We start from the raw sequence: 115,343 nt of genomic DNA on the forward strand, positions 1-115,343 counted from the left end.
CAGACCGGAGCGGCGAATGGCCGTGCAATCGATCACCTCCTCCAACTGGGCCACATACGGCGCAATGAAATCCTCGGCGATGATATGCGGCTGCTGTAGCGCCTGATCGAAATGCGTCCGCGCCACGGTTTCCCAGTCCGGCAACAGTTCGTTGGCACGCTGCTGGATCCAGCCCGTCGCATCCGTATCGGCGGGACCGCCGTGCGTCGGGTTGTACTTGAAGCCACCATCCGTCGGGGGATTATGGGAAGGCGTAATCACCACCCCATCACAGAGGCCGTCACCGGCTGAACGGCGGTTCTTGTCGATGATCATGCGCGAGATGACCGGCGTCGGCGTCGGAGAGAATCCCAACTGGTAATGCACCGTCACGCCCGCGGCCGCCAGCACTTCGATCGCCGTCACGAATGCCGGCCAGGACAAGGCATGCGTATCGAAACCGAGGTAGAGCACCCCATCGATACCCTGAGCACGCCGATACTCGACGAGCGCCGCCGTGACCGACACGATATGCGCCTCGTTGAAGGAGGCACTGATGCTGGAGCCCCGATGACCGGAGGTACCGAAGCTCACCTGCTGAACCGGGTTTTCGGCATCAGGGACCCGGCTGTAATAGGCGCTCACGAGCACAGGGACATTGATCAGCGCGGCATGGTCGGGCAAGGTGCCCGCCAGATCGGAGGTGGACATAAGGTGCTTCCTTGGGTGTTGTAACGAGGATGGTGTAACGATTGGCTATCGGGTTTATTTCAACGGTACCCGATGATTCTGCCCGATGTCTCGATCCGGCTCAAAGCCGAAGACGCGCGTACGACGGGCAACAGAGATCAGTTGTGCGCCGTCTTCTTCGCCAAGTCGCTATAGCGTTGATGCAAATCCAGCACCCGTGACACGTAATGCTGCGTCTCGTCGTAGGGCGGAACCCCATCGTATTTCTGTACGGCACCCTCGCCGGCATTATATGCAGCCACCGCCAGCTTCTGGTTTCCGTTGAACAGATCGAGCAGAAACGCCAAGTAGGCAACGCCGCCGGCAATATTTTCCGCAGGATTGAATCGATCGGCTACGCCGAACCGGGCCGCCGTCTGGGGCATCAACTGCATCAGACCGCCGGCACCGGCGGGTGAGACCGCGTTGGGATTAAAGGCGCTTTCCGCGTGCATGACAGCGCGGACAAGCGTCGGATCCACGCCATACTGTCGAGCGTAATGATTGATTTCATCGTCATAGGTGTGCACGTCCAGACGCGGCAGAATCCGGAAACCATCCCGCCAGGCCTTGGGTGCCGTCAACGCGCTTTTCTGAAACAGGGTATAGCCCGAATTCTTTTTCGGGGTGACATTGGTCAGGTGAGCGACGCCGGAAGCATCGCGATACACATACACATCCGCACGGGCTACCGGCAGAACGCCGACAAACAGAAAAGCCAGCCATGCTGCGCACCGCCATTGGCGAAAAAACCACGTAGTCCCGGTTCGGCAATCCCTCATGCCCTATATCCTCATTGCTCGTTGGTTCACAATAACAGCCAACGCACACAACCTCCAACCCATGCGGCCACCATTGCGCACACCCGGATTTTATTGCATAACAACGCACTTATGAATACAGACGACCTGCCAACCCATCACAAGCGACCGCCGACCTTCGACCGGTTGATGGAACTGTACGAACACAACTACATCCTCATTCGTCGATTGTTTGGCGACCTGCGTCGACTGAAAGCCGGCGACGAATGCCCCTGGATCGCCAGCGTCTCGCCGAAGATCGTCGCGAACAGTCGATTTACCCTCGACATCGATTTCACGGACCATCGCATCCTTGGGCGGCGCCAACAACCACTGCGTCTCGCGGTCCGGATCTATCACGATGCGCGCGCGGCGGAATTGGTCGAAACCGGCAGTCGCAGCAAATGCCTCCATGATCAGCAAAGTCGTTGCGCCGAAAAGCAGCACAAACGGAACACAATGTTGCAGAACTGGCTGATCGACCAATTAAAAACCTGCACGGAAAAAAGGAATTAACACTATACCCAAGTGTTTTAGTCGGCTATGCTCTTCGGAAAGTACACAACAACCGGAAATCCAACGGGGAAATGAACATCCCCCAGGGAGATGAAGATCATGCGACTCACCACCAAGTGCCGACATGCCGTCACTGCTTTGATCCACCTGGCCAACCGGACCGACGCCGAAACCACCGTGGCCCTGGCCGAGATTTCCGCGATTCAAGGCGTGTCGCTTTCCTACCTCGAACAACTGTTTGCCAAGATGCGCCAGGCAGAGCTCGTGGTCGGTACGCGTGGACCGGGTGGTGGTTATCGCCTGGGCCAGGATCCCAGCAAGATATCGATCGCAGACGTCATCGATGCCATCGACGACCGCTGCCGGGCAGATCGACTCCAGGGTTTCGACAAATCCTGTCCGGACAAGCGCAACTTCGCCCAGGACAAATGGAACGAGTTTTCCCGGGATCTTTATCTCTATCTCAGCGAGATTTCATTGAAGCGTTTCCTGGACATGGAGTCCCATGCCGAAGCCGATACCGAGGCAACACCGAGCCGACGACAGGAATCGCCCAGCAAACCGTCACGACGGAGCGCAGCGGCCTGACCAACTGCCCCAGAAGGCCAGAAGAGAATCGCGAGCGCTTGACAAATTCCCCTCGCCCATCAATAATCCCGGCCCTCCTGCGGGAATAGCTCAGCTGGTAGAGCGCAACCTTGCCAAGGTTGAGGTCGCGAGTTCGAACCTCGTTTCCCGCTCCAAATTCGGCTGGATGTCAGAGTGGTTATGTCGCGGATTGCAAATCCGCTTACCTCGGTTCGATTCCGGGTCCAGCCTCCACTTCTCAGTTGGACAGTGTCCAATCCCAAATCAAATCCCGACTTCTGGCGGGATTTTTTTCGTCCGGTGTCCTCCGAACCTGATTTGGGACATTGGCTGGCAGCCTGCGTAGTAGTTACGACGCCTCTCATAGGCCACACGCACTGTGGCGTTCGATACGCCGCAAATCCCCCGTGGGGGTGCTTACGCGATCAGGCGAGCGCCTGCTGATGCTCGACTTCGGCAACGCACACCCGGTTTCGGCCCGCGAGTTTGGCCTGATACAGCGCGTGGTCGGCACGGCGGAACAGCCGTTCGAAGTCGTCATCGGCCTGCAGTCCCGCCACGCCAAAACTTGCCGTCAACTGGTGGGATTCCGCGATGGTTACTTGCCGCACCCGCTCAATAATCCGCTCCGCGATTAGCCGCGCGGCGCCGAGTTCGGTATGTGGCAACAACAGGACGAATTCATCCCCGCCATAGCGACCGAGCAGATCTGTGGGCCGTAGTAAGGATTGCGCTAATTGCGCAATCTGCTGGAGGGCCTGGTCGCCGACCTGATGGCCAAATTTGTCATTGATTTTCTTGAAATAATCGATATCGAACACGATCATCGCCAGGGGTTTGGCATCCTGTCGGCTATACGTAATTTCCTGTGCTGAACGCTGTACCAGTAGATCGCGTGACGCCGCCTGGGTCAGACTGTCGGTAAATGCGACTTTGCGCAGTTTCAGGTTATCCGCCAGCAGGGAGGGAATCGCGAGGCCAAAGAGCGTGTTGGCAGCAATCACGTTGATGGCGAACTGATAGACCATCACGTAGTCCATCAAACCCAGCACATGCACCCAGAATGCGATCAGAAAACTCGACAGCGCTACGCTGCTGACATTCAGGAATGCCGACTCGGAACAGGCAATCCACATATGCGGGATCACCAGAAAGAAAATGGCAAAGGCACTGTTCGGCGAATGGGTGACTTTGGCCAGGAGCATGCACGAGACCAGCAGTAACGCATTCAGCAGCAACTTCATCAGGGAACGGGCGTTGAATGTCTGCTGATCCAAACCGGGCAGGTCCGCCAACTGAGGGAAAGCCCCCGGCTGCACCCAGTTCAGGAGGCCGACGAAGAAAGGGGCCATGACCATGACTCCAGCCATGTCACCGATCCAGAATGGCAACCAGGTGGAGGCCACGGCGTCGGGGGACATCATCTCGGTCATCACCAGCGTCGGCAGAACCAGCCAGGTGGCGAAGAAGGAGCTGACTGCCGCAATCACCAGGAAAAGCACGATGATCACGCTCATATCCAGTGACCGCCGCTTGATGAGCACACGCAGCACGTTGGCACCAATGGCGTAGGGCAGAATATGGGCCAGACCGAACAGCAGGCCAGCTTTCAGGATCTGAAAATCACCAAGCGAAATATCGTAGGCATGCACGGTATAAATCGTGCTCAGCACGCAACCGGCCAGCAAGGCGGGGAGTATCGAGAAGCGGAACAGAAGCAAGGAGGCGAAGGTGAGCCCCGCCGCCGGGAACCAGACACTGGCGTCGTGGGTATACTCGACCAGTGCACCGATCTTGAACACGAACAGCCAGAGCAGGAGCAATGCACCATTGCGCAACGCCCAGGAGCGTTGCAAACGGCCGACCCACAGCCGTTGATCAGAGTATGGCGCGGGGGTCGGACCTTCAAATTTCACTTACTACAATTTCCAGTAATAGATACTGCCGTCATCACTGCCGCCCACCGCCGTTCTACCATCAGGAGTCAGTGCCATTGGCCAATTCATCAGCCGAGTGTCATATTGCCACAATTGTTGACCAGATCTAGCATCCAGCAAATAGAAGTTCCCCGGCGATTCGTCTTGATTGATACCGCCGCCCTCTTCATCCGGTTCGCCATCGGTCGCCGTGACCAGCGTTGCATCCCGATCCAGTGACACCCCCGGATTAACCCCGTACAGCAAGGAATGAGTCCAGCCCGGTTGCGGCGCCCATACTGGAAAATTGGCGATTTCCGATTGGGTTTGCACGACATCAACCCGATACAACACGCCGGTATCGCCCTTTTTGTCGCCGATAGGGCTCTGATTGGCGCCGACCACGATGACCAGTTGTTTTGCCGGCGTTTCGGTAATGGCGATGGCATAAGCGATATCGAGCGACGCCAAGTCCGGCTTGTAGACAAAAGCTGTCGTTGGCTGTACCGCCTGAAAGAACGCACAACTGCCGTCGTGCAGCGATGCGGCCGCATAAACGCCGTTCTCCGTGGCCACCACACGCATCACACCCTGGGCCTGGTCATAAGTCGCCACGGCACCGAATTTGCCGTCCGTCACTTCAATCTGTTGTACCAGGCCGGTATAGGGTTGAGTATTGTAGTTAATCGCGCCAACCCACACCCGGTCGCCAGAAGCAGCCAACACGCCGCTGTAGCTGGAGAAATCCGTCGGCAAGCCGATGCTGTCGCTCTGTGACCAGGCCGACAACGCCAAATCGGAACAGCCAACCGTATATTGGCAGGACTGCAATTCATGTTCGAAGTATTGGTAGAGCCGCAACTCATGCTCGAAATCGGCGAGCAGTAAATTACCGTCATGGGAAAATGTCAGCTGATTGACGCGCGACGGGAGTTGATTGTCCTGAAACAGGATGCGGCCATCCGTGGCATCGACGATATACAAAAATCCGGCGGTTTCGCCCGTCTCTCCGCCACACGCAGCAAAGCGCTTGTCGTCGCTGATAGCCACCCAGAACACGCCCTGCGTGGCGTCTGGGCCTGACACTGGGACACGCCATACCTCGGCGCCTGTGGCGTCATATCCATAAAAACAAAACTGCCCGGTACCAAATTCACTGGATGAACCGCCGACAGTCAACTGACCATCCGGACTGACCGCGACGGAATTGATCTGCAGACTGCTTTGCGGCGTCGCCAGCCAGGTCGGCTCACCGAGAAAGATATCTTGAGGTGCTGTGGTCATCATGAGGTTCCTGATTGTGGATGAGTGGCCATCGCCCTGCCGAGGCGGACTGACCCGTCCGATATCGTGTCTGACCGGGCATGCCGCTTCTATGTGGCGTTACTCATTATCTGTCAAAGGACCAATCCGTACATGCACAAGCTCATGACAGTGGCACAGAAATATCGATGTCGCGTACATCGGCGGGCCTTCGAGGTTCTGGGTTCGAAGTTTTAGATCCCTCATGAGAAGCGCACCGCGCGGTCCTGAACAGACTGCGCGCTATGGGGTCTGGGGAAGGGGCTTCTTTGGACGGGGACAGACTGAGAAATCAAGCATCGGAGCGCCATTCGCAATGAAGTTCCGGCAAACACCTATTCAAGAACAACGGATTCCCCCCCCCTCGAACCCGATGCTCCCGAGCCAGAACCTTGGGCTCAAACTGCCCCGCGCGCGGGGGTGACTGCCCCTTGAGACCGAGGTACCGCACGGCGCGTGCGTGTGGCCAACGCCGCGGAGCTCGACCGCTCCTCAACCATCGCATGAGACAGCCTTCTGCCAGGGAGGCGCTTGACGGTCTGGTTGCTCGAACCAAGGTTGTAGGCCGACACGATCCGCTTGAGATCATCAGACAGTGCCTCGATTTCGATACCCAATGACGCATTGTCCCGACTCAGGCTCGCGGCCGTGTCGGTCTGACTACGAATCTCGGTGATGTTGCGATTCATTTCCTCGGCCACCATGCTCTGTTCTTCCGTGGCCGTGGCGATCTGCGCACTCATGTCACCGATGCGCTGCACCGCCGTATTGATATAGCCTAGCGCCTGCTCGGTCGCCGTCGCCCGTTCCTTGACGTTCTCCATCTGGCTGTGTCCCTGCTGGACCACGTCCACGGCCTCGACGATCCCGCTGCGCAACTGTTCGATCATGTCGCGGATTTCAATGGTCGAAGATTGGGTCTTGGCGGCCAGGGAACGCACCTCGTCGGCCACCACGGCGAACCCGCGCCCATGTTCGCCGGCACGCGCCGCCTCGATCGCCGCGTTCAACGCCAGCAGATTCGTCTGGTCGGCAATGCCGCTGATCAGTTTGACCACGTTCTCGATCGCATCGCCCTTGGTGCGCAGCGTGTCAATCACCATGGCAGTGCCATCCAGCCGCGCCGACAACTGGTTGATCGCTTCGTGCGTCCGCTGCAGTTCCTGTTGCCCTTCGGCCGTCTGCTTCTGGGCCTGCGCCACGGCCTCGGCGGTCTCTGCCGCGTTCCGCGCCACATCCTGCACGCTGGCGGTCATCTGATTCATTGCCGTCGCAGCCATCTCGGTTTGCCGCATCTGATGCTCGAGCCCCTTGACCGACTGTTCACTGCTGCTCGATAGCTGCTCGGCCACCGACGACAGGGTCACCGAAGACTCCGTGAATTCGCCGATCACCGTAATCAGTCGGGCTTGCAAGGATTTGGTGGACTCGGTAATCACCCCCACCTCGTTACGCCCAAGCACGTCGATTTTTTCACGCAATTCGCCAGCGGTGATTTTTTGCAGCCAGTGCGCCGTGCGATGAATCGGCGCGAACAGCGACCGGATGACCAAATACATGGGAATCGGCCACAAAACACCGAGCAAACCAATCACGAAACGCATGGTGGACAGATGATCCGCCCCACGCAATAACAGCAGAAAATTGACGATCTGAAACAGCATCAGGCCCAACATGCCGATATTAATCAGCATCAGCGCGGACAGATTCGTGATCTGTCGCTTGCGGGGCACGACGGCATCCGGAGTGTCGTTCAATTGGCGATAGAGACGCTCGGCAATCGCGATTTGTGCGTCCGTCGGTCGCGTACGTACCGACTGATAGCCAATGATCTCCTTGCCTTTGTAGATGGGGCTGACATAGGCATCCACCCAATAGAAGTCGCCGTTCTTGCAGCGATTCTTCACGAGGTTTCGCCAGGACTCCCCCCTTTTCAGGGTTTGCCACAAGTCCCCGAATGCGGCGGGCGGCATGTCGGGATGACGAACGGTATTGTGATTCTTACCGATCAGTTCCTCTCGGGAATAACCGCTCACATTGATGAAGTTGTCGTTGACGTAGGTAATGATCCCCTTGAGATCCGTCGTCGAAACCAGAAAATCATCATCGGAGAAGGTAACGCTATTTTGCGTAACTGGAAGATTTTTTTTCACGAATCCATCTCTTTATTATGTAGTTATCGATCGAAGCACTGATCTTCAGACCAATCCAAAGGAAGATTCAGAACCCCACCCAAGACGTGTCATTTCGGCACCGGCCACCCCCAAGCATGTACCGGAGAGAAGCGTGCTCATCCAATACGCGGGCGGCACGACTGACCAGGCCGGGGGAAAACACAGCAATATCCATACCATTACCGGGGATATTCTCGTTAAGGGGCGTATTTCCAGGTTTCGAGGCGGATTTGGCGCTATCGACGCACGGATTACGTGCAGTCCGTGACATTAACGCTCTGACAAAACGCGCTTTTTACGACAAGAACGGCAAGAAGGCCCGCCTTTACCAAGCCGATGGACGATGGTTGCAACGTGATCGGAATGGGTAGGAAGGACGCCGTCCACTCGGCATGACCAGGGCAAAGGAGAGATGGTGCACCTTGGCGTGCAACTCAGGGCCGCACCGATCCGGCGAACAGGAATGCAGCTCAGGCAGGGAGCAGATGCACGCAGTTCCGCCCCGAGTCCTTGGCACCATACAGTGCCCGATCCGCCTGGATCAGCAGATCCCTGAACGAGGTACAGGTGGGCGAAAGGGTGGCCACCCCGATACTGAGCGTCACGGAAAGAACGGCATTTTCGGCGGCGGAAATCGGTAGGGCTGCCACGGTAGCGCGCAATCGCTCCGCCAGACCCTGCGCGTTGGTGCCATCGGTTTCGGGCAGGATCAAGGCAAATTCCTCACCGCCGATCCGCCCAACGATATCCACGTCGCTGCGAACGCTGCGCAGACAGGCATCCGCCACGGCACAGATCACCCGATCCCCGGTGGGATGCCCCCAGGTATCGTTCACCTGTTTGAACAGGTCGATATCCGCCACGAGCAAGGACAGCGGATGCGCCAAACGAAGGGCTCGCTGCACTTCGCTGACTCCGACCTCCATGATCTGCCGTCGGTTGGCGATCCCAGTCAGCGGATCCGTTGTCGCCAGGGATTGCAGCATCAGATTCATCTTTTCGAGCAATGCGTTCTGGCGAACCAGCTTGCGATTGGCCGCAGACAGTTCAGCCTCGCGCCGCTTGCGGTCGTCGATATTGAACGTGACGCCGATGAAACGCTGCCCGGACGTTTCCAAATGACGATCCATGATCTTGCCGTAGTTGGCAAACCAGACCCACCGACCATCCTTGGCTCGAATTCGGAACTCGCAGCGATACTGGGCGCTATCCCCGGCGACGTGTGACTCGACGGCGCAGCGGATCACCGGGATATCATCCGGGTGGATCAGCTTGAACAATTCATCCATGTAGGCCCCGGACTCGTGTTCGCCGTAACCCAGTTCCGCGAATATCTTGGAAACCTTGCGGGTCACTTCCCCCGTAACAAGATTGTTTTCCCAGAGGTCGAGACCGGCTGCCTCCAGGGCCAGTTCCAATCGTTCCTTGTTGATGTCGAAATCGTCCATTCCACCCACTCAACCGCCACTTAACCGGAATAAGGTAACGCGCCGGCAAAGCCGATCTTGCGCAACAATGTCGCGAAGGACGCAAGCACACCCGGGGCATAGGTGAAAGCGGGCACGGCAGCGACCTTGATGACACTGACCGCCAATCCCGTACTCCGCCCTGTCCTGAAGTCGAAGTATGTCGCCAGATCATCAGTGGCGTTGGAAAAACCACGCCCCGTACTTTCCGAGTAATAGCAGATGGAATCCGGAGCGATGACGCAGGGGTCAGTCTGCTCGCTCGAATACATGATCAGATTTTCGTTCAGGTTGTAGAGATAGACGGTGGCCGCGCTGTTAATCGGGTCCGGCGTGTTGTCGAGGCGAATGATGCCCGCATCGAGTGACGAGGCATTGGTCGACTCGCTCACCTCGGTGATGTAGAAGTTGGTCGCGACCGGTGTGGCGACCCGTTCCGTCAGTTCCGCGATCCGATTCGCGACATCGACAGTCCTGCGAGGCACCGAGCCGGCGAGAAGGTATTCACCCAAGGCATGGGCCTGGGACAATGTCCCGAACAGATACCCCTCGCTCAGGGCATAGCCGTTGGTCGCATTGGAGGGCCAGAGTGCAATCCCAGAGAAGCTGCCGAAAGCCGCAGTGGCGACGATCCCCCCCGCCAGCGACTCCACCTGGGCCGCGGTGGGCGCCCGCAGCACCGCGGATTGCGCCGCCTCTGGCGATCGGGCGTCGTCCGCCAGCGCACAGGGCGTCGCAGCCAATGCTCGGCAACCGCTGTAGGTGGTCTGGGGCAATTCCGGTACGGCGCGGCCCGCCCCATCCCCATCCACCACCCAGGCGATCGAATTGGTGGACAGGGTTGCGGCGATCAAGGGAATGAGCGAATTGACGGGACCGACTTCGACAGGGACCACCGTGCCCAGCGCCATTCCGGTGGCCACCTCGAAGGTACAGACCGTATGCGCAATGGCACGCTCCATGTCGGCCAGGGTCAGGGTGTCTGCCGCGTCCGGAGAGCCCATCAGGGCGAGGACGCAGGCATTGGTGGCACCGTCATAGGGTTGCACGACCACCGAACCGGACCACCCCCGCTGTTCCAGTTCGTTCAGTACGCGGACGGCATCGGCATAGCTTCCCCCGCCACCGCTGCCAAGCACGGCGGCACCCGCCGCGATCTGCCGAAAGTCGTTCAGCCCATACTCAAGACCAGCCATGTCTCGTTCCTTTGGTGGGTCACCTGCAGCCAGGCAGGCACTCAATTCCGAGCCGATAAGTGGGACAATATCCCACAAATCGACACATCCCCATGATTTTTACGTCGTTTTATCCATCGACAACAAAGAAGATTACCCTAAAGCCACCCGGGATAGCCAGCGGGAAATTGGATCATCGACGGTACCCCGGAGCCGACGCGAATCAGGGCGTTTTTATTCCATTTTTCGTGAATTCAAGGATCGAACACCCGCAAATCCGGCAGAACTCAACCACCGCATCGAAAGTCATTCGTGATCCCAGAGGATGTGCCGCGAATCCAGCGGGATTGACGCCAGGGGATGATTCGGCACGACCCGAACCGTGTAGTCGGCCACGGAGCGGTTCGTGGCCACATGCGCGGTGTAATGGAAGCCATTCACGGCGCCGGGCAGCGGCTCGGAGCGCACCAGCACATGTCTCTCCGGCGCGGTATCCGCTTCTACCGAGTTTGCAAACAACTGCACGCAGACATCGTCAACCTGCAGATCATCCAGGAATACCTGAACATCAACGTGCAATACCCCCGCCTCTACGCCGAGATTGGCGCCCCCGATGCGCACCGCCGGCCAGTGCGCATCAATGCGGCGCGCCCAGTCCTGGAGTGCACGAGCCGCCTCACCGCCACGCGCCAATCGGTTGCCCACGGCCCGTGCAGCGGGCAGGTAATAGGTTTCGACGTATTCCCGCAGCATCCGGTTCGTCGAATAGACTGGGGTGAGGTGCGCCATGCTCTCGCGCACGCGGGCGACCCAACGCTGCGGGATGCCCCGGGCGTCCCGCGCGTAAAAGTCGGGGATCACGGATTCCTCAAGCACCTGATAAAGCATCTCGGCTTCGTGTCGATCCCAGACCGGATCGGAATCGTGCTCCGCCCGATCGCCCAGCGCCCAGCCCACATCCGGGGTATAGGCCTCGGCCCACCAACCATCGAGCTCGGACAGATTCAGCCCCCCGTTGACCAGGACCTTCATGCCGCTCGTGCCGCTGGCCTCCCAGGGTCGACGCGGGGTATTGATCCAGACGTCGACGCCCTGCACCAGTTCGGCCGCAAGCGCCATGTCGTAATCCTCGATGAAGATGACGTGTCGGCTGAGCGCCTCGTTCTGCCGGATGAACTCGAACCACTGCCGGATCATGGCCTGCCCGGGGCCATCCTTGGGATGTGCCTTGCCCGCCAGCACCAGTTGCACGGGGCGATGGGGATCACTCAGCAGCCGAGCCAGTCGTTCTGGCTGTTCCAGCAGAAGATTGGGTCGCTTGTAGCCCGTGAAGCGTCGGGCAAACCCCAATGTCAGGGTATTGGGGTCGAGCAGATTGACGGAAGCGGCCACCCGATCCTGCGGTTCGCCGCGGTTGGCGCGTTGCAGGGCAATGCGGGCCCGCAACGCGCCGATCAGGCCATGCCGCTGCTGGGCACGGAAATTCCACAGGGTTTCGTCGTCGAGTACGGCGACCTTCTCCGCCACCGGCTTGATTTCGCCGCTCCATCGAGCCTTGCCACAGGCCCGCGTCCACAGGGCGTCGGCCGCCTGCGAATCCCAGGTTGGGGTATGCACGCCATTGGTGATGTGGCCGATGGGCACCTCGTCCAGCGGCCAACGGGGGAAAAGCGGGGCAAACAACGCCCGCGAGACGCTGCCATGCAGACGGGAAACGCCAAAGGCCGCCCCACTGGCCCGCAAGGCGAGATAGGCCATGTTCAATGGCGCGTCCGCCCCATCCGATACGCCGCGGCCAAGATCGAGCAGCGTGTCCAGATCGATCCCCCATTGCGTCGCATACGGTTCGAGATACTGCCGCGCCAACAGGGGATCGAACCGGTCAAAGGCCGCGGGCACGGGGGTATGGGTCGTGAAGATGTTTCCGGCCCGTGTGGCGCGGAGCGCCGTGACAAAGTCTACGTCCAGTTGAGGCATCGCACGGGCGGCCCGCTCCAGCACCGCGAGAGCGGCATGCCCTTCGTTCAGGTGGCAGACGCGCACCGGGAGATCCAGCGCTTCCAGCAATCGCCAGCCACCGATGCCCAGAATGATTTCCTGCGCCAGACGGGTTTCGTTGTCGCCACCGTACAATTCGCCGGTAATCCCGCGATCCCGGGGATTGTTCACCGGATGATTGGCATCGAGCAGATAGAGATGCGTCCGCCCGATCTGCACGTCCCAGCAACGCAGTTGCAGGCTGCGTCCGGGCAACTCCACCTGGATTCGCAGCCAGCTGCCGGAAGCATCGCGCAGGGGGAGAATCGGCAGCATCGCCGGATCGTTGAAGGGGAAATAGGCCAGCTGCTCGCCATTGCCGTTGATCGCCTGACGGAAATAGCCCTGCTGATAGAGCAGGCCGATACCCACCATGGGCACCCCGAGATCGCTCGCGGTCTTGAGCACATCCCCGGCCAGAATCCCGAGACCACCGGAGTAGATCGGCAGCGACTCGCTGAGCCCGAACTCCATGCTGAAATAGGCTACGAGCCCCAGTTCCTCCCCGCGCTCGACGCGATCGAACCAGGTGGTTTCGGCAAGATTCTCGGCCCGATCCCGGATGATGCGCTGAAACTCGCTCATGAATGCTTCGTCCGCGGCCAAGGTATCCAACCGTTCACGCGAAACGCTCTGCATGATGAGCCAGGGGTTGCCCGTGGCCTCCCAGAGATCCGGATCGATCAGCCGCCACAGCTCATCAGAAGCGTGGTTCCAGCTCCAACGCAGATCCAGTGCCAGAACCGACAGCGCCTCGAGCGGGGGGGGCAACTCCCGGGGTAAATACGGTTTCAGATCGATCATGACAGATGCCCTCCTTCGGTACGGGACCGTGCGATTCGGCAAATCTGGAATTGTCGGGCCGGGTGCCCTAGGGCCTGTTCACACTAAATCCAAACCAGCGACGTAGGCCGTTTTTTCCCGGAACAAGGCGCATTGAGCGCGGTGTGCTTTATGCACACAAGCGAAATGCAACGCAGTTCCGGGGAAAAACCCGGGTTACAACGAGAGTTCATCCCCTTTCTTCGGCATGCTGACCTTCGTCTTCCGCGCCGCAATCAAATCGGCGAAGGTACGCATGGCCTTTTCCTCACCGTGCACGAGCACTGTCCGTTCCGGCTTCAGGGCGCCATGCCAGTCCAACAGTTCCGCCTGGTCGGCATGGGCGGAAAAGCCATTGATGGTATAGAGCTTCGCCCGGACGGGAATCTGTTCGCCGAACAGCTTGACCCGCTTGGCACCGTCGATCAGGACGCGCGCCAGCGTACCGGGTGCGGCGAAACCGACGAACACCACGCTGGATTCCTTACGCCAGAGATTGTGCCGAAGGTGGTGTCGGACGCGACCGCCAGTACACATCCCCGAGCCGGCCATGATCACGGCGCCGCCCACGAGGCGGTTCAGGGCGATGGAATCGGCCGTTTCCCGGACGAATCGCAAGGCGGGCAGCGCAAATGGATCCTTGCCGTTGTTGAACAGATCGCAGGCCTCGGCGTCGTAGCATTCGGGATGACGGCGGAAGATCTCGGTGGCCGAAATCGCCATGGGGGAATCCAGAAACACCGGAAGATTCTTCGGCAGGCGGCCCGCCTCGATGCCTTCCCGCAGGTAATAGAGAATTTCCTGCGCCCGCTCGAGGGCGAAGGTGGGCACGATCACGTTGCCGCCGCGCGCAAAGGTTTCGGTGATGGCATCGTAGAACTCGTCGATCGACGGGGCCAGCGCCTTGTGCGCGCGATCGCCATAGGTCGTTTCCATGACGACCACATCCGCTTTGGGCGGTACCTGAGGATCACGCAGGATCGGCCGCCCCTTGTTGCCGAGATCGCCGGAAAAGATGATGGAACGGCGCTTACCCGTAGTCTCCTCGATGCGGATGCTGGCCGATCCCAGGATATGCCCCGCATCGTAGAAGGTCGCCGTCAGCTCCGGCGCCAGTTCGATGGTTTCCCCATAGTTTGCCGTCCGCCCGAACTGATCCAGGGCATTCAGCGCATCCAGCGTGCCATAGAGCGCAGGAGGCGGGCGACGACCGTGACGGTGGGCCTGACGACTATGGCGTTCCGCCTCCTCCTCCTGGAGATGGGCCGCGTCCAGCAACACGACCCGCGTCAGTTCACGGGTCGCGGCCGTCGTGATGATCTCGCCCGTGAATCCCCGCTTGACCAGCAACGGGATGCGCCCGCAGTGATCGAGATGGGCGTGGGTGAGCAGCAGGATGTCGATGCTGGCCGGGTCGAAGCCGAAGTCCTCGGCATTTTCCTCGTCGAGTTCGCGCCCACCCTGATACAGGCCGCAGTCGATCAGGATACGCAACCCCTTGGCGTGGAGCAGATGACAGGAGCCGGTGACGTCGCGGTTGGCGCCGTGAAAGGAAAGCTTCATGCGAATGACTGCCTCTTGATGGGTTATGAGGGGGTATTGGCGGCCGCATCCGAGGCGCCGTTGAAGAGCGAACTGCCGTTGGCCTTGTGCCAGGCGCGGATCCCCGCCCAGGCTTCTTCCGCCGTTTCGGCATACCAGAACAATTCCGTGTCCTCGGCATCGATGCTGCCCGAGTCCACCAGAAAATCGACGTCGAACACGCTGCGCCAGTAGGCTTCGCCCACCAGCACGATGGGAATGGGCGGCACCTTGCGGGTCTGGATCAGGGTGAGCGCCCCGAACAATTCGTCCAGGGTGCCGAAGCCGCCCGGCAAGGCCACGATGGCCGCCGCCCGCTTCATGAAATGCAGCTTGCGCAGGGCGAAATAATGAAACTGGAAACAGAGCCCCGGCGTGAGGTACGGATTCGGATACTGTTCGCGCGGCAGGGTGATGTTGAGCCCCACCGTTTTCGCGCCGGCCTCGAAGGCGCCCCGATTCGCGGCCTCCATGCCGCCGGGTCCGCCGCCCGTCATGACGACCAGACGCGAGTCCTTCGGGCCCTCGCCGGCCTTGCCCACGAGATAACCCAGCTGGCGACCCACATCGTAGTATCGAGATAGCTCCATGCGCCGTTCCGCCAGACGCAGGGCACGGGCGCAGCGGGCATCGCCGGGATGGGCGGCCAACTCGTGATGCGCGGCGGCCAGCTGTCGACGCGCCGTCTCCGGCTCGCGCAGACGGGTGCTGCCGAACACGACGATGCAATGGCGGATGTCATGATGCGTCAGCGCCTGCTCGGCCTTCAGGTAGTCGAGTTGCAACCGGACGCCGCGGGTCGTGTCGGTATGCAGGAAATCGACGTCGCGGTCCGGCTCGAGGTAGGAAGGATCCTGCATGATCGCCTGCAGGCGGGCGGCGACTTCGGCATCCTCCTCCGGGGACTTGGGATGCTCCCAGGGCAGCGGCTCACGACGCTCGATGGGGTGCGGCGGCTGGGGAATCTCGGTGTGACGGCGGCGGGTCATGCGTCTCGCCCGTCATCGCGGGGCTTTAGCCCCAACCCTGCCTCCAGTTCCAGCACATGCCGCGTGGTAGCGATCACGGTATCCGGGTTCAGGCTCATCGAGTCGATACCGAGCTGCACCAGATATTCGGCCATCTCGGGATAATCCGACGGCGCCTGGCCGCAGAGACCGGAGTGAATACCGTTGCGCCTGCAGCCTTCGACCGCCAGCCGGATCATCTCCTTCACGCCGTCGTCCCGCTCGTCGTAGTCGAAGGCGACGATCTCGCTGTCGCGGTCGACGCCGAGGGTGAGCTGGGTGAGATCGTTCGAACCGATGGAGAAACCGTCGAATCGCCGGGCGAACTGATCGATCAGGATCACGTTATTGGGGATCTCGCACATGGCGTAGACCTGCAGCCCGTTCTCGCCGCGCTTGAGGCCGTATTCGGCCATCTTCGCCAGCACGTCGTCCGCCTCCTGGACGCGGCGCACGAACGGCAGCATCAGGATCACGTTGGTCAGGCCCATGTCCTCACGCACGCGCTTCATCGCCAGGCACTCCAGGCGAAAGCCCTCGGCGTAGGCGGGATGGGCATATCGGGAGGCGCCCCGGAAACCGATCATCGGGTTGGACTCTTCCGGCTCGAAGTCGCTGCCACCGATCAGGCTGGCGTATTCGTTGGACTTGAAGTCGGACATTCGCACCACGACCGGCTTGGGCCAGAAGGCGGCGGCGATGGTGCCGATACCCTCGGACAGGCGCTGGACGAAGAAGGACGCGCCGTCGGCATGGCCGTGGATCAACCGGTCGATCGTCTTGCGTGCGTCGGCGACCGTGACCTTTTCGGGGTGCAGCAGCGCCAACGGATGAACCTTGATGGACTCGTTGATGATGAACTCCATCCGGGCAAGCCCCACGCCGTCGTTCGGCAGGAAGGAGGTCTTGAAAGCGAGCTCCGGATTGCCGAGGTTGATCATGATCTCGGTGGCCGGGCGGGGGATGTCCCCCACTTCCGTATGATCCACGTGATAGGGAACCGCTCCCTTATAGACACGTCCGGTATCGCCCTCCGCACAGGAAACGGTGATCTCGTCCCCATCGGGGATGCGTGTGGTGGCCTCCCCGGCACCGACCACGGCGGGAATGCCGAGCTCCCGGGCGATGATCGCGGCGTGGCAGGTTCGCCCGCCGCGATTGGTGACGATCGCCGCCGCGGTCTTCATCACCGGCTCCCAGTCCGGCGTCGTGATGTCGGCCACCAGCACTTCGCCGGGCTGGAAGTCCGCCAGATGATCCACATGCGTGATGATCCGCGCACGACCACTGGCGATCTTTTCCCCGACAGACCGCCCGGTGATGAGCACCTCGCCCTTGCCGTCAAGCACATGACTTTCCAGCATCGTGACCCGCCGCTGCGAGGCCACGGTCTCAGGCCGGGCCTGAACGATATACAACTGACCGTCCAGACCGTCCTTCGCCCACTCCATGTCCATCGGACGGTCATAGTGCCGCTCGATGGTCAGCGCATATTCGGCCAGTTCCAGCACATCAGCGTCGGTCAGGCAGTACTGCTGGCGCTCGGTCTCCTTGGTAGCGATGTTTCGGGTGGTGTGACGCGTCGAGCCATCCACATACACCATCTTCACCGCCTTGGCGCCCAGGCTGCGACGCAGCACCGTCCGATGCCCCGCCGTGAAGGTCGGCTTATGCACGTAGAACTCGTCGGGATCCACGGCCCCCTGCACCACGTTCTCGCCCAGGCCGTAGGCCCCGGTGATGAACACCACGTCGCGAAAGCCCGATTCGGTATCCAGGGAAAACATCACGCCGGATGAGGCCAGATCCGAACGCACCATCTTCATCACGCCGATGGACAACGCCACCTTGAACTGATCGAAGCCCTGATCGATCCGGTAGTGGATCGCCCGGTCGGTGAACAGGCTGGCGAAATCCCGGCGACAGGCGTCGAGCAGGCTTTCGTCACCCTGCACGTTGAGATAAGTATCCTGCTGGCCGGCGAAACTGGCCGTCGGCAGATCCTCGGCGGTGGCGGAACTGCGCACCGCCAGGCTCAGATCCTCGCCGTACTCTTCCTGCAGCAGCCGATAGCCGGCGATGATCTCGGCAGCCAGATCGTCCGGCAGGCCGGCACCGTACACGATTTCCCGGGCACGCTTGCCGCGGCGGGCCAGATCCGTCACATCCTCGGGATCGAGGTCGTCGAGGGCATCGTGCAGCGCCTCCCAGGCGCCCGCCTGGTCCAGCATGTAGGTATAGGCTTCCGCCGTGATCGCAAACCCGTTGGGAATGCGCACGCCTTCGGACGTCAGCTTGCGGTACATCTCGCCGAGGGAGGCATTCTTGCCTCCGACGAGCGGGACGTCCTCGATCCCCAATTCCTCGAAAAACCGGATGTATTTGAACGTACCCACGACGCATCTCCCTGATGTGATCAAATTTTCAGCGACGGCTCGCGACGGGAATCGCCGGGAAATCGACGCCCCCGCCCCCCAGAAGAACGCCGGTTACGGTACCCCCGGTCACCTGCCGCGGACAAGCAAAATGCGCCGGTAGGTGTCACGAAGGGTGCCGGTTGAGCTTGCTGCCCAATACCGCGAGAAACCCCTTGTGATGCGACATAGACCGGTTGAGATGTCGGTAGACCGCCAGCTTGGCCCAGTCCTCGATCACGACCCAGACGAGGCAGTACAGCCAGATCAGCCCGACGTACGCCCAGGGAATCGGCGAGACCAGCAGGCCGAAACCGGCGATCAGCGCGGCAATGGTTTGCGTGCCGAGAATGGCGCCCAGCAGGATCGGTGCGGGGAACGGCCGCGTCAGCATTGGCTGTCGCGTCCGCGCGACAAAGAGCGTGAGATGGCCGGCGACCGAGAGTTTCAGGAAGATGATGGTCTGGATCTGATCGATCGGCAGGGCGAACCATACCTTGACGATGATCAGCAGCAGGAAGGTTTCCACCACGCCGATCAGGCCGAGGATCGTCGCCAACGTCAGTACCCGGTGCATCTGCCAGCGCACGGGTTTGGGATCCAGCCAGGTGTTGTCCACGGCGATGGCCATGATTGGCAGGTCGTTCAGCAGCGCCAGCATGATGATCATGATCGCGGTGATCGGATAATGGTCGAACACCAGCATGGCGGCGACCATGAAGATCATGATCCGGATGGTTTCCGTGATGCGGTAGATCGCATAGGCGTTCATACGCTCGAAAATGCGCCGCGCGCCCTCGATGGCCTGGATGATCGTGGAAAGTCCCGGCGCGGTGAGAATCAGATCCGCCGCCGCCCGTGCCGCATCCGTGGCCCCGGACACGGCGATGCCCACGTCGGCCTGCTTGAGCGCCGGCGAGTCGTTGACCCCGTCCCCGGTCATGGCCACGAGGTGCCCCTGGGCCTGCAGGGACCGGACGATATCGTACTTGTGCTCCGGAAAGACCTGGGCGAAGCCATCCGCCTTGGCGATCCGGTCGGCCGCGTCGGCAGGCGGCTTGCCGTCGCCATCGAACAGAGCCGTGGCCGGCTGGATGTTCTTGCCGAGACCCAGCTGACCGGCGATCTCGCGGGCGATCGCCACGTTGTCGCCCGTGACCATCTTGACCTGGATACCGTGCCCCCGCGCATTGTCGATCGTGTCCCGGGAATCTTCACGCGGCGGATCGAACAAGGGCAGAATGCCCAGAAACTGCCAGTGCTGCCCGTCGTCCATCTGCGCGACGCCGAGGGTGCGATCCCCCTTCTCCGCCAGTTCGTCGATGATCCGGTTCGCGCGCTCGGTCGTTGCGGCATCCACCCGGCAGAGCTCGAGAATGACCTGAGGCGCCCCCTTGGTGACCTTGAAGGCCTTGCCGTCCTTGCTCTGGATACGTCCCTCGGTCCGCTTGCTCACCGGATCGAACGGCACGAAGCCCGTCTGGGTATAGGCGTCGAGCAGCTTGGGATCGCTCAATCCGCCGATCACGGCAAGATCGATCGCGTCCTTGTCCTCGGCCTTGGACGCCAGCGCGCCTGCCAGGATCAGCGCCTGGGCATCCGCCGCGCCGAATACCTCGGGATTGCCGAGGGTGAGTTTGTTCTGGGTAAGCGTGCCGGTCTTGTCCGAGCAGAGGATGTCGATGCCGGCCATTTCCTCGATCGATTGCAGTCGCGAGACGATGGCCTTCATCTTCGACAGAGCCAGGGCGCCGACCGCCATGGTCACCGACAGCACGGCCGGCATGGCCACCGGAATGGACGCCACCGTCAGGATGAGCGCGAACTGCACCAGCTCCAGGAAGGGGGTACCCCGGTACAGCTGGACCAGCAGCAGGAGTGCAACGAGCCCGAGGCTCATGAAGATGAGATAGTCGCCGATGGCCAGCACGGCTTTCTGGAAATGGGAAGGGGCCCCAGCCCCCTGCACCAGCCTCGCCGTACGACCGAAGAAGGTGTCGCCCCCCGTGGCGGTGACGACGGCCACCATCTCGCCCTGCTTGGCGACGGAACCGGAATAGACCACCTCACCGGGTTTCTTGTCCACCGGCAGGGATTCCCCCGTGAGCGCAGACTGATCGACCGCCAGGTAATCCCCATCCACCAGCTTGGCATCGGCCGGGATGATATCCCCGAGGCGCAGGCGAATGATGTCGCCGGGCACCAGCTCGGCCGCATCGACCTCGCCCCATTGCCCGTCGCGCCGGACCCGTGCCTTCAGGGCCAGCTGACTCTTGAGCGCTTCCAGCGCGTTCGCCGCCTTGAACTCCTGCCAGAACCCGATGCCGGCATTGAAGATCAGCATGACGAGGATGATGATGAAATCCGGCCAGTGGCGCACCACGGCGGAGAGCACGGCCGCCACCTCGATCATCCAGGGAATCGGCCCCCAGAAATAACCGAGCAGCTTCAGCAGCGGATTGATCTTCTTTTCCTCGAGGGCATTTCGACCGAATTGCGTCAGCCGTTGCACCGCCTCGGTGGCCGATAGCCCCTGTTCGCCGGTACCCAGCCGTTCGAACGCCGCCTGAGTGTCGAGTTTTTCCGCCTGATCCGCGTCGAGATGATCAACCATGCCATCACTCCTTAACTGAACCGGAAACGACCGATCACCCTCCGCGCCGGATGGGTGAAACCAGGGTGCAGCAGCACTGTGCCGAGGGCGGTGCCGGACAACACACGGCATTGGACAACGCCCTGGCAAATAGATTCCTTCCCTACTTATATCAGGGTTTTCACCATGAACGCCACCCGCCCCGAACCCGGGAACGAACCACAGGCCCAGGCACCGGGCTTTCCTTCATAAGAAACATCGAGTTGAATGACCATCCATTCCAAAACAAATGCCGGGAACCGCAGCTTTAGCTTGTGGCGCGAAGCACTGGGATCAGCCGGCATGTTCAACGGCGGGGATGCTTAAACCGGCGAATACGCGCAAAAATCCCGCCGCCGGTCCGATCGCCGAAGAAATTGGGCAATAATCCCGTCATCGCCTATTCCCGAAACACCGACCCCGGACGAACGCCGCCCGGCGCAGCTGCCTGACGAGGACCGCCATGAACCACCCTGCCCCTCTTGCCAATCGCGTTGGTCTCCCCCCCGGGGCGCTGCTGGACGACACACTCCAAACCCCCGTGCAATTGCGCGTGGTTCACTATCTGGCGGACCAGATCGAGTCGCCCGCGCCCGCCAGTCTCGACACGTTCGCCCGCTGCGTCGCCGAAACGGACGGCGTGAGCTGGCTGCATATCCAGGGGCTGCCCGGCAAGGCGCTGCTCGAGGAATTGGGCAGTCGATTCGGCATCCATCCCCTGGTACTCGAAGACATCCAGACGCGCGATCACCGGCCCAAGTTCGACGAATACCCCGAACACCTGTTCGTGGTCCTCAGCGTACCGCGCTGGCAAAACGGATTCGTGATTCTCGAGCAGTTCAGCCTGCTGCTGGGTGAGCGTTACATCATCAGCATCCACGACTCGATGCAGGACATCACGGAAACACTGTGTGCCCGGCTTTCCCAATCCACTGCCCGATTGCGCACGCATGGGGCCGACTACCTGTTCTACGCGCTGATGGATCTCGTGATCGATCAGGCCTATCCCCTGCTGGAAACCTTCGGGACCACGGTGGACGAACTCGAGGAGCACCTCGTCACACAGCCGCAGCGGGAAACCCTGCCGGATATCCAGAACGCCAAGCGCACCCTGATTCGCATCCGCCGTCAGCTCTGGCCGACGCGCGAAGTCATCAGCCACCTCATCCGGGGCGTGCAGAACGACCAACTGCTGGATGCGGGGCTCCGTCCCTATCTGAACGACCTTTACGACCACACGATTACCGTCATGGACATGCTGGAAACCTACCGGGACGTCGTGACCGGGCTGATGGACATTTATCTCTCCAGTGTCAGCAATCGTCTGAACGAAATCATGCGCACCCTGACGGTGATCTCGACGCTGTTCATTCCCCTGACTTTCATCACGGGCGTATACGGCATGAACTTCGGCAACAACACGGGCAGCCCCTGGGCCATGCCGGAACTCCGCATGTATTTCGGCTACCCAATGATTCTCGGATTGATGCTGCTGGTCGCCCTCGGCATGCTGCTGTTCTTCCGGCGACGGGGGTGGATCTTCACCGATCGGCAGCCCGCGTCCCGCGGACGCGGGGCGAGATGCCGGCATTCTATTCGGCCGCCATCAGCCCCCACCAGTTAGCAAGCCCCACGGCGAGGCAGAAAAAAGGCCCGGTCGAGCCGGGCCTTGATCAACGAGGGCAGTCATGCCCGCGACATGGGCAACCGATCATTTCTCGCCGGCGCGGTACAGATCGACCAGTTTCCGGTACTGCGCCTTGGACAGATGCTCCTGAACGGTCTCCACGTCCAGTGCCGACATCATCAGCAGCTGCGCATGGGAGGCGCCCAGCTGCTGAATCATGAAATCGCGCTGCGCCTGGTGGCCGCCCTCGAGAATCAATGCCCGCAGCTTGGCGCGCATGTCGGCGACATCCTGCTCGATCTCCGCACGGCGGGGGGGATACTTCTTCATCCAGGCGGCAAAGAACGCCTTCTGTTCGGCCGTGAGATCCAGCGACTGTTCATGATGCAGCAGCACCGGCATCAGGTTCACGATCTGCGCCGATTCGGCGGCGGACTTGTGCTGAGCCGATGTCCCGGCCTGAACCGGCAGCAGGGCGGTTGCCATCAGGGTGGCGGCTGCGAAAGCCGACAAGGTCAGGGCGCGCTTGTTCAAGACGATATCCTCTGCAAATTAAAAGTGCCGGGCATTAAATCGCGTTTACCCCGGCATTACAATCGCCGGGAAATCCGCACGATGTCCTCGTCGTTACCCACGAGCCGCTCCGTGAACCCCAGACCGGCACAGAGCTTGCGCATGTTGGCATTGCGCAGGAGCACCTCGCCAACCAGTTCCCGCACCCCGCGCTGCCGGGCGTAGTCCACCAACGCTTCCAGCAGGTGACTGCCCACCCCGTGACCATGCCATTCATCGGCCACCACCAGGGCAAACTCCGCCGTTTCGCCATCGGGTTCCAGGCTGTACCGGGTCACGCCGATCTCGATCTCCTCGCCGGAAGGCGGGGTATAAAGCGCGATGAAGGCCATCTCGCGGTCGTAGTCGATCTGGGTGAACCGCACCAGCATCTCCCGGCTGAGTTCATCGAGCACCCGCATGAAGCGCAGGTAACGGGTTTCCTCGGAAAGCCCCCGCACGAACTGCTGCTCGATCTCGGCGTCCTCGGGCCGAATGGGACGAAGCATGATCGTCCGGCCATCGTCCAGCGTCCAGCTGCGGACGAAGTGCGCCGGATACGGGTGAATCGCCAGATGCGCGTAGCGATCGAGCACCGAGACGCGCTCGGTCAGTTCGATCCGCGCATCGACGGCAATCACGCCCGACTCCCCGGCCAGGAGCGGGTTGATGTCGATGGCCGCCACTTCCGGCAACTCGCAGACCAGTTCGGAAATGCGCATCAGTACCCGCTCGACGCCATGGGCCACCACCGGCGGTGCATCGCGGAACTGCCCGAGCATGCGGGCGGCCTTGGTGTTCTGGATCAGTCGGTCGATCAACACGGCATTCAGGGGCGGCAGAGCCATCGCGCGATCACGCATCACCTCGACGGCCACCCCGCCCATACCGAAAGCGATGACGGGCCCGAACACCGGATCCCGCGCGACCCCGATCAGCAGTTCCCGGGCATGACCGACCTCCGCCATCCGCTCGATCGTCACGCCCTCGATGTCGACGTCCGGGTGGGCCGACCGGACCGTATTCAACATTTCCTGAACCTGCTGACGCGCCGTCTGCACGCTCCGCACATTGAGGCGAACGCCCCCGACGTCAGTCTTGTGCGTCAGCGCCGGGGCGCTGATCTTGAGGGCGACCGGAAAGCCCAGCGACTCGGCAGCGAGCATCGCTTCATCGGCATCCCGAACCAGCACCGTGGGCGTCGTGGGAATATGGAAGGCGTTGAGCACCGCCTTGGATTCGCGGGTCGTCAACACCCGGCGCCCGGCCGAACGCGCCGCAGCGAGAATCAGCCGCGCACCTTCGATATCCGATGCCGCGGCGGGTGCCAGCGGGCCGGGCGTCTGCATCAGCACCTGCTGGTTGCGCTTGTGCGCCAACACGTAGGACAACGCCTCCACGGCCGTTTCGGGCGATCGGAACTGGGGGATCCCCGCCGCATCGAACAGATCCCGCGCCGCGCGCACGAGCCCTTCGCCCATCCAGCAGACCAGCACCGGCTTGGCCGGGCGGGTCTGCTTCTGTGCCTGCTCGATCACGGCCCGAGCGCAGGCCGTCGGATCCGTCATCGCCTGGGGCGTGAGCATGACGATCAGCATGTGCACCCCGGGGTCGGCCAGGCAGAGTCGCACCGAATCGGCATAACGCTCGGCCGTTGCGTCACCGATGATGTCGACAGGATTGCCGTGCGACCAGGTGGGCGGCAGCACCTGATCGAGCGCGGCAATCGTCTCCGGAGCCAGCGTCGCCAGCGGCACATCGAGATCCGCCGCCCGATCCGTGGCCATCACCCCCGGGCCGCCGCCATTGGTCAGAATCAGGAGCTGATCGCCCGGCAGATGCAGGCCGCTCGCCAGAATCTGCGCCGCGGAGAACCACTGGGTGATCCGCTCCACACGCACAACCCCGGCTCGCGTCAGTGCCGCATCGAACACGTCATCGCCGCCGATCAGGGCGCCCGTATGCGTCGCCGCCGCGCGGGAACCCGCCGCATGGCGCGCGGACTTGAGCACGATCACCGGCTTCATCCGGGCGGCGGCACGCAGACCGGTCAGGAAATGCCGTGCATCGCGGATGCCTTCGATGTAGAGCAGAATGCCCGTCGTCTGCGGATCCAGCGCCAGATAATCCAGCAGGTCGCCGAAATCGAGATCGGCGGCATCCCCGGTTGAGACGATGGCGGAGAAACCGACCCCGCGACTCTGCGCCCAATCGAGCACGGCCGTGACCAGCGCGCCCGACTGAGAAACCAGCGCCAGATTTCCCGGTAGCGCCTGGTTGTGACTGAAGGTGGCGTTCAGACCGATGCCCGGTCGCATGATGCCCAGGCAATTCGGCCCGAGCAGACGGATGTTGAACTGCTGGGCGATCTCGAGGCACTCCCGCTGCAGCCGCTTGCCGTTGCCGGTACCGCCGCCGCCCTCACCGAATCCCGCGGACAGGATCACGGCGGACATCACCCCGGCCAGTCCGCATTGACGCAGGATGCCGGGCACGCTCTCCGCCGGCGTGGCAATCACGGCCAGATCCACCGGCTGATCCAGGTGGACCAGATCCGGTCGACAGGGCAGCCCCTGTACCGTGTCGTGCTTGGGATTCACAGGCACGATCGCACCGGTATAGCCCGCTTCGATCAGGTTCGTCAGCACCATCGTCCCGACGGCACCCGGTCGTTCGCTGGCCCCGAAGACCGCGACCCCCTGTGGGTTGAACATCGGTTCCAGTCTATGCTTTCCCATGACACGCTCGCTCCTGATTTACCAGGCAAGCCCCGGACCGGACCGAGGCGCCCTTTCGACACGATTGACTGGCAGCGGATCCGCGCCACCAGCAGGCATACCGTAGCATGTCGGTTGCCCGCCGGGCGCGGCCCGTTGAGAATACCCCCTGAGCGACCTTATCTGCCGAGGATGGCAATGACATGAATCTGGCACTCGTATCCCACCCGGACTGCCTTTTGCACAACAATGGCAGCGTTGCCGGGATGCCACACCCGGAAAACGCCGGCCGACTTTCGGCCATCCAGGATCAGCTGATCGCCCAGGGCCTCGACCCCTGGCTGATCCACATCGACGCGCCCGAGGCGACCCGCGCGCAGCTGCTGCGCGTCCACGAGGCGGGCTACCTCGACGAGGTCATCGACAGCATTCCCGAGCGGGGCATCGTCCATTTCGACCAGGACGTCGCTCTGGGCCCGGACAGCCTGAAAGCGGCACTGCGCGCGGCGGGCAGTGGCGTTGCCGCCGTGGACTGGGTCATGGCCGCGACCGATCGCCGCGCCTTTTGCGCGATCCGTCCGCCGGGGCACCATGCGGGGCCCCGCAAGGCCGCCGGATTCTGTATCTTCAACAATGCCGCCGTCGCGACCTACCATGCCCTCGAACAATATGGCCTGCAGCGGATCGCCATCGTCGATTTCGACGTACACCATGGCGACGGGACGGAACACATTGTCGCCGGCGATCCGCGCATCCTGTTCTGCTCGAGCTTCCAGCACCCCTTCTATCCCTACAGTGGGGTACCGGCGCGAGCCGACAATTGCCTGCCGGTGCCGCTGGCACAGGGCACGCGGGGGCCGGACTGGCGCACGGCCGTCGAGGCGGCCTGGTTTGCCCGACTGGAGGCCTTTGCCCCCGAACTCATCGTGATCTCCGCCGGATTCGACAGCCATCTCCAGGACGACATGGGCGGACTCGGACTGGTGGAGGCGGATTTCGCCTGGCTGACCGGTGTACTGGTTCGCCTCGCCGAGCGCCACGCCCAGGGACGGATCGTGTCTCTGCTCGAAGGCGGCTACGAACCCCATGCCCTGGCCCGGAGCGTCGCCGCCCACCTCACGGCGCTACAGGAATGAAGATTGCGCCCATATCCCTTTCGCCCATACCGACGACATCGATCCCGGGGAATGAACCGGAAAACACCGGATGAACAATTTGTAATGAAAACCGAACACAACGATCGGGCCTTCATTCGCTCATTTGCGCTAAGCTACGCGGGTTTTCACGTCCGCTGACCCGGACGCCCCCTTCAGAAACTCCAGGAATGTTCTCCATGTTCTTACCCGATTGGCTCACGGCCGCCGTCCTTGGCCTGGTTGAAGGCGCCACCGAATTCTTGCCCGTTTCCTCCACCGGCCACCTGATCATCGCGGCGGACTATCTCGGTTACACCGGGGACGGTGCCAAGGTCTTCGAGATCTTTATCCAGTTGGGCGCAATCCTGGCCGTCATGTGGTTCTACCGCCACAAGCTGTTCGCGGTCGCCAGGGGATTACCCACGGAGCGCAGCGCCCAGAAGTTCACCCTGAATCTTTTCGTCGCCTTCCTGCCGGCCGCCGTGATCGGCCTGCTGACCCACAGCTACATCAAGGCCCTGCTGTTCAATCCGAAATTCGTGGCGATCGCACTGATCGTCGGCGGCTTCATCATTCTGCTGGTCGAACGATTTGCCCCGGCGCCCCGGATTCATCACGTCGACGACATGAGTCCCTGGGATGCCCTCAAGGTCGGCTTCGCCCAATGCTTCGCCCTGATCCCCGGCACCTCGCGGTCGGGTTCCACGATCATGGGCGGCATGATGTTCGGTCTTTCCCGCACCACCGCCACCGAATTCTCGTTCTTTCTCGCCATCCCGACCATGCTCGCCGCCACGCTGTTCGACCTGATCAAGCACTGGCACCTGCTGCACCCGGAAGACCTGCACATGATGGCGATCGGGTTCGTGGGCGCCTTCATCTCCGGTCTGGCCTTCGTGAGCATGCTGTTGCACTACATCAGCAAGCACACCTTCAAAGGGTTCGCCTACTACCGAATCATCTTCGGGGCGTTGGTCCTCTGGTATTTCTGGTCGTAGGCGCGGATACGGATACCGCCATGAAAAAACGCCGGATTTCCCGGCGTTTTTCGTTTGGACAAGGCGAACCAGCGCGAATAGAAGCCGATCAGCTCCGACGCGGCTCGTGAATGCGCACCCGATCCGCCAGGCGATCGAGTACGCCATTGATATAGCGATGGCTCTCGGAGGCGCCATAAAGCTTGGCCATTTCGACCGCTTCGTTGATCACGACCGCCCGGGGAATTTCCGGGCTGTGGATCAGTTCAAACGCACCAAGGCGCAGGATCGCATGCTCGATCGGGTCGAGCTCCGCCAGCGGCCGATCCAGCAATTCGACAAAGGACCTGTCCAGTTCGCGTTCATGGGCGCTGACGCCCCGCACGATACGCCGGAACAGATTCAGGTCGACCTTCAGCATGAAGGGGTCTTCCATGAACTGCGCGTCCAGCAGATCGTCCGAGGTGCTGTTGAGCAGCTGCTGGTACAAGGCCTGAACCGCGCGCTCGCGGGCCCAGCGCCAGCGCTTCTTGTCGGAAACGCGGCGCGGCGGATGATTCAGTTTGGGCTTGATCTTGCCGGGCGTCGCCGGTGTGTCCGGCTGTTCCGGTTCACTCGGTTCCCAGGGAATATCGCTCAGTTTTGTCACTCGAAATGATCCAGTTGCTTGACGAGATTGACCATCTCGATGGCGGTGGCGGCGGCTTCGCTGCCCTTGTTGCCGGCCTTGGTGCCGGCACGCTCGATGGCCTGTTCAATGGTGTCGGTGGTGAGTACGCCGAAGATGACCGGCAGGTCGAAATCCATGGCGACGGCAGCGATGCCCTTGGCCGCCTCGCCAGCAACGTAATCGAAGTGCGGCGTGGATCCGCGGATCACGGCACCCAGACAGATGATGGCATCGAAATGCTCGCTGGCCGCGACACGTTGCGCCGCCAGAGGCAGCTCATAGGCACCCGGCACCTTCAGCAGGGTGATCGATTCGGCCGCGACCCCATGCCGTTTCAGGGTATCGATGGCACCCTCGACCAGTCGATCCACGATAAAGGCATTCCAGCGCGTGGCCAGGATGGCGTAACGCCCTTCGCCCGCGACGGTCAGCCCGCCTTCGATCACCTTGATCCCGGCCATACTCATTGCATTTCTCCCACGGCCACGTCTGCGGCCTCGTCATAAATATAATCGACCACCTCGAGACCGTAACCGGCCAAGGCATGAAATCGTTTCGGCGCGCTCATCACCCGCATGCGCTGCACGCCCAGATCCTTGAGGATCTGCGCGCCCACGCCGTAGGTGCGGACATGATCCACCGGTGCCTTCGAGCGCATCGGCGCTACCTGGTTCGGATTCGCCCCCTGACTGTCCGCCTGGGCCTGCCAGTCGCGCAGTTGTTGCAGCACGTCCTGTTCATCGATCGTCGGCCGCAGGATGATGGCGACCCCTTCGCTCATCTGTCCGAGCCGGGTCAGCACATCCGAAAGCGGCCAGCCGCAATCGACGTCCTGCGGCTCCAGCAGATCGCAGACAGGATGGTGCACATGCACCCGCACCGCCACCGGATGATCGGGGCCGGGATGACCGCGGACGACGGCCAGATGGGTCTGCCCCGTGCTGTGATCGCGATAGGCCATCACCCGGAATGCCCCCTGCTTGGTGACCAGCGGCGTTTCTGCCACCCGTTCGATCGACCGCTCGTGCTTCATCCGGTAACGGATCAGGTCCTCGATCGAACCGATCTTGAGGCCGTGGGTCTCGGCGAACCGCTCGAGATCCGGACGACGGGCCATGCTGCCGTCGTCGTTCAGGATCTCCACGATCACCGCCGCCGGCTCGCGGGCACCCGCCAAGCGCGCCAGATCGATACCCGCCTCGGTATGCCCCGCACGGGTCAGCACCCCGCCAGGTCGGGCCATCAGGGGAAATACATGCCCCGGTTGCACGATATCCGTCGGCTTGGCGTCCTCCGCCACGGCAACCTGGATGGTCCGCGCGCGATCCGCGGCCGAAATACCGGTCGTCACACCGGTCGCCGCCTCGATGGACATCGTGAAGGCGGTCGCGAAGGCTTCGCGGTTCTGCGACACCATCAGGGGCAGCTTGAGCTGATTGCAGCGTGCCTCCGTGAGGGTCAGGCAGATCAGGCCGCGGCCGAATCGCGCCATGAAGTTCACGTCCTCGGGACGGACCTTTTCCGCGAGCATCAGGAGGTCGCCCTCGTTTTCGCGATCCTCATCGTCGACGATGATCACCATGCGGCCTGCGGCCAAGTCGTCGAGAATGTCGTCGATGGGGCTAAAACTCATGCCAAACCTCGTACCGGATCTACCCATGGCCGCCGGGAAATCCCGCGCGCGCCGCGAGGCTGGATTCTAGCATCAGTCGGCGGGACTTGCCGGATAGGGTGAACCGGAATACCCGGCAAAGACGCCGCCATCCCCGCCGCCGATCCGTCCCGTCAGCAGCCGCTCGAGGTATCGGGCAACCACGTCCACCTCGAGATTCACCTTCCGACCCGGCTGGTAATCGCCCATGATGGTCTGCTGCAGGGTATGCGGGATGATCGTGAGCCGGAAGCGCGCGCCGTCGACCTCGTTCACGGTCAGGCTCACGCCATCCACGGCGATCGAGCCCTTCTGGGCGATGTAGTGCGCCAGCGCATCGGGCGCGCGCAACCAGAACGTCGTGGCGCGGGCGTCTTCCTGCCGGGATTCGACCGTACCCAGCCCGTCCACATGACCACTCACCATATGTCCGCCAAGCGCCGTCGACAGCGTCAGGGCGGGCTCCAGATTCACGGGCGAGCCGGGGCCGAGCTGACCGAGCGTCGTCAGTTTCAGGGTTTCCCGCGAACAGTCGACGGTAAAACTCTGGCTGTCGAATGCCGTCACGGTCAGGCATACGCCGTTGACGGCAATGCTGTCGCCCAGGGCGACCTTGCTCATATCCAGCCCCGGGGACTGCACCCGAAGTTGGATATCCCCCCCTTTCGGGGTCAGGCTCGCCAACTTCCCGACCGTCTGAATGATTCCGGTAAACATGGTTTCCCCCTATTGCGTCCTATTGCGTCGATTCGGGCACGGCCGGTACCAGCGTCATCCGCAGGTCCATACCCACCATCTGCGATTCCCGTATGTGCCAGCGCGGCGCCTGATCCAGTTGCGTCAAGGTCCGGAGCGCCAGCGCGGGCTGTGCCTCATGGCCGAGCAGGATCGGTGCCTGATAGACGACGAGCTCGTCCACCCGGCCGCGATCGATCAGCGCCCCAGTGAGCTTGGGCCCGGCCTCGACCATCACCTCGTTGATGCCGCGTGCCGCCAGATCCGCCAGGACGAAATCCAGATCGAGCCCCACCGCGTCGTAGGGGGCTTCGATCAGCGCCGCACCGCGCGCCGCCAAACCCTCCGGATGAATCCCCTGCTGGGCATCGCGGGTATACAGCCAGATATCGCCCGGCGCATCGAAGATGGGCGCGAAGGGCGGCAGGCGCAGACCGCTGTCCAGCACGACACGGACGGGCTGGCGCACCGGACCCTCAATGCCAAGTTCCTCGGCGGACAACCGCACGTTCAGCCGGGCATCGTCGGTGAGCACCGTGTCTACCCCCGTCAGAATCGCACCGTGCCGGGCACGCAGAAACTGAACGTCTCGACGCGCCTCGGGACCGGTAATCCAGCGGCTCTCGCCATTGGCCAACGCCGTCCGGCCATCCAGGGACTGGGCGATCTTTGCCGTCACCCAGGGGCGGCCGCGCTCGATGCGCGACAGAAACCCCCGATTGAGCCAGCGTGCCTCATCGGCAAGCAACCCCACGTCGACGGCAACCCCCGCGGCCTGAAGGATGGCATGCCCGGCCCCAGCCACGCGCGGATCGGGATCCGTCTGGGCCGACACCACACGGACAACCCCCGCCGTCACAAGCTGCGGTGCGCAGGCGGGTGTCCGGCCGACATGGGCACAGGGTTCCAGCGTCACATAGGCGGTGGCGCCCACTGCCCGCGCGCCGGCTTCGCGCAAGGCCATCACCTCGGCATGTGGCTCACCCGCGCGGGCATGAAAGCCACGGCCGACGACGTGCCCCGCCTTCACAAGAAGGCAGCCGACCCGTGGGTTCGGTTGTGTCGTCGTGCTGCCGCGCGCCGCAAGTTGCAGCGCCTCGGCCATCCAGCGGCGATCCGTCTCGTCGAATCCGGAATCCGCAACCACCGACCTACTGCCCCGGTTCCGTAGCGGATTTCGATTCCGGTACGCCGACATCCTGATTGAGACTTTCGATGGCGGCGCGGAACGCCTCCACGTTGTCGAAGCTCAGATAGACGGACGCAAAACGGATGTACGCGACCTGATCGAGATGCCGCAAAGCCGCCATCACGAGATCACCAACCCGACGGGCCGGCACTTCCTTCAGACTGAGTGCCTGCAGGTTCTTCTTGATCTGTTCGATGGCCTCATCGACTTTTCGGGTGGCCACCGGGCGTTTTTCCAGCGCCCGCATCATGCCCGCGCGCAGCTTGTCCTCGTTGAAGCTCTGGCGCGTGCCGTCGCTCTTGACGATCCGGGGCAACCGGATATCCGCGACCTCATAGGTCGTGAAGCGCTGGTGACAGCCCAGGCATTCGCGACGGCGGCGGATGGACGTGCCACCCTCCACCATGCGCGAATCGATCACATGGGTTTCGGGGTGACCGCAGGCGATGCACAGCATGACTCAGTACCGAACCGGCTGAACCAAGCGAACCGGGGCGCTCAGCGCTCGTACACCGGGAAACGGCGGCAGAGGTCGCTGACCTTGGCGCGAACCGCCGCGATCACGGCCGGGTTTTCCAGGTCGTCGATGACGTCACACATCCAGCCCGCCAGTTCGCGTGCCTCGGCGGTGCCGAAGCCCCGCGTGGTGATCGCCGCGGTGCCAACCCGAATGCCGGAGGTGACGAACGGCGACTGCGGGTCGTTCGGCACGGCGTTCTTGTTCACCGTGATATGGGCTTCGCCCAGCGCCGCATCGACGGCCTTGCCCGTCAGGCCACGCTTGATGAAGCTGACGAGGAACAGATGGTTGTCGGTTCCGCCGGACACCACGTCCAACCCGCGCTCGACGAACACGGCGGCCATGGTGCGGGCATTCTCGACCACTTGCTTCTGGTAGTCGGTGAACGCCGGTTCCATGGCTTCCTTGAAGGCCACGGCCTTGGCCGCGATCACGTGCATCAGCGGGCCGCCCTGGGTTCCCGGGAAGACCAGCGAGTTGAGCTTCTTCTCGATGTCCGGGTTGGCCTTGGCGAGGATGATGCCGCCGCGCGGACCGCGCAGTGTCTTGTGGGTGGTGGACGTGGTGACGTCGGCGATCTGTACCGGGCTCGGGTAGACGCCCGCAGCGACGAGACCCGCCACGTGGGCCATATCGACGAACAGATAGGCACCGACGGAATCGGCGATGTCGCGGAAACGCTGCCAGTCCATTACGCGGGAATAGGCCGAGAAACCGGCAATGATCATCTTCGGCTGGTGTTCCTTTGCCAGACGCTCGACCTCGTCGTAATCGACATAACCGTCGCCATCGATGCCGTACTGCACCGCGTTGTAAATCTTACCGGAGAAGTTGACCTTGGCGCCGTGGGTCAGGTGACCGCCATGGGCCAGGCTCATGCCCAGCACGGTATCGCCCGGATTCAGCAGCGCCATGAACACGGCGGCATTGGCCTGGGAACCGGAGTGTGGCTGGACGTTGGCGTAGTCGGCCCCGAACAGTTCCTTCACCCGGTCGATCGCCAGCTGCTCGACCACGTCGACATGCTCGCAGCCGCCGTAATAGCGCTTGCCCGGATAGCCCTCGGCATACTTGTTGGTCAGCACGGAGCCTTGGGCTTCCATGACGCGCGGGCTGGCGTAGTTTTCGGAAGCGATCAACTCGATATGGTCTTCCTGTCGAACCACCTCGTCGGCGATGGCCTTCGCCAGCGCGGGATCATAGGAAGCGATGGTCATAGATTTTGCGAACATGTCGTTCAGTCTCCATAAAAGCAAAAGGATAGCCAATCACCCAAAGGAGATCGGACGTGAATGTGAAGTGTGAATTGGCGCGAAGTTTAGCATGAGTCCGCCCCCGCCTCTGCGCCCGGTCAAATCCCGAGGCCCGCTGCCATTGTGCCGCACCCCGAAGATGAATCCATTGATTGATTTATATAAATATAATGAACATCGCTTGATTTAATGTCATTTGCCGCTGACCTGTCGCACAATCACCACAGGATCGTGATCGACAAAACGAGCCAAGATAAAGACAATCAAGTATCAGTCCGCCTTATCAGAGAATACCGACCATGATTACCGATAGCGATCGCGCCCAATTGATCGACTTTTTGTCCCAGCACACCGACAGCCAGCTGTTCACGGCCCGGGAAGTCAATGCCTTTCTGGACTTCTGCGATCTGATGAACCTGAAGACCAACGACATCATCGCGGATATCGGCGAGGTCGGCGAGGCGCTCTACTTTCTGCTGGAGGGTGAGGCCCAGCTCATCGTAAGCACCAGCAATCAGGAAGTGGTGGTCGGCAAAATCCCGGCCGGCGAAATGCTGGGGGAAATGAGTTTCTTCGACCGCAAGCCCCGCAACGTACGCCTGCGTGCCAGCAAACCGACCCGACTGCTCCGCCTGCCCCGCATCATGTACAACCGCATGCGATTGGAATACCCGGTACTGACCGTGCTGTTGCTGGAGTACGCCGTCATCAGCCTCGACAACCTGTATCGGCGCACGAGTACCGATGTCGCTCAGCTGAACCAGTACATCTACAACATCGGGAAGTAAGCGCCCGACGGGCGGACATCAGTCCCGCCGCAGTCGCAGGGCGTTGCCCACCACCAGGATCGAACTCAGGGACATACCGATGGCCGCCACCCAGGGCTGAACCAGCCCCAGTGCCGCCAGCGGGATTGCCACGACGTTATAGGCCACGGACCACCACAGATTCTGGTGGATGTTGCCCAGTACCCGACGGGCGTAACGCAAGCCGAAGGGAATCTGCTGCAACTGGTCGTTGATCAGCACGATATCCGCACTGTGCCGCGCGATCACCGTTCCGCCGCCCATGGCCATCGATACCTGCGCCTGGGCGAGCACCGGCGCATCGTTGATGCCGTCGCCGACCATCAACACCACCGCGCCGCCTTCCTGCAATTCGTGGACGTAGGCCAGTTTCTCGGCAGGCAACAAGCCGCCCCGTGCCGCTTCGATCCCCAGCGATCGGGCCATCTGCGTGACACGTTCCGGCTGGTCGCCGGACAGGATGACCGGTGTCAGTCCCAGGTCGCGAATCCCCTGCAGGGCTTCCTGCGCGTCCGGTCGGAGGTTGTCGCTGAGGGTCATGATGCCCGCCACCGCATCCTCGACGACGATCAGTACAGCCAGATCCGTGTGTTCGCCTGTTTGGGGCGGCGGGGCCACGCCGATTTCCTGCAAGAGGCGCGCGTTGCCGACGGCAATGCGACGACCGGCCACCCGCCCCTGCATGCCCCGCCCAGGATAGTTCTGAACCTCGGTCACCGGCAGAAGCGCACCCTGTTGCTGCGCGGCCCAGACGATCGCGCGGCCGACCGGGTGCTCGGTCTGCTGCTCCAGCGAGCCCGCCCAGCAGAGAAGCTCGTCAGCCGAGAAATCGGCCACCGGCTCAACCCGCTGCAGGCTGAGACGACCGTCCGTCAGGGTTCCGGTCTTGTCGAAGACGACATGCGTGGCACGAGCCAGGCTCTCCATGGCGTAGCCACGGGTCACCAGCAGCCCGCTCCGCGTCATCCGCCCGACGGCAACGGCGATGGCGGCCGGGGTCGCCAGTGACAGCGAACAGGGACAGGTGATCGCGAGGATGGCCACGGCCACCCAGAATGCCTTGGCCGGATCGATGATCAACCACGCCACGGTCACGGAGGCCGTGATCGCCAGCAGGGCGATCACGAATTTGCGCGCAAAGCGGTCGGCGATCTCCGCGATTTTCGGCTTCTGCGACTGGGCGCGATCGACGAGGCGGACGATGGAGGACACCATCGTGTCCTGCCCGACCTTCTCGACCGTCATCACGAGCGGACTTTCAAGGTTGATCGTGCCGGCCACGAGAGCCGCTCCCGCATACTTGTTTTCCGGAACGCTCTCGCCCGTCACCATGGCGGCATTGACGCTGCTTTCCCCCTCCTGCACCACGCCATCGGCCGGAATGGCATCCCCCGGACGGATCAGCACGCGATCCCCCGCCACCAGATCGAAGGCGGGAATCACCGATACCGAACCATCCGGTTCCAGGCGATGCGCTACGGCAGGCACCAACCGGGTCAGCGCCTCGCTCATTTCACCGGCCTTGTGCCGGGCGGAGAGCTCCAGCAAACGACCGCCGAGCAGCAAGGCAATGAACATGGTCACCGAATCGAAGTAGATGTGCCCCGTATTGGTCACCACGGCCCAGACGCTCCCCGAGTACGCCAGGATGATGCTCAGGGACACGGGAAGATCCATCCCGACCTGTTTCTGCTTGAGATCGCGCCAGGCGGGGCGGAAGAATGCCTGTCCCGAATAGAAGACAATGGGCGTGGAGAGAATCAGACTCATCCACCAGAAGAAGTAACGAAGCTGATCGTTGATCCCGAGATAATCGCCGAAATACAGCGACATTGAGATCATCATGACCTGAAGATAGACGAGCGCCGCCACCGCCAGGCGCTGCATCAACACATGCCGTTCGCGTTTGAAGACCCGATCCTGTCGGTTCGGGTCATAGGGGTGCGCCCGATAACCGATGGCGGCAATCGCGCGCAGAATCTCGCTCAGGGAAACCGCTCGGTTATCCCAGGTGACTTGGGCACGATGCGTTGAAAAATTCACGGAAAACGAGACCACCCCGGGCAATTGCTTCACGTGCCGTTCCGTCAGCCAGACGCACGCTGCACAGACGATGCCCTCAAGGATCAGGGAAGCCTCGCGAATATCCCCATCCCGGTTGGCGACGAAGGATTTCTGCATCTCGGGACGATCGAATACCGCCATTTCCTCGAGCACCCGCTCGAGATCGTCGGTCGGCCGGGCGCCGGGTTCGGTTCGGTGACGGTAATAGTCCGACATCCCGTTCTCGACGATGGCCTCGGCCACGGCCTGACAGCCCGGACAACACATGGGCCGATCCGCACCAAGCACGCTCGCATGGTAGGTTGAGCCCGGCGGCACCGGCAGACCGCAATGGAAACAGACTGTTTCCGACGCAGGTTTCAGAGAATCAGGCGCAGCAATCTGCTCGACGGACATGGGCACGTACTCCGGAAGGACAGACAACGAAAGGAATCACGCAAGGCACACTGACCGGACCGCGCGCCCACTCAATTGCCAAGACCGATATTGGTCTGTCCATCGAGCTCGAAGTTCGCATCGTCCTTCTCGATATGAATCACGACCTGCCACAGACCGGGGTTGCTCATGCTTAGGCTTTCCTGATAGATGCCCGGTGCCATTTCGGGCAGGGTCGCCATGAAATCCTTGCGCTTGTCGGCCGGGCGCATGAAGTGCAGTTTGACCAGCGCCCCATCGATCGGCTTGCCGTCCCGATCGAATACCGCCACGCGGAACGCCGCAGGCTTGCCGGTCTGCGGCGCGGAACCCCACCAGCCATAGTGAACCTTCCAGCCACGCTGGATCTGTTCGTCCAGGGCATCGTTGTACTGGTTGAACAGGCGCTCCTTCTGCTGGAAATCACGGGCTACCGTACCGGGGAAGAAGGAGGTCACCTTCGTCCCCTCGTCCGGCTTGGGCAACAGATCCTGAGCCGCCCGCTGAGACAGACCGCTGGACGCCAGGGTCACGAAAATCGAATCCAGCAATACAACGACCGAAAGAAAGATGATGATCGCCGCGGGGCCCCAATGGAACGCGATCTTCGCGTCCTTGTCCTTCTGGGGCGGATAAATGAATCCCAGGATAAACGCGGTAATGATGTAGAGCGTGACCACCATCGTCACCACATCTGCACCCGGCCAGTCGATGATGCCAAAAGGCGCATAGGCCGCGATCGACAAAATACCCAGGATGGTGGCGATCGGGCGCCCTGCCTGCGGCCAACGCCACTTCAACAGGAAAAACAGGGCGATGATGCTGACGACACCAATACTCGCTGGGAAAATCAAATTCATCTGAACTCTCCAAAATTCCCCGAATCGGGGGCTGTTTCTACTGGATGGAAACGGGGAACCCGCCCATCGAAATCGATCAACCGCCGACGGCGATTGAATTTATCCACCCACGCCATGAACCTCACGCACCCGATGGCAGCCATCCCGGCGGAGCGGCCACACATCAGGTCTCAGGGCTACTTGTAATTGAAACTCGACTCCTGACTGATCGGCGCCATCCGCCCCTGCGCGTCGACGAGCTTGAAAGTAATCTCCTGGCGCCCAACACCACTGACCGCCGGCGCCCGGACGTGAATACGGTAGTTGCGTGTCTGATCTGCGGGAATCTTCAGATCCGTGAAGCCGCCACCAATGCTGACTTCCGCACCGCGCAACCCTTCAAGATCCAGACGCAGATCCATCGGTTTTTGCGTCTTGTTGTTGATTTTCATTTCGTAATTGTTCTGGATGGATCCATCCGACATCATCACGAACAGGGGCTGCCGGATCTGCCGAACCGAGAAATCGGCGGGCTTGATCGAGAGCAGACCATAGATGAGCGCACCGGTGACTAGGATTGTCGCAATCCCGTAGCCGATCGTCCGAAACTTCAGCAGACTCGGCTTTTCACCGGTTTCGATCTCCTGTTCGGAAGCGTAGCGGATCAGCCCTTCCGGCCAACCGCGTTTGGTCATGATCTCGTTACAGGCATCGATACATAGGCCACAGGAGATGCAGGCGAGCTGCAACCCATCGCGAATGTCGATACCAGTCGGGCAGACCTGGACGCACAGTTTGCAATCAATGCAGTCGCCTGTGCCCAAGGCATGGCGCTCCTCGAGGGTCATCAATCCCTTCTGCAAGGGTTTGCGGCCTGAAGAACCTTCCCCACGATGGACGTCATAACTGACGAGCAGGGTCTCCTTGTCGAACATCACGGACTGAAACCGCGCATAGGGACACATGTAGATACAGACCTGCTCACGGGCAAAACCCGCAGCCACGAGCGTCGTCAACATCAGGATTCCGGTCGTGATGTAGGCCGCGGAAACCGCATGACCGGTAAAGAACGCGGCGAACAGCTGTGGCGCGTCCGCCCAATAGGCGGCAAACGAGAATCCGGTCCAGAATGCAATCGCGCTCCAAATCAGGAACGTCAACCCCTTCTTGCCCCATTTCTCGAAGTTCCAGGGTTGCTTTTCCAGCTTGAGGCGCTTGTTGCGATCGCCCTGGACCCAGTACTCGACCTTCATGAACAGGTCCGTCCACAAAGTCTGAAAGCAGAAGTAACCACAGAATGCCCTGCCGACGAGACCCGTCACGAAAAACAATAACCAGGCGGCAAGGATCAGGAAGCCAGCAAGGAGAAAGATATCCTGAGGGTGGATAACGAGATCGAAAAGGTAGAAGCGCCGCCCGGGAATATCGAATAGCACCGCCTGATCCGGCCCGACCGGACGTTCCCATCGAAGCCAGGGCAACAGGAAGAAAATCCCATAGGCCAAAACAAGGACCGACGTCTTGAACCGCCGGAACCGACCCTTGATCGATTTGGGATGTATGGGTTCGCGCGCCTGATAAAGCTCAGGCTCTTTCTCGGTAAGGTCTACGGACGACATGGCCAACAAACTCCCGACGGTGATGTCGACAACCCGCGTGCGGGTCGCGCATCGGAAATGAATTCAGGAATACTCAGACAAAAAAACACAGGAAGAAAAAAAACACCGGACGGCGCCGGTGTTTTTTGAGCATCCCTGCAGTATTAACTGCCGCCTAATTGACGCACATAGACAGCCAGCAACCGAATTTGTTCCGGTGACAGCCGATCGCCGAATTTAGGCATCTGATGCTGGAGACCGTGATCGATGACGCCTTCGACCAGTTTCACCTTTTCGTCGATGGTCTTGGCACCAGGCACGTCCACGAAGTCCCAGACCTTGTCGGTGAGGTTCGGGGCACCGATCATCTGGTTGCCCTGGCCATTGGCACCGTGACAGCCGGCGCAGGTCGCGAACGATGCCTTGCCACGGTTAGCAGCCTCTTCATTCACGCCTTCCTGATGCGACAGGCTGAGAACGTACTGGGCCAGATCATTCAGTTTCTCGCCCTTGAACAGCGCACCGAAAGCCGGCATGTTGCCATGAATACCATTGGTGATGTCCGAGACGATCTTTTCGTAGCTGTCGCCATGGATCCAGTTGTTATCGGTCAGGTTCGGATAAGAGCCGTCCGGGTTCACGGACAATACGCCCTGACCGCCGGTGCCGTGACAGGCTGCGCAGTGGTCGCCGAACAGGGCATGACCCATGGAGGTGGCGAAGTTCAGGGTATCCGGATTGGCGGCGATCTGAGCAAAGCTCATGTCCTTCACCTTGGCCAGCCACTCCTTCTGGGCCAATGCAGAGGGACTGGACTCCATGTCCTTGTTGAACAAGGCACGGCTGTTCCAGTGCTCGGTCACCGTGGATGTCTTGCCATCCTTGTCCTGCACGGTGAACGATACCGTTTCGATCCCCTTGGTGAAGGTGCCGGCATACGGCCAGGCGGGGTACAGGATCCAATAGACAACCGCGAAGACGATCGTGCCGTAGAAGGCCCACAGCCACCAGCGCGGCAGCGGGTTGTTGTACTCACGCAGATCACCGTCCCACACGTGACCGGTGGTCTCGACCTGACCTTTCTTATTTTCTGGCGTCTGACTCATTTTTCTTTACCTGCTCTTGATTTGCATCGGTAGGGATATGTTCGTGGTCATCCAGGAACGGAATATCTTTGTAGGTTTCCAGTCGCTGGCCCCGCTTTCGGCTGGCGTAGGCGTAGAGCACGACGATCACGAAGATCGTAAACAGCAGTACCAGCTCGATCGGTTTGGCAATTTCGGGACGACCAATCCAGTTAAAAAAATCACTGATCAAGATAATTCCTTCCGGACATTAAGCCCAATTACCTGAATTTGGAGAAATAACCCTGGTTGTACTTGGAAAAGTCCACCATGGTACCGAGCACTTGCAGATAAGAGACGAGCGCGTCCATTTTGGTGATTTCCTTGGGGTTGCCATCCCAGTTCTGCGAAGCGGCTTCTGCCTTGACGGATTTGATGGCGTTCGGAATATGGAACTGGTCTGCCAGATCCTTGCCGAATTTCTTGACGTTGGCATCGTACTCGGCCTGCGTCTCGGAATACGGAACACCCACATCGCGCAGTGCCTTCATGCGGTTAGCGATGTCGCTGTAATTCAGCGGCTGCATCAACCACGGATAGGACGGCATGATGGATTCCGGCACCAGAGATTGGGGATGGATCAGGTGCTGGGTCATCCATTCGTTGGAGTATTTACCACCGACACGCGCCAGATCCGGACCAGTCCGCTTGGAACCCCACTGGAAGGGATGGTCATACTGAGACTCCGCCGCCAGCGAGTAGTGACCATAACGCAGCATTTCATCCCGGAAGGGGCGAATCATCTGCGAATGGCACAGGTAGCACCCTTCGGCGATGTAGATATCCCGACCCAACTGCTCGAGCGGGGTGTAGGGATGCACACCCTCGACCTTTTCCACCGTACCCTTGATGTGGAACAGGGGCACGATCTCAACCAGACCACCGATGCTGATCACCACCAGGGTGAGGACGATCAGCAGGGCGGAGTTAATTTCGATACTTTCGTGTTTCATTTAATTCTTTCCCCAGATATCAGGTTCGTGCCACAGCAACGGCCGATTGATCTTGAACTTCGACGGATTCGCGACGGGCACCCCATACGGTCATGTACAGGTTGTAGGTCATCAGCAACATGCCGAAGAGGAACAGCGCACCGCCCAGGGCACGGACCACATACGGAATGTGCATGAAAGTGACCGTCTCAACGAAGGTGTAGGCGAGGTTGCCGTACTGATCGAAGGCACGCAGCATCAGACCTTGGCCGATACCGGAGACCCACATGGCCACGATATACAGGACGATACCGATGGTCGCGATCCAGAAGTGGGTGAACACGAGTTTGGTTGAGTACAGCTTGACGCCCCACAGACGCGGAACCATGTGATAGAACGAACCGATCGTGATCATGGCCACCCAGCCCAGCGCGCCGGAGTGTACGTGACCGATGGTCCAGTCCGTGTAGTGAGACAGTGCGTTAACCGACTTCAGGGACATCATCGGACCTTCGAAGGTCGACATGCCGTAGAACGCCAATGCGGTGATCAGGAACAGCATGATCGGATCGGTACGCAGCTTCTCCCAGGCACCGGACAGCGTCATGATGCCGTTGATCATGCCACCCCAGGACGGCAGGAGCAGGAGGATCGAGAAGGTTGCGGCCAGCGTGCTCACCCAGTCCGGCAGCGCAGTCCAGTGGAGGTGGTGCGCACCGACCCACATGTACAGGAAAGACAACGCCCAGAAGTGCACGATGGACAGACGATAGGAGTAGATCGGACGACCGGCCTGCTTCGGGACGAAGTAGTACATCATGCCGAGGAAAGCCGCGGTCAGGAAGAAGCCGACGGCGTTGTGACCGTACCACCACTGGGTCATCGCATCCTGCACGCCGGAGAACAGGCTGTACGAATCCAGACTGTTCCATGCCACCGGCACCGCCAGATTGTTGAAGATATGCAGAAGGGCCGTCGCCAGAATGAAGGCCATGTAGAACCACAGCGCCACATAGATGTGCGGCTGGCTGCGGTTGCGGATGGTCATGGTGAAGACCAGTGCATAAGCAACCCAGGTCACCAGAATACCCAGATCCACGGGCCAGACGAATTCCGCGTATTCACGACCCTGGGTATACCCCATCATGTACAGGATCACGCCGATACCGATGCTCAGCTGCCAGCCCCAGAAGGTGAATTCGGGCAGCCACTTGCCCCCCCAGAGCCGGGTCTGGCAGGTGCGCTGCACGATGTAGTAGGACGTAGCGAACAATGCGCTACCACCGAAACCGAAAATCACCAGACTGGTATGCACGGGACGCAACCGGCCGAAGGTGATTTCCGCGATATCGAAATTCAGCACCGGCCATGCAAGTTCGCTTGCGATATAGAGTCCAGCACTCATACCGAGCAGCGCCCAAACCATGGCCATGATGGCAAATTTCTTGACAATATCGTAATTGTACTGGTCCGCCGTACCGGCTACCGTGTTCGCAGACATCGTGACCCCTCCGCGTAATGTTTAATCCGGGGCGAATCGGTGCGATTCGGCCCGCCTTTTGCAGGTTGCCTATATTAAAGCAATCTAATTCACACAAAAACCAATGAATTCGCTCATCTAATCACAGCCGACGAACAGCAACCCAATGATTCATATAACCCGAGCAACACCCGAACCTTATATATAAGCGATAGAAATGTCTGAATAAGTATTTTCTATTGCTTCAACGCACCCATTTGGCGCGTCAATTAACTTATTTTGATCATGGGATTTTTCGAGGCTCCTCGCTCATCGGGGATATGCCAGAGCCCCAGGCAAGACCGTAAACCACCTCGTACGTCAACGGAATACCCGCCCCTGTCTTCTCCGCCTCCAAGGCCGCAAGGAATGCCTGCCATTTGTGACGCCCGGTCAACCCGGACGAACGATCGAACAGGGTATTTCCCACACCGACCCCCCGCAATTCGCGTAACAAGGTCATCGCATCCGGATAATGCAGGATCAATTGCTCCTGATCCAATACCGGATCCGCCAGACAGGCACGAACCATGGCATCGCCCACATCATGCATGTCGAGGAAACCATGGATATGACTCCCCCCATCGACAGCCGCCCAAGCCCGCCGACATTCGCGAAGACTTTCAGGCCCCAGTGTGGTGAATGAAAGCACCCCGCCCGGCGCCAGCACCCGCGCGATTTCCGCCAGCAGGAGCCCCAGGTCGTGACTCCATTGTATGGCGAAGTTGGAGATGACGATATCGAAACTTCCCGTTGCAAAAGGCAGATGGTGCATGTCCGCGCAGACAGCCCGCTTCCGCTTGATCCAGCGACCGGACTTGGGCAGGGTCTCCAACATCTCCTCCGCCAAATCCAGCGCAAACACGGCAGCCTTTGGATACCTGGCCTGAAGAGCGCGGGTCATCTGACCGGTACCGGCGCCGAGATCCAGAATCCGCGTGGGGGCCAGTTTCAGCCAGTCGAATCGGGCGGCCAGCCGCCGACCGGCCTCCTGCTGCACGACGGCATACTGATCGTAACTGCGATGTGCCCGATTGAACCGGGCGCGGACCTGAGCGTAATCGAACATGGTGATCTCAACGATTCAAATGATTTCCGACACCACGCGTGCCGTTTGTGTCCAAGGAATATCATGACGGGCGCCGGGAACGATCTCGTAGTGATTCGCGGCGCCCACGGCCAATCGTCGCGGCCAGTCCGCGTCGGGAACCAACGGATCGTCACTGCCGTAAATCCAGCAAATCGGCGCCGGAGGAACCGCCAACATGGCACGTCGGTCGATACGAGCCAGCCAATCGAGCCCGGCAAGTAACGCATCGGGATTGACGTTACGCACTAGCGGCTTACCGACAACGCCAGCCCAGGCATCGAACTCTGCCAGCGCCGCATCTAAATCGCGCCGCACGGCGCGTCGCAAGTTCCGCCAAAGTGCCACGGAAAGTCCTGGCCACACATCATCCTCCGACAAATGTCGCGGAGTCGTGGAAAGCACGATCAACTTCCTGGGGACGATGGCCCCCTGCCCCATCGCTTCCAGCGCCAGGCTGCCGCCCAACGACCATCCGCACCAGACCGACGTACCGCCGAGCGCTGACGGCGGCACCGGACAGGGCGCCCCCGCGTCAAAAAGCCAGCACCCCAGCGCATACCAATCGACACAGAGAATTCGCTCGGGCGGAATCCCGCGTACCACGAGTGCATCCCGCACCGGCTGCCACATGTCCGAGCCGAACGACCAGCCCGACACCAGAACCACCCAATCCGGCGCTTCTGGCGCCGCCTTCAAGAAATCTGTCATTTGCGCTTTGCGAACCAAACTCGTGATAATGATGCGCGCCTGTCATTCATCGTCATACCCGGGAAGTTATCGTGCATTTTTCATCTTGGCCCAGCCTCATCGGCATTGCCGTCGCCAGCTACCTGATTGGCTCCATCGCCTCGGCCGTCATTGTTGCACGAATCTTCAAACTCCCCGATCCGCGACAGGCCGGCTCCGGCAACCCCGGCGCAACCAACGTACTGCGTCTGGGTGGCAAGAAAGCGGCCATCTTCACGTTGCTGGGCGACTTGGGCAAAGGTTTGGCTCCCGTCCTGCTGCTCCGCGCACTCGGCGCCCCCGACGAAGCGCTGGCCGTCGCCGCCCTGTTTGCCTTCATCGGACATCTCTTTCCGATATTTTTCGGCTTCAAAGGCGGGAAAGGCGTGGCCACGGCTGCCGGCGCCCTGCTTGGCCTCAACCCGATCATCGGCGGGCTCGCAGTGGGGACGTGGCTCCTCGTCGCCAAAATCACCCGCTACTCATCAGCAGCAGCCATCGCTGCAGCGATCATGGCGGCCCTGACCTCCGTTTATTTCGGCAGCCCGCCCATCCTGTTGGCCATCAACCTGATGTCCATTGCCCTGATCTACCGCCACCGCCAGAACATTCGCCGGTTGCTCCGTGGCGAGGAACCCCGCATTGGCCAGAAATCCCACGCGAAATCCCACGCGAAATCCCACGCGAAATCCCACGCGAAATCCCACGCGAAATCCAACGCGCCCGCCAGCCCCACATCGAGCCAGGAAGCGTCCGGCCAGGAAGAATCCAGCCAGTAACCGCGTCCGCTCGACCCCAGGCGGGCGCGTCAAGGTTCGCCAATCAAGAGGCGACTGGGGCCTCATGCAGTGGGCGCAATTCGGATAAGGGCCAGCGTGCCCGCACGGAGAATCCAGCCGCGGCATCCGACTCCCCGGCCTCCAGGCGCAATGCCGCCACCAGCGCGATCATCGCGGCATTGTCCGTACATAATTCCGGGGCCGGATAGAACACGGCGCCGCCGCGCTCCGCCATGACTTGCCGAAGCCGTTCGCGGAGTGGCCGGTTCGCAGCCACGCCGCCAGCCAGCACCAGTCGGTCATAGCCCGTCTGGTCCAGGGCCCGACGAATCTTGATCACCAGCGTATCGATAACGGCCTGTTCGAACGACGCAGCCACGTCCGCATGATCCGACCCAGCGGCGACGGCATTCGCCACGGCAGTTTTCAACCCACTGAAACTGAATGTCAAACCCGGTCGGTCAACCATGGGACGAGGAAAATGAATCGCATCCCGGCGCCCCTGCTGAGCCAGACGCGAGAGCGCAGCACCGCCGGGATAACCCAATCCCATCAACTTGGCCGACTTGTCGAAGGCCTCCCCGACGGCATCATCGATACTCTCGCCCAACAGGACATAGTCCCCAACGCCAGCCACCGCGATCAATTGCGTATGACCGCCGGAAACCAGCATCGCCAAAAACGGGAAAGTGGGGGCCGGTATCTCCAGCAGGGAGGCCAGCAGATGCCCTTCGAGGTGGTGCACCCCCAAGGCGGGACGACCGAGCGCCCGCGCCAAGCCCTTGGCGAAAGCCGCACCGGTCATCAGGGCGCCCTGAAGCCCCGGCCCGGCCGTATAGCCGACCCCGTCGATCATGTCGCGGGACAGACCCGACTCTGCCATCGCGGCCGCAAACAGCAGCGGGAGCTTGCGGACGTGGTCCCGCGCCGCGAGCTCGGGCACGACGCCGCCGTAGCAGGCATGGACATCGGTCTGCGAGTGAATCCGATTGGTCAGCAACCCGGCTTCGGTATCGTAGATGGCGATCGCCGTCTCATCACAGGATGTTTCAACACCCAATACACGCATCTGCAACCCCAACTGCCGTTTCAGGAAAGGGGCCGATCTTACCGCAGGCGCCCGTCATTCGAAACCGGGCGTCGGATTCGCCACCCGGTTATCGGACCGCTGATCCCGTCGTCGACATTACGGCGATTTTCCCGATGCCTCCTCCTGAATCAGCTGGTCGATGATGGCTTTCACCTTTGGCGTCGTCCAGTCGATCGCAGCATTTACGGAGTAACGGATCCGCCCCTGGTTATCGACGATAAAGGAGCTGGGGAAGGCGAAGGCCCCCCACTGGGCGGCCACATCGCCCTGCCGATCGATCAGTACCGGGAACGATACGTCGAACTTCTTCATGAAGTCCGCCACATGGTCATGGGATTCCTTGAAGTTGATCGACAGTACCCGCAACTTGTTGGGCGGATATTGCTTGGACAGGTCGTTCAACGACGGAATCTCCTCGATGCAGTGCGGACACCAGGTTGCCCAGAAATTGACGATCGTCACCGCGGAGTGATCGGCAGCAGAACCGCCATCCAGGCGCCGAACCTGCCCGCTCAGGTCCGGCAGGGCGAAATTGGGGGCTTTTTTGGGGGCAACCTTGATCAGGCCGAATTGCTGTTCGATCGGTTTTTCCAGTGCCTCGTCAACGGGCAGCACCCCATTCGGATGCGGGGCATCGGCCAGCATTTTGATACTGCGGAGCATCTGGTCAGGCAATTCCTGCATGGCCCGGGCTTCCTGGGGTTTCATCAGGCCCGACAGATTCTTGAGCGTATCGTTCTGAGGTGTCTTGAGGTGCAGCGGGAAATAGTCGCGCACGTCGGGAATGATCCAGCCATAGGTCGGGCTGCCAGCAGCCTGCAGGGTATCGAGCAACGATCCGAGACGGTTGCGGTTTACACCGTACTGCGGCTCGAGAACCATGACGGGCATGTTCGTCGCAGACACGATACCGAGAAAGCTCGGCTCCTGCCCGGCCACAGGTGTCCCTCGATAGAGGTTCGGGAAGAGCAGGATGGCTCCGGTCACGGCATGGACATCCTTCGCCTCGGATTGCCACAGGCGCAGTCCCCGCAAAATCGGCACCGCCATGCGGTCGAGTCCGAACAGGGCCACGGGGCGGCCGGTCTTGACCCCGGCTTCGATCAAGGCTCTGACGCCGTGCCCGTTCAAATCCCGAACCGAATTGTTCGAACGCGGCAACAACAGCGAGTTGAGCAGGTCGACCATCCAGACGGTAGCACCGCGGCGTGCCAGAGCGTGCGCGAGGGCGACTTCGCCGATCGTCTCCCCATACTGGTTGCTGAACCACAACACCAATGGGCCCTGGGTATTCTTTTCCCCGATGACCGTCACGTCGAGTTCGTTGCCCTGGGTCCCGTACGGCAGGGTAAAGCCCGCTTCTGCACGGAAAGCCACCAGAATCAACGCGACCGCCACCAGAATTTTCTTGATCATGACCTTGATTTTCCTCTCGCCACCACAGCACACTGCCCCAATCCGACCGTCCGACATCCGTTCCTTTCACATCAGGACGCTTCCCGCGCCAATCATCCCGTACAATAGACGATCGATTCGAGCTCGGCTCGAAAATATTAACAACCTAACTATTAAACAGGCCATGTTACCAACACCCAACGCCCTCCTGGAGTCGAATCTCAGTCAACTGACCTTGCTGCATCGGGGCAAGGTTCGCGACCTGTATGCAATCGATGCGCAGCGATTACTGATTGTCACGACGGATCGGATTTCCGCCTTCGATGTCATCCTGCCCACGCCGATTCCGGACAAGGGCCGGGTTTTGACGGCCATTTCCCGCTTTTGGTTCGATCGTACGAAAAACATTGTGCCGAACCAGCTTCTGGACGATCAGTTGCTCGAAGCCATCGTGCCGGATCCCACCGAGCGCGCCCAGCTACAAGGGCGCAGTCTGGTGACGCGCCGACTCAAGGCGCTACCGATCGAAGCCGTTGTTCGCGGTTACCTGATCGGCAGCGGCTACAAGGACTACCTTGCCACTGGTGCCGTCTGCGGCATCCGGCTACCGGCTGGCCTCCCATTGGCCGCCAAGCTCCCGGAACCGATCTTCACGCCGGCGACGAAAGCGGCCGTGGGCGACCACGACGAAAATATCGATTTCGACGCCACCGTCGCCCTGCTCGGGCAAGCACTCGCCGAGCAGGTACGGGACACGGCGATCCGCCTGTACCGGGAGGCGGCGGATTATGCGCTCGAACGCGGCATCATCATCGCCGACACCAAGTTCGAATTCGGACTCGACGATCAGGGAACGCTGTACCTCATCGACGAAGCGCTCACGCCGGATTCCTCGCGCTTCTGGCCTGTCGATCAGTATCGGGTCGGCATCAGCCCGCCTTCCTACGACAAGCAATTCATCCGCGATTGGTTGGAAACCCTCGACTGGAACAAGACAGCGCCCGGCCCGGCCATCCCGGAGGACATCGTGGACCAGACCCGGGCCCGCTATCTGGAGGCCTACCACCGGCTGACGGGAAACACCGCCCTGGCATGAGGCACGGTCCAACCCTGATGGCAGACACGCATGCCACCGGCTGGGTCATGCTCGGCACCGACACCGGCGTCGGAAAAACCTTCATCGGCTGCCAGATTATCGAAGCCCTCCGTGCGGCCGGTCACCGCGTACGCGCCCGAAAGCCGATAGAAACCGGTTGCGCCAATCAGGAAGGGACGTACATTCCAGCCGACGCAACCGCCCTCTGGAACGCGGCCGGACGGAGCGAATCGCTGGAAACCGTTTGCCCATTGCGCTTCCTCGCCCCCCTTGCCGCCCCCGAAGCGGCCCGGCACGAAGGCCGACGTCTCGAGTTCGCCCATGATATCGCGCCGCTGCTCCCCGCCCCGAACGACACCCGTCAGCCCAACGACGCCCTGTGGCTCATCGAGAGCGCGGGCGGCCTGATGTCTCCGCTCACCGAAGACGCCCTGGGGCTGGCGCTGGCAAGCCACACCCGACTGCCGGTCATTCTGGTGGCTCCGGATCGTCTCGGCACGCTCAGCGGCCTGTTTGCCAGTATGGAAGCACTGGATCGCCGGGGCATCCCGATTGCCGCAGTCATACTCAACCGGAGACCCGAAGACCGCAGTACGCAGAACGATTCATCGCCGGACAACCTCATGCATATTCGACACTGGTTGCCGCAGATAGTTACCCGGATGCCGCATCCTGCCGTCCTGAGCCACGACCAGAGATTCTCGACACCGGTCGTTCCGGTACTGCTAGGGCCTGTTCACACTAAATCCAAACCAACGACGTAGGCCGTTTTTTCCCGGAACTGCGTTGCATTTCGCTTGTGTGCATAAAGCACACCGCGCCCAATGCTCCGCGCCTTGTTCCGGGAAAAAACGGCCCCGTCCCTTCGGGCTGGGCCCCAAAACGGGCCATGCGGCGTTGCTCGTCGTTCATTTGGAATAACCAAACCGCTCTCCTCGCGCCTTGCCTGGCCCGTGTTGGGGCTCCAGCGCTGATTTGAATTTAGTGTGAACAGGCCCTCGTAGAACGTATACACCACACGCACGGCTGAAATCGTTCGATACCGGCAACACAAAGGCCCCGCATGCGGGGCCTTTGTCATCGTCACACCGGTGACCGGGTAACGGGCTTATTTGCCGAGCTTGGCCGTATCGACCGTCTTGGCACCGTCGTACATGCTGTATTCGACCAGGGAACCGTCGTACAGGCGGGCTTTCTTGTCGCCGACGATTTCATGCGTGACGAACCACAGACCGGATGCCAGGTGCCCGGTATTGCAGTAATCGATAGTGCTCTTGTTCGGGCTCAGGCCGACTTTCTTCATCATCGACACGTAGCTGGCCTTCGGCAGGAAACGCGCAGAAGCACCATCGGCGGTCGTCAACAAATCGGGCGACATGTTCTTGGCACCTTCCAGGTGACCGGACTTCTCGCCCTTCTTGGTGAACACGCCCATGTATTGGTTGGCCGGACGGGCATCGGCCAGCTGTACAGAACCCGGATGGTCCACGGCATGCTTGACTTCCTTGTAGGTCGCCAGAATCTTCTTGTCCTCGCCCTTGGCGACCCAGTCGCCCGGCTTGACGTCCGGATTGTCGGTCGCAACCGGCATGCCATCGGCCAGCCATTGCGCCATGCCGCCGTTCAGGATGGCCATGTTCTTCTGACCGTAGTATTTGAACTGCCAATACAGGCGGGTCGCCTCATCCACATCCCCGGTCGACAGGCCCTTGGGAACGATCACGATCGGCTCGTCCTTGTTCACGCCCCAGGATTGCGCCAGCGCCTCGAAGGCCGCCTTGTCGGGGATCATGCCCTTGACCTTCTTGCCATCGACATCCTTGGTCACACGGATTTTCTTGAAATCGACGAAAGAGGCTCCCGGGATATGCCCTGAAACATCCATGACCACTGTCTTGCCGTCTTCTTTCTTGATTTCAGGTGCCGTGGTGAATGCCTTAAGGGGGCCACTGACTTGCAGTACCTTGACGTCGTTCAGATGAGCGTTCAGCCAAGCCGGATCAACCAGCGGACCCGGGACTTCAAGCGCGAAAGCACTCTGCGCACCCATCGCAGCGGCAAAAACCACCGGGACAAAGACAAAACTCTTTTTAAAGCTCATTAGCATCAACTCCTTCTTCTACATTAAAACGGCAGCGGTCGATTGCGCACCCCTACCTCGCCATCGAATAGCATTCCTAACAAACTAACTCATAAGAGCACAGCAAATCGCAGCGCACCAAATACATTTACTTATGGCTGATAACGGGATATGGCCTCCTGCTGTATCAGAGACAACACCGTCATCAGGTCGACACCCTCCTCGCTCAACACCTGGAGAGCGCGGTCCTCACTCACGTCCTCTGACAACGGGGAATCGCCCGACCAGGCCAGCGCCGCGTCGCGATCACGGAGCAGACGAACGAGCTGCGGCCAGATCAAACGAGGCACGGCCATCAACCAACGCGAGAGCAGCCACGAGGGCCTTGCCCGATCAATCACGAACCCCTCCGGCACCATCGCCAGCACCTCATCCGCGGGTCGTATGCATTCATCCGTCACCCAACGGTTGGTGGTAAATGCCGTCCGAATCCGTCCCAGCGCATCGAGTGACAATCCGACAACATGGCTGAACCCCGACGAGGAACTCGGACGAACAAACAGATGGAAATGCCCGTGCTCTTCTTCGGGTCGTTCTACCGGGTCGTGCGCGTGGTAGTAATACATGGCACCGGTCACGGGATCCTCGACATCGCCCTCGGGATAGTGTTGCCACCGCACGAGCGGGGCATCCGACTCATCGCGCAAGAGTTCCGTGAGAATCGTCAAACCGTCCTGGGCCAACGCATGCTGCAGACGATAGAACTCATCCGCGACCTCGAGCAGTTCCTCGAAATCGGTTTCCGGCAGCGATTTCAGCCACGCGGAATAAACCTCACTACCCGCCGCCACCCAGTCGACCAAAGTCGCCGGTTCGATCCGGTTTGGGCTGATCGTCGTCATCCGTCGCGCGCTCGACACCGCCAGGAGGGATCGGTCCATGCGGGGCCACCCGCATTCATCCCAAAAGAGCGGTGTCTCCTGACTCAATTACGGCCGGGCGCGCAGGGGTTACCGCCACGACTGGCCGGCGCGCAGGGATTGCCACCGCGGCTGACCGGGGCGCAGGGATTGCCACCACGGCTGGCCGGGGCACAGGGATTACCGCCGCGGCTGGCCGGGGCGCAGGGATTGCCGCCACGGCTGGCCGGCGCGCAGGGATTGCCGCCACGGCTGGCCGGGGCGCAGGGATTGCCGCCACGGCTGGCCGGCGCGCAGGGATTGCCGCCACGGCTGGCCGGGGCGCAGGGATTGCCGCCACGGCTGGGGGCACAGGGATTACCACCGCGGCTGGGGGCACAGGGATTGCCGCTCTGCGCATGTGCCGATGAGATCGGGGAAAGCGCATCGATGGGGGCGGGCAGACTTGCTGCACCGGAGATGGCCACGGCCAAAGCCGGGATCGATGCCGTCAACAGGCGACGAGATTTTTTCGCTACACGTGAATTTTCGTTTTTCATGAATCGGACCACTCCCTAATATTATTTGGATCTATCAAGACGACACGAAGACGCGGACGGCCAATCAGCCACCCGGAGCTTAATTAGTGAACAGAAGGAGCCGCACTGACGCCCAGAGGTCCACGCACAGCACTGCCGCCCTCGACCGGATCATCGGCAGGATCTTCCCCGGTGACGATGTCTTCCGCGGTATAAACGCCATGACTCCGCCCTTCGAGTGTTCTGCCGAGCCAGAAGCCGATCCCGGCGAGCACCACCATCCCCACGAGAACTACCCACGGGGAGACGCCCAATAGGGCCGGCAAGGTTTTTTCACTGATCTTCGCCGAATTCATGACTGCGTGGATGAAGGCAGTGTCGTAGACACCGGCGAAACCGAAAATACCGATGACCATCCCCAACATGAACACCAGACCATCGATTCGACCCGAAACGAAACCGACCACCGACGTACCGGGGCAATAGCCGCCGACGGCAAATCCGGCGCCGATCAGGGCGGCACCCAGGGCCGTCGCCCACAGATAGGTCGTCGGAACGAAGAATCCCCGCGAGCCGAAGTAGTTCTGCGTCTGAAGGAGCAGAATCCCGACCGCTGCCACAAGAATTGCCGTGAACATGACCTTGAACACGGACCAGTCGGTCAGGCGGAACTGTGCCGTCAATTTGCAGGGAGAACCAAATCCCGCCTGCTCCAGGACATAACCGAAAAGAATACCGGAGGCTAACGCCGTACCCGCTACACCGTAATCCATCACCAGACCCTCCGCATCAACGCGCTCATACCCAGACCGACGACAAAGAAGACAATCAGAAACACGAAACCGCCGATACCCAGCATGGCGGTACCGGAGAGTCCGACGCCACTGGTACATCCTGCCGCAAGACGGGAGCCAAAACCGGCCAACACGCCGCCCAACAGTGCGAGGATCAGACGTGTCTTGGGAGAAATCTTGCCGGAACCGACGTCGATCTTGACCTTGAATCGGCCCGCACCTACCGCGGCAAGCAGGGCACCGATCGCGACACCAACCACCTCGACCACGATCCAGTTGGCTAGGGGATTGGCATTGTGCGCCACCATACCCCCCAGATAACCGTTCGATTCGATGGCGGAAGGCGCCACCTGCATGCCGAACCAGGCGGCAATCCGCGCGAACGTGCCCGATGCACCTACGCCATTACCGACGAGCACAAAAGTAAGAATCAGAACCAGACCCAGTACCACACCCGCCACGACAGGGGGCCACAGTGGACGAACCGGAGAACACTCAGACATGAATCACTCCTAAGCAACAAACCATCGGAAGAAATGCGGTTTTAGCCTACCGCGCCGCAAATCGCCTAATCGTCATGTTTGATGCAGCCATTGGTCCGCTCTATTACAATTTTACTTATATTTAATAACCTTATATTTCAATGCATTAAAATCATGCAATTGAACGCGCCTTGCACGAAAATTGCCCAGCCGAATGTTCAGAAGGAAGCGGACTCTGCCTCGAGGTAGGCCAGAGAAGCGTATTTACCGATATTTTCGTCAAACCCCTTGGTCTGCTTGGCATACTTTTGCACCCGCGGGTCACTCAAGGCATATTCCTTCGCGGCATTGGGCCCTGCAAACTCCTTCACAGCCCGCTCAGCAGACTGATAGATCCCCTCGAACAACTCTCGATTCCGCACCAGGACCTGCTTGCCGGGTTGACCGTGCGCGGGCACCCACAACGCATCGGGAACCGCTGCCTCCAGGGCATCGTAATTCTTGAAGGTTCCCCGGAAACTGCCGTCATCCATAAAGGCAATCCGCCGATCCATCGCTACGTCGCCCACGTGGACGATGTTCTCCCCGACCAGCTCGAGACTGATGTCCGAAGGGGTGTGCGCCGTTCCGTAAAAATGCACCTTGATCTTCGTATCCCCGAAGTCCAGCACGTCGCCATGGGAAACCGTCTTGTTCGGTGGCGTGACCACGGTACCCAGCGTCGCGTTCCCCGTTGCCCGTTCCATCAGATGACTCCAGAACTGCCCCTGGCCGGTCTTGATCGCCGAAGCCGTCTTCTCGTGCGCATAGATCGGCACGTCCGGGTTGCTCTCGACGAAGGCATGGTTACCGAGCCAATGATCGCCGTGATAGTGCGTATTGATGACCGCCACCACCGGCGCATCCGTAATCTTGCGAATCTGCCGAAGCGCCATTTCCCCGATTTGCTTGGAGGCCCCGCTATCGATGACCACGACGCCCTTTTGCGTCGTCACGAACGTCACGTTGCTCATCATTCCCTGGTTCTCGGCGGACGGAAACCCCCAGGGCGAAATCACGCAGTAAACCTTGCTGGAAAGGGGGGTGGCCGCGATATCTGGCACCTTGGGGCCGGCGAGCACCATCTGCTCCTCGGCAAAGACCTGCGAAGCGTACGGCAACGGGAGGATCGCAAACCCGCCCATCGCTTTCAGAAAACGTCGACGCGTGGCCGAACGCACGAACTGATTTTTCATGACTGCACTCTCTTGGCGTTTGTTATCGTTTTCGGCCCATTGCGGGCCGGCCGTAAATTCGGCTCCTGTATCTTTTTATCTTGGTTTGCCTCATGAGCAAATTCAATACCCATATCATCAATAGTTTTAATAAAACCCCAGAATCGCTTGGGTTCGATACCCCGCGGCCAAACGGGCAATACGGAACCGAGCCCCTTGATCGCAATCACGACAGGGACTCGGGTTTTCCGTCCGGACCGGCGTACAATCCGGGAGTGACCCACTGATCGAAGGTTCGTATCGTGCCCTGCTCCAACCATCAACAATGCGCCCCGACGGCAATCGCCCATGCCGAAGCCGTTTGCCTGGCACGCGGTGCCCGCCTGACAGCCATCCGCCGAGCCGTGCTGATGGAAATATGGGCCGACCACGAGGGCACCAAGGCCTATGAGTTGATCAGTCGACTTTCCCGGGAAGGCAATTCGGTCAAACCCCCAACCGTATACCGCGCCCTGGATTTCCTCCTCGCCCACGGCCTGATTCATCGCATCGAGAGCCTGAACGCATTTGTGGGCTGCAGCCACCCGGAAGCCCCGCATCAGGCAATCATGCTGATTTGCGACCGCTGTGGGACGATCCGCGAACAATCCAGCGACGAACTCAATGCTCTGTTGGCTGGGATTGCCCAACGACAGCAATTCTCGACATTCCAGCAATCGATCGAATTGCACGGGCTCTGCCTCGACTGCCAACCGGACCGCATTCGCCCAGCGGAATGATCGACGCCCAAGACGGCCACGGACCAAAACAACCCGGCGACACCAGCGCTTTCGCGCTAGAATCCCGTTTATTACGACAGAAATACGTCAGCGCGCACCCTCCGATCATGAAACCATCCGCCCAAGAAATCGCCCAGCTTCGTACCGACCTCACGCAACGGGTCACGCTGATGGGGCAATCGCTCGACCTGCACTCCACCTGGGGTCTGTTTTCCCCCAGGCAAATCGATGACGGTACCCTGCTGCTGCTTGAGTTCCTCACCGCACCCGAGCCGGGACAGACAATCGTCGATCTGGGCTGTGGCTATGGGCCAATCGGCCTGACGCTGGCCAAGGCGGAACCGCAGGCTTCGGTCATCCTCCTGGACAAGGATTTCGTCGCCTGCGAATACGCAACCGCCAATGCCGCCCGCAATCGGCTTGCCAACGCCACGGTCAAGCTGAGCAACGGACTCTCCGCCATTCAGGGCACCCAGGTGCACCAGATCGTTTCAAACGTTCCCGCCAAGGTCGGCAAGGAACTCTGGTCCATCATGCTGTTCGATGCCTGGCAGGCCCTGCATCCGGGCGGAGACATCTGGTTCGTGAGCATCAACGGGCTGCGGGATTACTTCAAGCGCACCTTTCAGGAACAGTTCGGCAACTATGACAAGATCAAGCAGGGGCGGGACTACACCATTCACCGGGCGGTCAAACGCTGATCACGTCTCCGGGGCGACATAACTGATGACGACAGATTTTTACACATGGCGAATGCTGGGTGACGGGCAGGCGGCACTGCTGCCACTCTCGGACGAAACGCCGAGCGCGGGCCCCGTCTGGTTGCACCTGAATTTCTCGCAACCCGAGACCCACGAGTGGATTCGCGCGCAGGCGGATCTGGACATCACGATTCAGGACACCCTGCTCGCGGAAGTCACCCGGCCCCGCGCCTTGATTCTGGACCAGGGCCTGCTCCTGACCCTGCGCGGCATCAACCACAACCCCGGCCAGGAGCCGGACGACATGGTCGGCATTCGGCTGTGGATCACGCCCCGACGCATCATCAGCACCTACATGCGTTCTTTGCGGGCCGTGAACACGCTGCAACGCGATATGGAAACCAACAATGCCCCCAAGGATGCCGGCCAGTTCGTGACCCGGCTGGTGGAGCTGCTCAACGACAACATGCTCGACACGATCGAGGAAATCGACGAGCTGACGGACAACTACGAGAAGGCCATGCTCAAAAGTGACGAGACCGAACCGGTTTCCGACCGCGATCTGGCCGACCTGCGCACCATGATCCTGACATTGCGGCGTTATCTCGGCCCGCAGCGTGACGCCCTGATGTCCGTTATTGGCAGTCATCTGGGTTGGCTAAAGAAGGGCTCGGTCCAGCGCCTGCGCGAGGCGGAAAACCGACTGACCCGTTACATCGAAGTGCTGGACGCCTCACGCGACCAGATGCGCATCATTCAAGAACAGATGCAGACCCGCTCGAACAACGAACTGAACAAGCAACTGACCTTCCTGACGGCTCTCTCGGCGATTTTCCTGCCGCTGACCTTCATCACGGGGTTGTTCGGGGTCAACATTGCCGGTATTCCCGGCAATCAGAGCCCATCCTGGGCGTTTTCCGCGTTCACCCTGATCCTGATCGCCATCGGCATCCTGCTGATCTATCTGTTCAAGCGCGCCAAGCTCTTCTAAGCCAGCGAAAAACCAGCGCCAACGCGTATTAGTCCCGGCGACGTATCCGGTAGATGGCGTGCTCGCCGAACCAGTTGGGCAAGGCGCGCAGCAGGGGCGATTCCCGACGTGCGCGGTCGACGACCGCCCGATCGAGGATATCGATACCCAATTCGTCACAGAGCGCTTCGAAATCCGTCAGGGTACAGAGATGGATATTCGGCGTGTTGTACCAGGGATTCGGCAGCGCCCGATTGATCGGCATATGGCCGAGCAGCCCCAGCTGAACGCGATTGCGCCAGTACCCCATGTTGGGAAATGTCACGATCCCCTCACGAGCTATTTTCAACATATCCACCAACAACCGCTCCGGATGACGAATGGCCTGGATGGTCTGACTCACGATGACGTAATCGAAGGAATCCGGCGTGAACCAGTCGCTGATCCCCGTATCCAGATCCTCCTGAATCACGCTGATGCCCCGCTCGATGCACGCGGCCACATGATCGTCTTCCAACTCCAGCCCCACGCCCACGATTTGCCGCGTATCGATGAGGTGTCCCAACAACGCCCCATCCCCACAGCCCAGATCCAGCACCCGACGTCCCGGGGCGATCCATTCCTCAACGATATGCCAATCGGGCCGAATCATGCGACGCTACCCCCTTCAATCTGCGCCAGGTAACCAGCCAGCACCCGGTGGTAATAGGGAATCGTGACCAGAAAGGCGTCGTGCCCATGATTGGACTCGATTTCGGCGTAGGAGACGCGCTTGCCCGCCGCCAGCAGCGCCTGGACGATCTCGCGGGAACGGCCGGGGGAGAAACGCCAGTCCGACGTAAAGGACACAACCAGACAGGAGGCCTTCACCGACGCCAGCGCCACCGAGAGGTCGTCGCCAAAACCATGGGCGGGATCGAAATAATCCAGCGCCTTGGTCATCAGCAGGTAGGTGTTGGCATCGAAGCGATCAACGAAACTCGAGCCCTGGTATCGCAGGTAGCTTTCCACCTGGAATTCCACATCGAAACCATACTGAATCTGGCCGCCGCGCAGCTCCCGTCCGAACTTGGCCCGCATGGCATCGTCCGACAGGTAGGTGATGTGGCCGAGCATGCGCGCCAGCATCAAGCCCCGCCGGGGAATGGTGCCGTATTCCGCATAACGCCCGCCATGGAAATCCGGGTCGGTAATGATGGCCTGACGGGCCACCTCGTTGAAGGCGATGTTCTGGGCGGACAGCTTCGGCGCCGCCGCAATCACGATGGCATGCGCCAAGGCATCCGGATACGTGATCGCCCATTGAAGCACCTGCATGCCGCCGAGACTCCCGCCGATGACGGCAGCCCAGCGATCGATGCCCAATCGCTGCATGAACCGATATTGCGCGTGCACCCAATCCTGCACCGTCACGATGGGGAAGTCCGGTCCATAGGGCTTGCCCGTTGCCGGGTCGATACTCAGCGGACCGGTCGACCCCTTGCACCCGCCCAGGTTGTTCAGACTCACCACGAAAAACCGATTGGTGTCGATCGGCTTACCCGGACCGATGGCCGAGTCCCACCAACCGGGTTTGCGATCGGTTTCGGCATGGTAGCCGGCGGCATGGTGATCCCCCGAGAGGGCGTGACAAATCAGGATGGCGTTGTCCCGGGCCTCATTCATCTGCCCGTAGGTTTCGTAGACGATGTCGTAGGACGCGAGCGTCCGTCCGCAGTCCAGCGCCAACGGCTCCTGAAAGCGGGCGATCTGCGGCTGAACAATGCCCACGGAATGGTTTCTCCGCAGATCCAGCCCTTTTTTGGAGGAATCAGTCAATCGAAATACCCTGCAATATGATTCGAGAGGATGGCAACCAGACCTTGATCGCCACCGAAACAGAGACAAAACGGACAACGCCAACCGGAAAACCGCACAGAATCACCGGTACCCGGGCGCCTCGCCATCACACCTAGCCCAGCAGCAGGTTGCCAACCGTAATCTGCAGGACCTGGATCAGCAGCAACACGGCCAGGGGGCTCAGGTCAATCCCGCCCAGTGGCGGCAACATCCGCTGAATAGGCCGCAACAACGGATCCGTCAGATCCTCGAGCAATGCGACCGCCGGGGACTGCGTATTGCCGATCCAGGACGCCACGGCCCGCAACAGAATTGTCCAGAAGAACAAGTCCGTCACCATCAGGAACGTGAAGTACAACGCATTGACGAACAACGCCGCGCCGGAAATCGGCAACCCTTTCATCGACGCCAGCACCCAGACCATCAGGACGATCAATACCAGCGCAACCAACAGCGCCGCCAGATCGTGCCGACCGGTTTTCGGCAGGATACGACGCAATGGCGAGAGCACCGGATTGGTCAATTTGACGATCGACTGCGTCACCGGATTGAAGAAATTGGCCCGGAACAGCTGCAGAAAGTAGCGGATCAACACAACGAAAATCAACAGTTCGAACAATGTCCGAACCAGAAACAGCACCGGATCGCCAAAGCTGCCGTTCATCGGGATGCCTCCCCGGCCAGATCCCGGCCAAGTTCCTGGCTTCGCGCATGCGCCGCCGTCAACGCCTTGAGGAAGGCGCCGCGCAGATCTGCCGTCTCGAGCGCAGCTATACCGCGTTCTGTGGTACCGTTCGGCGAGGTCACGCGCGCCCGGAGCTGTGCCGGCGACTCGTCCGCCGACATCGCCAGGCGCGCCGCGCCGTACACCGTTTCCAGCGTCAGCAGGCGCGCCGTCTCGGCGGACAGACCCAACGTTCGGGCGGCCGACTCTATCGCCTCCATGACGAGAAACACGTAGGCCGGCCCACTGCCGGACAGCGCCGTCACCGCGTCCATGTCGGCTTCCGAGTCGATCCAGACGACCAACCCGACCGATCGCAACAACGACTCGGCCAGACTCCGCTGCGTCGGGGTCAACGCGGGATCCGCATACAACCCTGTGGCACCGCACCCGACCATCGCCGGCGTATTGGGCATGGCGCGCACGACGGCCACATGACCACCCAGCCAGCGCTGCAACACCGTGCCACCAATACCGGCCGCGACGGAAACCACCAGCTGATTCGCCTGCAGGACGGGCTGAATCTCGGCGCAGACAGACTGAATCTGATTCGGTTTGACCGCCAACACAATCACATCCGCACCAATAATTGCCGAGCGATTGTCCTCTGCCGTCTCGACGGCGTACAGGCTGGCCAGCGCCTCCCGACGGGCCGCCGTCGGATCGGCAACAACCACGACAGGCGGCTCGGCATGTGTTGCGGCGCCCGCCTGATTGCGGCGCACGCCCTCGATGATCGCGGTCGCCATGTTGCCACCGCCGATAAATGCAATTCGCGTTGCCTGCATAAGGCCCCCTAAAACCTGTAATGATCCATCCCGCCCCACTCGAGGGGCAAAATCTCAACCGTTAAAAGTAGCACGATTCGGGGTCATTCTGCGCGCACCGAACACCGCGGAACCAATCCGCACCTGCGTACTTCCCGCCATGATGGCCGCCTCGAAATCGTCGCTCATGCCCATCGACAACTCCGGTAGCACCGGATTCAATTGGACATTCAACGCAGCAAGACGCGCAAAGGCACCCGTCGACCCCGGGGCAGGGATGGTCATCAGGCCCATCAACTGCAACCTGGGCAGCGTGCGACAGAACGCCGCCAGATCAGCCACCGCATCGGGATCGACGCCCGCCTTCGTTCCTTCCCGATCCATGTTGACCTCGATCAGAATCTTGAGCGGCGGCAGGTCATCCGGACGATGATCGTTCAAGCGCTGGGCAATCTTGGCCCGGTCGACGCTATGCACCCAGGAAAAGTGCGTGGCAATGGCCCGGGTCTTGTTGGATTGGATCGGTCCGATGAAATGCCAGATCAATGGCGGCGCCAACCACCCCGCTTCCGCCAGCATAACCTGCTTGGCCAGCGCCTCCTGAACGTAGCTTTCCGCAAAATCACGCTGACCAAGCGTCGCCAGAGCCCCCAACGCGTCGGCCGGCTGGCCCTTGCTGACTGCCAGCAGACGCACGTCCGTCGCAGAGCGCTTACCCTGCTGTGCCGCCTCGGCTATCCGCGCCCTGACGGCATCGTATCGATCCGACAATGAATTCAAGTTGCACCCCGCAACACTTCGATTTATTTTGTATGCCACGTTCACGCACATTCAGGCAGATTGCAACACGACGGTTGCCAAAGAACCCAGCATCACCCCGGCTCGACATAGGACCGAATCATTCGGTCGCGCCCAGAGGATATGCGCGGCGGAACGGGGCCATGCCCAGAATGACGGACAACGGATCATCCATTAAAATGCCGATCCAATTCCAGGGATTCGCACACAAGGACTACATATCATGGCAGAACAACGTGGCATTGATTCTCTCCTCAATTTCTCCGTAAAGAACGGCGCGTCGGATCTGCACCTCTCCGCGGGCGAGCAACCGCGCGTACGGATTGACGGCGACATTCGGAAAGTGAACGTCCCCGTGATGGAGCACAAGGAAGTGCACGCCATGGTGTACGACATCATGAACGACAAGCAGCGCAAGGAGTACGAGGACAATCTCGAAGTCGACTTCTCCTTCGAACTGCCTGGCGTCGCGCGTTTCCGTGTCAACGCCTTCAACCAGAATCGCGGCGCCGCGGCCGTATTCCGGACGATTCCCAGCGAGATCCTGAGCCTGGAACAGCTCGCCGCGCCGAATGTTTTCAAGGATCTTTGCCTGTTCCCCCGTGGCATCGTTCTGGTCACCGGACCGACCGGTTCCGGTAAGTCGACCACGCTCGCAGCCATGATCAACCACATCAACGAGAATCGGAACGACCACATTCTGACGATCGAAGACCCGATCGAATTCGTGCATCAGAGCAAGAAGTGCCTGATCAACCAACGGGAAGTCCATCGGGATACCCACAGTTTCAATGCCGCGCTGCGATCTGCACTGCGTGAAGACCCGGACGTCGTGCTCGTCGGCGAGATGCGCGATCTGGAAACCATTCGCCTGGCGTTGACCGCCGCCGAAACGGGCCACCTCGTTTTCGGCACGCTGCACACCAGTTCTGCCGCCAAAACCATCGACCGGGTTGTCGACGTCTTCCCCGCCGCCGAAAAGGACATGGTGCGCGCCATGCTGTCGGAGTCGCTGCGCGCCGTCATTTCGCAAACCCTGCTCAAGAAAATCGGCGGCGGCCGGATGGCAGCCCACGAAATCATGCTGGGCACACCCGCAATTCGAAATCTGATTCGCGAAAACAAGATCGCCCAGATGTACTCAGCCATCCAGACCGGCCAGACCCAAGGGATGCAAACCCTCGACCAGAACCTACTGCAACTGGTCAAGCGCGGGTTGATCGCCAAGGACGAAGCTCGGGCGCGCGCGCAAAACAAGAACGATTTCATGTAACAGCCCCATCCGAATCACTCGCGCTGCCAGAATCAGGAATAGCCAACTATGGATCGTCAACAAGCGGCCAACTACGTCCAGGGATTGCTCCGAAAGGCAGTCGAACTGGAAGCCTCAGATCTGTTCGTCACCGTCGGCGCACCGCCGAGCGCCAAGATCAACGGTGAAATCACGCACCTTGCCGATACGAGCCTGTCCACCAGCCACACGCAAATGCTGGTGCGCTCCATCATGAATGACAAGCAGATTGCCTCGTTCGAGGAAACCCGCGAGGCGAACTTCGCCATTTCACTGCCGGGTATCGCACGATTCCGCGTCAATGCGTTCATGCAACGAGGCAGTGTCGGTATGGTCCTGCGGATGATCCGTTCCGACGTCCCGAAGTTTTCCGAGCTGCTTCTCCCCAAGATCCTGGAAGACATCTCGATGACGAAACGCGGGCTCGTCATCTTCGTCGGGGCGACGAGTTCGGGTAAATCGACCTCCCTGGCCGCCATGCTTGATTACCGCAACGAACATTCCGCCGGTCACATCGTGACCATCGAAGATCCCATCGAATACGTGCATCGGCATAAGAAGTGTCTCGTGACGCAACGAGAGGTCGGGGTCGACACGGATAGCTTCGAGGCCGCCCTCAAGAACACGCTGCGGCAGGCGCCGGACGTCATCCTCATTGGCGAGATCCGGGATCGAGACACCATGGATCACGCCATTGCGTTCGCGGAAACGGGCCACCTGTGTCTGGCAACGCTCCACGCCAACAACACCAACCAGGCCCTGGACCGCATCATCAACTTCTTCCCAGAGGAACGTCGCCAGCAACTGCTGATGGATCTGTCTCTGAACCTCAAGTCCGTCATCTCACAGCGACTGCTGCGCAAGGAGGAAGGCTCCGGTCGGGTGCCCGCCGTCGAGGTACTGATCAACTCCCCCCTGATCGGCGACCTGATCTTCAAGGGGGATGTGCATGAGATCAAGGAAGTCATGAAACGCTCCCGAGAACTCGGCATGCAGACCTTCGACCAAGCCCTGCTGGATCTTTACGACTCCGGGAAAGTCAGCTTTCAGGAAGCCTTGCGCAATGCCGACTCGCAAAACGATCTACGACTGAATATCAAGCTGCACAGCAACCGCGGTCTCCCGAAGGACCACGACGAGGACGACGACGGACTGCGTGTAGAAAAGGACGACTGAACGACTGCCGAACCATGGAACAAGGGCGGATTGCGTCGATCACCGTCGAAGGCCGCAATCCGGGCCTGAAGCGGTAGCGCCTCAGGCAACTGACAACCCCGGGTGCAAGGACCCCTCATCATGAATGAACCCCAGCTCGATCCCTACCTGAAACTGCTCGCCGACAAGGAAGGTTCGGACCTATATTTCAGCACCGGCACCATGCCCGCCATCAAGATTCAGGGCGAATTGCGCTTCATCGGCAAGGATCGACTGAAGCCCGGCCAAATCGAAGAACTGGCCCGCACCATCCTTACCCCGGATCAGGTTGACCAGTTCCACGAGGTCCTGGAGCTGAACCTCGCACTCAGCCGCCCGTCTCTCGGCCGGTTCCGGGTCAACATCTTCATGCAACGGGGCGAATGGGCCATGGTCATTCGCTTCATCAAGAGCGACATCCCCCGCGTGGCCGACCTCAACCTCCCTCCGGTCATCGAAAAGCTCGTCGAGGAGCGTCGCGGCCTGATCATGGTCGTCGGTGCCACCGGTTCGGGCAAATCCACCACGCTTGCCGCCATGATCGACTATCGCGCCGAAGCGCGTCCCGGCCACATCCTGACGATCGAAGACCCGATGGAGTTTGCCTTCCGCCACCGCAACTCGATCGTCAACCAACGCGAAGTCGGCGTGGATACCCGCAGTTACGCTGCCGCACTCAAGGAGGCTCTGCGCGAAGCACCCGACGTCATCATGATCGGTGAGGTCCGGGATCGGGCCACCATGGAGCATGCCCTGGCCTATGCCGATACCGGACACCTCTGCCTCACCACCCTGCACGCCACCAACGCGCATCAGGCCCTAGACCGGGTCATTCGATTCTTCCCCTCGGACGCCCGCGATCAGCTGCTCATGGATCTCTCCCTGAACCTGCGTGCCATCATTTCCCAGCGACTTGTCGTCAGCAGCAACGGCCACCGGGTTCCCGCCGTGGAGGTCATGATCAACACGCCGTTCATCGCCGACCTCATCAAGCGTGGGGAGATCGACGCGATGAAGGATGCCATGGAGAAAAACGAACTCGAGGGATCGCAAACCTTCGACATGTCCCTGCATGCCCTCTGGAAGAACGGGCGCATCGATCGTGAAGAAGCACTCAAGAACGCCGACAGTCGAGCCAACCTGGAGTGGCGCATGAATTTTGGCGGCAGCAAGGACGAACTTCGGGCCAGTGCCGCCAGTGCCGCCACCCGCCCCACGAAGGCGAGCGCCGTACACGACGGGGAACTGCCCCCCCTCGACTGAAAACCTGCTTCTGGCGGCGTGCATGAGCGCGCTTGCCCGGACGCAGCAGAGCCAAACCGATTCCTGCTTGCCCAGACACCGGCGACAACGGATAATGCCGGTCCGACGCGGGTGTAGTTCAATGGTAGAACTTTAGCTTCCCAAGCTAATAGCGTGGGTTCGATTCCCATCACCCGCTCCAAGTTAACCCCTCAGCGGCCACGATATCCGCCCGAGCGGCCGTTTGTTCGATCCGCCGCAATGCCCTAGAGCGCCCTGCCCACGGCTGGCGGAAAGACGCACGTTGAGAAACACGAACATTGTTCGCGGGAGCCGTTTTGTCTCAAGCCGATTGCATCATTGTTGGTAGCGGGATTGCAGGTCTGGCCACGGCACTGCGCCTGCGTCAATCCGGCCTCGACGTGCTGCTGGTCGAACGTGGCGCGGTCGGCAAGGAGGCCTCCTGGGCAGGCGGCGGCATTGTCTGCCCGCTGTACGGATGGCGCTACCCAGAGCCGGTGATGCGCCTTGCCGCGCGGGGGATGCGGACGTACCCCGCCTTCATCGAATCGCTTAGCGAATTGAGCGACATCGATCCGGAGTTTCACCCGAGCGGCATGCTCATCCTGGATCCCTTTGAGCAGGGCGAGCAACCCACCGAACTGCTCGATTGGGCAAAGCGACAGAACCAGACCGCGGAGATCTCGTCCGCCGCTGAGCACTTCCCGCATCTGGACGATCGAATGGCACTCTGGCTGCCGGACGTGCACAACACCAGAAACCCGAGGCTGCTGCAGGCACTAAACCAGGCGGCGACCCGGATGGGCGTACGAATCGTCGAACAGACAGCTGTTCAACAAATCCTGACTGAACACGAACGGGTCGTTGGCATCGAGACGACTTCAGGCACGATGCACGCACCACGCGTGCTCGTCGCGGCAGGCGCCTGGTCCGGTTTGCTCACGCCGGGATTGTCCCCCGCCTCGGTTTTTCCAGTCCGCGGTCAAATGCTGCGTTTCGACCACAGTCCGGCGAATGGGCTACCAACCATCCTGATGGAGGACGGGGTCTACCTGATTCCGAGACGCGATGGCTCCGTCGTTGTCGGATCGACCGTGGAGCATGCGGGTTTCGACAAACACACGACAGAGGAAGCCATTCGCCATCTGCACGCGAAGGCAATCGCCCTCTGGCCGAATCTCGCGCACGCGCCCATCTCACACCAATGGTCCGGCCTTCGGCCGGGCACCACCGACGAACTCCCCTATCTCGGCGCCCATCCGGAAATTTCCGGACTCTTTGTCAGCACGGGGTTCTATCGCAACGGTCTCGCCATGGGCCCCGCCGTGGCAGAGATCATGGCCAACCTCATTCTTTCCCGACCCATCGACCTGGATCTGACGGACTACCGGCTGAATCGTCCGACCACCTACGGCGACTAGCGATCGTCCGATGTCGCGACGGTTTACAGCGCTTCTTCGTTGATCTCGCCCGTACGGATGCGAACCGCACGTTCGACCGGGAAGATGAAGATCTTGCCGTCGCCGATCTTGCCGGAATGAGCGGACTTGATGATGGCATCGAGCACGGCATCGACCTGGTCGTCGGCAACGACGATCTCCAGTTTGATCTTGGGCAGGAAGTCCACGACGTATTCGGCACCTCGGTAGAGTTCCGTGTGCCCTTTCTGCCGACCGAAGCCTTTCACTTCGATGGCGGTCATGCCACTGATACCGATTTCCATCAACGATGCGCGAACGTCATCCAAACGGAATGGCTTGATGATGGCTTCGATCTTTTTCATACAGAAACTTCCTTAGTTATTTCCAGTGAGCCAAAAACCCGGGACAGGCCATGACAGGCTATTGACGAGCCCCTGACTCTTGCAGCGTGAAGGGCTATTAAGCCATATCCAGTGGATCAACATCAATCGACCAGCGCACACCCGAGGGTCGACGCGAACCGATCCAGGCATCCAGATGCGCCAGGGCATCATGCAGCAGGGCCCGATCGTCGGCCAACAACAGAAGCTGGTAGCGAAATCGACCGGCCCGACGCGCCAAAGGCGCTTCCACCGGCCCCCAGACGGACAGCCCCACCCAATCCGCCGTCGACAGGCCCGATGCCATGGTATCGAGCAAGTGCCTCGGTGCGGGGGCGTCACGGCCATCGGCACGAATCAGGGCGGAAAATCGCAAGGGCGGCAATCCGGCCTCGGCCCGCTCGCGCAGCAACTGCGCCGCGTAGGCGCCATAACCGCTTCGCAATAGCAGATTCAGCCCCGGGTGATCGGGATGATGCGTCTGAACCAGCACGGTACCCGGTCGATCCGCACGCCCGGCACGCCCGGCCACTTGCGTCAATTGCTGCGCAAAGCGCTCCGAGCCGCGAAAATCATTGGCGAACAACCCCTGATCGGCATCCACGACCCCAACCAGCGACACGTCCGGAAAGTCATGCCCCTTGACCACGATCTGGGTGCCGACGATGAGCCGGGCATCCCCGGCGCGAATTCGTGCCAATCGCCTGGCCAACTCGCCCTTTCGGCTCAGTGCATCACGATCCAGGCGCTCGATCCCGAAATCCGGAAACAAGCCCGCCAACACATCTTCCAACTGCTCCGTCCCGAGACCTCTGGGCGACAGTTCGGAACGACAGACGGGGCAGGTTTCAGGCACCGACTGTTCCTCGCCACAATGGTGACACTTGAGTCGTCGGGATTGTCGATGCCAGGTCATGAACGCATCGCAGTGACGACACGCGGCCACCCAGCCACAGTCGTGACACAGCAGATTCGGGGCGTAGCCCCGTCGGTTGAGATAGAGCAGCGCCTGCCCCCCCGCGACCAGATGCCGCTCGATCGCTTCGATCAGGACGGGGGACAATCCCCCGCTCATCCGCTGACCACGCACGTCGATCAGATTGAGAACGGGCATGCGCGCGCCTTTCGCCCGCTCCGGCAGGAACAACGTCTCGTAGCGATTCATCTGCGCATTGCGCAACGATTCCAGCGAAGGCGTGGCCGAGCCGAGAACGACGGGAACCTCCTGGGCCCGCGCCCGCCAGATGACGACGTCGCGCGCATGGAAACCGAAACCTTCGCTCTGTTTCAGGGATGCATCATGCTCCTCGTCGACGATGACCAGCCCAAGGTTTGCCAATGGCTGAAAGGCTGCGGAACGCGTGCCGACCACGACCGACGCACGTCCCGATTGGGCCGCCAGCCAGGCCTGCAATCGCTCGGCATCGGTCAAGGCCGAATGGAGGACGACGGGCGCGGCCCCGAGACGCAAGGCAAAACGGGACACCAGCTGGGGGGTCAGCGCAATTTCCGGCACGAGCACGAGCACCTGCTTGCCGGCTGTCAGTACCCGGGCGATCAGACTGAGATAAACCTCCGTCTTGCCACTTCCCGTGACCCCATCGAGCAACCAGACGCGAAACCGGGACATATCGGCGGATATGGCGGATACGGCAGACGCCTGCGCGGTATTCAAGGACAACGGCTGAATGGAAGCAGCGCTCAAGTCATCAGAGAACGTAGCCCCCAGCGGTAGCGTCAGGAACTCCGCCCAGCCACGTTGGACGACGCCCTGCCGGGTTGCACGCGGAAAATGCATCAGCGCAGACTCGGCAACGCCCAGGGGCTGTTCGGCCAAGGCCATCAACAGCTCACGCTGGCGAGAACCGCGGATGCCGCCATCCTCCAGCGCGCGCCGGCCGGCATCCGTCAGTCGCATACCCGGCTGACTCAACACCTGCCCCTTGCGCAGCGCAGGCGGGAAGGCGGCCAGAGCCACCTCCCCCAACGGAAAATGATAATAACTCGCAGCCCACTCTAGGCAGGCCAACAACGGAGCATCCAGCAAGGACCCCGTATCCAGAAGCGCATCGACATACTTGAGCGACACCTCTCTTTCAGGTGTCGTGGGGCGCCATAAAATCCCGACACGCTGCCCCCGACCAAACGGCACCCGGACGCGCGCACCCGACACGGGATGCATGCCCTCGGGGATGCCGTAGCTGAACAATCGGAACAACGGCCCGGGCAAGGCCACCTGCCAGACCGTCACGCCCGCCTGGGACGAGACACTCGGTCCGGTCAAATGGCTCTGGACATCCACTCCGCCTGATTTCGGCATCTGTACCTCTGATTCATGCTTCCCGGGCGCACAGGCACGCCACCACCGCCGAGCGGCACAGTAACGCACCTCCCACCCGACGCGAAAGAGCTGACCGATCATCGACCGGTCCCTCATGATGATATCGGCACGCGTCGGACGCTTGCGTCTTCAAATCAGCGCCTTATAATACAAGGCCTTTTTATTGCTCGTCCGCCTTGAGCGTCGATAACCGCTCGCGACACGATCATCGAATTTTATCAATCAGTTCAACAGGATAAACATCTTCATGCCATCAGTACGTGTTCGAGATAATGAACCCTTCGAAGTCGCCGTCCGTCGGTTCAAGCGCTCCTGCGAAAAAGCCGGCATCATCAGCGAACTTCGTGAGCGCGAGTTTTACGAAAAGCCGACGACCGAGCGCAAGCGCAAGAACGCCGCGGCCGTCAAGCGCAACCAGAAGCGCCTGTCCAAAGAGCAATCCCGCCGCATCCGCTTGTTCTAATTCACCTCCTGCCCACCGGCACGAGGAAGGAATCCTGACAGGAAGCCCAGCATGAGCGCACTCAAAGCCCGCCTGACCGATGACATGAAAACCGCCATGAAGTCAGGCGACAAGTCACGCCTTGGCGTCATCCGCCTGCTGCTTGCCGCCATCAAGCAAAAAGAAGTCGACGAGCGGGTCACGCTCAGTGACGACGACGTGCTGGCCGTTCTGATCAAGCAAGCAAAGCAGCGACGCGAATCCATCGCACAGTACGAAACGGCCGGACGGGACGATCTCGTCGCTACCGAACAATTCGAGCTCGGGGTCATCGAATCCTACCTGCCTACGAAACTGGACGATACGGAAGTACGCCAGATCATCGCCGATGTCATTGCGGAAACCGGCGCACAGGGTGCGAGCCAGATGGGCGCGGTCATGAACGCCGTTCGCGCCAAGGTAGCCGGCAGGGCCGACATGGCCCAGGTCAGTCAGTGGGTCAAATCCGCACTGACCGGTTGATGATTCGCATCAATTCGGCAGCAGCACTCGAACTTGATACGACCGGAACACCACCCTGACCGGAACCCGTGCGGTCGACGCGCGTCGCGCCAGCCGGAAAAACGCGCCAACAGATCTTGGCAAACTGAAGAATACAAGCAAATCCTTATCGCTTTATCGGCATCGGGAATAAAATAGATGGACCCCGCAGCGAACCGCCGTCCGGCGCGCAGTATCCGGGGCGCCATAATGAACAAGAACAGGTAATGGGCAATGGGTGACAATTTTCAGTTTTTGAATGTACCGAGACAGGACCCGGAAAAGACGCCGGCTGTCGAGCGCGTACAGCAATTCAATGAAATCTACGGTCAGTTCACCCCGGAGAAGTCCGCAGAACAGGCGGACCGCTGCCTGGAGTGCGGCAACCCCTATTGCGAGTGGAAGTGTCCGGTCCACAACTACATTCCGAACTGGTTGAAACTGGTCGCCGAAGGCAATCTGCTCGAAGCGGCCGAGATGTCGCACAAGACCAACTCGCTGCCCGAAATCTGCGGACGCGTCTGTCCGCAGGATCGACTCTGCGAAGGCGCCTGCACCCTGAACGATGGATTCGGTGCCGTCACGATCGGCTCGATCGAGAAATACATCACTGATGAGGCATTCAAGTTGGGCTGGCGTCCCGACATGTCGAAGGTCACCCAGACCAGCAAGCGGGTCGCCATCATCGGCGCCGGCCCGGCCGGCCTGGGATGCGCCGACATTCTTGCCCGTCACGGCGTCAAGGCGGTCGTCTATGACCGGCACCCGCAAATTGGCGGTCTGCTGACTTTTGGGATCCCCCCGTTCAAGCTCGAGAAATCCGTCCTTGAAACCCGGCGACGGATTTTTGAGGAAATGGGCATTGAGTTCCGGCTGAACACGACCGTCGGCAAGGACGTATCCATCGACAGCCTGCTGAACGAGTACGACGCCGTGTTCCTGGGCATGGGCACCTACACCGCCATGCGCGGTGGTTTCCCGGGCGAAGAACTCGGCGGCGTGCACGAGGCGCTCCCCTTCCTCATCGGCAACGTCAATCACGTCATGTCCTATTCCGGCGCGGAATATCCCTACATCGACGTATCCGGACAGCGCGTCGTGGTCCTGGGCGGTGGCGACACCGCGATGGATTGCACCCGCACCTCCCTACGCCAACAGGCCAGCCAGGTCACCTGCGTCTATCGCCGTGACGAGGAAAACATGCCCGGCTCGCGTCGGGAAGTACAAAACGCCCGGGAAGAAGGCGCGGAGTTTCTGTTCAACCGTCAACCGGTCGAAATCGTCGGCGAAAACGGTCGCGTCACCGGCGTACGCTTCGTCAGCACGCGCCTTGGGGAACCGGACAATCGCGGCCGGCGCGTCCCCGAAGTGATCCCGAACTCCGAACATATCGTCGAAGCGGACACGGTCCTGATCGCATTCGGTTTCCGGCCGTCCCCCGCCGCCTGGCTCACGGACATCGGTGTCGAGCTCGACTCGAGCGGACGCGTGGTAGCGAACAAGAACCCTAACCAGCCGGCCTTCCAGACCACCAACCCCAAGATTTTTGCCGGCGGGGATATGGTGCGCGGTTCGGATCTCGTCGTCACGGCCGTGTTCGAAGGGCGCAATGCCGGCTTCGGCATTCTGGAATTCCTCGACGTCTGACCACCCGAGAGGGCCCAGACGTTCGTTCGCACAAAATCCCTGCCAGAGACCCCCTCATGACCCGCGACCTCAAGAATGATCGCTTTATCCGGGCACTATGCCACGAGCCCGTCGATTGCACCCCCATCTGGATCATGCGCCAGGCAGGCCGTTATCTGCCGGAATACCGCGCGACCCGCGCCAAGGCGGGCAGCTTCATGGACCTGTGTCACTCGGCAGATCTGGCGTGCGAAGTTACCTTGCAGCCCCTGGAGCGGTTCGATCTGGACGCCGCCATTCTGTTTTCGGACATCCTGACCGTTCCTGATGCCATGGGGCTGGGCCTCTCCTTTGCCGCTGGCGAAGGCCCTGTGTTCGCACGCCCCTTGCGCTCTCGCGCCGCCATCGAACAGCTGCCGATCCCCGATCCGGAAAACGAATTGCGTTACGTCATGGACGCAGTGAGCACGATTCGCCGCGCCCTGGACGGACGCGTCCCCCTGATCGGTTTTTCCGGCAGTCCCTGGACACTGGCCACCTACATGGTTGAAGGCGGCGCCACCAAGGAATTCGCCCACATCAAGGGACTCATGTACAGCGACCCGGCCACCGCCCACCTGCTGCTCGACAAGTTGAGTCACGCCGTGACCGACTATCTCAACGCCCAGGTCCGGAACGGTGCCCAGGCACTCATGGTGTTCGACACCTGGGGCGGGGTTCTGTCCCCCGAGAAATACGAGGCGTTCTCCCTGCGCTATATGGAGAAGATCGTCGACGGATTGATCCGCAATCAGGATGGCCAACGCATTCCCGTCATTCTTTTCACCAAGGGAGGCGGTCAATGGGCATCCCGTATCGCACAAAGTGGCGCCGATGGTATCGGCCTGGACTGGACCGTGGACATCGGCACGGTACGCCGATCGCTCGACCAGGCCGGAGATAGGAAGATTGCCCTGCAGGGGAACCTGGATCCCAGCGTTCTGTACGCCACAGACGACGTCATCGAACAGGAGGTCGCCCGGGTACTCGCATCCTATGGCCATGGCTCCGGACATGTATTCAACCTGGGTCATGGTATCCACCAACATATCGACCCAGCGCGCGTCAAAACACTGGTCGACGCCGTGCACCGCCTGAGCCGTCCCTACCACAGCGCCTGACGGGCAATCGCTGACCATGGAAGACCATTATCGTTCGACGCGTTGACGACATCTCATCAACGCGTCGCCGGCGCACCCACGTCATCCAGCATGGCGCGCAAACGACTCGGCGAGGCACGATGTATCGGCGCGTTACGCCCCCCGCCCAGCGGGGCCTCCTTGATCCCGGTGTGACCGAAGACAACGAGATCAAACGGCACGCCATTGGCCAAAAAACTCAACACGGGAACCCGTTCCTGACGACCGTTTCGGTACTGGTAACGGCGGTCGGATTCGGTGAAGGGAATATTCCTGCCCATCAGAAATGTCATGACATCTTCGGGCGCATCGGCAAAAAGATGAAGGGTCACGGTAGACTGACGATCCGCCGTACCGGACAGCACGGCACCCACCAGCCTGGGCGAGAACTCGGCCAGAAAATCCATGGCCTGCAAAGCCTCTGCCCGCAACGCACGGAGCACATCCCGCTGCTCGGGTTTGAATACCAGTTGGTACTGGCGGATTTCCGTCTCCAACCGAGTACAGTCCACATCGAGAAATCGCTCATCCAGATCGACTCCCTCGCGCTGAGCCACACGCCGCAAAGCCTGGACATGAGGCAAGGAAGCATCTTCAACGCACAGACGAGCGGCGGCACGCAGGAGGGCCAACGAAGCGGGGCCAGTTTCACGCGCCATCACAAACCTCCTGCAGTGCACTGAATAAACTCTGTGGCGATTATACGGCCCATGGATGTCGCCCATCAAAACCACCGAACGGTTGCCGCAGATCTGCTAGGTCCAGGCAACGCCCACACCGCCCTACCCAACGGATAACCGATCAGAACAGGTCGTTCAACAGCTTTTGCGGGACAGCATCCGTCGGAATTGGCGCGGAAAGAGGCGTTTCGTCGGCCGGGTTACGCGTGGTGTCGAAATACTCGCGCACCCCCCCTGTCGCGCCCGGAGGCAACTTGGCGCCCGTATCCGGGTTGATCATGACCTCTTCCACACCCGGTGGGGGCACGTGCGGGGTATCGGTCGGCGGCGGCAACACGGCACGCATGAAGGACACCCAGATCGGTAATGCAGCAGTCCCACCCACCTCACGGCGGCCCAGCGGACTGTTATCATCGAAACCCACCCAAGCCGTAGCCACCCAGCCCGGACCAAATCCCGTGAACCAGGCATCGCGTTGATCGTTGGTGGTACCTGTCTTGCCACCGATGTCATTTCGCTTGAGGGCCCGGAAAGCGCCCACGCCAGTCCCCATCCGCACGACATCACGAAGAGCCGATCGCATCAAAAATGCATTTTGCGGGGTGATCACACGAGGCGCCACGCTCGAATCCGGGCTATCAATCGGACAGTCATCGCACAGATTTACCGAGGGATGGCTATACAGCACCGCATTATCGCCATTGTCCACTTCGGTGGTCGTATAGGGCGTTACCCGGTAGCCGCCGTTCACAAACGTCGAGAAGGCGCCCACCAGTTCCAGTGGCGTGAGCGCATAACTCCCCAACGCCATGGACGGCGTTGCCGACCAGTTTTTCGTCGGCAGACCGAACCGCGCCGCGTACTTCAAAACCGTTTCAGGACCCAGAGCATCGATCAGTCGGATCGAAACCAGATTCACGGAATGCACCAAGGCCATGCGCATGCGCATCGGACCACCAAACTTCTTCCCATAATTCTGCGGTCGCCAGTCGACCCCCTCCTTCACGCCATTTTTTACAACGACAGGCGAGTCATTGATCAGGGTTGCCCAGGTAAAGCCATGATCCAACGCTGCGGAATAGAGAAATGGCTTAAACCCGGAACCCGGCTGACGCTCGGCCTGGGTAACATGGTTGAATTTGCTGTCATGAGCAAAATCGAATCCGCCGACCAGGGCCCGCACGGCACCGGTTTTGGGATCCAGCGCAACGAACGCGCCGCTAACCGCCGGTATTTCAGCCAGGGACCAGTGCTTGTCGGTCTGCTGCAATCGGATCAGGTCACCCGGCTTGAACAGCTGCGTCATGTCCTTAGGGGCAGGGCCGCAATGGTTTTCCGACTCATAACGACAGGCCCAGCGAACCCCATCCAGATCCAGTGTCTGCGTTGAACCATCGGCCATCAAAACGGTTGCCGTACTGGCGTTTACCGTCATCACGACGGCAGGATCAAGCCCGCCCACGACCGGCGTATCCTGCAGCTTTTGCAACAAGGCGCCCCGATTCCCCAGCAAATCGGACCAGTGATCCTCGGGGCCCCGGTAGCCATGCCGCCGATCATAGGCCAGCAATCCGTCACGCAATGCCATGCGAGCCGCCGCCTGTGCTTTCGGATCGATCGTCGTATGAACATTAAGCCCCATCTCATAGGCCGCGGCACCGTACTGATCGACCAATTTCTGGCGAATCATTTCCGCCACGAAGGGGGCTGGCGTTTGAATATCGGCACTCGCAAACAGATGGCCGGGCAACGGGGCCTGCATCGCGCGGTCATAGGCCGACTGATCGATATGCCCTAACGCGAGCATGCGACTCAATACATAGGCACGTCGTGCAAGGGCACGATCGGGATTCGAGACCGGGTTCACCGTCGAAGGCGCCTTGGGCAGTGAAGCCAGCATGGCCGCCTCGGCAACAGACAACTGATCCAACGATTTACCAAAATAAACCTGAGCCGCTGCCTTGACGCCATACGCCCGATTACCGAGGAAAATTTTATTGAGATACAGGGTCAGGATTTGCTGCTTGGTCAAGGTGTGCTCAATCTTGATTGCCAACAGGATTTCCATCAGCTTCCGACTATAGGTTTTCTCCCGCCCCAAAAAGAAATTGCGCGCGACCTGCATGGTAATCGTCGAACCGCCCTGCCCCTTATGCCCAGTCTTAATTAACTCATAAGCTGCGCGAAACAAACTCTGCACATCCACGCCGCCATGCTCAAAAAAACTGTCATCTTCTGCAGAAGTAAATGCATCGATAACTACTTTCGGAATCTCGTCATAAGTCACCGGAAAACGGCGCTTTTCACCAAATTCGGCAACCAAACCACCGTCCGCATCGAAAATTCGCATGGGAATTTGATACTGAACTTTCGACAGTTCCTTGACATCCGGAAGCTGCGTGTTGTAAACATGATACAGGACACCCACCCCCCCGAGCACAAAAATCGACAAAAAACCAACTACATACACAATAAATTTGATAAGTTTCATTTAAATCAGTTCGACTCAATGGTTTTCCGCGCGATAATCCATCGCCGCAAGAATATTCGACAAGCTCACGGGTTTTGGCCTAGGATGCCTTGGTGGACTATAAAGTGCGCGTGTAACCTTAGCGCACACCCAAAGGGAAGGGAATGACTGTGCCATTATTTACTTCGAAAACTACTCGAATTGGCGTTGACATCAGCTCAACGACCGTCAAGGTTCTGATGCTGGAAAAGCATCGAAATAATTACCGGCCGACCGCCTTTGCCGTTGAGCCTCTCTCCCCGGGCGCCGTCCAGGACAAAGTCATCACGGACCCTGACATTGTAGCCGGCGCACTGAGCCGTGCCCTTTCCCGCTCACGGGCCAAGACCAAACACATTGTCATGGCTGTTCCCTCCGCGGCAACCGTCAGCCGCGTTCTGACCATCAGCAATCCCGGCAACGAATTCGAACTCGAAGAACAAGTGCGGATGGAAGCAGACCAATACATCCCCTTTCCCATCGACGAAGTCAGCCTGGATTTCGAGACCCTGCACGCAGACACGGGCAACAAGCAGAAAAAGAAGGACGAGGAGTCAGCCCTGAAGGTCATCATGGCCGCGACCCGGTCTACCAATGTCGAATCCAGAATCGCGGTGGCGGAAGCGGCAGGCCTCACTGTCGACATCGTCGATATCGAATCCTTTGCCGTACAAAATGCTTACACCGAAATCATCGCCCCCGCACTGTCCGCCGAAGATCGCGCGCAGCCGGTCGCCTTACTGGATATCGGCGCCAATTCGAGCACCATCAACGTGTTCAGCGGCGACAACATCATCTACACCAAGGAGCACCCCTTCGGCGGGAAGCAACTGACCAACGACATCGCCGTCTACTATGGCCTATCCCTCGAGGAGGCCGAAGAGAAGAAGCGTAACGATACGCTGCCTGAGGATTATCACCGCAAGGTTTTGCAGCCATTCATCGACAACATGGCCATGCAGGTCGAGCGCTTCATCCAGTACTTCTACTCAGAAGCAAATGGCGGGAGCATCGGTCTCATCCTTTTGGGCGGCGGAACGGCCAATACGCTTGGGGCCATCGAGCGGATCAACAATGAAACCGGCATCAGGACGCGTACAGCCAATCCCTTTGCCGCCATCGGCCAAGGATCAAGGATTTCAGCTGAATTGCTCGCCAACCATGGCTCATCGATGCTGATTGCTTGCGGCCTCGCCCTACGGAGCTTCGACGCATGAGAAGAATCAACCTGCTTCCCTGGCGCGATGAACGTCGCCAGAAACTTCAGCGGAATTTTGTCGTTCACCTGGTTTCGTCCGTGGTCGTTGCGTTGGCGATCGGTGGCGGCATACATCTTTACATGCAGGATCAGCTGGATTTTCAGGATGAAAGAAACCAGTACCTCAATGGCGTGATCAAGGACCTGGACCGGAAGATTCAGTCCATCAATGAGTTGAAGAAAAAGAAAAACGAGTTGATCGCGCGCATGCAGGTGATCGAGAAGCTGCAATCCAGCCGCCCCATCATCGTCCACCTGATGGAGGAGTTCGTCAAAACGCTCCCCGACGGTATTCAACTTACCAAGATCGACATCACCGGAGACAAGAAAATCGCGCTGCAAGGCTACGCCGATGCACAGGCTCGTGTTGCGGATTACCTCCGTCAACTGAATGCATCCGACTACATTGGCGGTGCTGTCATCGTGGGTTCGGGCATTCTCGCCAATTCACCCGGCAAGGACAGCCCCTCATCGAACCGGTATGTATTCTCGATCACAGCTTCAGTGAAAACCCCGAAACCCACTGAAGACAGCAAGGAGCAGTAAGCGATGGATCTGAACGAACTCAAAAACCTTGATTTCCAGACCATCGGGCTCGCATCCCTCGGGACGCGCATGGTGATCTTCCTGTTTGTGATCGTCCTGATTGTCGGCGCCGTGATCTATTTCGACACAATGCCTCAACGGGATTTGCTCGATCAGAAAAAACGAACCGAACTGAGCCTGCTGGACACCATTCGTGCCAAGCAAAAACTGGCTGCCAACCTCAAGGCCTACCAGGATCAGCTCAAGGAAATGCAGACGCGATTCGGCGAGTTGCTTCGTCAACTACCGAACAAGAGCGAGGCAGAAAATCTGATTATCGACATCGCCCAGACCTCACTCAAGAACGGTCTCAAAAACAAGCAGATCCAACCGGGCAATGAAATCAAGCACGCCTTCTATGCAGAAACCCCTTACACGCTAACCTTGGAAGGCACCTACAACCAGTTGGCCAAATTCATCAGCGATACGGCCAATCTGCCAAGAATCGTCACGCTGCACAACCCAACCATTACCCGGGAAAGCGGCGATAAGCAGGACATGAAGGCCCCGCCACTGAGCATGAAGATCGTCACCAAGACCTATCGATATCTTGATCAGGATGAGGGCACAGGCAAATGAAACGGACTGACACGAAAGGCGCACCGATGCGCACCTCCAAGTGGCTCATCTGCATGCTACCGATCACGTTGCTGCTCAGCGGCTGCGCAAACAACATGAGTGACTTGAAGCATGAGGTCGACCAGATCTTGGCTCGACCGGGCGGCAAGATCGAACCGATTCCTGAAATGAAGCCGCTCCCCAAGTACGCGTATGTTGAATCGAAGGACCGCACCCCCTTCGAACCCGCGGTCACGCAAAGCACCAAGAAGGATAGTGGTATATCCCCTGACCTCAATCGACCGAAAGAACCGCTGGAGATGTACCCACTCGACGCGCTCGCCATGAAGGGCGTCATACAACGGCAAGGTAAGACCTTTGCCCTCGTCCGCGACGGTGATGGCGTCATACACGAAATTCAGGTCGGCAATTACATGGGCTTGAACTATGGCAAGGTGACGAGCATCACCGCTGACAAGATCACGCTCGAAGAAATCGTGCCCGATGGACAGGGCGGCTGGCGCAAGCAAACGGCAATCGTCCAGCAAAAAGCGACTAAATGATTCAAGGGGATAGATAGAAATGAACAACGTTATGGATGCAACACCTCGTCATCGGCTCCTGAGCACCGCCATTCGGCAATCGTTGGGAATACTGTCGATTTCCTTAATTCCGGCCATTGCCCTGGCGGGAGATCTGACGGGAATCAGCACCGAGCGGACCGCCGACGGTTCCGTGCAAGTGCACCTCAAGCTCTCCGAGCCACTGGCCACCAGCCCGGACAATTTTCAGATCGACAATCCGGCACGCGTTGCTGTGGACCTTCCCGGCGTAAACAACCAAACCGGTGAACGACAACAAAAAATCGATCTGGGTCCCGTGAAGTCCCTCATGATGGCGGAAGCTGGCGACCGCACGCGCGTCGTATTCAACCTGACACAATCGACCCCTTACGCAATCAACCCTCAAGGCAACGAGGTGACGATCACCTTCAAGCCCGCAGCGATTCGGAATACGACCGCTTCCGGTGTCGCCATCAGCACGGGCAGCAATCCTTCAACCGCGATGGATCGCGGCCAGATGATCGACTTCCGCCGCGCAGCAGATGGTGCCGGACGACTGCTGATCAAGACATCCGGCCCCAACACACCGATGAAAATGCGCCGCGAAGGCAGCAATATCATCATAGATCTGCCCAATACACGAGTCGATGCGGGACGGTTCAACGTTCGTGATTTCGCGACCCCCGTAGAAAATGTCGACGTGCGCCCCATGGGGAATGGCAGCCGCATCATCCTCCAAACGCGCAATGCCGGCGAACACATGGCCTACCAGACGGACAACCGCCTGGTCGTCGAGGTCAAGGCAATCCCACGCACTCAAGGCGCACAGAATGTTGGAGAGAAGAAATACACGGGCGAACGCCTGACGCTCAAGTTCCAGGATATCGCCATTCGACCACTGCTTCAGTTGATTGCGGACTTTACCGGAAACAACATTGTCGTCAGCGATGACGTCAAGGGCTCCATCAGCTTGCGTCTGGAAAATGTACCTTGGGATCAGGCACTGGATCTCATCCTGACGACCAAGGGTCTGTCCATGCGCAAGAATGGCAACGTCATCTATGTCGCGCCGACAGCGGACATCGTTGCTCGCGACAAGGCCGAACTTGAGGCACGCCAGCAATCCCAACAACTGGCCCCGCTGGTCACCGACATTGTACAGATCAACTATGCCCGCGCCGCCGATATCGACAAACTGCTCGAATCCACCTCCAAGGTCAAAGGCGGTGCGGAAAAAGGTTCCGATACTTCACAACGCTTCCTGACGGATCGCGGGAATATCACCGTTGATGCCCGCAGCAACAGTTTGATCATCACCGATACCGCCACGGCTCTGGATCGAATTCGTGACCTGATCAAGAAAATCGACAAACCCGTCAAGCAAGTGCTGATCGAAACACGCATCGTGATCGCCACCGACAACTTTGCTCGCCAGCTTGGCGTTCGTTGGGGCGTAACGGGCACCGGCACGGGACAAGGCAACACCTATCTGGCCAGCGGAAACGCCAATGCCACCGACCAGATGTTGTCGAACGTCGCGGCGGGCGCAGCACCGGGCATCCCGAGTCTGGGCAACCGATTCAATTTCAACACCCCGATTTCGGGTACCCCGACAGGTGGTTTGGGCTTGGCAATCCTGGGTTCCAACGTTCTGCTGGATCTTGAATTGTCCGCACTCCAGTCGGAAGGTTCTGGCGAAATCGTTTCAAGTCCGAAGGTCATTACAACCAACGGTCATACCGCCATGATCAAGCAGGGCTCGGAAATCCCGTACCAGTCCACGACCAGTACGGGTGGCGGCGCCGTAAACACCGTTCAGTTCAAGGAAGCCGTGCTGCAGACGGAGGTGACGCCACAGATCACCCCGAACAACAACATCATCATGGACATCAAGGTGAAGAAGGACGAGCCGGACTACACCAACCTGCTGCCGGGAACGACGAATCCGCCAATCACCACACGAGAAGTCACCACCAAGGTTGAAGTCAAGAATGGCGAGACCGTCGTGTTAGGCGGTATTTACGAATTCCAGAATACCAATTCATTGAACAAGGTGCCCTTCTTCGGGGATCTGCCCGGTATCGGGAATCTCTTTAAGGATCGCGAGAACAACAACAAGCGTTTCGAACTGTTGATTTTCGTCACGCCGAAGATTATTGACAGCAACGGAATTGCCGCTGCGAACGACTGACCCGGGATCTTGATCGACCCCCTTTAAGTAATGTGGACAGATAATTTCAGGAGAAAGATTTCATGTGGATCCGAATTAGAGACCGACTTATGCGGGCACTGACCGTGACTGCCCTGCTTTCGCTCGCCGCCTGCGGTGGCGGAGGCAGTGGGTCAAGCCTCCTGGGCAACACGGGTGGGGGGTCTACACCCACCCCTCCCCCGGCAACACCACAATATTCCATTCAATTGCTGGCATCCAAAACTTCCGTGGGCACCAACGATGCCACGGGAACCGATATCATTGCACTCGTCAAAGATGCCAATAACAACCTAGTATCGGGCGTTCCTGTCACCATCAGTGCGACTGGGGGTAATTTGACGGGCGCACCATTCACAACCGATCAAACCGGATCCGCAAAGGGAAGCTTGAACACCAGCAATGTCCTGCCGAACGGCCAGATCACCCTGACCGCCACGGCAGGCGCCAGCACCTCGCAACCCCTGGTTATCGCGGTGACGGGGACGGCGTTGACCATCTCCGGCGCCACTTCGGCGACGATCGGCTCGCAGCAAACCTATAGCCTGACTCTGGTCGACTCGACCGGAAAACCGATCGCGAATCAGCCGGTTTCACTCACCACCACATCCGGCACGCTGTCCGCCACATCCGTGACCACCGACAGTAAAGGCACCGCTTCCTTTACCTTCACCCCAGGCACGACGGATGCCGCTATCACGGCGACGGCAGTCAATTTAAATGCCGGTGCCACGCAGAATATCAGCGTGTCCCAAAATGCGACCAGCATCACAACACCGACCGAAAATCAGATACTGTATATCGGCCAATCCTATCCGGTTACGGCGAACGTCAGCGTAAGTGGAACGCCGCAAAGCGGGGCCTCAGTCGCCTTCACAACCACCCGCGGCACGCTGACCGCCAGTTCGGCGACCTCGGATGTGAGCGGCAATGCAACTGTCTACATCGGTTCTAACACCTCCGGTCCATCACTGATCAGCGCCTCGGCCAACAATGTGACCGGCATTCGTAACGTCACCTTCTCGGCCCTAACGGCCCAGAAAGTCATCGTACAGGCAACCTCCAGCGTTATCCCCACCAATGGCTCCACGCAAATTCAAGCGCAGGTACAAGATAACAACGGGAATGCTGTAGTCGGTGCCACCGTCAACTTTACCCTCCAGAACGAAACCTCGAACGGCAATCTGTCCGCCACTTCGGCCACCACGAATAACCAAGGCGTGGCAACAATCACCTATACGGCGGGCGGCAACCCGGACAACAGTTTCACCATTCAGGCGACCGTACCGGCTCAACAACCGAATCAACCCACGGCAGTCTCGGGGCAAGTCGCACTTTCGGTCGCCGGGAAGTCCTTTTCCGTCGTGATCGGCGAAGATAATAAAATCGTTAAAAACGATGCAAACGCCACGTACGAAAAGACCTACAACGTGATCGTGACCGACAATACCGGTGCGCCGGTTCAAGGCGCGTCCATCCAGCTGCGCGCCTTGCCAAAAGCCTATGCGAAAGGCGCCTGGGAGCTTCAAACTGGTGCCACGACGTGGACGCAGTTCTATAAGGAATACCCATCTGGCACAGTCAACCGGGGCAGTCAGGTAAACGGTACGATCTATTACACAGGCGCCCGTCAGGTCTGCGCGAGTGAAGACACCAATGGAAATGGCGTCCTGGACCCTGGTGAGGACATCAATGGCAACGGCACTCTGGAGCCGCCGAATATCGTAACCTTCTCTCCGGCCAACCCGGTCACGGATGCCAACGGCACGGCCACCTTCAAGATCATCTACGGCCAAAACTATGGCGGATGGGTGTACAACAGCATCACGGCGACAGCCATCGTCTCCGGCACGGAAGGCAGCAATACGCTCAGTGGTTGGCTGGGACTGGCCTCATCGGACCTGGATGCGGGGAACAAGTCCGGTCCCGCAGGGAACCCGAGTCCATTCGGCATATATGGTTCCTGCACCTATCCCTATTAACGCTTGACCTTGGTTGAACGTCAAAAGCCCCGCTGAGCGGGGCTTTTTCTATTTGCGCTAGAATGGCGCGATGAACACACCGAACATCATTCTTATTGGACCCATGGGCGCAGGAAAAAGCACCATCGGAAAACTTCTGGCACACGCCTTGAATCGACCTTTCCTGGACTCGGACAAGGAAATCGAGCATCGCACGGGGGTCACAATACCGCTCATCTTCGAAATCGAGGGAGAATCCGGATTTCGCGACCGTGAAGTCGCCGTGATCCAGGAAATTACACAGGGGGAGGGTTGGGTACTCGCCACCGGGGGCGGTGCCATATTACGCGCGGAGAATAGAGCCGTTTTCGCTCAGCGCGGGTTCGTCGTCTATCTGCACGCCACGGTACAGCAGCAGGCCGAACGCACTGCCATGGATACCCAGCGCCCGCTGCTGCAGACACCTGACCGGGTGGGTAAGTTAACGGCATTGATGCACGAGCGCGAACCGCTTTATCGAGAGGTTGCCGACCTGATCATCGAAACGGCGGGAAAATCACCCCGGGTCGTGGTCGACGTAATCCAGCAGCATCTCAAGTAAACCGAGATAGAGGAAATGGCAGAATAGCCCGCCAGTGGATAGCCCAGCTCTAGGGGACGAGTGACGAAGGTCTGAGGATGCTCGAAGGCGCCGAACATTCAGCCTGCTGTTCCGCGCTCTGTACAGAAGCGGAACAAAAGGGAGGGTTTCGACGCTTGCAGGGCGAGAACCCCTAACGGCTGCTGTTCGCCGCCTTCTGGATCAGTTCCAAATCCAGCATGGGTGAGCTGCTGTGACAGTAGTCGCGGGAGAATTCGAGCAAGTCTTCCATGGCAGGAAGACGGAACTTGTGGCGCTGGCGCACGAAGGAGAAATCGCGGAACAGTCGGGGCTTGAGCGGCACGGCCTTGAGCAGACCCAATTTGAGTTCCTTGGTGATCCCGGCGGAAGACATGATCGACAGCCCCATGCCCGCTTGAACGGCGCCCTTGATGGCTTCAGGGCTACCCAGTTCCATGCAGACATCCCATCCTTCGGAATAGCCCTGGTCGACCAGATAGTTGAGCACGATTTCCCGTGTCCCCGACCCCTCTTCCCGACAGATGAAGTCGTAGGACATGAGTTGCTCGATACTGAGCTCCTCGGCTTCGGCAAGGGCATGATCCGGAGGCATGATGACCACGAGTTCGTCCCGCCGGCAGGTTTCGACCAACAAGTTCTTGTTGGTTACGGTCCCCTCGACGATGGCGAGATCGACCACGTTGTGCTCCACCATCGCCACGACCGACTCGGTGTTGCCCACCTTCAGCCGAATGGCGAGATCACGGTGTTTCAGGCGGAATTTACCCAGAAGCGCGGGCAGCATGTTCTCGGCGATCGTCATGCTGGCGCCGAGATTCAGGGATCCGCCGACTTCCCCGGTCATCTCTTTGACGCGGCGATCCATCTCGTCGTACAGCTCGAACATGCGTTCCGAGATTTCGTAGACGACATGACCGACATCCGTCAAGGTCACACGATTGTGGGTTCGATCGAACAGTCGGGTGTCGAAATGCTCCTCAAGCTGTCTCACCTGAAACGTCACGGCGGGTTGCGTCATGTGCAGCGCTTCAGCAGCCTTGGTGAAACTCAATAAGCGCGCAACGGTGTTGAACACCTTGAGACGTCGATCAGCCATGAGGTCATTCCCACTCTATGTAGTTAATCGGGATAGTGTATCAAGCCCATTTATCGTTTGCGACACTATACCCGATATCTGCCTTCGGGATAGCAGCAGGAAATGCCGCGGTACTTGGGATACGGGCCAACCAGTTGAACAATCGACACAAACCGTTATGCTAGCGAACGAACAATCATCAGAGGACGAGAGATTATGCAACGCTTAGGGAAAAACGCGCTGATCACATTATTGGCGCTATCGAATTTGGCATTGGCGGGCGTGAGCCACGCGGATGACGCGACCCGAATCTACAAGTGGGTCGATAAAAAAGGCGAGACGCATTTCAGTCAACTGCCCCCATCCAGTGGCCATGTACAAGCCGAACAGATCAATCCTGACTATGCGGCACCACCATCAGCCCCGGCCGATGAGACAGACACGAGTAAGAATCCCCCCTCAGGGGCCACTGAACCCAAGGGGTCCAAGTTACCCGCCGACACGCCCATCACCGTGTTCAACAAAAAAGAAGCTGAAAAAGCATGTCAAGCAGCCGAGGCCCAAATCAAAGTTCTCAAAAGCCCCGAGAATCAACTCATGACTCGTGACACAGACGGCAAGTTTCGCCCCCTTTCACCCGGGGAGATTGCCGACCGTTTGAAACAAGCCCAGGGCGTAGCCAACAAGGCCTGCGTCGAATAGGCACCGGATATCGAGAGCGGCATCTGCACCCAACCCGTATCAAACGCGAAAAGTCGCGAGGTTCGTGTCAAAATAACGCTCCTTCACGTACCCGGCCCAGCCACCCGGCGGGCCGGATCATATGAGTCGGCCCCGTTACAGCCCCCAACCCCCTCATCGAGATCTTCGTCCTCATGCGCAGTTCGCAATTCGCCCTCAATACCCTGAAAGAAACGCCGACCGAAGCCGAGGTCATCAGCCATCAGCTGATGCTGCGCGCCGGCATGATCAAGCGGCTGGCCGCCGGCCTCTATACCTGGACGCCGCTGGGCCTGCGCGTACTGCGCCGGGTGGAAAAAGTCGTTCGCGAGGAAATGGACGGGATCGGTGCGCTGGAACTGCTGATGCCGGCCATCCAACCCGCCGAACTCTGGCAGGAATCCGGGCGTTGGCAGAAGTACGGACCCGAGCTGTTGCGCGTGAAGGATCGGCACGAACGCGATTTCTGCGTCGGGCCCACTCACGAGGAAGTCATCACCGATTATGCCCGCCGTGACCTCAAGAGCTACAAGCAACTGCCGGTCTGCTATTACCAGATCCAGACCAAGTTCCGTGACGAGATCCGCCCCCGGTTCGGCGTGATGCGCGCCCGCGAGTTCATCATGAAGGACGCCTATTCCTTCCATCAGGATATCGACTCCCTGCGAGACACCTATCAGGCGATGTACGATGCCTACGGCCGCATCTTCACCCGACTCGGCCTGAAATTCCGTGCCGTGGTCGCCGATACCGGTTCGATCGGCGGCAATGCTTCTCATGAGTTTCATGTGCTTGCCGATTCGGGCGAGGACGCCATTGCCTATGCCACAGCTGGCGACTATGCCGCCAACGTCGAAATGGCACCGACCTTCCCCGCCGCGGCGGGTCGGCCTGCCGCCAGCGAAACGTTGGCGCGCGTGGCCACGCCCGGCGCCAAGACAATTGCCGAAGTGGCGGATTTCCTGAAACTGCCGGCAGCGCGCATCCTGAAGACCTTGCTGGTCAAAGGCCGCGAGGTGCCGGTGGTGGCCGTGGTGCTGCGTGGAGATCACGAACTCAACGACATCAAGGCTGCCAAGCATCCGGCGATTGCCGAACCCTTTACCCTCATCGACGAAAAGGACGCGCCGGCCTTAGTCGGGTGCGGCGTCGGCTCCATCGGCCCGGTCGGCCTGACCAACATACCGGTCATCGCAGACTTCGCGGCAGCAGATACGGCGGATTTCGTCTGCGGTGCCAACGAGAACGGCGTGCATCTGACCGGCGTGAACTGGGGGCGCGACCTGCCGGAACCGGAAACCGCCGACCTGCGTAACGTCGTGGCCGGCGACCCGGCCCCGGACAATCAGGGCACCATCGAGATCTGCCGGGGTATCGAGGTCGGCCACGTGTTCCAGTTGGGCGACACCTACAGCGCGGCGCTAAAGTGCGAAATTCTCGATGAAACAGGCAAGCCCCGCGTGCCGGTCATGGGATGCTATGGCATCGGCGTCTCGCGCATCGTAGCGTCTGCCATCGAACAGAATCACGACGAGAACGGCATCGTCTGGCCGGTACCCTTGGCGCCCTTCACGATCGCCATCGTGCCCATCAATGCCCATCGCGCCCCGGCCGTCCAGGAAGCGGCGGAACGGCTCGAGGCCGACCTGACGGCATGCGGCTACAGCGTCCTGCTGGAAGATCGCGGCCTACGGCCGGGCGTCGCCTTCGCCGATATGGAGCTGATCGGCATTCCCCTGCGCATCGTGGTCAGCGAACGGGGTCTGGAGAACGGCGAATTCGAGACGCGGCTGCGTTGGGAAAGCGAGAATCAGGTGATTGCCGCCGATCGACTGCAGGACTGGATCGCCACAGTCATCTAGGACGGGAATCCACGAGAAAATCCCCGGCGAAAATCCCCGGCGAAAATCCCCGGCGAAAATCCCTGGGGAAAATCCTTGGGGAAAATCCTTGGGGAAAACTCAAGGGGAGGATCCATGCGAAAAGCCCAGGGGATAGTCCAGGAGATAGTCCAGGGTAAAGCCTAGGGCGGGAGAACCGTTCCCCGCTGATTCAGCAGATACTCGGCCTGCTGGAAGTCCTCAAGGGTATCGATGTCGACAGCACGGGCTGTCGGCATGACCACGGCCACCGTCTCCTCGGCAAGAAAACTGCGCGACTGCCTGAGCCAGTCCACCCGAGCCGCATACACGGCACCATTCAGCGAATACAGCTCGGGAAGGTCCTGCCGACGGGTCGGCCGCTGCGCCGGTGGCAGAAAGGAAGCCAACCGACCCGAGACGTCGATGCCGAACATCCACCAGGGCGACTCCGCCGCCGGGCTCACGCTCACGCAGGCCGGCGCCCCGGTCGTCCAGCACCGTTCGAGGGCGGCATCGATATCCGCGCCGGTTCTCAGCGGGGACGTCGGCTGAAGCAGCACGACCCAGTCGTACGCCGGCAACACATCCAGCACCTGCAGCACGACATCCATGCTGCTGCTCTCGTCACGGGCCAGCTCAGGCGGCCGCGTCAGGGACATGTGCGCGCCCAGTCCCTGGGCGACGGACAGGATTTCGGGGTCGTCCGAGCTGACGGCCACGTCGGTGATATACCGAGAGGCCCGAGCCGCATCGAGGCTCCAGCCGATCAGCGGCTTGCCCAGCAAGGGGCGGATATTCTTGCCCGGCAGGCCCTTGCTGCCGCCCCGGGCCGGGACGATGGCCAGCACCCGCGGCGCATCACTCATGCCGCAACACCGATGCCGCGTCGTGCTGTGCCATCTCGAAGTCGTTCATGCGGCCGATATCCAGCCAGTACTCGTGCACCGGGAACATCCGCACGTCGTGGCCGTTGGCCATCTCACGCTTGAGCAGATCCGGCATGTCCAGCCGGGTATCCGCCAGGACCGAATGCACGACCTGGGGCGCCAGCACATAGATGCCGGCACTGACGAAGAAGCGATGGACCGGCTTCTCGGTGATGTCCGTGATCTTCTGCCCTTCGTGCTCGATCACGCCGTAGGGCACCTGGAAATCGTACTGCCGCGTGCAGATCGTCGCTGCCGGGGTATGCCGATCGTGATCCTGCAATAGTGCCTCGTAGTTCACCCGGGTCATGATGTCGCCGTTGACCACGATGATGGGCCGCTGAACGGCGTCCTTCGGCAACAGCCCCAGCGCCCCCGCCGTCCCCAACGGATTGTCCTCGTGGATGTACTGGATACTGACGCCCCAGCGACTGCCGTCCTGGAAGTGGTTGATGACCTGCTCGCGCAGATAGTGGACCGAGATGTAAAAACGATAGAAACCGAAATCGATCAGATCCTGGAGGATATGCTCCAGCATGGGTTTGCCGCCGACCGGGAGCATCGGCTTCGGACAGTTGTCCGTGAGCGGACGCAGGCGGGTACCGAAGCCGCCCGCCATCAGGAACACGGGATTTTCCAGGCGTGGGCGCTTCATCAGGTCAGTCAGCGTTTCCAACCCGACCAGCACGCCCTCGTCGTTCACGATCGGTACCTGCAACACCTGCGCGCTGCCCAGAAGCTGAAGGGCATCGGCACGCAGATAGTTTTCCGGCAAGGTGCGCGGCTGGGCATTCATCACCTGGCTGATGGGCGACTCCAGCGGCACGTGACGCAGGATGCCGCGGCGGATGTCGCCATCGGTGACGGTGCCCAGCAACCGCCCTGCCCCATCCACCACCAGGGCGATCCGCTTCGCGCCCTCGTCGATGACCTCGATCGCCCGACGGATGTCGTCGTCCGGAGCCAAAAGTATCTGACGCCATGCTTGATTCATGTCATGCCTCCTCGATCCTGATCGGCAAATGCCCCGGAATATGCCGGATTCCGGCCGCAATGTTTCTGACTACCGTCGCCCCGGCCGCCACCTGGGCACCGGCACCGATGTCGATTCCCTGAATCAGGGTGGCACCGGCACCGACGAACACCCGCTCGCCCAACTGCACCTCGCCGCACAGAATCGCCCCCGGGCCGACATGCACGTGCGCATCGATGCGGCAGTGGTGATCGACGGTCGCCCGGGTATTGAGCAGGACATTCTCGCCGATGACGCTACCCGGCTGTACGATGACCCCGGCCATCACCTGCGTGCCCTCACCCAATACCACATCCGGGGCCAGGACGGCCGACGGATGGACCAGGGGCGGCATCCGCAACTGCCGCTCACGCAACAGCGAAAACAATCGCTGGCGCAGATGAGGGCGCTGCGGCAGCATACCGACGCCCAGACTGTAGTGGTACTGGATTGCTTCCGGTCGCCGCGTCCAGTCGTCGTCACCCAGAACGGGTATCCCTTCCCAGCGATCGCCAACCGGCAGGTCCGGTGCCAGGATGCCCGCCACTTCGGCGCCCAGTGCCCGCAGGGTATCAAGCACCACCCGGGCATGGCCGCCATAGCCGAGCAGGACGACGGGGCGGTTCGTCACGGCTCCCGTCGTCACTGAATCGCTCATCGCAGACTCACTCATCGAGCAACTCGCCCGCCCGATAATCCCGCCGGGCGCTCTGTCCGAGCACGTCCCAGTAGCGCAGGGGCGAAACACCCGAGCCGGGGCGCATGATGGCGATCCGATCGGCCGTCAAGATCGTGCCTGCCGGAATATCCGTCCGCGCCACGAGACTCTTTCGCGCCACCTGGGCAACCGCCCATTCCGCCGGTTGCGGCCGCTTGATGCCATCGCCCAGGGCGACGGAAACGGCACGGATATCCTGGATCATGGTCGCCAGGGCTTCGGGCTCCAGCGACGCCGCATGGTCGGGGCCGGCCATCGTCCGGTCCAGGGTGAAGTGCTTTTCGATCACGCAGGCCCCGCGTGCCACGGCGGCCACGGACATCCCCGTACCCAGGGTATGGTCCGAATAGCCCACCGGCAGATCGAAGGCGGTGTGCAGCGTGTCCATGGCACGCAGATTCACGGCCGACGGCGCCGCGGGGTAATCGCTGGTGCAATGCAGCAGCGTCAATCCGGCGCGCAGGGCAGCCTGCCCCTCCGGGGCGGCATAGGCCGCGTGGAAGGCGGCGACGGAGGGTTTCTCGGTACTTTCGGCAATGCGTCCGAAGGCGATCACGCCCAGGGCCGTTTCCACCTCGGCGAGGGTTGCCATGCCGGTCGACACGATCAAGGCGGCGCCCGTCCGGGCATGTTCCAGCAGGAAAGGCGCGTTGGTCAGCTCGCCGGACGGCACCTTCAATCGTTTGAGGCCAAGCTCGTCGACGAGAAAGCGCAGGCTCTCGCTATCGAAGGCCGACGAAAGGAATTCGATGCCCTGTCGCTCCGCCGCCGCCTTCAATTCCCGGTGCAGCGCCGGCGACAGCTCCAGGCGCTTGAGCATCGCGAACTGGGATTCCGTCGTGCCGGTCGTGCGCTCCTGGTAGGCCGCCTTCGGGGCGTCCTGCGTCGCCAGGCTTTCCGCCTTGAAGGTCTGGAACTTGACCGCGTCGGCCCCCGCCTGCGCCGCGACCGAAACCAGTTCGAAGGCAAGATCCGCCTGACCGTTGTGGTTGACCCCCGCCTCGGCGATGACCTGCACGGCCCGCGCGTTCGGGGAATCGATCATGACATTCATACACACTCCGAAGGCAGATCGTAAAAGGTTTTGCGCCGCAACGTGTCGAGATCGACCTGTCGCAGTACCGCCATCATGCGCCCGGTCGCATCACCCGCACCATAGGGATTGACCCGATTCTTCAGCGCCGCCCGGAAGTCGGCGGATAGACTCCGACGAATGGCGGCCACGATATCGGCCGAGGTCGGTGCGCAATCGATCACGCTGGCGGCCCGCAAGCGGCCCTGCTGCCGATCCCCGATATTGACCGTCGGCGCCCCGAAGCTCGGCGCTTCGATGATCCCGCTCGACGAATTGCCGATCACGGTCTGAACCTGACACAACAGGGACAGGTAGCGCAGCTGGCCCAACGAGGCGCGCAGGTGCACACGACCGGCATGGCGACCGGCATAAGCTTCCAGCAAGGGGATGATCGCCCGTCCGCCCGGATCGGCGTTGGGCAGCGTGATCACGACGGTCGCCTCGGGGAAGGCATCCAGCGCCGTCAGGAGGGCACGGCACTGGGTGGCCGCATCCGTGACATCCAGGGTGGCCGGATGAAAGGTCACCAGAAAGTTCGTCTGTCCGAGGGGAAAGCCGAGCGACGCCTCCAGCTCGGCACGGGACAGCAGCGGTGTCCGGCGCAGGTGATCCAGCCCGGGCGCGCCAACCTCGAACACCCGTTCCGGGGATTCGCCCATCTGGATGACGCGCCGGCGATAAGGCTCGGCCGCGGTGAAATGCAGGTGGGCGAGCTTGGTAATCGCGTGGCGGAACCCCTCGTCCAACGCGCCCTCGGTGACCTCGCCGCCGTGAATGTGTGCGATCGGCACGCGCTGGATGAAGGCCGCGCTCGCTGCCGCCAGCATTTCGAACCGGTCGCCGAGAATCACCACGATATCCGGCCGCAACCGGGCAAACGCCTCGGCAAGACCGATCGTGGCGAGCCCCGTCGAGCGGGCAACGGCCTCGGGCTCATCGGAATCCAGATCGATATCGACCCGGGCGGCAATGGGAAAACCGTCCTGCTCGATCACATCGACGGTATGGCCGAACAGTGGTACGAGATGCATGCCGGTGACGATCAGCTGAAGCTCGAGATCTTGTGCCTGATGCAGGTCGTGGATCAGCCAGTACAGCAGACCGTAGTCCGCCCGGGTTCCGGTGACGACGGCAATCCGGCGCATCATGCCAGGCCATCGCCCCGCGCGGAGCTGGGGACATTCACCACCGTGGCCGCCAGCTGCTCGGTGACCGGCAAGGCACCGCGTGGACAGGCCGCGTACATTGGCAGGCGGTGCATGGGGGTCCACAACGGGCGCGTCATCACCCCGGCCCGATTGGTTTCCGCCAGGAAGTCATCCCGCGCGGCCTCGTCGGCCAGACGCAGGGCATTGAGCCAGTAGTTGCTGCGCGCCTCGTGATCGGCCGCCCGGGGCTCGGTGACGAAATCCCATCCGGTCGCGTCAGACCATTGCCGATAGGCCTCCGCGACCGACCGCTTGCTCGCCAGCAGGTCGGGCAAGCGGTCCATCTGGGCAACGCCGAAGGCGGCATTGAGGTTCGGCAGGCGGTAGTTGAAGCCGACCTCGTCATGCTCGAATGCCCAGAGGTGCGGTTTTTTCGCCGTGGTGGTCAGGTGCTTCGCGCGGATGGCCAGATCCTCGTCATCGGTCACGATCATCCCGCCGCCCCCCGTGGTCACGACCTTGTTGCCGTTGAAGCTGAACACCCCGAGCCGGCCGAAGGTGCCGGTATGCCGTTCGCCCACGAAACTCCCGAGGGACTCGGCGGCATCCTCGATCAACACCAGACCAAACTCCGCGCAGATGGCGGCGATCGCCGCGATCCGGGTCGGGTGACCCAGCGTATGCATCGGCACGCAGGCGCGAATGCGGCACCCGTCCGTCCGGCCGTAGGCATGACCGTCGCTACGCACTTCCGCATGCCGTTCGAGCCAGTCGCGCAGGGCCCGAGGATCCATCCCGAGGGTGTCTGCCGCCACATCGACGAACACAGGTTCCGCCCGCGCATAATGAATCGCATTGCAGGTGGCGATGAAGCTCAAGGACTGGGTAAGGACGCGGTCGCCGGGCTGTACGCCAGCCACCAGCAGCGCCGCATGCAGAGCCGCCGTGCCGTTCACCGTCGCCACCGCGTACTTCGCGCCGACGAACCGGGCAACGTCCTGTTCGAACTGGGTGACGAACGCCCCCACGCTGGAGACGAAAGTCGAATCGATCGCCTCGTTCACCCGCTGTTTCTCCAGATCCCCCATCACCGGGGCATGCAGGGGAATCGGGGCCGACGGCTCGTCATAGAGTTCGCGCACGAAGCGGATGAAACCCTCAGACATTGTAGATATCGGCCTTGTAGCGACGCAGATTTTCCGGGTTGGTGAACCATTCGATGGTGCGCGACAGCCCTTCGCGGATGTCCACCTCGGGCTTGAAGCCTGTCAGGGATTCGATCTTGCCGTTGTCGCACCAGAGTCGGAAGACCTCGGAATTCTCCGGTCGCAGACGCTGGTCATCCTGCACCACCTCGATGTCGCTGCCCATCAGCGCCCGAATCAGATGTAGCGTGTCGCCGATCGTGATCTCGTAATTCGAGCCGATGTTGACCACTTCGCCGATGGCCGCGTCGCATTCGGCCAGGGCGATGAACCCGCGGCAGGTATCCGCGACGTAGTTGAAATCCCGGGTCGGCCGCAGATCGCCCAACTGGATGCGGGGCTTGCCCGAAGCGATCTGGCTGATGATGGTCGGAATCACGGCCCGGGCGGACTGGCGCGGCCCGTAGGTATTGAACGGACGCGCCACCGTCAGGGGCAGGTCGAAAGCGTTCTGGAAGCTCTGGGCGATCGCATCCGCCCCGATCTTGGAGGCGCTGTACGGCGACTGGGGCTGCAAGGGATGCTTTTCGTCGATCGGCACATACTGCGCCGTGCCGTAGACCTCGCTGGTCGAGGTATGGATGACGCGTTTCACGCCGGCATCCAGCGCCGCCTGGCAGACGTTCAGGGTCCCACGCACATTGGTATCCACATAGCTGTCGGGCGCGACGTAAGAATACGGAATCGCAATGAGGGCCGCCAGATGGAAGACGACATCGACGTCCTTCATCATGTGTCGGCAGAAATGGGGGTCCCGCACATCCCCGGAAACGACCTCGATCTTCGGCAGGCAAGGAGCCCCCTCCAGCCAGCCCCAGTTGTTGAAACTGTTGTACTGCGCCAGGGCGCGCACCGTATAACCGCGCGCCACCAGCATTTCCACGAGATGAGAGCCGATGAAGCCGTCCGCCCCCGTCACCAGGGCACGGGGCGCATTCGATAAGGCCGTTCCAGACATAACACCATCCATTCGTAATTCGGGGCAGATCGTCATTGATCGGCCCAAACGGTCACGGTGGGCCAATCATTCAAGAATTCAGACCCGAATACAATAACACCAGCCACAATAACACCGGTGAATCCTCGCGGGACAGCAGATGGGCGAGAGCCGACCGGCATTCACGCCCGAACGGAACCCGCGACGGATTGGTGGCAAATTCCGCACAGGCGGGCAACGCTTCGCTATGATGATCGGTCAAGGACTCATGACCCGACCCAGAAAGCGTGCCCTATGACCGACACAGCCAATGCGCCCGCGCCGTATCCCGATTCACTCTCACCGGGAGACGGCCCGCTGGAACTCGTACAGACCCAGGCCGGAGACTGGATTTTCCCGGCACTGAACGGCCTGCATTTCAGCCCGCAGGACGGGCAGAGCCTCGATGCCGGAACAAGCCCCGCCCAAGAGGCACTGAAGGCGCACTTCCGGGATCGCCTGCACCAGCAGGACCGCCTGTACATCATCATCGGCAGCGACTCCGGACAATTGATCCGATTCATCCAGGGGAAGCAGCCGCTCCCACGCGGCACGCGCTGGCTGTTCATCGAACCGGAGCCTTTGGCGGCCATTCTGAAACAGACACCAGGAATCACCGCCCTGCTGGACGACTATGTCCACCTCATCACGCCCGACGCGTGGGAGGAAGCGACCGAGCTACTCCTGCTGAACGACTATTTTCGCATCGGCGGGGTTGTTTTCGAACGCTCCCTGGCCGCGCTGGATCACCCCACGGCAGACTATCTGCAACTCGTCGATCAGTTCGACGCGGAGCTGACGCGCCGTCGCTATGTCACCACGGCCAATCTCGGCACGGCGCCCTTCCTGAGTGCTCAACTGGCGAATACACCCAGCTTCTTTGCCAACCTCGTCCCGCTCAAGGGCATTTTCAAGGGAAAGAAAGCGCTGATCCTGGCCGGCGGCCCTTCCCTGGACACCCAGATCGACTGGATCAAGACCAACCGCCACCGGCTGTTCCTGATCGCCGTTTCGCGCATCAGCGCCCGGCTGCTCTCCGCCGGCATCCATCCGGACCTGATCGCCACGGTCGACCCCTACCCCGTGAGCCTGACCGTCAGTCGCCACATGTTCGACTTCGGCCCGCAAACCATCCTGGTGGCCGGCAACCATGCCTACCCCGGCATCGTGAACCGATGGCCGCATCGGAAGGTGCACACCGACCTCATCCTCCCATGGGACGAAGCCGAATCGTCGAGCGAGACGGACGAACCCCGTCAGAAGATCAACCCGGTCGGCAACCTCGTGTCCGTCGGTCCGACCGTTACCCATACCTGCGTCATGCTGGCCACCTATCTCGGATTCACCGAAATCGCTTTCGCCGGCCTGGACCTGTGTCACGCACCGGATGGGCAAACCCATGCGCAAGGCAGCAGCGAAGCGGCGGCCGGCCCCCTGCTGGACTATACCGCCGTCAAGGTTACGACCAACCTGGGGCAGACCGCCTGGACGACACCGGATTATTTCGCCGGCATCGAAACGCTTCAGGACATGGCCGAGCATCTCGGGCCACAGGGCATTTCCCTGATCAATCCCTCACCGAATGCCGCCGCCATCAAGGGCGTACGATTCCAGCCCCTCGAGAAAATCGACTGGCCGGACGAACCCTTCGATCGTCGTCCAATGGACGAGGCCCTGACCGAATCGCCCGAGGCGGTCATCGACCACCTCAATCGCGTACGCGCCGCCCTAACCACGATGGCGGAAGATGTGCAGAAAATCGAACGGCTCGCCCAACTGGCCCTGGAGTCGAATCGCGCGTTCTTCAACACCATCAATGCGGAACGGCAACCACTCCACCAACGACGCATGCGTGCGATCGACCGCCTGATGCGTACGCGCCTCCCCGAAGCCGAACACCTCGTCAAAACCATGGCCCACCGGGAACTGGTCGCCACCGATCTGCCCCATGACTTCTTCGCGCTGGACGCCAAGCAGGCCGAAGCACTGGCCAACCGCTTTTATGCGACGATTCAGCAGGCTGCCAAAAACCTGCACCCCGTGCTTCTGGATCTGGACTACCGGCTGGAAACCCGTCTCATGGAACAGGATCGACAGCAGGACCCGTCCGCGATCCTGACACGGTACGAGGAAGGCAAGGAGCCCGAGCGTGTGCTCTGGCTGGCGACCAACTGGCGATTGGCGCCCGAGATCACCGCCAGGACGGCTGCGGCCTTCGATGCGCAAATAGCCAAGCTGCTGGCAGATGACCGGAAACGCAACGAGGAGCGCCGTGCACCCAAGGCCAGCCTGCGGCTGGCGGAGATGCACTTCTCGCAACACAACAAGGTCGCATTGGCCGCACTGGCCCGCGCCCTGTCCCGCCACCCCGATTCCGAACAGGCCAAACCCTATGCCGCCTACCTGAACGGGCTACTGGCCGAACTGGATCAGAACCCGCTTGAGGCCATGCCTGCCTACGAGACGGTACTGAATCACGCCGATGCCAGCCGGGATCAGCTGCTGCTGGACCACTGCCTGATTCGCATCTCTGCCGTCAGCCTGTCGTTGGACGACCCCTTACAAGCCAACCAGGCACTGGACACGGCAGCGCTCTTCAACCCCAGCCATTGGGCGTTGAGCGGCCAACTGGCCACCCTGCGTGGCGATCTAGCCCATGCGATCGAAGCGTATTCCCACTATCTGGCCCGGTTCCCCGGGGATCCAGTCCGGATCCGCCGGATCGCGGCGCTCTTTAACGAACTGGGTATCACGGAAGGGCTGGATCAATGTCTCGCCCTCGTTGCCTTCTGTAACCCAGCCGATCAGCCGGCACTCCGTCAGGATCTGAATGCGATGCGCCACGCCCGTACGAAGGCTGATGGCGATTCAGGAAGCTCAAACGCCAGGCTATCGTAAGCTCCTGGCCCGCCCCCGGCACAAGGACACCAGAGCGGAACAGATAGAAATGACAAAGGCGCTCCGGACTGATCCTGAGCGCCTTTGTCGGTTGTGCCTCTCTCGTTCAATTCCCGGTTGAATCCACGAGACCGAACGCTATAGACCCAACCCTTCGGTATCGATATAGGCCCGCGCCGCACGGTTTTGCTGTAAGTGGTGTCGCAACGAATCTGTCAGCAGTCGTTGCTTGTTTTCCATGGCCTTGCGGGTCCGCGCGAAACGCTGCTCCCATTCCGCACGCATGGCCAGCAGATCGGGATGTTCGGCACAACCGTGCGCCACCGCCATATCCACGGTCAGCTCGATCATACGGCGCGCTTCAGTGATTGCATTGATGGCGGCAACGTCATGCACCCCGGTTTGATCGGCGAGCCACCGATCGGTCTGCGCGTCGACCTCGATCCCCAGACGACGCAGCACGTCGAGCCGATCAGCCAGAACCTCGGGCAACGGTGCAGAAACCCGACCCATCCGAAAATCAGCCAGCCAGTGCCGTCGCCTGCTTGGCCGCGACCTGGGGCTCGATCGCATCCCAGGCTTCCTTGATCTGGCGAATCAAGCCATCCACCTCGTCGAACCCGGCCAGATCCCGACGAGCGCTGGCATCGAGCAGGCGTCGCTCGCAGTAGTCGTACAATTCGTAGAGGCGCTCGCCCAATTCCGGACTCGCCTCCTTGTTCAGGCCGCCCTTCAGCCCAACCAGGATATTCATGGCGAAATCCACATTGCGCGCCTTGAGTTCATACTGGCCCGCCTCGGTGGCATACTTGGCCTTGGCAACATGTGCGAGAAAGCCTTCGAACAGCATGGCAACCAGACGATGGGGGGTAGCCTGTTCCACCTCGGCAGCCAGATCAATCTGGCGATAATTTTGCGCATAGGCGTTTGCGTACATAACGAGATACTCTCCAGAATTTGTGAACCCGATACCTGATAACCGGAGATCCGACCAGCGCCGCATCCTGGTGTTGTTATCGACGCGGTACGGAAAAACTTGAGCCCGATGAACCGATTCGGTCGTTAGTTCAGTTTCGCCAGGAAGCTCAGGGATGAGTTCATTTGCGCCACGTAGGAATCCATGGCGGTGAATTGGGACATCAACGACTTCTGGTACTGGTCAAGACGCGCTTGCAGATCGGTCTGCTGTTGCGTGATCGACTGCAACTGGTTATTGATGCTCTGCGTCCGGCTATCAAAAATACCGTTGTACTGAAGGTAGGGATTCAGCAAGTTGTCGACTTTGGCGCTCACGCCGTTGTTCGCGTCCGTGAGCAGTGTCTTGACCGCATTCGGATCGGCGGCCAGGGCCTGATTGAGCTTGGACGTATCCAGGGACATCACGCCGTTCTTATCCACCTGAATGCCGATATCGGCAAGGTTCTGAACCGTCGTACTCCCCGTGTTGTAGTTTTGCCCCATCAAGGCGCGCAACGCATTATTGACGCCGTTTGCCGTCGCGTCACCGAGGAGTGCGCCTGCCTGATTGGATGATTGATCGTAGGAAGTCAGACTCGAATAGGTGGACTGATACTGGTTGTAGTTGGTCACCAATGTCTGCAATGCGGTCGTGATCGGACCGTTGTCGACGCCCACTGTTACGGCCACCTTGGTGCCCACCTGGGCCTTTACCAGGTTCAGTGTCAGACCGGTGACCGCCGAACTGATGCTATTGCTTGCACTGGTCACCTGATTGCCGTCGATCTGAATGATGGCATCCTGAGCGGCACTGACCTGGGTCAGATTGTTCGAGGCCAACTGGGAAAGACCGCTGGTGTCGGTGTTGTTGCCATCCGAATCCGCGGCCGTCACGGTGATCGCATTGCTCGAACCCGTGTTCAACGCGGTGAATACCAGCTTGGAAACCGTGCCCCCACTCCCGTTGTCGACATTGATGATCGAGGCCTGGACCCCCGTATTGCCGGACGCGGCATTGATGTTGTCCCGAATGGTGGTCAGGGTATCCGTGGCGCCCACATTGACCGAGAAGCTGTTTCCGCCCTGCGTGAAGGTCAGGGTTCCCGAACCGACGGTACTCGTGGCCGAGGCAAAGCCCGCAGATGTCAGTTTCTGCGCGGAGGCCAATTGATCGACCTCGACCTGATAGGTACCCAGCGCCGTGCCCGGAATGGCCGTGGCATTCAGGATGCTGGTATCGGAGACCGTGCTGGTGCGCGTCCGGAAGGTGTCCAGGTTCTTGAGCGCGTCGACGGCAGTTTGCACACTGGACAAACCGCTTTTCAACTGCCCGAGCGCAGACAGCGTGGCATTGAACGAGTTCTGGCGACTGGTGAGCAACTGCTGTTGCGGGGCACCCTCGGCGTTCACCAGCTGGTTTACGATACCCTGGATGTCCAGCCCCGACCCGAGGCCAGAGAAGGAAATGCCACTCGGTGAAGTCGAGCTTGAAGTAGAAACGGTCGTTGACATCGCAACCTCCTCCATACCGCGTCATGGGGCAGCATGGACAATCATGTTCGTCAGGTTTTCTCGGACAATAACAAACCCGTCGGCGACTTGGAATCGAAGTTCAGCAGATCTTCCCGCATCCTCAGAATCGCCTCGGCGGGAATCTGCTTGATGACCTTCTGCGTGGCGGGGTCAACCACCTTGATCACCACCTGATTCAGTTTTTCGTCCACGGAAAACTGCACCGACGTCGGCTTGCCCGCCTGCTGCTTGATCAAGCCTTCGAGCACCTGATCGACCTGATCCTTCGTCGGCTTGGTGCCGGGCGTGGCGGGCTGCCCATTCGATCCGTGCCCTGGCACTGCCGCGGGCGCCGACACGGGGGCAGGCGGAACGCTGCCCGTCGTCGGTGCACTTGATGTGCCCTGCGAAGAAGACAAAACATCCCGACCTTGCAGCGAAGGCGGGATGCCGGAATTCGATATTGAGTTGATGCTACTCATTTTAGCGTCCTCATTACAACAGGCGACTCATCCGTCGATCAGCCGCCTGCATCCAACTCATGCTTTTGTCGCACCGTCCTTGGCGCCTACAGGCTCCTGCTATTAACGAAGCAGAGACAGCACAGCCTGCGGAGCCTGGTTGGCCTGGGTCAGCATCGCGTTGCCGGCCTGCTGGAGAATCTGCGACTTGGACAGCGCAGAGGTTTCCGCAGCGAAATTGGTATCCAGAATCCGCGAACGGGCCTGAGACTGGTTGACCACGAAGGTGTTCAGGTTGTCGATGGTGATCTGGAAGCGGTTCTGTACGGCACCCAGCTTGGCGCGGGTGGTGTCGATGGAGTTGATCGCCTTGTCGATCAGGCTGATGCCGCTCATGATCTTGGTGAAGGTCGCCTTACTACCGATGGAAACAGTCGTGGCCAGTACAGACTTGATCCCGCCGCTCGCAGTACCACGGGTGGACTGGTTGCCGATGGAGAACGCGATCTGGTTGGTCGCGCCGGTATTCGCACCGACCTGGAACTTGGCGTTTGCCGAACCGCTCAGGCTACCCTGCAACACGTTCTTACCGTTGAACTGGGTGTTACCGATGATACGGCCCAATTCGCTCTGCAGCTGCTTGAATTCGGTCTGCAGGTTCTGGCGGTCGGAGGTGCTGTTGGTCGCGTTGGCAGACTGAACCGCCAGGTCACGCATCCGCTGCAGGGTGCTGGTGAGCGCGCCCATTGCGCCTTCAGCCGTCTGGGCCAGGGAAATACCATCGTTGGCATTACGGGCAGCGACGTTGGAGCCGTTGATCTGGGTGGTCATACGGTCCGTAATGGCCAGACCAGCTGCATCGTCCTTGGCGCTGTTGATGCGCAAACCGGTAGACAAGCGCAGCATGGCAGTCTGCATACTGTTGCTGTTCATCCGCAATGCGTTCTGGGATTGCAGGGAAAGAATGTTGGTGTTGATTACGCTTGACATGATCTCGATCCTCGTTGAAGCAGTTTATTGGCACAATGCCATCGAGCTTGTTCTGTACTCGGGTTATCGGCGCAGGTTCGGAAAACTTTAGGGCTGATTTGAATATTTTTTCGATCCGTCGTTTCCGCCGGTTTTCACGTGTGCTCTTGCCCGACAGTCCCTGTATCGACCCCTTCGAAAAAAACTTGAACATTCCGAGCAAAGATCGGTTCACTTTCATGGTTTTGTCATGACAGCAACCGGGTAAGAAGGTATAAGCTGAATGCGTTCCAAGCCAAGGGATATGCCAACGGGGCAACCGCCGCCTGCTCGCCAAGGAATCACGAAAGATGAACGCATCGATCTATACGCTGGAAATCACGCCGCGCCTCCCCGCACGCATTGCGCGTCTCGACGACCTCGCCAACAACCTGTATTACAGCTGGACCCGGTCGGTCCGCCATCTGTTCAGCCGAATCGACCCGCTCTGCTGGCGAGATACGGAAGACAACCCCCGTCTGTTTCTGCTGCGCGTAGCCCAGGAAAAGCTGGACGAGGCTGCCGAAAACCCGGTGTATCTGGCCGACTACGACGATGCCTGCCGTCATTTCGACGAGTATCTCGCCCGCCCCTTGCCAACCGATCTCGCGGAACGGCTCGCACCGAACGATCTCGTCGCCTATTTCTGCGCCGAGTACGGTTTCCATGAGTCGCTCCCGATCTATTCCGGTGGCCTGGGCATCCTCGCCGGAGACCACTGCAAGGCCGTCTCCGATCTGGGTCTGCCCTTCGTCGGCGTGGGTCTGATGTATCGACAGGGCTATTTCAAGCAGGAGATCGATGCCCAGGGCAACCAGATCGCGACATATCAGGACATCGACTTCGACACGTTACCCATCACGAAAGCCGTGGACGCGCGGGGCGGCCACGTCTCCGTCGCGCTGAACTTCCCCGGCCGCATCGTGCAGGCTCAAGTCTGGCAGGCCCAGATCGGGCGCGCCCGGCTACTGCTACTGGATACCGACATCGAAGAAAACCGCGACGAAGACCGGCAGATCACCTACCGACTCTATGGTGGCGATCGGCGCACGCGAATCGAACAGGAAATCGTCCTGGGCATCGGTGGGGTTCGGGCGTTGCGGGCGCTGGGCCTCAGCCCCACCGCGTGGCACATCAACGAAGGCCATGCGGCCTTTCAGGTCATCGAGCGCCTGCGCGAACTCGTCCGGCAAGATTACCCCCCGTCCGTAGCCCTCGAAATGGTGGCTGCCGCCACGGTATTCACGACGCACACACCCGTTCCGGCCGGCCACGACGTCTTCGCGGAAGCATTGATTCACGAGTATTTCGAGGCACTGCTGCCCGAACTGAATCTGACTGAAGAAACCTTCCTCGCCCTGGGTCGCCAGCCCCATCAGGCCGGATTCAACATGACGGCACTCGCGCTGCACGGTTCCCGCCAGCATAACGGCGTCTCGGCGATCCATGGGCGGGTGGCGGCGGAAATGGTCAGCGCGTTCTGGCCGGAAGTTCCCGCGGAAGAGAATCCGATGACGCACGTCACCAACGGTGTCCACGTCGACACCTTTCTCGCCCGGGAATTCTCCCAGCTCTTCGACAGCCTGCGCCGGGACTGGCGACTGCATCTGCGCGATCAGTCGTTCTGGTCGTTCGTCGACACGATTCCCGATGAACGGTTCTGGTCCGTCCGCTGCGCACTCAAGGTCGACCTGATCCGTGACGTCTGCCAGCGTCTCACCCGCCAACTGGAAAGCGACGGCCTGAGCGATATCCGGATCGACCGTACCCTGCGCTACCTCAAGCGGCGGGAATCGGAGGTGCTGATCGTCGGGTTCGCCCGGCGCTTTGCCACCTACAAGCGCGCCAACCTGCTGTTCCGGGACCGGGAGCGCCTGGCTCGCCTCCTGGCCGACGAGCAACGACCGATCGTGTTCCTCTTTGCCGGCAAGGCACACCCCGCCGACGAACCGGGCAAGGCGCTGATCCGCGAAATCTGGCAGATCGCCAATGAGCCGGCCTTTCACGGCCGGATTCTGCTGCTCGAAGGCTACGACATGGCCCTGGCCCGCAAGCTGGTTGCTGGCTGCGACGTGTGGCTGAACATCCCCGAATATCCGCTGGAGGCTTCCGGCACCTCCGGTCAGAAAGCCAGCATGAACGGCGCACTCAACCTTTCCGTGGCCGACGGCTGGTGGGGCGAGGGTTATCAGGAACAGGGCGAAGTTGCCAACGGCTGGTCGATCAAACCCTACAACCGCAGCTTCAACCACGAATACTGCGACAACGAGGAAGCCAGCGACCTGCTGACCCTGCTCGAGGGCGAGGTCAAGCCGATGTTCTTCAAGCGCAACGAAAACGGCGTGCCCGTCGACTGGGTGAAGCATGCCAAGGTGGCGATCCATACCGTGCTGCCCCAATTCAACGCCACACGCATGGTCTGCGACTACATCACGCGACATTATCTGGTCGCGGCACGCCATGGCGACAAGCTGACGGCCAACGGGGGCGCCATGGCCAAGGATCTCGACACCTTCAAGCGCAAGGTTCGGGAACTCTGGCCCGGCGTTTCCGGCCGACTGATCAACGAACTGCCCCACCGCATCCACAGCCACGAGGAGATCCACCTGGAAGTCGAGGTCAACCTCAACGGCCTGCGCCCCGAGGAAGTGGCGGTCGAATGCCTGTTCGGCCACGATCACACCCAGGACAACTGGCTGACCCAGCAACGATTTTCGACCGATTCGGCCACTTCAGCCCCCCCGACGGATGCCGCGGCCCCGCCACGGACACAGATTTATCGACTGGCAATCCGGATCAATCTCTCCGGTCTGCAGAACTTCCGCCTGCGCGTGGTGCCCAGTCATCCGGCACAACTGCACCCCTATGAGCTCGGGCTGATGAAATGGCTGTGAATTGAAGTGCGCCGGACCTGTCACCTCAGATCGATGTCACTGACATAAAAAAACGCCCCGATTAACGGGGCGTTTTCTCGTTTGGATCGGCACGACGCCGATTCGGGGGTGGGCGTCCGGACGACATCGCGCCCGAACTCCCGGGGGCACGAATTACATCATGCCGCCCATGCCGCCCATGTCACCGCCGGCCGGGGCCGGGGCGTCGTCCTTCGGCAGCTCGGCGATCATGCACTCGGTGGTGATCATCAGGCCGGCAACGGACGCGGCGTTCTGCAGCGCGGAACGGGTCACCTTGGTCGGATCCAGGATACCCATTTCGATCATGTCGCCGAAGGTGCCGGTAGAGGCGTCGTAACCGAAGTTACCGGTGCCCTCACGAACCTTGTTGACGATCACGGAGGCTTCTTCGCCGCAGTTGTTGACGATCTGACGCAGCGGATCTTCCATCGCGCGCAGGGCGATGGTGATACCGGTGGTCTGATCGGTGTTCGCGCCGGTCAGGCCACGAATCGCTTCCAGAGCGCGGATCAGCGCTACGCCACCGCCCGGAACCACGCCTTCTTCAACGGCGGCACGGGTCGCGTGCAGCGCATCGTCAACGCGGTCCTTTTTCTCTTTCATCTCGACTTCGGTCGCAGCGCCGACCTTGATCACGGCAACACCGCCCGCCAGCTTGGCGATACGCTCCTGCAGCTTCTCCTTGTCGTAGTCGGAGGTCGTGGTTTCCATCTGGGCACGGATCTGGGCAACGCGGCCTTCGATGTCGGCCTTGGCACCGGCGCCGCCGATGATGGTGGTGTTTTCCTTGGTGACGACGATCCGCTTGGCGGTACCGAGGTCGTCCAGGGTCACTTTTTCCAGGCTCATGCCGACTTCTTCGGAAATCACCTGGCCGCCGGTCAGGATCGCCAGATCCTGCAGCATGGCCTTGCGACGGTCACCGAAGCCCGGTGCCTTGACGGCGGCAACCTTGACGATGCCGCGCATCACGTTGATGACCAGAGTCGCCAGCGCTTCGCCTTCGATGTCTTCGGCGATGATCAGCAGCGGCTTGCCTGCCTTCGCGGCGCCTTCCAGGGCCGGCAGCAGTTCGCGGATGTTGCTGATCTTCTTGTCGTGCAGCAGAACGAACGGATCTTCCAGTTCGACGGACATCGCCTTCTGGTTGTTCACGAAGTACGGAGACAGGTAGCCGCGGTCGAACTGCATGCCTTCGACGACGTCGAGTTCGTTCTCGAAACCGGAACCTTCTTCAACGGTGATCACGCCGTCCTTGCCCACTTTTTCCATCGCATCGGAAATGATCTTGCCGATGGACTCATCGGAGTTGGCGGAGATGGTGGCAACCTGGGCAATGGCCTTGCTGTCGGCGCAGGGCTTGGAGATGCTCTTCAGTTCTTCGACGGCGGCGAGTACGGCCTTGTCGATACCGCGCTTCAGGTCCATCGGGTTCATGCCCGCGGCAACGGCCTTCAGGCCTTCGCGAACGATGGCCGCGGCCAGAACGGTTGCGGTGGTGGTGCCGTCACCGGCGATGTCGGCAGTCTGGGAAGTCACTTCCTTCACCATCTGCGCGCCCATGTTCTCGAACTTGTCTTCCAGTTCGATCTCGCGAGCAACGGTCACGCCGTCCTTGGTGACGTGCGGGGCGCCGAAGCTCTTCTCGATGACCACGTTACGGCCTTTCGGGCCCAGGGTGACCTTGACGGCATCGGCCAGAACATTCACACCACGCAGCATGCGATCGCGCGCGGAACTGGAAAAACGGACTTCTTTAGCAGCCATGTAAGACGCTCCTTAAAATTTGATTGGGTTGTAAGTGGTGAAAAATTATTCTTCGATCACGGCCAGAAGATCGTCTTCGCCCATCATCAGCAACTCGTCGTCGCCCACTTTGACCTTGTTGCCAGCGTACTGGTTGAACAGAACCTGATCGCCGGGCTTGACGCTCATCGGACGGATCTCACCCTTTTCATTGCTCTTGCCCGGACCGGCGGCAACGACTTCGCCGCGGTTGGGTTTTTCAGCAGCCGAATCAGGCAGCACGATGCCGAACGCGGTTTTGCGCTCTTCTTCAACGCGCTTGATCAAGACGCGGTCATGCAAGGGACGAATTTTCATTGTGATCACTCCGTATCAACTTCAAGAAGGAAAGAATTGCGCGCCAGCCGCATTCCGGTCAGGCGCACGCCAGTAACGATTGCCCAACATGGGGGTGGTCAAACGGATTTCAAGGGCCTTTGAACGAAAGCTGCACGATTTTTGCAAATCGCCTCATCAAAACTTCGCGATATACTGAATCCGAACCCGGAATTTTCATCATCGAGGAAGCGCACATGGCACAGACCACACCCTTCGAACACATCCAAATTCCCGCCGGCGAACGCATCCGCGTGGGCGACGACGGCGCGCTGATCGTACCCGATCAGCCCATCATTCCGTTCATCGAAGGGGACGGCATCGGCGTGGACATCACGCCGGTCATGAAGAAGGTGATCGATGCGGCCGTCACCAAAGCCTATGGCAGCCAGCGCAAGATCGCCTGGATGGAAATCTACGCGGGCGAGAAATCCGCCACGGTCTACCCCGAGAAGAGCGGCCTGCCCGCCGAAACCATGACCGCCGTGCGCGACTTCGTGGTCTCCATCAAGGGCCCGCTGACCACACCCGTGGGCGGCGGCATCCGTTCGCTCAACGTGGCTCTGCGCCAGCAGCTGGATCTCTACGTGTGCCTGCGCCCGGTGCGCTACTTCACCGGCACCCCCAGCCCCCTCAAGCATCCGGAAAAAACCGAGATGGTCATCTTCCGCGAGAACAGCGAAGACATCTACGCCGGCATCGAATGGGCGGCCGGTACGCCGGAAGTCAAGAAAGTCATCGACTTCCTGCAGAACGAGATGGGCGTCACCAAGATCCGCTTCCCGGAAAGCTCGGGTATCGGCATCAAGCCCGTTTCCCGCGAAGGCACCGAGCGGCTCGTGCGCAAGGCGATGGAGTACGTGATCGACAACGACCGCAGCTCCCTGACCCTGGTGCACAAGGGCAACATCATGAAGTTCACCGAAGGTGGCTTCAAGAACTGGGGCTACGACCTCGTGAAGAAGGAATTCGGTGCCGTCGAAATCGGTGGCGGCTGGTGCAAGTGCACCAACCCGAAAACCGGACGGGAAATCATCATCAAGGACGGCATCGCCGACGCCTTCCTGCAGCAGATTCTGCTCAAGCCGGAAGACTATGACGTCATCGCCACCCTCAACCTGAACGGCGACTACATCTCCGACGCGCTCGCGGCCCAGGTCGGCGGCATCGGCATCGCGCCGGGCGCCAACCTCTCCGACACCGTCGCCATGTTCGAGGCCACCCACGGCACCGCACCGGACATCGCCGGGAAGAATCTCGCCAACCCCGCCTCGCTCATCCTGTCCGCGGAAATGATGCTGCGCCACATGGGCTGGATCGAAGCGGCCGACCTCGTCATCAAGGGCGTCGAAGGCGCCATCGCCAGCAAGCGCGTCACCGGCGACTTCGCCCGCCTGATGGACGACGCCACCCAGATCGGCAGCGACACCTTCGGCGACGAAATGATCAAGCAGATGGGCTAACCCCTCCGCCTGGATGAACTATCGTGCTGTCGGTGCAATGCCGACAGCACGGAGGCAGACGGTGTTCTAAACTGGCCTCATACGGCCCCAAAGCGGGCCAGATTGCCGCCACCGCAGGAACACGTCATGGATCTTCAACCCGAAATCCACGTTCAATGCCCCTATTGCTGGGAAACGATCCCCCTGTACCTCGACGCCAGCGCCGGCACCCAGGAGTACACGGAGGATTGCTCCGTCTGCTGTCGGCCGATCATCGTGCACGTCTCCTTTCTCTTCGACGAACCGGCGGTCTGGGTCGAACCGGAAATGGACTGAATGCATGCGTGGATGAATCACCACCCTTCCCCCGCACTGCCCGAAACCGGGGTTTAACCCCGCATGCCGGCCTGTGGTAGCATTCGCCCGCAATTGTCTACGTAGCTCAGTTGGATAGAGCGGCCCCCTCCTAAGGGGCAGGTCACAGGTTCGACTCCTGTCGTGGACACCATCTCCCCTCCGTTCATCTTTCCTCGGCCACGTGGGCGCTCCGAATTTTGGCGTCGACGCTGTACGCCTGGTCGGGCCCATTCTCCGCGCTTCCTTCTGCGGTTTGATCAACCACCACGTTTATCACTCCCCATAAAACCCTCGCCAATCCATTGGGACGAAAGCGATCTATACCGTTGCAAATACTCGGGATTTCCGGGCGCCGACGACACAGAAAATGCGTTTTCTATTGCACCTCATAAAGATTCATGCAATATGCATGTTTATATTCATTCGTCCAAGACGGGGAGGCGCTCCGATGACCGATTCCATCCACATCCCGCTCGATTCCGATGCAAAATCGCCCGTCATCTCGGGCGACTCGGCCCGCCGCGCCGCCAAATGGTTCAATTACGGCAATATGATCGCGCTGGCCATCCCCTTCCCATTGGGGATCTTCTGGGCCGGTATGTCGATGCTGATCTACGGTTTAAACAAGCATCATCCCAACCCCAAGGTGGGGTACTACACGCAACGCGCCGCATATCGGTTTTATGGCGTGGTCGGATCGTTCATCCCCGTCGGTCTGTTTTTCCCGGTACAACTCATGTATTACTTGATTTTCTGGGCGATTGCCGCTGCAATCATATTGCCTTGGTCAATTTACGACTTGTACCGGATCAACCACGACATCTGGGAAAACAGTACGGTTGAAGCGCCCCCAGCATTCGCTGAAACGGAATAGATCCGTGGCGCCGTTCATGCCCGGTCGTTGGGCTGAACCATCGGCGGGTTCGTTCGAGTCATGCTGTGTCAGCAGTTATCGTCAGATTCCAAGACCCTACCCCGTAATGGAGTCCGAACATGAACATCCGCCCACTTATCACCCATCTGTTTCTGGATATCGGCGGGGTCCTGCTGACCAACGGCTGGGACCATGAGGCGCGCCAGCGGGCCGCCGATCACTTCGGTCTTGATCTCGCCGATCTGGAAGCGCGCCATCACCTGACCTTCGACACCTACGAAGCAGGGAAAATCTCGCTCGACACCTATCTGGAGCGGGTCGTTTTTCACCAGAAGCGCACCTTCACCCTGGGCGAATTTCAAGCGTTCATGGTCGCGCAATCGCAGCCCGATAACGCGATGATTGGCCTGATGAGCCGCCTCAAGACCCGGTACGGCCTGAAAATCGCCGTCGTCAGCAATGAAGGGCGCGAATTGAATGCGTATCGCATCAACACGTTTCACCTGAACGAATTCGTCGACACCTTCATCTCCTCCTGTTTTGTCCATCGCCGCAAACCCGACGAGGACATCTTTCGACTGGCGCTGGACATCACCCAGGCCAAAGCGGAAAACGTCCTATACATCGAAAATACGCCGCTGTTCGTTCAGGTGGCCGAAAGCCTGGGCATTCAGGGACTATTACACACGGATTTTCACGCGACGCGTTCACGGTTGGTCGCCTACGGCCTGGCGGATACCTCCGATGCACGGGAGTGAGTGGGCCGTGCCTTCAGCGTCACCCCGGAGGGATGACCGCTGCACGCGCTAAAGACGGGGTGGCGGCGCTGGCGGCTGCGTCGGCTACTGACGCAGCACCCCATTCCGACGGATCTTTGGCTCGATGTTACCCGACGGATGCCGACACTGGACGGACTGGATGCGATCCGAATGGTGCGGCTTCGCGTGCTGGCCACTTGGTTTCTACGCGATAAAACCATTACCGGCGCGCAGAACCTGGCCGTGACGCCCGACATGCGGGTCGCCGTGGCCGCACAGGCCTGCCAACTCATATTGGCGCTGGACGTATCGTATTTCGACGGCTGGTCGGAGGTCATTCTGTATCCGGGTGCCTTCCGCACGCGCCACGAACAGATGGACGACGCGGGCATCGTGCACCACGACGCCCGCACCCTGAGCGGCGAAGCCTGGCTGCATGGCCCGGTCGTTCTGGCTTGGGCGGAAGTCGAGGAAGAACTCTTTCATCCGCACGCGGGCCGCAACGTGGTGGTGCATGAATTCGCCCACAAACTCGACGGTCTGAACGGCGCGATGAATGGCATGCCACCCCTGCATCGTGGGATGCATCGGCCCGACTGGACGCGGGCATTCGGCCGGGCCTATGCCCGCTTGCGCCTCCAGTTGGCCCGGGGGGACGCCACCCTGCTCGATCCCTATGCCGCCACCAACCCCGCGGAGTTCTTTGCGGTCGCGAGCGAGTACTACATCACCGCGCCGCAGCTGCTGCTGACCGGCTACCCCGAGGTCTACGCCCAACTCGATCTATTTTACCGACCGGCGCCTTCCTGACGACGCTCAGCACAAGGTGCGCCCTGGGCGGTTGCACCCCGAAAAGCGGTTGAAGACATAAACTTATCGCAATCTCCCACCAAAATATGGTTACATTTGCAATTGAATGGCTTTGCGATACATGATTGATCCGGCAAACGAACCGGTTGCCCGCACAACGAACAGGAGTTCCCGCTCATGCGACTGGATGCGCCCACGCCCCGCCTCTCCCTTCTGGGTTTTGCCATATTGCTCTGTTGCGGATGCTCGGTAGACCAGCCGTCCACACGCGCCGGTCAGGCTGACGCCCCGCTCGATTTCGTCTGGCAGCGCGTAGGCACGACACCGGGGGGCTGCGCGATGTACACCAAGAAACCGGTCGCTAAGCATATCATCGTGGACAACGCCATCTGGTTTCGCAACGCCCAAGGGCAATATGTTTTGGACGAACACGCCTGTTCTCCCTCAACCTTTCAAGGAAATCCGCAATGAGCATCCTATCTGGCATCCAACCGAAAATCGGATTCGTGATCGCATTCACGGTGGTGCTGACAGGCTGCGGCGGTGGAGGGGGCGGCTCGTCCGTACCGGATCCCGGCAGCTATGTCCCGACACCCGCGCCGACACCCGCTCCGACACCCGCTCCGACACCCGCTCCGACGCCCGCTCCGACGCCCGCTCCGACGCCCGCTCCGACGCCCGCTCCGACGCCCGCTCCGACGCCCGCTCCGACGCCCGCTCCGACGCCCGCTCCGACACCTGGCCCCACCCTCACCCCATCACCCGGCGCGCCGACCAATTCGGCCCGGGTTACCGCAACACTGAACTATGCCGGCGCCGCCGCACAATCCGTCGGTGTCGCCGTACTGGACTCGGGGATCAACACCACCCACCAGGAATTCACGGGCAATGGCGGTAAGAACGGCGTGGGCGGCCCCATCGTCAGCGGCGGCATCAATACCACGGCGGCCCTGAACAATGCCTACCCCACCCTCACTGGAACCACCTCCCAGCAGAACACCGGCGACTACAGTTATGCGTCCGGGCAGTCCACCCATGGCAACTTCGTGGCCAGCGTGATCGGCGGCGCCAATGTCGGTTACTCCGGCGATTCGAGCCTGTACATCGAAAAAATCACCGACACCACGACCGCCAGCTCCGTGACCGTAGCCTACGGCTTCGGCGATGCGGCCACTAAGGGCATGAGCTTCGCCAATCTGAGTTACGGACTCGACCCGGTCAGTTATTACAAATTACTGGCCGATCAGGTGGCCTCCGAGCGCGCCGCCGGGCAGACCGGCATCAACAATCTCACCGACGCGCAGTACGCGCAGTACCAGAACGTCATCAACAAGGGCATGGGGTTGATCGTGTCCGCCGGCAACAGCACCCTCAATTTCTCGACGACCAATCAGACCCAGAACACCTGGTCCACCAGCAACCCGCTCTATGGGCTGACGCTGATCGTCGGGGCCTTGGACAGCAGCCAGAACAATCTGGCTTCCTATTCGAACTTCGCGGGGGATGATCCCAACGTACAAAAGCGTTTCATCACGGCGCCGGGCACCAATACCGGCGCGGATCCGACAAGCAATACCGCCTATGGCTCGTTTTCCGGAACCTCTTCGGCGGCGCCCGTCGTCACGGCCGCCGCCGCGACCCTTAAATCCTACTGGTCGTTCATGACCCCAGCGCAGGTGCAGCAGCGCCTGCTGGATACCGCCGACAAGAATTTCAACGCCATGTGGAATATCCACACCTGCGGGGCATCCGGTAGTTTGAACTGCGGCAATTACTATTTCGGCCAAGGCCGCCTGGATCTGCCGGCCGCGCTGGCGCCGGCCGGGGTGGTCGTAACCACGACGGCTGCCAGCGTCCCCACCGGAGCTGACGGCAACCCGAAAACGGCGCCGGCGCAGGCCGCTCACCTGGTGGTTCCCGCCGCCCTCGCACCGATTCAGCAACAGGTACGCGCCGAATCCACCGGCATCCAAGGGTTCGACGCGATCGGCCGCAACTACACGCTCAATGTCGCCCCGGCTATCGACACCGTGACCGATCCCACGCAAACTCTGGGCTATGAAATGCAGGGGTTCATCGATGGATTCATGAACAAGGATCAGTCATCGTTTACGGCCTTCGAAAATCAGTGAAACGCTGTTAACTCAACCGCCTGAGTCAGGAAAGGAGCGATTTCCCGCCATGTTCGCCGTCGATCAGGTCATCGACTATGACGGATATGGCCGTCCCACCATGGCCTATGTCCAATATCGTGCGAACGATACGGCATTCAGCGCATTCCATTTTACGCGGGGCAAGGCCCTGCCCGACGCCGTGGGCGCGGATCTACCGGTCGCGCTGGTCACCGTCAACGGCGCCAATCCCTTGGCCGGCATGGTCTATCAGGCGGACGGAATCGGCACCACCCACAAATTCAATGAAGTCGTATTCGCTAAAACCCAGGTCTGGTCCGGTACCGGATCGGCCGTACAGATGGGGTCGTACGATCGGATTGATCAATACGCTTTCGCACTTGGCGCGAATATCGGCGACCACCTTCAGATCCAAGGCGAAGAAATTCGCGCCCGCGAATCCAGCGGCTTCCTCGGCGCGATCGGCAGCGGCGGATTCAGCACTGCCGACGGCGCCAGCATCCGACTGCATGGGCTATCCCTAAGATTTTCGATGAAGGCGGCCGAAAATCGGTTCGAGGCCTTTGCCACCTACCGACAGGGCACGGCCCAATCGCGGTTTGCCGATTCCATCCTCACGCGCATCGACGCCCGCCTGAACCAGTCCGCCGTCGGCATCGGCTGGCGCAACAACGTCAATGCCGTCGCCTTCGCCGTCAGCCAGCCGCTGCACGTCACCGGCGGCGATCTCGGCATGAAGCTCGCCATCGGCCGCACCGACAACGGCGCGGTGATCTACAACACCCCCACCATCGTCCTCAACCCCGGAATCCGCCAGATCAACTGGGAACTGGGCATGACCCACCGGCTCAATCAGAACGCCAAGATCGGCATGAACCTGATTTATGTGAAAAACCCGGCAAACTCGCCGGGCCTGAGCCACGATGCCGGCCTATTGTTCATCTATGGGGCACGGATTTAAGCCGGATACGCCCCACTCATCGGGCTGAAAAGGGGTTTTTTACTCCGAGCCCAATAGCTGAGTTAAAACCAGCGCCCTCTCGATCAATGACCTTATATATCGGAGCCCGTTGATCAAATCAGAAAATAACCTTGATCAGAACGCCGTCTAAACGGAAGACGGGGGGTGAATATTTATCACCCGCGCCTGAAGGCTGGTACGGTTAATCTTTATTTCGTTGCTGACCGCCTTGCCTTTGTAACACATCGAGGTTTCAAGCCGCTTGCAAACCCCGTCCCTGGCCGCACTAAACCAGTTGAATGATCCGATGCATAGAAGATCGTCATCACAGGCAACAATCTTGCTGTGGACCTTATTGACGATTATCAGTTGGATTTTAGAGGATGCCAGGATTTCCTTGGCTGCTATCAAAGCACACTCATTCGCGTCCTGCTGATCCGTGCTTTTGTTCCCACGGTTGAATTCCAAATCGGTATAGATCGCGATCTTCACCCCGCGCGATATCGCTGCATGCATCGAGTCCAGAACGCCGGAGGTCGAAAGCTTTTCCTGCTTGAACCAGGGCGTGACGATCAT

At 60.4% G+C, this 115,343-nt stretch carries 102 protein-coding genes and 4 tRNA genes (2 of these 106 running past the window's edge); 43 read left to right on the top strand and 63 right to left on the bottom strand.

Translation table 11 applies throughout. From position 1 onward, the window contains the following. Positions 1-690: the beginning of a phosphoglucomutase (alpha-D-glucose-1,6-bisphosphate-dependent) gene (gene pgm / locus A9404_RS06405; protein ID WP_066099426.1), read on the bottom strand. The gene continues 954 nt to the left of window position 1, outside the view; 690 of the gene's 1,644 nt are visible here — the first part of the coding sequence; the start codon lies at positions 688-690; the stop codon falls past the left edge of the window. 137 nt (positions 691-827) lie between these two features. Beyond that, a complete protein-coding gene (locus A9404_RS06410; RefSeq protein ID WP_082922790.1) occupies positions 828-1,490 on the bottom strand; it encodes a lytic transglycosylase domain-containing protein in 663 nt (220 codons plus the stop codon). A 111-nt stretch (positions 1,491-1,601) separates the two neighbouring features. Between A9404_RS06410 and A9404_RS13530 the strand changes: the two genes are divergently transcribed. The 4 genes from A9404_RS13530 to A9404_RS06430 all read left to right on the top strand — a co-directional run bounded on the left by A9404_RS13530 (position 1,602) and on the right by A9404_RS06430 (position 2,846). Next, positions 1,602-2,024: a DUF1249 domain-containing protein gene (locus A9404_RS13530; RefSeq protein WP_066099428.1), complete on the top strand. Its 423-nt coding sequence runs from the start codon at positions 1,602-1,604 to the stop codon at positions 2,022-2,024. Between the two features lie 99 nt (positions 2,025-2,123). After that, positions 2,124-2,612, top strand: coding sequence for an Rrf2 family transcriptional regulator (locus A9404_RS06420; RefSeq protein WP_156521265.1), 489 nt, complete (start codon positions 2,124-2,126; stop codon positions 2,610-2,612). Between the two features lie 79 nt (positions 2,613-2,691). Beyond that, positions 2,692-2,767, top strand: a tRNA-Gly gene (locus tag A9404_RS06425). A gap of 5 nt (positions 2,768-2,772) precedes the next feature. Further along, a tRNA-Cys gene (locus A9404_RS06430) sits at positions 2,773-2,846 on the top strand. A 191-nt stretch (positions 2,847-3,037) separates the two neighbouring features. Here the strand turns inward: A9404_RS06430 and A9404_RS06435 are convergent. The 10 genes from A9404_RS06435 to A9404_RS06480 form a co-directional block, all read right to left on the bottom strand. After that, on the bottom strand, positions 3,038-4,528 hold the full coding sequence (locus A9404_RS06435) for a GGDEF domain-containing protein (protein ID WP_082922791.1): 1,491 nt from the start codon (positions 4,526-4,528) through the stop codon (positions 3,038-3,040). A gap of 3 nt (positions 4,529-4,531) precedes the next feature. Continuing rightward, positions 4,532-5,815 (bottom strand): WD40 repeat domain-containing protein, encoded by a 1,284-nt coding sequence (locus A9404_RS06440; RefSeq protein WP_156521266.1) that lies wholly within the window; start codon positions 5,813-5,815, stop codon positions 4,532-4,534. 413 nt (positions 5,816-6,228) lie between these two features. After that, positions 6,229-7,983, bottom strand: coding sequence for a methyl-accepting chemotaxis protein (locus A9404_RS06445; RefSeq protein ID WP_066099431.1), 1,755 nt, complete (start codon positions 7,981-7,983; stop codon positions 6,229-6,231). A gap of 491 nt (positions 7,984-8,474) precedes the next feature. Continuing rightward, positions 8,475-9,452, bottom strand: a complete 978-nt coding sequence (locus tag A9404_RS06450; RefSeq protein WP_066099432.1) for a sensor domain-containing diguanylate cyclase — start codon at positions 9,450-9,452, stop codon at positions 8,475-8,477. Between the two features lie 20 nt (positions 9,453-9,472). Then, positions 9,473-10,666, bottom strand: a complete 1,194-nt coding sequence (locus tag A9404_RS06455; RefSeq protein ID WP_066099433.1) for an S-methyl thiohydantoin desulfurase domain-containing protein — start codon at positions 10,664-10,666, stop codon at positions 9,473-9,475. 285 nt (positions 10,667-10,951) lie between these two features. Next, on the bottom strand, positions 10,952-13,486 hold the full coding sequence (gene glgP, locus A9404_RS06460) for an alpha-glucan family phosphorylase (RefSeq protein ID WP_197490457.1): 2,535 nt from the start codon (positions 13,484-13,486) through the stop codon (positions 10,952-10,954). 195 nt (positions 13,487-13,681) lie between these two features. Beyond that, positions 13,682-15,067: an MBL fold metallo-hydrolase RNA specificity domain-containing protein gene (locus A9404_RS06465; protein WP_066099434.1), complete on the bottom strand. Its 1,386-nt coding sequence runs from the start codon at positions 15,065-15,067 to the stop codon at positions 13,682-13,684. Between the two features lie 23 nt (positions 15,068-15,090). Beyond that, on the bottom strand, positions 15,091-16,074 hold the full coding sequence (locus A9404_RS13615) for an LOG family protein (RefSeq protein ID WP_066099435.1): 984 nt from the start codon (positions 16,072-16,074) through the stop codon (positions 15,091-15,093). Then, positions 16,071-18,488, bottom strand: a complete 2,418-nt coding sequence (gene ppsA, locus A9404_RS06475; protein WP_066099436.1) for a phosphoenolpyruvate synthase — start codon at positions 18,486-18,488, stop codon at positions 16,071-16,073. The genes A9404_RS13615 and ppsA overlap by 4 nt, the downstream gene beginning before the upstream one ends. Positions 18,489-18,633: 145 nt before the next feature. Further along, the gene (locus A9404_RS06480; protein ID WP_066099437.1) at positions 18,634-21,120 is read right to left on the bottom strand and encodes a plasma-membrane proton-efflux P-type ATPase; all 2,487 of its coding nucleotides are present in this window, start codon (positions 21,118-21,120) and stop codon (positions 18,634-18,636) included. Positions 21,121-21,601: 481 nt separating this feature from the next. Here A9404_RS06480 and corA point away from each other — a divergent pair, with 481 nt between their 5' ends. After that, the gene (corA, locus tag A9404_RS06485; protein WP_066099438.1) at positions 21,602-22,762 is read left to right on the top strand and encodes a magnesium/cobalt transporter CorA; all 1,161 of its coding nucleotides are present in this window, start codon (positions 21,602-21,604) and stop codon (positions 22,760-22,762) included. 87 nt (positions 22,763-22,849) lie between these two features. On the opposite strand, the gene A9404_RS06490 is transcribed toward corA, so the two are convergent. Together A9404_RS06490 and A9404_RS06495 are read right to left on the bottom strand one after the other, a co-directional pair. Continuing rightward, complete coding sequence (locus A9404_RS06490) at positions 22,850-23,299, bottom strand: hypothetical protein (protein ID WP_066099439.1); 450 nt, start codon at positions 23,297-23,299, stop codon at positions 22,850-22,852. Positions 23,300-23,355: 56 nt separating this feature from the next. Next, a complete protein-coding gene (locus A9404_RS06495; protein ID WP_066099440.1) occupies positions 23,356-26,055 on the bottom strand; it encodes a bifunctional acetate--CoA ligase family protein/GNAT family N-acetyltransferase in 2,700 nt (899 codons plus the stop codon). 182 nt (positions 26,056-26,237) lie between these two features. Here A9404_RS06495 and A9404_RS06500 point away from each other — a divergent pair, with 182 nt between their 5' ends. Continuing rightward, positions 26,238-27,170: a histone deacetylase family protein gene (locus A9404_RS06500; protein ID WP_066099441.1), complete on the top strand. Its 933-nt coding sequence runs from the start codon at positions 26,238-26,240 to the stop codon at positions 27,168-27,170. A gap of 197 nt (positions 27,171-27,367) precedes the next feature. After that, positions 27,368-28,168: an undecaprenyl-diphosphate phosphatase gene (locus tag A9404_RS06505; protein WP_066099442.1), complete on the top strand. Its 801-nt coding sequence runs from the start codon at positions 27,368-27,370 to the stop codon at positions 28,166-28,168. Positions 28,169-28,256: 88 nt separating this feature from the next. On the opposite strand, the gene nusB is transcribed toward A9404_RS06505, so the two are convergent. The 7 genes from nusB to glyA form a co-directional block, all read right to left on the bottom strand. Then, positions 28,257-28,796 carry a transcription antitermination factor NusB gene (gene nusB, locus A9404_RS06510; protein ID WP_082922792.1) on the bottom strand — a complete coding sequence of 180 codons (540 nt, stop codon included), beginning with the start codon at positions 28,794-28,796 and terminating at the stop codon, positions 28,257-28,259. Continuing rightward, the gene (gene ribH / locus A9404_RS06515) at positions 28,793-29,278 is read right to left on the bottom strand and encodes a 6,7-dimethyl-8-ribityllumazine synthase (RefSeq protein WP_066099443.1); all 486 of its coding nucleotides are present in this window, start codon (positions 29,276-29,278) and stop codon (positions 28,793-28,795) included. Before ribH ends, nusB begins: the two co-directional genes overlap by 4 nt. Positions 29,279-29,280: 2 nt before the next feature. Continuing rightward, positions 29,281-30,450 carry a bifunctional 3,4-dihydroxy-2-butanone-4-phosphate synthase/GTP cyclohydrolase II gene (gene ribBA / locus A9404_RS06520; protein WP_066099444.1) on the bottom strand — a complete coding sequence of 390 codons (1,170 nt, stop codon included), beginning with the start codon at positions 30,448-30,450 and terminating at the stop codon, positions 29,281-29,283. A gap of 72 nt (positions 30,451-30,522) precedes the next feature. Beyond that, on the bottom strand, positions 30,523-31,185 hold the full coding sequence (locus A9404_RS06525; protein WP_082922793.1) for a riboflavin synthase: 663 nt from the start codon (positions 31,183-31,185) through the stop codon (positions 30,523-30,525). A 19-nt stretch (positions 31,186-31,204) separates the two neighbouring features. Continuing rightward, complete coding sequence (gene ribD / locus A9404_RS06530) at positions 31,205-32,350, bottom strand: bifunctional diaminohydroxyphosphoribosylaminopyrimidine deaminase/5-amino-6-(5-phosphoribosylamino)uracil reductase RibD (protein ID WP_066099445.1); 1,146 nt, start codon at positions 32,348-32,350, stop codon at positions 31,205-31,207. 4 nt (positions 32,351-32,354) lie between these two features. After that, positions 32,355-32,849: a transcriptional regulator NrdR gene (gene nrdR, locus A9404_RS06535; protein WP_066099446.1), complete on the bottom strand. Its 495-nt coding sequence runs from the start codon at positions 32,847-32,849 to the stop codon at positions 32,355-32,357. Positions 32,850-32,890: 41 nt separating this feature from the next. Next, on the bottom strand, positions 32,891-34,144 hold the full coding sequence (glyA, locus tag A9404_RS06540) for a serine hydroxymethyltransferase (protein WP_066099447.1): 1,254 nt from the start codon (positions 34,142-34,144) through the stop codon (positions 32,891-32,893). Positions 34,145-34,464: 320 nt separating this feature from the next. On the opposite strand from glyA, the gene A9404_RS06545 reads away from it, so the two are divergent. Then, positions 34,465-34,953, top strand: coding sequence for a Crp/Fnr family transcriptional regulator (locus A9404_RS06545; RefSeq protein WP_066099448.1), 489 nt, complete (start codon positions 34,465-34,467; stop codon positions 34,951-34,953). A gap of 18 nt (positions 34,954-34,971) precedes the next feature. Here the strand turns inward: A9404_RS06545 and A9404_RS06550 are convergent, their stop codons facing one another. The 9 genes from A9404_RS06550 to A9404_RS06590 form a co-directional block, all read right to left on the bottom strand. Continuing rightward, positions 34,972-37,431, bottom strand: coding sequence for a heavy metal translocating P-type ATPase (locus A9404_RS06550; protein ID WP_066099449.1), 2,460 nt, complete (start codon positions 37,429-37,431; stop codon positions 34,972-34,974). 71 nt (positions 37,432-37,502) lie between these two features. Continuing rightward, a complete protein-coding gene (locus tag A9404_RS06555; protein ID WP_066099450.1) occupies positions 37,503-38,309 on the bottom strand; it encodes a FixH family protein in 807 nt (268 codons plus the stop codon). A gap of 176 nt (positions 38,310-38,485) precedes the next feature. Beyond that, on the bottom strand, positions 38,486-39,907 hold the full coding sequence (gene ccoG / locus A9404_RS06560) for a cytochrome c oxidase accessory protein CcoG (protein WP_066099451.1): 1,422 nt from the start codon (positions 39,905-39,907) through the stop codon (positions 38,486-38,488). Positions 39,908-40,050: 143 nt separating this feature from the next. Then, the gene (ccoP, locus tag A9404_RS06565) at positions 40,051-40,992 is read right to left on the bottom strand and encodes a cytochrome-c oxidase, cbb3-type subunit III (RefSeq protein ID WP_066099452.1); all 942 of its coding nucleotides are present in this window, start codon (positions 40,990-40,992) and stop codon (positions 40,051-40,053) included. Then, complete coding sequence (locus tag A9404_RS06570) at positions 40,970-41,203, bottom strand: cbb3-type cytochrome oxidase subunit 3 (RefSeq protein WP_066099453.1); 234 nt, start codon at positions 41,201-41,203, stop codon at positions 40,970-40,972. The genes ccoP and A9404_RS06570 overlap by 23 nt, the downstream gene beginning before the upstream one ends. Before the next feature lie 28 nt (positions 41,204-41,231). After that, complete coding sequence (gene ccoO, locus A9404_RS06575) at positions 41,232-41,963, bottom strand: cytochrome-c oxidase, cbb3-type subunit II (protein ID WP_066099454.1); 732 nt, start codon at positions 41,961-41,963, stop codon at positions 41,232-41,234. A gap of 19 nt (positions 41,964-41,982) precedes the next feature. Next, positions 41,983-43,443: a cytochrome-c oxidase, cbb3-type subunit I gene (gene ccoN / locus A9404_RS06580; protein WP_066099455.1), complete on the bottom strand. Its 1,461-nt coding sequence runs from the start codon at positions 43,441-43,443 to the stop codon at positions 41,983-41,985. 262 nt (positions 43,444-43,705) lie between these two features. After that, complete coding sequence (bioC, locus tag A9404_RS06585) at positions 43,706-44,530, bottom strand: malonyl-ACP O-methyltransferase BioC (RefSeq protein WP_066099456.1); 825 nt, start codon at positions 44,528-44,530, stop codon at positions 43,706-43,708. Between the two features lie 15 nt (positions 44,531-44,545). Next, positions 44,546-45,259: an alpha/beta hydrolase family protein gene (locus tag A9404_RS06590; RefSeq protein ID WP_066099457.1), complete on the bottom strand. Its 714-nt coding sequence runs from the start codon at positions 45,257-45,259 to the stop codon at positions 44,546-44,548. A gap of 71 nt (positions 45,260-45,330) precedes the next feature. Between A9404_RS06590 and plsY the strand changes: the two genes are divergently transcribed. Beyond that, positions 45,331-46,056: a glycerol-3-phosphate 1-O-acyltransferase PlsY gene (gene plsY / locus A9404_RS06595; protein WP_066099458.1), complete on the top strand. Its 726-nt coding sequence runs from the start codon at positions 45,331-45,333 to the stop codon at positions 46,054-46,056. A gap of 43 nt (positions 46,057-46,099) precedes the next feature. Here the strand turns inward: plsY and tsaD are convergent, their stop codons facing one another. Continuing rightward, on the bottom strand, positions 46,100-47,125 hold the full coding sequence (gene tsaD / locus A9404_RS06600; protein WP_066099459.1) for a tRNA (adenosine(37)-N6)-threonylcarbamoyltransferase complex transferase subunit TsaD: 1,026 nt from the start codon (positions 47,123-47,125) through the stop codon (positions 46,100-46,102). A gap of 117 nt (positions 47,126-47,242) precedes the next feature. Continuing rightward, positions 47,243-48,562: a TlpA family protein disulfide reductase gene (locus A9404_RS06605; RefSeq protein ID WP_066099460.1), complete on the bottom strand. Its 1,320-nt coding sequence runs from the start codon at positions 48,560-48,562 to the stop codon at positions 47,243-47,245. A 163-nt stretch (positions 48,563-48,725) separates the two neighbouring features. Between A9404_RS06605 and A9404_RS06610 the strand changes: the two genes are divergently transcribed. After that, entirely contained in the window at positions 48,726-49,637 is a 912-nt protein-coding gene (locus tag A9404_RS06610; protein WP_066099461.1) for a phosphoribosylaminoimidazolesuccinocarboxamide synthase, read from the top strand. A 17-nt stretch (positions 49,638-49,654) separates the two neighbouring features. After that, positions 49,655-50,401 carry a dethiobiotin synthase gene (gene bioD / locus A9404_RS06615; protein WP_066099462.1) on the top strand — a complete coding sequence of 249 codons (747 nt, stop codon included), beginning with the start codon at positions 49,655-49,657 and terminating at the stop codon, positions 50,399-50,401. Between the two features lie 344 nt (positions 50,402-50,745). Here bioD and A9404_RS06620 read toward each other — a convergent pair whose 3' ends face one another. The 6 genes from A9404_RS06620 to A9404_RS06645 form a co-directional block, all read right to left on the bottom strand. Continuing rightward, entirely contained in the window at positions 50,746-51,738 is a 993-nt protein-coding gene (locus tag A9404_RS06620; protein ID WP_197490288.1) for a sulfurtransferase, read from the bottom strand. 131 nt (positions 51,739-51,869) lie between these two features. After that, positions 51,870-52,658, bottom strand: a complete 789-nt coding sequence (locus tag A9404_RS06625) for a DUF6969 family protein (protein ID WP_066099463.1) — start codon at positions 52,656-52,658, stop codon at positions 51,870-51,872. A 44-nt stretch (positions 52,659-52,702) separates the two neighbouring features. Continuing rightward, positions 52,703-53,176, bottom strand: a complete 474-nt coding sequence (locus A9404_RS13540) for a hypothetical protein (RefSeq protein ID WP_066099464.1) — start codon at positions 53,174-53,176, stop codon at positions 52,703-52,705. 83 nt (positions 53,177-53,259) lie between these two features. Beyond that, positions 53,260-53,928, bottom strand: coding sequence for a DUF6691 family protein (locus A9404_RS06635; RefSeq protein WP_066099465.1), 669 nt, complete (start codon positions 53,926-53,928; stop codon positions 53,260-53,262). Continuing rightward, complete coding sequence (locus A9404_RS06640) at positions 53,928-54,452, bottom strand: YeeE/YedE thiosulfate transporter family protein (RefSeq protein WP_066099466.1); 525 nt, start codon at positions 54,450-54,452, stop codon at positions 53,928-53,930. Before A9404_RS06640 ends, A9404_RS06635 begins: the two co-directional genes overlap by 1 nt. A 197-nt stretch (positions 54,453-54,649) precedes the next feature. Next, a complete protein-coding gene (locus A9404_RS06645) occupies positions 54,650-55,666 on the bottom strand; it encodes an MBL fold metallo-hydrolase (protein WP_231880866.1) in 1,017 nt (338 codons plus the stop codon). A gap of 281 nt (positions 55,667-55,947) precedes the next feature. Here A9404_RS06645 and A9404_RS06650 point away from each other — a divergent pair, with 281 nt between their 5' ends. The 3 genes from A9404_RS06650 to A9404_RS06660 all read left to right on the top strand — a co-directional run bounded on the left by A9404_RS06650 (position 55,948) and on the right by A9404_RS06660 (position 58,116). After that, positions 55,948-56,424, top strand: a complete 477-nt coding sequence (locus A9404_RS06650) for a transcriptional repressor (protein WP_066099467.1) — start codon at positions 55,948-55,950, stop codon at positions 56,422-56,424. A gap of 107 nt (positions 56,425-56,531) precedes the next feature. Then, the gene (locus A9404_RS06655) at positions 56,532-57,125 is read left to right on the top strand and encodes a class I SAM-dependent methyltransferase (RefSeq protein ID WP_066099468.1); all 594 of its coding nucleotides are present in this window, start codon (positions 56,532-56,534) and stop codon (positions 57,123-57,125) included. A 25-nt stretch (positions 57,126-57,150) separates the two neighbouring features. Further along, on the top strand, positions 57,151-58,116 hold the full coding sequence (locus A9404_RS06660) for a zinc transporter ZntB (RefSeq protein WP_066099469.1): 966 nt from the start codon (positions 57,151-57,153) through the stop codon (positions 58,114-58,116). Positions 58,117-58,144: 28 nt separating this feature from the next. Here A9404_RS06660 and metW read toward each other — a convergent pair whose 3' ends face one another. The 5 genes from metW to A9404_RS06685 all read right to left on the bottom strand — a co-directional run bounded on the left by metW (position 58,145) and on the right by A9404_RS06685 (position 62,205). Further along, positions 58,145-58,747 carry a methionine biosynthesis protein MetW gene (gene metW, locus A9404_RS06665; RefSeq protein ID WP_066099470.1) on the bottom strand — a complete coding sequence of 201 codons (603 nt, stop codon included), beginning with the start codon at positions 58,745-58,747 and terminating at the stop codon, positions 58,145-58,147. Beyond that, positions 58,744-59,865 (bottom strand): homoserine O-succinyltransferase MetX, encoded by a 1,122-nt coding sequence (gene metX, locus A9404_RS06670; protein WP_322098977.1) that lies wholly within the window; start codon positions 59,863-59,865, stop codon positions 58,744-58,746. The genes metW and metX overlap by 4 nt, the downstream gene beginning before the upstream one ends. A gap of 181 nt (positions 59,866-60,046) precedes the next feature. After that, positions 60,047-60,598 carry a YggT family protein gene (locus A9404_RS06675; RefSeq protein ID WP_066099471.1) on the bottom strand — a complete coding sequence of 184 codons (552 nt, stop codon included), beginning with the start codon at positions 60,596-60,598 and terminating at the stop codon, positions 60,047-60,049. Beyond that, the gene (gene proC, locus A9404_RS06680; protein WP_066099472.1) at positions 60,595-61,446 is read right to left on the bottom strand and encodes a pyrroline-5-carboxylate reductase; all 852 of its coding nucleotides are present in this window, start codon (positions 61,444-61,446) and stop codon (positions 60,595-60,597) included. Before proC ends, A9404_RS06675 begins: the two co-directional genes overlap by 4 nt. Positions 61,447-61,500: 54 nt before the next feature. Beyond that, positions 61,501-62,205 (bottom strand): YggS family pyridoxal phosphate-dependent enzyme, encoded by a 705-nt coding sequence (locus A9404_RS06685; protein WP_066099473.1) that lies wholly within the window; start codon positions 62,203-62,205, stop codon positions 61,501-61,503. 241 nt (positions 62,206-62,446) lie between these two features. On the opposite strand from A9404_RS06685, the gene A9404_RS06690 reads away from it, so the two are divergent. The 5 genes from A9404_RS06690 to thiO all read left to right on the top strand — a co-directional run bounded on the left by A9404_RS06690 (position 62,447) and on the right by thiO (position 67,392). Continuing rightward, positions 62,447-63,496, top strand: coding sequence for a type IV pilus twitching motility protein PilT (locus A9404_RS06690; RefSeq protein ID WP_066099474.1), 1,050 nt, complete (start codon positions 62,447-62,449; stop codon positions 63,494-63,496). Between the two features lie 48 nt (positions 63,497-63,544). After that, entirely contained in the window at positions 63,545-64,690 is a 1,146-nt protein-coding gene (locus A9404_RS06695) for a PilT/PilU family type 4a pilus ATPase (protein WP_066099475.1), read from the top strand. Between the two features lie 120 nt (positions 64,691-64,810). Continuing rightward, entirely contained in the window at positions 64,811-65,971 is a 1,161-nt protein-coding gene (locus tag A9404_RS06700) for a PilT/PilU family type 4a pilus ATPase (protein ID WP_066099476.1), read from the top strand. 107 nt (positions 65,972-66,078) lie between these two features. Then, positions 66,079-66,152: transfer RNA gene (locus A9404_RS06705), tRNA-Gly, on the top strand. Between the two features lie 136 nt (positions 66,153-66,288). Next, entirely contained in the window at positions 66,289-67,392 is a 1,104-nt protein-coding gene (gene thiO / locus A9404_RS06710; RefSeq protein WP_197490290.1) for a glycine oxidase ThiO, read from the top strand. A 23-nt stretch (positions 67,393-67,415) separates the two neighbouring features. Here thiO and A9404_RS06715 read toward each other — a convergent pair whose 3' ends face one another. Together A9404_RS06715 and A9404_RS06720 are read right to left on the bottom strand one after the other, a co-directional pair. Next, complete coding sequence (locus tag A9404_RS06715; RefSeq protein WP_066099478.1) at positions 67,416-67,754, bottom strand: P-II family nitrogen regulator; 339 nt, start codon at positions 67,752-67,754, stop codon at positions 67,416-67,418. Between the two features lie 97 nt (positions 67,755-67,851). Continuing rightward, entirely contained in the window at positions 67,852-70,092 is a 2,241-nt protein-coding gene (locus tag A9404_RS06720; protein ID WP_066099479.1) for a primosomal protein N', read from the bottom strand. Between the two features lie 268 nt (positions 70,093-70,360). Here A9404_RS06720 and rpsU point away from each other — a divergent pair, with 268 nt between their 5' ends. From rpsU to hemE, 4 genes are all read left to right on the top strand, one after another. Continuing rightward, positions 70,361-70,576 carry a 30S ribosomal protein S21 gene (rpsU, locus tag A9404_RS06725; RefSeq protein WP_066099480.1) on the top strand — a complete coding sequence of 72 codons (216 nt, stop codon included), beginning with the start codon at positions 70,361-70,363 and terminating at the stop codon, positions 70,574-70,576. Between the two features lie 51 nt (positions 70,577-70,627). Further along, positions 70,628-71,077 carry a GatB/YqeY domain-containing protein gene (locus A9404_RS06730; protein WP_066099481.1) on the top strand — a complete coding sequence of 150 codons (450 nt, stop codon included), beginning with the start codon at positions 70,628-70,630 and terminating at the stop codon, positions 71,075-71,077. Positions 71,078-71,329: 252 nt separating this feature from the next. Next, positions 71,330-72,742, top strand: coding sequence for an FAD-dependent oxidoreductase (locus tag A9404_RS06735; RefSeq protein ID WP_066099482.1), 1,413 nt, complete (start codon positions 71,330-71,332; stop codon positions 72,740-72,742). Between the two features lie 56 nt (positions 72,743-72,798). Next, positions 72,799-73,881 carry a uroporphyrinogen decarboxylase gene (gene hemE, locus A9404_RS06740; protein WP_066099483.1) on the top strand — a complete coding sequence of 361 codons (1,083 nt, stop codon included), beginning with the start codon at positions 72,799-72,801 and terminating at the stop codon, positions 73,879-73,881. A 56-nt stretch (positions 73,882-73,937) separates the two neighbouring features. Here hemE and A9404_RS06745 read toward each other — a convergent pair whose 3' ends face one another. Both A9404_RS06745 and A9404_RS06750 read right to left on the bottom strand, forming a co-directional pair. Then, positions 73,938-74,558, bottom strand: a complete 621-nt coding sequence (locus A9404_RS06745) for a hypothetical protein (RefSeq protein WP_066099484.1) — start codon at positions 74,556-74,558, stop codon at positions 73,938-73,940. 142 nt (positions 74,559-74,700) lie between these two features. Further along, entirely contained in the window at positions 74,701-77,070 is a 2,370-nt protein-coding gene (locus A9404_RS06750) for a penicillin-binding protein 1A (protein WP_082922796.1), read from the bottom strand. Positions 77,071-77,213: 143 nt separating this feature from the next. On the opposite strand from A9404_RS06750, the gene pilM reads away from it, so the two are divergent. The 7 genes from pilM (at position 77,214) to aroK (ending at position 84,823) form a co-directional block, all read left to right on the top strand. Next, positions 77,214-78,305: a type IV pilus assembly protein PilM gene (gene pilM, locus A9404_RS06755; RefSeq protein WP_066099486.1), complete on the top strand. Its 1,092-nt coding sequence runs from the start codon at positions 77,214-77,216 to the stop codon at positions 78,303-78,305. Then, positions 78,302-78,892 (top strand): PilN domain-containing protein, encoded by a 591-nt coding sequence (locus A9404_RS06760; RefSeq protein ID WP_066099487.1) that lies wholly within the window; start codon positions 78,302-78,304, stop codon positions 78,890-78,892. The genes pilM and A9404_RS06760 overlap by 4 nt, the downstream gene beginning before the upstream one ends. A gap of 3 nt (positions 78,893-78,895) precedes the next feature. Continuing rightward, entirely contained in the window at positions 78,896-79,510 is a 615-nt protein-coding gene (locus A9404_RS06765) for a type IV pilus inner membrane component PilO (RefSeq protein ID WP_066099488.1), read from the top strand. Then, the gene (locus A9404_RS06770; RefSeq protein ID WP_082922797.1) at positions 79,507-80,052 is read left to right on the top strand and encodes a pilus assembly protein PilP; all 546 of its coding nucleotides are present in this window, start codon (positions 79,507-79,509) and stop codon (positions 80,050-80,052) included. Before A9404_RS06765 ends, A9404_RS06770 begins: the two co-directional genes overlap by 4 nt. 19 nt (positions 80,053-80,071) lie before the next feature. Next, a complete protein-coding gene (gene pilQ / locus A9404_RS06775; protein WP_082922798.1) occupies positions 80,072-82,243 on the top strand; it encodes a type IV pilus secretin PilQ in 2,172 nt (723 codons plus the stop codon). Positions 82,244-82,491: 248 nt separating this feature from the next. Further along, the gene (locus A9404_RS06780; protein WP_231880873.1) at positions 82,492-84,243 is read left to right on the top strand and encodes a beta strand repeat-containing protein; all 1,752 of its coding nucleotides are present in this window, start codon (positions 82,492-82,494) and stop codon (positions 84,241-84,243) included. Positions 84,244-84,313: 70 nt separating this feature from the next. Beyond that, positions 84,314-84,823 (top strand): shikimate kinase AroK, encoded by a 510-nt coding sequence (gene aroK / locus A9404_RS06785; RefSeq protein WP_082922800.1) that lies wholly within the window; start codon positions 84,314-84,316, stop codon positions 84,821-84,823. Between the two features lie 172 nt (positions 84,824-84,995). Here the strand turns inward: aroK and A9404_RS06790 are convergent, their stop codons facing one another. Continuing rightward, positions 84,996-85,940: a LysR family transcriptional regulator gene (locus tag A9404_RS06790; RefSeq protein ID WP_066099493.1), complete on the bottom strand. Its 945-nt coding sequence runs from the start codon at positions 85,938-85,940 to the stop codon at positions 84,996-84,998. Positions 85,941-86,135: 195 nt separating this feature from the next. Here A9404_RS06790 and A9404_RS06795 point away from each other — a divergent pair, with 195 nt between their 5' ends. Both A9404_RS06795 and A9404_RS06800 read left to right on the top strand, forming a co-directional pair. Next, positions 86,136-86,621, top strand: a complete 486-nt coding sequence (locus tag A9404_RS06795) for a DUF4124 domain-containing protein (RefSeq protein ID WP_066099495.1) — start codon at positions 86,136-86,138, stop codon at positions 86,619-86,621. Between the two features lie 173 nt (positions 86,622-86,794). Further along, on the top strand, positions 86,795-88,501 hold the full coding sequence (locus A9404_RS06800; RefSeq protein ID WP_066099496.1) for a proline--tRNA ligase: 1,707 nt from the start codon (positions 86,795-86,797) through the stop codon (positions 88,499-88,501). A 161-nt stretch (positions 88,502-88,662) separates the two neighbouring features. On the opposite strand, the gene A9404_RS06805 is transcribed toward A9404_RS06800, so the two are convergent. From A9404_RS06805 to A9404_RS06835, 7 genes are read right to left on the bottom strand one after another with little or no spacing between them, the layout of a single operon-like run. Further along, positions 88,663-89,367 carry an acylneuraminate cytidylyltransferase family protein gene (locus A9404_RS06805; RefSeq protein WP_066099498.1) on the bottom strand — a complete coding sequence of 235 codons (705 nt, stop codon included), beginning with the start codon at positions 89,365-89,367 and terminating at the stop codon, positions 88,663-88,665. Further along, positions 89,360-90,421, bottom strand: a complete 1,062-nt coding sequence (locus A9404_RS06810) for a nucleotidyltransferase family protein (protein ID WP_066099500.1) — start codon at positions 90,419-90,421, stop codon at positions 89,360-89,362. The genes A9404_RS06805 and A9404_RS06810 overlap by 8 nt, the downstream gene beginning before the upstream one ends. Position 90,422: 1 nt before the next feature. Further along, the gene (locus A9404_RS06815) at positions 90,423-91,097 is read right to left on the bottom strand and encodes an acetyltransferase (RefSeq protein WP_066099502.1); all 675 of its coding nucleotides are present in this window, start codon (positions 91,095-91,097) and stop codon (positions 90,423-90,425) included. A gap of 7 nt (positions 91,098-91,104) precedes the next feature. Further along, complete coding sequence (gene neuB, locus A9404_RS06820) at positions 91,105-92,211, bottom strand: N-acetylneuraminate synthase (RefSeq protein WP_269465746.1); 1,107 nt, start codon at positions 92,209-92,211, stop codon at positions 91,105-91,107. Further along, positions 92,208-93,380: a UDP-N-acetylglucosamine 2-epimerase gene (gene neuC / locus A9404_RS06825; RefSeq protein WP_066099504.1), complete on the bottom strand. Its 1,173-nt coding sequence runs from the start codon at positions 93,378-93,380 to the stop codon at positions 92,208-92,210. Before neuC ends, neuB begins: the two co-directional genes overlap by 4 nt. Next, positions 93,377-94,546 (bottom strand): LegC family aminotransferase, encoded by a 1,170-nt coding sequence (locus A9404_RS06830; protein ID WP_066099506.1) that lies wholly within the window; start codon positions 94,544-94,546, stop codon positions 93,377-93,379. Before A9404_RS06830 ends, neuC begins: the two co-directional genes overlap by 4 nt. Then, a complete protein-coding gene (locus tag A9404_RS06835; RefSeq protein WP_066099508.1) occupies positions 94,539-95,543 on the bottom strand; it encodes an NAD-dependent 4,6-dehydratase LegB in 1,005 nt (334 codons plus the stop codon). The genes A9404_RS06830 and A9404_RS06835 overlap by 8 nt, the downstream gene beginning before the upstream one ends. A 273-nt stretch (positions 95,544-95,816) precedes the next feature. Between A9404_RS06835 and A9404_RS06840 the strand changes: the two genes are divergently transcribed. Further along, entirely contained in the window at positions 95,817-98,459 is a 2,643-nt protein-coding gene (locus A9404_RS06840) for a motility associated factor glycosyltransferase family protein (RefSeq protein ID WP_066099510.1), read from the top strand. 138 nt (positions 98,460-98,597) lie between these two features. Here the strand turns inward: A9404_RS06840 and A9404_RS06845 are convergent, their stop codons facing one another. The 5 genes from A9404_RS06845 to A9404_RS06865 all read right to left on the bottom strand — a co-directional run bounded on the left by A9404_RS06845 (position 98,598) and on the right by A9404_RS06865 (position 102,379). Next, positions 98,598-98,972, bottom strand: coding sequence for a hypothetical protein (locus tag A9404_RS06845; RefSeq protein ID WP_066099512.1), 375 nt, complete (start codon positions 98,970-98,972; stop codon positions 98,598-98,600). A 7-nt stretch (positions 98,973-98,979) separates the two neighbouring features. Further along, complete coding sequence (gene fliS, locus A9404_RS06850) at positions 98,980-99,396, bottom strand: flagellar export chaperone FliS (protein WP_066099513.1); 417 nt, start codon at positions 99,394-99,396, stop codon at positions 98,980-98,982. A 125-nt stretch (positions 99,397-99,521) separates the two neighbouring features. Continuing rightward, complete coding sequence (gene fliD / locus A9404_RS06855) at positions 99,522-100,928, bottom strand: flagellar filament capping protein FliD (RefSeq protein WP_066102950.1); 1,407 nt, start codon at positions 100,926-100,928, stop codon at positions 99,522-99,524. A 50-nt stretch (positions 100,929-100,978) separates the two neighbouring features. Continuing rightward, complete coding sequence (locus A9404_RS06860; RefSeq protein ID WP_066099516.1) at positions 100,979-101,410, bottom strand: flagellar protein FlaG; 432 nt, start codon at positions 101,408-101,410, stop codon at positions 100,979-100,981. 102 nt (positions 101,411-101,512) lie between these two features. After that, on the bottom strand, positions 101,513-102,379 hold the full coding sequence (locus A9404_RS06865; RefSeq protein WP_066099518.1) for a flagellin N-terminal helical domain-containing protein: 867 nt from the start codon (positions 102,377-102,379) through the stop codon (positions 101,513-101,515). Positions 102,380-102,708: 329 nt separating this feature from the next. Between A9404_RS06865 and glgP (A9404_RS06870) the strand changes: the two genes are divergently transcribed. Continuing rightward, positions 102,709-105,291 carry an alpha-glucan family phosphorylase gene (glgP, locus tag A9404_RS06870; RefSeq protein WP_066099520.1) on the top strand — a complete coding sequence of 861 codons (2,583 nt, stop codon included), beginning with the start codon at positions 102,709-102,711 and terminating at the stop codon, positions 105,289-105,291. A gap of 153 nt (positions 105,292-105,444) precedes the next feature. Here the strand turns inward: glgP (A9404_RS06870) and groL are convergent, their stop codons facing one another. Beyond that, positions 105,445-107,079, bottom strand: coding sequence for a chaperonin GroEL (groL, locus tag A9404_RS06875; protein ID WP_066099522.1), 1,635 nt, complete (start codon positions 107,077-107,079; stop codon positions 105,445-105,447). Between the two features lie 45 nt (positions 107,080-107,124). Further along, the gene (locus A9404_RS06880) at positions 107,125-107,415 is read right to left on the bottom strand and encodes a co-chaperone GroES (RefSeq protein WP_066099524.1); all 291 of its coding nucleotides are present in this window, start codon (positions 107,413-107,415) and stop codon (positions 107,125-107,127) included. A gap of 215 nt (positions 107,416-107,630) precedes the next feature. Here A9404_RS06880 and icd point away from each other — a divergent pair, with 215 nt between their 5' ends. The 9 genes from icd to A9404_RS06925 all read left to right on the top strand — a co-directional run bounded on the left by icd (position 107,631) and on the right by A9404_RS06925 (position 114,767). Next, on the top strand, positions 107,631-108,896 hold the full coding sequence (icd, locus tag A9404_RS06885) for an NADP-dependent isocitrate dehydrogenase (RefSeq protein WP_066102953.1): 1,266 nt from the start codon (positions 107,631-107,633) through the stop codon (positions 108,894-108,896). A 126-nt stretch (positions 108,897-109,022) separates the two neighbouring features. Beyond that, complete coding sequence (locus tag A9404_RS06890; RefSeq protein WP_066099526.1) at positions 109,023-109,211, top strand: CPXCG motif-containing cysteine-rich protein; 189 nt, start codon at positions 109,023-109,025, stop codon at positions 109,209-109,211. 95 nt (positions 109,212-109,306) lie between these two features. Next, a tRNA-Arg gene (locus A9404_RS06895) sits at positions 109,307-109,383 on the top strand. A gap of 297 nt (positions 109,384-109,680) precedes the next feature. Beyond that, entirely contained in the window at positions 109,681-110,106 is a 426-nt protein-coding gene (locus tag A9404_RS06900) for a hypothetical protein (RefSeq protein ID WP_066099527.1), read from the top strand. 119 nt (positions 110,107-110,225) lie between these two features. Beyond that, positions 110,226-110,864 (top strand): HAD hydrolase-like protein, encoded by a 639-nt coding sequence (locus tag A9404_RS06905; protein ID WP_066099529.1) that lies wholly within the window; start codon positions 110,226-110,228, stop codon positions 110,862-110,864. Between the two features lie 39 nt (positions 110,865-110,903). Further along, entirely contained in the window at positions 110,904-111,674 is a 771-nt protein-coding gene (locus tag A9404_RS06910) for a M90 family metallopeptidase (RefSeq protein ID WP_066099531.1), read from the top strand. 177 nt (positions 111,675-111,851) lie between these two features. Next, positions 111,852-112,145 (top strand): hypothetical protein, encoded by a 294-nt coding sequence (locus A9404_RS13400; RefSeq protein ID WP_156521270.1) that lies wholly within the window; start codon positions 111,852-111,854, stop codon positions 112,143-112,145. Beyond that, positions 112,142-113,806, top strand: coding sequence for a S8 family serine peptidase (locus A9404_RS06920; protein ID WP_066099535.1), 1,665 nt, complete (start codon positions 112,142-112,144; stop codon positions 113,804-113,806). Before A9404_RS13400 ends, A9404_RS06920 begins: the two co-directional genes overlap by 4 nt. Before the next feature lie 49 nt (positions 113,807-113,855). Continuing rightward, entirely contained in the window at positions 113,856-114,767 is a 912-nt protein-coding gene (locus A9404_RS06925; RefSeq protein WP_066099537.1) for a hypothetical protein, read from the top strand. A gap of 147 nt (positions 114,768-114,914) precedes the next feature. On the opposite strand, the gene A9404_RS06930 is transcribed toward A9404_RS06925, so the two are convergent. Next, positions 114,915-115,343 carry the final stretch of an AAA domain-containing protein gene (locus A9404_RS06930; protein ID WP_197490293.1) on the bottom strand. 3,093 nt of this gene lie beyond the right edge of the window, so only the last 429 of its 3,522 coding nucleotides appear in the window; its start codon lies beyond the right edge, outside the window; its stop codon occupies positions 114,915-114,917.

The organism is Halothiobacillus diazotrophicus (genome assembly GCF_001663815.1).
Classification (GTDB): domain Bacteria; phylum Pseudomonadota; class Gammaproteobacteria; order Halothiobacillales; family Halothiobacillaceae; genus Halothiobacillus; species Halothiobacillus diazotrophicus.

Coding starts and splice junctions, on each gene's coding strand:
- A9404_RS06655 (WP_066099468.1), top strand. CDS start 56,532: ATGAAACCATCCGCCCAAGAAATCGCCCAGCTTCGTACCGACCTCACG.
- A9404_RS06730 (WP_066099481.1), top strand. CDS start 70,628: ATGAGCGCACTCAAAGCCCGCCTGACCGATGACATGAAAACCGCCATG.
- A9404_RS06495 (WP_066099440.1), bottom strand. CDS start 26,055: ATGGGAAAGCATAGACTGGAACCGATGTTCAACCCACAGGGGGTCGCG.
- A9404_RS06675 (WP_066099471.1), bottom strand. CDS start 60,598: ATGAACGGCAGCTTTGGCGATCCGGTGCTGTTTCTGGTTCGGACATTG.
- A9404_RS13530 (WP_066099428.1), top strand. CDS start 1,602: ATGAATACAGACGACCTGCCAACCCATCACAAGCGACCGCCGACCTTC.
- A9404_RS06865 (WP_066099518.1), bottom strand. CDS start 102,379: ATGTCAAGCGTAATCAACACCAACATTCTTTCCCTGCAATCCCAGAAC.
- A9404_RS06905 (WP_066099529.1), top strand. CDS start 110,226: ATGAACATCCGCCCACTTATCACCCATCTGTTTCTGGATATCGGCGGG.
- A9404_RS06890 (WP_066099526.1), top strand. CDS start 109,023: ATGGATCTTCAACCCGAAATCCACGTTCAATGCCCCTATTGCTGGGAA.
- A9404_RS06770 (WP_082922797.1), top strand. CDS start 79,507: ATGAAACGGACTGACACGAAAGGCGCACCGATGCGCACCTCCAAGTGG.
- neuB (WP_269465746.1), bottom strand. CDS start 92,211: ATGAATGTCATGATCGATTCCCCGAACGCGCGGGCCGTGCAGGTCATC.
- A9404_RS06745 (WP_066099484.1), bottom strand. CDS start 74,558: ATGGCGCGTGAAACTGGCCCCGCTTCGTTGGCCCTCCTGCGTGCCGCC.
- pilM (WP_066099486.1), top strand. CDS start 77,214: ATGACTGTGCCATTATTTACTTCGAAAACTACTCGAATTGGCGTTGAC.
- A9404_RS06620 (WP_197490288.1), bottom strand. CDS start 51,738: ATGAGCTTTAAAAAGAGTTTTGTCTTTGTCCCGGTGGTTTTTGCCGCT.
- A9404_RS06625 (WP_066099463.1), bottom strand. CDS start 52,658: ATGGACCGATCCCTCCTGGCGGTGTCGAGCGCGCGACGGATGACGACG.
- ccoO (WP_066099454.1), bottom strand. CDS start 41,963: ATGAAACACGAAAGTATCGAAATTAACTCCGCCCTGCTGATCGTCCTC.
- A9404_RS13615 (WP_066099435.1), bottom strand. CDS start 16,074: ATGACCCGCCGCCGTCACACCGAGATTCCCCAGCCGCCGCACCCCATC.
- A9404_RS06845 (WP_066099512.1), bottom strand. CDS start 98,972: ATGGGTCGGGTTTCTGCACCGTTGCCCGAGGTTCTGGCTGATCGGCTC.
- A9404_RS06700 (WP_066099476.1), top strand. CDS start 64,811: ATGAATGAACCCCAGCTCGATCCCTACCTGAAACTGCTCGCCGACAAG.
- A9404_RS06925 (WP_066099537.1), top strand. CDS start 113,856: ATGTTCGCCGTCGATCAGGTCATCGACTATGACGGATATGGCCGTCCC.
- A9404_RS06590 (WP_066099457.1), bottom strand. CDS start 45,259: ATGACAGATTTCTTGAAGGCGGCGCCAGAAGCGCCGGATTGGGTGGTT.
- A9404_RS06880 (WP_066099524.1), bottom strand. CDS start 107,415: ATGAAAATTCGTCCCTTGCATGACCGCGTCTTGATCAAGCGCGTTGAA.
- A9404_RS06830 (WP_066099506.1), bottom strand. CDS start 94,546: ATGTCTGAGGGTTTCATCCGCTTCGTGCGCGAACTCTATGACGAGCCG.
- A9404_RS06750 (WP_082922796.1), bottom strand. CDS start 77,070: ATGAAACTTATCAAATTTATTGTGTATGTAGTTGGTTTTTTGTCGATT.
- ribBA (WP_066099444.1), bottom strand. CDS start 30,450: ATGAGTTTTAGCCCCATCGACGACATTCTCGACGACTTGGCCGCAGGC.
- A9404_RS06835 (WP_066099508.1), bottom strand. CDS start 95,543: ATGTCTGGAACGGCCTTATCGAATGCGCCCCGTGCCCTGGTGACGGGG.
- A9404_RS06480 (WP_066099437.1), bottom strand. CDS start 21,120: ATGGTTGATCATCTCGACGCGGATCAGGCGGAAAAACTCGACACTCAG.
- A9404_RS06840 (WP_066099510.1), top strand. CDS start 95,817: ATGACCGACACAGCCAATGCGCCCGCGCCGTATCCCGATTCACTCTCA.
- A9404_RS06920 (WP_066099535.1), top strand. CDS start 112,142: ATGAGCATCCTATCTGGCATCCAACCGAAAATCGGATTCGTGATCGCA.
- A9404_RS06690 (WP_066099474.1), top strand. CDS start 62,447: ATGGCAGAACAACGTGGCATTGATTCTCTCCTCAATTTCTCCGTAAAG.
- fliS (WP_066099513.1), bottom strand. CDS start 99,396: ATGTACGCAAACGCCTATGCGCAAAATTATCGCCAGATTGATCTGGCT.
- aroK (WP_082922800.1), top strand. CDS start 84,314: ATGAACACACCGAACATCATTCTTATTGGACCCATGGGCGCAGGAAAA.
- A9404_RS13400 (WP_156521270.1), top strand. CDS start 111,852: ATGCGACTGGATGCGCCCACGCCCCGCCTCTCCCTTCTGGGTTTTGCC.
- A9404_RS06550 (WP_066099449.1), bottom strand. CDS start 37,431: ATGTCCGTCGAGCAGATTGCTGCGCCTGATTCTCTGAAACCTGCGTCG.
- glgP (WP_197490457.1), bottom strand. CDS start 13,486: ATGATCGATCTGAAACCGTATTTACCCCGGGAGTTGCCCCCCCCGCTC.
- bioC (WP_066099456.1), bottom strand. CDS start 44,530: ATGTTCGATTACGCTCAGGTCCGCGCCCGGTTCAATCGGGCACATCGC.
- A9404_RS06815 (WP_066099502.1), bottom strand. CDS start 91,097: ATGAGCGATTCAGTGACGACGGGAGCCGTGACGAACCGCCCCGTCGTC.
- A9404_RS06545 (WP_066099448.1), top strand. CDS start 34,465: ATGATTACCGATAGCGATCGCGCCCAATTGATCGACTTTTTGTCCCAG.
- A9404_RS06465 (WP_066099434.1), bottom strand. CDS start 15,067: ATGAAGCTTTCCTTTCACGGCGCCAACCGCGACGTCACCGGCTCCTGT.
- proC (WP_066099472.1), bottom strand. CDS start 61,446: ATGCAGGCAACGCGAATTGCATTTATCGGCGGTGGCAACATGGCGACC.
- A9404_RS06695 (WP_066099475.1), top strand. CDS start 63,545: ATGGATCGTCAACAAGCGGCCAACTACGTCCAGGGATTGCTCCGAAAG.
- bioD (WP_066099462.1), top strand. CDS start 49,655: ATGGCAGACACGCATGCCACCGGCTGGGTCATGCTCGGCACCGACACC.
- ribH (WP_066099443.1), bottom strand. CDS start 29,278: ATGGCCGGGATCAAGGTGATCGAAGGCGGGCTGACCGTCGCGGGCGAA.
- A9404_RS06640 (WP_066099466.1), bottom strand. CDS start 54,452: ATGTCTGAGTGTTCTCCGGTTCGTCCACTGTGGCCCCCTGTCGTGGCG.
- A9404_RS06525 (WP_082922793.1), bottom strand. CDS start 31,185: ATGTTTACCGGAATCATTCAGACGGTCGGGAAGTTGGCGAGCCTGACC.
- A9404_RS06440 (WP_156521266.1), bottom strand. CDS start 5,815: ATGATGACCACAGCACCTCAAGATATCTTTCTCGGTGAGCCGACCTGG.
- A9404_RS06765 (WP_066099488.1), top strand. CDS start 78,896: ATGGATCTGAACGAACTCAAAAACCTTGATTTCCAGACCATCGGGCTC.
- metW (WP_066099470.1), bottom strand. CDS start 58,747: ATGATTCGGCCCGATTGGCATATCGTTGAGGAATGGATCGCCCCGGGA.
- icd (WP_066102953.1), top strand. CDS start 107,631: ATGGCACAGACCACACCCTTCGAACACATCCAAATTCCCGCCGGCGAA.
- A9404_RS06610 (WP_066099461.1), top strand. CDS start 48,726: ATGTTACCAACACCCAACGCCCTCCTGGAGTCGAATCTCAGTCAACTG.
- A9404_RS06660 (WP_066099469.1), top strand. CDS start 57,151: ATGACGACAGATTTTTACACATGGCGAATGCTGGGTGACGGGCAGGCG.
- pilQ (WP_082922798.1), top strand. CDS start 80,072: ATGAACAACGTTATGGATGCAACACCTCGTCATCGGCTCCTGAGCACC.
- ccoP (WP_066099452.1), bottom strand. CDS start 40,992: ATGAGTCAGACGCCAGAAAATAAGAAAGGTCAGGTCGAGACCACCGGT.
- A9404_RS13540 (WP_066099464.1), bottom strand. CDS start 53,176: ATGAAAAACGAAAATTCACGTGTAGCGAAAAAATCTCGTCGCCTGTTG.
- A9404_RS06795 (WP_066099495.1), top strand. CDS start 86,136: ATGCAACGCTTAGGGAAAAACGCGCTGATCACATTATTGGCGCTATCG.
- groL (WP_066099522.1), bottom strand. CDS start 107,079: ATGGCTGCTAAAGAAGTCCGTTTTTCCAGTTCCGCGCGCGATCGCATG.
- tsaD (WP_066099459.1), bottom strand. CDS start 47,125: ATGCGTGTATTGGGTGTTGAAACATCCTGTGATGAGACGGCGATCGCC.
- corA (WP_066099438.1), top strand. CDS start 21,602: ATGAACCACCCTGCCCCTCTTGCCAATCGCGTTGGTCTCCCCCCCGGG.
- A9404_RS06760 (WP_066099487.1), top strand. CDS start 78,302: ATGAGAAGAATCAACCTGCTTCCCTGGCGCGATGAACGTCGCCAGAAA.
- A9404_RS06450 (WP_066099432.1), bottom strand. CDS start 9,452: ATGGACGATTTCGACATCAACAAGGAACGATTGGAACTGGCCCTGGAG.
- A9404_RS06900 (WP_066099527.1), top strand. CDS start 109,681: ATGACCGATTCCATCCACATCCCGCTCGATTCCGATGCAAAATCGCCC.
- A9404_RS06555 (WP_066099450.1), bottom strand. CDS start 38,309: ATGAATTTGATTTTCCCAGCGAGTATTGGTGTCGTCAGCATCATCGCC.
- A9404_RS06505 (WP_066099442.1), top strand. CDS start 27,368: ATGTTCTTACCCGATTGGCTCACGGCCGCCGTCCTTGGCCTGGTTGAA.
- hemE (WP_066099483.1), top strand. CDS start 72,799: ATGACCCGCGACCTCAAGAATGATCGCTTTATCCGGGCACTATGCCAC.
- fliD (WP_066102950.1), bottom strand. CDS start 100,928: ATGTCAACGACCGTTTCTACTTCAAGCTCGACTTCACCGAGTGGCATT.
- A9404_RS06635 (WP_066099465.1), bottom strand. CDS start 53,928: ATGGATTACGGTGTAGCGGGTACGGCGTTAGCCTCCGGTATTCTTTTC.
- A9404_RS06720 (WP_066099479.1), bottom strand. CDS start 70,092: ATGCCGAAATCAGGCGGAGTGGATGTCCAGAGCCATTTGACCGGACCG.
- A9404_RS06805 (WP_066099498.1), bottom strand. CDS start 89,367: ATGAGTGATGCGCCGCGGGTGCTGGCCATCGTCCCGGCCCGGGGCGGC.
- A9404_RS06455 (WP_066099433.1), bottom strand. CDS start 10,666: ATGGCTGGTCTTGAGTATGGGCTGAACGACTTTCGGCAGATCGCGGCG.
- A9404_RS06790 (WP_066099493.1), bottom strand. CDS start 85,940: ATGGCTGATCGACGTCTCAAGGTGTTCAACACCGTTGCGCGCTTATTG.
- A9404_RS06860 (WP_066099516.1), bottom strand. CDS start 101,410: ATGAGTAGCATCAACTCAATATCGAATTCCGGCATCCCGCCTTCGCTG.
- A9404_RS06735 (WP_066099482.1), top strand. CDS start 71,330: ATGGGTGACAATTTTCAGTTTTTGAATGTACCGAGACAGGACCCGGAA.
- A9404_RS06420 (WP_156521265.1), top strand. CDS start 2,124: ATGCGACTCACCACCAAGTGCCGACATGCCGTCACTGCTTTGATCCAC.
- A9404_RS06605 (WP_066099460.1), bottom strand. CDS start 48,562: ATGATCAAGAAAATTCTGGTGGCGGTCGCGTTGATTCTGGTGGCTTTC.
- A9404_RS06410 (WP_082922790.1), bottom strand. CDS start 1,490: ATGAGGGATTGCCGAACCGGGACTACGTGGTTTTTTCGCCAATGGCGG.
- A9404_RS06715 (WP_066099478.1), bottom strand. CDS start 67,754: ATGAAAAAGATCGAAGCCATCATCAAGCCATTCCGTTTGGATGACGTT.
- glgP (WP_066099520.1), top strand. CDS start 102,709: ATGAACGCATCGATCTATACGCTGGAAATCACGCCGCGCCTCCCCGCA.
- A9404_RS06645 (WP_231880866.1), bottom strand. CDS start 55,666: ATGAAAAATCAGTTCGTGCGTTCGGCCACGCGTCGACGTTTTCTGAAA.
- neuC (WP_066099504.1), bottom strand. CDS start 93,380: ATGATGCGCCGGATTGCCGTCGTCACCGGAACCCGGGCGGACTACGGT.
- rpsU (WP_066099480.1), top strand. CDS start 70,361: ATGCCATCAGTACGTGTTCGAGATAATGAACCCTTCGAAGTCGCCGTC.
- nrdR (WP_066099446.1), bottom strand. CDS start 32,849: ATGCTGTGCATCGCCTGCGGTCACCCCGAAACCCATGTGATCGATTCG.
- glyA (WP_066099447.1), bottom strand. CDS start 34,144: ATGTTCGCAAAATCTATGACCATCGCTTCCTATGATCCCGCGCTGGCG.
- ccoG (WP_066099451.1), bottom strand. CDS start 39,907: ATGTCGTCCGTAGACCTTACCGAGAAAGAGCCTGAGCTTTATCAGGCG.
- ccoN (WP_066099455.1), bottom strand. CDS start 43,443: ATGTCTGCGAACACGGTAGCCGGTACGGCGGACCAGTACAATTACGAT.
- A9404_RS06800 (WP_066099496.1), top strand. CDS start 86,795: ATGCGCAGTTCGCAATTCGCCCTCAATACCCTGAAAGAAACGCCGACC.
- A9404_RS06810 (WP_066099500.1), bottom strand. CDS start 90,421: ATGAATCAAGCATGGCGTCAGATACTTTTGGCTCCGGACGACGACATC.
- A9404_RS06500 (WP_066099441.1), top strand. CDS start 26,238: ATGAATCTGGCACTCGTATCCCACCCGGACTGCCTTTTGCACAACAAT.